Here is a 115070-nt window from a genome sequence, read left to right as displayed (position 1 = left end):
AACGCCCTTCGTCGGAAAACGTAACCAGCGCGGCGCCTTGTTCGAAGCTTTCGCCCACTTCAAAGTGAACGCGATCGACCACACCGTCCCGAGGGGCACGTACGACAAATTCCAATTTCATACTTTCGACCAACATCAGCGTTGCGCCTCGGCTGACCGCATCGCCCCGCGAAACTTTTATCGCAACCACGACACCGGGCATCGGTGCTCGGGCCGCATCATGACTTGCCAGCACCTCCGATAAGTCGAATTCACGTAATCTATCGCGGTATCGTAGGATGTGCGTCCTGCCGCGGATATGCAGGTGAAGCACGTCGCCGTCGATTGCAAATCTGACTGGCACGGTCTCGCTTGCGATTTTCAGTATGCCGCTGCCGCCGAGATGATGTGAGAGCGCCACTGGCGCAATGACCTCTCCGCCTAAGTGAAGGCGATAGTCGCGTTGGCCTGGTGAAAGCCATAATTCATAGCTCTCGGCCTTAAGCGCAAAAGAATGCCTCACGTCAGTTTCTCCACTTGCCTAGCTCTGCATGGAGCTTGGGCACGGCGTCTGCCCCATCGCGAACGGGCTTCGTCAGAAGTGCCGCGGCTGCCAAGATGGCGGGCAGATCGCTTCCGCATTGCTCGATGGCCAGGTGAGGGTTCTCGTCGAGATAACCGGTATGAATCTGTCCGCTCAAAAACGTGTCGTCCATGAGCAGACGAGCCAGAAAATCGGCGTTTGTCTCGCAGCCGAGGAGCACCAACTGGCGCATCACGTGTGCCGCCTTCAAAGCGGCTTCACGGCGCGTGGGCGAATGTACGACGATCTTTGCGAGCATCGGATCAAACGCTGTCGTAATTGTCTGACCCTGGACGATACCGCTGTCGATTCGTACGCCTTCGCACTCTGGGTACTCCAACATGAGGATCTTTCCGGTCGTAGGAGCGTATTCCCGTTCAGGAGCCTCGGCGTATAGCCTCGCTTCAATTGCGTGACCGTTGGAGACAATGTCGGATTGTGAGAGAGTAAGCTCGTGACCGGCGGCCACATGGAGTTGTTCGGCGACCAGATCGATGCCGGTGACCATCTCGGTTACTGGATGCTCAACCTGAAGCCGAGTGTTCATCTCAAGAAAATGGAACTCATGCCCATCGAAGATGAACTCGACGGTGCCAGCATTTCGATAATTGGCGCTACGGGCGATACCGACCGCCATTTCACAAACATGCTTCCGCAGATCGGCAGACAAGGCAGGCGAGGGCGTCTCCTCGATGATCTTCTGAAAGCGTCGCTGGACCGAGCACTCGCGCTCAAAGAGATGGACAACGTTTCCGAAGGAATCCCCGAGCACCTGCACTTCGATGTGGCGTGGTTTCTCGGCACATCGTTCGACGTAGAGCCGGCCGTCTCCAAAGTACCGCAATCCCTCACGACGAGCTTGAGCAATCGCGTCATCCAGGGCGGCGAGGTCGCGCACAATCTGAATCCCCTTGCCTCCACCACCTGCCGAAGGCTTCACCAGCAAAGGTAAACCAAGGTCCCGCGCTCGGGACGCAAAGGTCTCTGGATCGTCTTCTTCGACAGCTGAAGGTGCGACAAGAAATCCAGCCTGCTGAACAAATGTCCGGGCGCGGATTTTATCGCCCATCAATTCGATGCTTTCGGGAGTTGGCCCGACGAATGCGATGCAAGCGTTCGAAACAGCCCTCGCGAATTCGGGGCTCTCCGACAGAAACCCATAGCCAGGATGCAACGCGCCTACATTGGCCCTGCGGGCGGAAGCGATGATTTGTTCAGCATCAAGATAGGCCGCGATCGGGGAACTACCCTCGAGGGCGATCGCTGTGTCCGCCATAGAAACAGCTAATGTTGCCGCATCCACCTCGTGGTAGACGATTGCTGAGCGCAAACCCAACTTACGCAACGTCTTGATGATGCGTACGGCTATCTCGCCCCTATTGGCGATCAAAACCGTATCGAATGGTAGTTTCTGCATTCGCCTATTTGCTCAAGCACAGCTCGAGAGCGCGACGCTCGAAAGCTGCAGGGACTTAGGGGTTGTGAAAGGAGTTGCCCAGGCTTGTCATAACTACGACACGCCCGGCATAACCCTATGGATCTGGGAAGCTTGACGACCAGGACCGATCGAATGTGTGCCGCAATATCATTTCGAGCCTGCTTTTGGTTTCGCACTATTATGTGCTGACATCACGTGGCGACACTGGTCACTCAAGCTGTTGAACTTAGTTCGCAGACAAGCAGTGATAGCGTCGACGTTCGGTATCTCATTGCTACACAAGCGAATCACATCCGGGGTGCAAGCCCGTTGCTCTTCCTCCGTCGCTCGAAGCTCTCGGGCGACGGCGTCGAGAGAGCTCATTGTCGTAAAGGCAATGATAGCTGCTACATGCCAAGGTGCTCTATAGGTCTGACGAGAAAGGGGGCGCTGCCTTCGATTCACGATATCCTCTTTAGGGGTCGTCGTGCATCACGACGCTCAATGGTGCCTGTAGAGACAGTAGGCCAAAGGCTCAGATTAGCCGCGCTCCTGGGGAGGGAGCGGTTACTCGAAAGCGTCTAATGAGAGGGAATTGCTACGATTGTCGCAGGGGCGGGGAAGCTACACGTCGACTTCTAACATCACCCGTTCCGTGTTGGACAGCGTGGTCGCGCATTGGACTGCTGCTGGATTGGACGTAGGGTAATTTGTGAGGAAGAGTACGCGGCAGAATGCGGCCTGGAGGGCGCCCTTGCAGTTGGCCAACAGCGAAGCGCTCATCTTTACAGTCGTGTTCAGAGTACTTGCTGTCCAAAAATAATACCGAATTGCGTGCATCAAGGAGGTCTGGATCCTCACAGCGTGGTGCGGCGTAGACCTGAACAGGCTGAGACATTGGCGATCCCTGAACTCGTTAGTGGCGTCGGCCTGGCCGGAGACCACCACTACTTGTTCGAGATCCTACAATTTGACGCTGCGTACGGTTCAACCCCTCCGAGCAGCTGATCGGACGAAATATGTTAATTCCTATGCCGGCGGCTGACGCGTCATTCGCGAGACTAGCGGATGGGCCGCCAAGGTAGACGAAAAGCCGCCTCCACGAAGCACCGGGATTGGGCGGGCTGTTCCTCTGCCGCTCCTTGAAATTGCTCGAACTGTCGCTGTCGCCAGAGAAGCGGCGCTTCTGCGGCGTGACGAGCTGCTGTCAGTCGACCTCGCGAATTCCGCGACTGTCGCGGCTTCGGGAACGAGAGCAAGACCGCGGCCGGTACCTACTAGATCTGGTGGGGGATCAGAGGAATAGCTTGAATCTCACGCAGCGTCACATTGTAGGCGTGGATCGCGGAACACGAAAGATACGCACCATGCTTCTACTGCACATGCTACCCCTTTACGCGCTCGGCATAGATCATCATATCGAGACGCCGGAAGTCCACCGTGCCCTATCTCATGAATGCGGCCGGTCTAAGGACGACGAGGCGCAAAACATATGGGCCTACTGCTTCTCGCCTCGGGAGCGGATCAAGTACATCCGCAAAAATCGCTCGCAGTTTGAATTTCGCGACTATCGTCAGATGGTCAGAGTCGTTCGGGGTCACTGTTTTACCGGCTGCGCATCGGAGCTGGTAAACTGGCGACGTCGATTCAGGGTAAGAGCGTGGCGCCTCGCTTTATTGTTCTGCGTCGCTACTTGGTTAGTCTTTGTCCTCGCCGTGATTCGAGCAGTCCGCTAAGCGTTGGCAAGTTAGGCGGGTCTGCGAGCAAAGGGACCTTACTGAATAAGCTCGGACCGATTGAGCGCGAGAAAGCTCCGGAGCGTCTGCGAATCCCAACTACCATGCCGACAGCCCGCCAAGCGATGGTTCCGTCCATGGGTCATCGGGCGGAGACCCGGTCAGGTGATGCAGCGAACGTCTAGCGACGCCGCGAATCGAGCCCAGCCCGCCATAAGCTACTAGAAAACAGCGGCCTGCTCGAGAGCTCTCTCGCTACTATCGAGCCGACCCGACGGTGGCGAATGCAGCCCGACGCCACTCTTTGGTGGCGTCAGTCCTGTGTCTTTTCGCGTGATGTCGCGGCGGAGGAGGCGTATCAGCTATGTCAAGCGGCGGCGATAAGGGCACTGATCAACTTAATAAGAAGGCTAGGTTCGATAATAGATGCGCGTTCTAAAATAAGTTTGGCGATTTCGATCCGGTTAGAAGGAGTTCGCATACTTGGAGGTAATGCCAGGACGGCCTCGTCAAAAAGCAGCCCCAGCGTAGAAAGCTGTTCCGGCTCATACAGTTTGCCGTGGTCCTGTTCGAGACAGTTGGCGTCGCCCCCGATGACCGCATTCCCTTCTTTCTCGTCGAGTTTCGGACACATGCCGAGCTTCGCTGTTACCAGCTCGCTTGTAAGCGCATTGAGGAGTCGGGTTGCTTCGATTGCGCTCTTGTCCTCGCAGATCAGCCTCGCAACTTCTTCGATTTGCAACTCAATAGTTTGCTTAAGATCTTGAAGACGGTGACGAGTACATTCCCCGGAGGGTTGTGGTGTGCGGATATGTGGGTCAGCATCAGCCTTCAGTGGAACGGAAGATGAGTTGGCAAATGCGCGGAAGGGGAGAGCGAAATACCGAAAGAGTTGCGCACAGAAACTTGACGTCATCACCCGATGTGCTTGATTCAGGCCCTCCACCAACCTTGATTTGCTGGACCCATACACTGTCATAGTCATGGCTGCCTCATGTCTCCTTCTGGCACACGAATCTTCTGCTGCGCCGCGGTGGCATCCAGCGCGGCGTGGTTGTGGCCTTCAAAGACACTGCTGGCAACCGTTTAAGGACTTCTTCTGCCTTACTGTTGAGCACGGGGCAAACCAGGCCACCTTGAGCAACTGACCACAACAGTCGACAGTAAATCCTCACGCCCTGCACCATCCCCCAGCTCAACCTCCGCTTTGCCTAGCAGCCTTCATCGGGGTGGGTAAAATAGATTGTTGTGATGGAGGGCATTCACCTCGTGGATAGAACACAGGGACTGTGGCTCATCCCGAGTGACATGCGCGGCGGCCCAACGGGCTTGATTCGTTCGCGCCGCGCTCTGCGGCACGCAATTTGAAGCGCTTCGGTCGAGCTTAGCGAGAAAATTCTCAACGGCCAGCCCAGAAGGTTGCTCGAGCACGGCGCCAGCCCGGCGGCGCAGAAATAAACGATCGGCCCACCGCGTCTGCGGATTCACTGAAAGCTCGGAAGCCGAGCGACGATCTCACTACCCGAGTGCGACTTGCGCTTGGCAAAAGCGCGCAGGCATTTTAATCAGAATCTCGTTCGCCTAGCCGTCTTTGACTCCAGATAGCGCCATGCTGACGCCATGTATCGTTGCATTCGGATCGCAGATAAATCATGCAAGATCACTCATTTTAGCGCTGCCAGAGTGTTCCATCCTCATAAGCAGCTGCAGCCTCTGACCGATGCGGCCTTCCGCCCGAACAGCCCATTCAGTGCCGGGCCGACGGCGCTCCTCGCGTTCTCGCCGACCTGATGACAAATCCCGTGGGTATGGGACACCAATTATCCGGTGGACCCGCGCTGAGCGCTTGCCAGCCCCTACTCCGGTCGCGACGAGTATCCGGTTCATCAAGCTATTCTTTCGTCCCATCCGACATCGAGACGGCGCCGTGAGTGCCCTTTGTGTAACCCCTTGATTGCTACAAGCTGACGCAACGTGCGATTCAAGTCATTTCTGCTTGTCTCGCGGAATTCATTCTATTCAGACATGAGGGCAGCGCAGCTCCGGGCAAGGTCAGTCCGCGTATCGCGGCAGGAGATAAGACAAGCGCGAAATCACGATAGCAGTTGCCGCTGCGCAAACTGAAAGGATAACGCAAATCGCAACCGCGTCTTAGCGCGCAGGCCGGGTGCGACGTTAACGCAAATCTGTAGTACGCTTTACAACGATGCCGTCGGTGATCCTCATTCATTTCACGCATTTCTCGTGCTTCAAAGGAAACGCGAACCGCGGCAGCGCAACGTCTAGGAGCCGGAACGTTCGCTCGCGTGTTTACCGATCGGCACTTCAAGACCGAGCCCGTCATCAAAGCGCGATGCCGCCGCTGACGTAGTACTGGCCGGGGCAATAGGATGAAAGAATTGAGGCTGCCGAGTGAGTCGACCAGAACCATGAATTTGGCAGTCTGGCCACCACGCGACCACGCCGACAGAGCCGCGAGCTAGAGGAAGCGCTGACGTTCATATCCTGGCAGGACCGGTTGGGCGCAGCGCCATTGCATTTCAGCGCGATCGCTGGCCTGTCCAGTTTGTGCAGATGCCGTAGGCGAGCGAATTCAAGGCAGAATGAGGGTGACCATCCATAGTGTAGATGCGGCCCATCAACACAATCGATTTTACCAATCTCGTGGGATCTTGCATAACGACGGCGGTTTAGAGAAAGGCTTCGGTCTGGTCGGAATGGTCATCGATCTTTGCCTGCGCGCGAAAGAGCATTTTCGGCGTACGTCGGACATTCAGCCAAGCGCTAGTGTAGGCTGCTGCTCTTGGGTGCTGCCACCTGACGCTTCGAGCATTCGAAGCGACCGGTCACGGCTGAAGAACGGAGTTTTGCCGCAAAATCGTGGTACGACGCGAGCATGAGTTCTAGCTCATTGAACTCTGGTCTAATGACACAGAAGGCAACGCCAGATTACGTCCGAAACGGACGTCGCTCTTCTGTGGCTAAGGTTGGCGGCGAATGCCCTCGCCGCAAATGGACCGCCGGTAGTAGTCCTCCCTCTGCCGACGGAAGCTGGTGCGATGTGTAGCAGCCTCGCTCCTCCCAGACTGCTGCCCGGCCACAGAAAGTGGCCGGGCTTCTTTGTCGGCCGAGTACAAACGACAGCGTGGAGGCGGAAGCTTCAGTCAGCTATTCGCTTCATTCTGGCATCAGCGGTGTGCCTGAGAACTGGGCCGGTGCATCATGAATAATCTTCAGCGTAACCGACGAGTCATGAAGTTTATACTGGTAAATCACAGGACACCCAACGGCGCGTCGAGCTGTATCGACTGTCGTCGATCGCTAGAGACCGGTTACTTGCGAGATGTGTCTACGCGGCAGCACTATTGCGACTACGATTGTTATCGTCGTTACCAAGAGAAGAGACTGGGCGTGCATTGGCTCGCGATCAAGTGGAGCATCGATAGGCTAGCGCAAGAATATCTGACCAATCTTGGAACGGTCGTTTCCTTTGCTGCAGTGACGTTCTGGTGTTCGATCGTGCTCGCCAAGGCCGCCATGCGGCTCGGCGAACCGGAACTGCTAAAGCGACCTCATGCGTAAGTGCACATCAGAAAGCCGCCGAGCTAAACGTTACAGCGTTAGGGAAGGCGATCGAGCATTGCAGAACAGTGGAGCAGATTTGCGAATGATTGCTCCAAGAGTTGGGGGATATTGATCCGCATGTGCGGGATTGTCGGCATTCTCGGGCGCGAACCGGTTGCAGAGCAATTGGTGGATTCGCTCAAGCGGCTTGAATATCGCGGCTACGATTCCGCGGGCGTCGCCACGCTCGAAGGCGATCACCTGGAGCGCCGCCGCGCCGAAGGCAAGCTGAAGAACCTCGAGGCGCGGTTGCGTGACAAGCCGCTGAAGGGGACGACCGGCATCGGTCACACACGCTGGGCCACCCACGGCAAGCCGACCGAGCACAATGCCCATCCGCACGCCACCGAGCGCGTCGCGGTGGTCCATAACGGCATCATCGAGAATTTCCGCGAGCTACGCGAGGAGCTCGAAGCGAAGGGCACGGTGTTCCGCACCGAGACCGACACCGAGATCGTGCTGCATCTGGTCGACGATCTGCTCACGCGGGGCAACAAGCCGGTCGAGGCGGTGAAGCTCGCCTTGAGCCGGCTGCGCGGCGCGTTCGCGCTCGGCTTCATCTTCACGGGGGAAGGCGACCTGATGATCGGCGCCCGCAACGGTCCGCCGCTCGCGGTCGGCTACGGCGATGGCGAGATGTTCCTGGGCTCGGACGCGATCGCGCTCGGCCCGTTCACCGATACGATCAGCTATCTCGAGGACGGCGACTGGGTTGTGCTGACCCGCAACAGCGTTGCGATGTTCGACAAGGAAGGCCGCGCGATCCAGCGCGACAAGATCAAGCATGCTGCCTCGACCTCGCTAGTCGACAAGGCCAGCTACCGCCACTTCATGGCGAAGGAAATCCACGAGCAGCCCGAGGTCGTCGGCCACACCCTGGCCCGCTATGTCGACATGGCATCCGAGCGCGTGTCGCTGCCGGTGAAGCTGCCGTTTGAATTCCGCGACATCCAGCGCGTCACGATCACGGCCTGCGGCACTGCGAGCTACGCCGGCTATGTCGCAAAATACTGGTTCGAGCGCATGGCGCGCCTGCCGGTCGAGGTCGACGTCGCCTCCGAGTTCCGCTACCGCGAATCTCCCTTGCGCAAGGGCGATCTGGCGATCTTCATTTCGCAATCGGGCGAGACCGCCGATACGCTCGCCGCGCTCCGCTACGCCAAGGCTGAAGGTGTGCACACGCTCGCCGTCGTCAACGTGCCGACCTCGACGATCGCGCGCGAGAGCGAGACGGTGCTCCAGACGCTTGCCGGTCCCGAGATCGGCGTCGCGTCCACAAAAGCCTTCACCTGCCAGCTGATGGTGCTCGCCTCGCTCGCGATCGCGGCCGGCAAGGCGCGCGGCGAGTTGTCCGAGGAGGACGAGACCAAGCTCGTGCATGGCCTGGTCGAGATCCCGCGCCTGATGGCGGACGCGCTCAGCACCGAATTGCAGATCGAGAAGCTCGCGCACAGGATCGCCAAGTCGAGCGACGTGCTCTATCTCGGCCGTGGCACCAGCTTCCCGCTCGCGCTCGAAGGCGCGCTCAAGCTGAAGGAAATCTCCTACATCCACGCCGAGGGCTATGCCGCCGGCGAGCTCAAGCACGGGCCGATCGCGCTGATCGACGAGACCATGCCGGTTGTCGTCATTGCTCCGTACGATCGCGTGTTCGAGAAGACGGTCTCCAACATGCAGGAAGTCGCCGCCCGCGGCGGCAACATCATCCTGATGACGGACGCCAAGGGCGCGGCGGAGGCGACGGTGGATTCGCTCGTCACCATCGTCATGCCCGACATGGCGGCTGCCTTCACGCCGATGGTGTATGCCGTCCCGGTGCAACTTTTGGCCTACCACACAGCGGTGGTGATGGGCACCGATGTCGACCAGCCGCGTAACCTCGCGAAATCAGTGACCGTCGAGTAAGCACGAGAGAACGGGGGCCATCACTTCCGGATTTCAAGTTCGTGGACCATCATATGACTGCATTTCATCGTCGATGGGGAGCGGCAGAGGTTTAGGTCGGCTCGCGGGCGCCACCTGCTGGTGTTGGGGCGCGGGCGCGTGTCTTTTGTTTCTGCGCCGCGTGGACTTTCCAAACGTTCGTAGCTCGTTCCACCCATCTTGTCTTATGGTTGTCGGGCGGTCCATTCTGGCTCTTCGTAACGAAGCCTACGGTAACTTGGGTTCGGATTTCGAAGTAGGTTGGTAAACGTCGGTGAGCCCCCAGAACTGAGAGTTGTTCATGTTGGTCCGTTTGCATTTTTTGGCTTTGGTCTCGATGCTTGCCACAGTAAGCCTCGCACAAGCCAAGGATCGCCGCGCTGTCGCCGAGCCCGCTGCACCTCATCATGTCTGCGCTCGGCCCGCGCCGTCTAGTGAAGATGTCACTGATAGTCTGCAAGACGCCATTGCTCACTGTCCCCCTGGCTCGGCGGTCTACTTGGCAAACGGGATCTTCAAGTCGGGTCCCATCGAGATGAAATCTGGAGTAACGCTATGGATCGAGCGCGACGCCACGCTTGTCGCTCTTGCCCAGCCGAAAGCTTATGACAAAGGCTTGGGAAATTGTGGTCGCATCGGAGGCAAGGGCGATGGCTGCCGTCCATTCATTAGCTTCTCCCAGACACGGGGAGGCGGCATCTACGGCGATGGCATCATCGACGGCCAGGGCGGCGCGCTCATGGTCGGCACCAGCGAGAGTTGGTGGCAATTGGCGCGGCGCGCGCAAACTGAGGGTGGGAACCAGAACGTCCCTCGCCTCATCCAAATCGACCATGCCCAGGACATTGCCTTTCACGGCATTACACTGCGTAATGCGTCCAATTTCCACGTGGCGATGAACCGGGTCGAAGGTGCTACCTTTTGGGGGGTCACAATCGATACACCGGCCGACGCCCGCAATACAGACGGCATCGATCCTGGCGCCAGCCAAGATGTGACCATTGCTCACTGTCAGATCCGTACTGGAGACGACAATGTGGCGATCAAAGCCGGAAGCAATGGTCCCGCCCGCTATATTTCCATTATTGACAATTACTTCGGGTGGGGGCACGGCATGTCGATCGGGAGCGAGGTTAGCTCAGGTGTCAGCGACATACTGGTGTATGGCCTGACCCTGGACGGCACGACATCTGGCTTGCGCATTAAGAGTGACGTCAGCCGAGGTGGCCTGGTGGAGAGGGTCACCTATGAGAATGTGTGCCTACGCGGCAACCGATGGCCTATCTATTTCGATACACGCTATGATCCCCAGGCGCACGGCGACGAATTGCCGGTCTACCGACAGATCGTTCTGCGCCACGTGCGTGGCGGTGGTGGTGCGCTGGTGATGCACGGGCTTGATCTAGTTCATCCGCTTGAGATTGCGTTGGAGGATGTGCATTTCTCCGATAGCGCGACTTGGCAGGTGGAAAATGCAAATGTGGTGGTTTCAGCCGTGTCGCCGCCTCTGCGGGGCGGGCAAGGCCAAGTGCCGTCTGGTGCGTGGGAAGGTTGTGCAAAGGCGTTCTCAAAAGCACCCAGCAAGTCTGCGAACGGCATCGCGCCCCGATAGAATCTATCGCCTCTTGGAGCAAGCGTTCCGAGCGCGGCTGGCTTATACGGTGCCGTCCGGGCCCGCCCGCCTCGCGGGATATGTTTGGCTGAACTTTTCACCTTCGGCTCATTGTTAGATTTTGCGCCCGCAGGTGCCCCCTCGATATCCATTTCAGTCGAATGAAGAGGCTCTGGCCGCCAACGATAGGATTGTCGCCGACCTGCTGAATTTGGAAGCAGCCACCAAATTTGCAAACTCCGGCAAATGAAATGAGAGCACCACACTCATTGTTGGACGTTCGATGTTCAAACCAGGCTCTCGTTGCCTCTGTCTCAGCCAGGCTGCTGTCATGCGAGACGGCGAACCCGGCCCCGGGTTCACTCTTCTTTTCGATTTCGTCAGCTTCTCGAAAGCCAACCTTCCTAGCATTCGAACCTTGTCTCTAGACATCGATGCCGCCTAAGAAGGAACTGGCCACAAACCTAGGGTACCCGCTGGGTGGATCTGCAAGAGACTCTGTTCTCGGAACCGAAAGGAGAGCTTTATGGAGTCCAATCGGATAAACGGTGTTGGCTCGCCAGAACCCCTAACGGGGTACGTCCAAACACTGGAGAATCATGATCTATTTAGGCAGGCCGTGAATGATGCCAAGTCACCATCATCTGCCGCGGCTGTATCGGCAAAGGCTTCGGCTTGGCACTCGAGCGATCCATACGGGAGCTATTCACGCGACGGCTACTCTTGGAATAACGACGTATGGGGCGCAGGCGCCGGGCCACAGACGATTTCGGTGGGTGCAGTCAACGAGTGGGGCGTGTGGTCGAACCAGCCTAATACTGGTGGCATCAAGAGCTATCCACACCAGGCTCTTGATATCGGCAAACCGCTCAGTTCAATCAACACTTTGAGCTCGAGCTTCAATCAGACCGTTCCTGCTGGAGGCGCATGGGACGTCGCTTATGATGTCTGGGACAGCTCAAAGCAGTATGAGATAATGCTCTGGACAAACTACACCGGAAACCCGGACGGTAGCGGCAACGTTAAGCCCATTTCATATAATTACGCCGCTTCCGGAGCGGCGATCCCGGTCCGCAGCAATGTCAACATAGGTGGAGCGACTTGGAACGTGTTTGAAGGCTACAACGGTCACAAGGTCATCTCACTACTTCGCACTTCGAAAGCCAACAGTGGCACGGTGGACATCAAGAGTGCTCTGGAGTGGATCAAGTCGACGGGTTACTTTGGCGACATAAAGGTTGGTAGCGTCCAATACGGCGTCGAGATCACCTCGTCCCCTGGGGGAAAGAACTTCAATTTCAACAACTGGACCGTGACTTCGAAGTGAAGATCCGCGGGCGGTGAGCTGATCTGCGCTTATGCCCTTGAGGCACGCCGACCGACGGCCTCAGCTTGCCGCCTATGGCTGAACGAGAAGCTGACGAAGTTCGCGAGGCGGTTCGCGAACCCTAAAGAAAAGATCGTAAGGCGGTGCAGAGCTGGGCGTGACAGACCCAGAACGGCGCAGCGGTGGACATAATAGAAGTTTACGCCCCATAGTTTCCTACCTTGATGGTGAACTCAGCAGCCAGTCCGTATCATCAGCGAAGAACGCTTTGAGCGACCATTGCTTGGCTTCGCTGTCGGTTAGCTGATGGGCGTAAGGCTCCCGTCCTCTGGGATTGGCGCCGATGCCGGTGGATTGGTATTCGGCATAATAGGCGGTCTTCAATCTATTGGTCTTGCCGCGATCCCACTCGCTCCAGCCTTCTGGTATCACCGGCGCATTCATCCGGGTGAATAAGAAGATCACGGTAGCATAAGAGCGCCAAGGACGGCCAAGGGCGATGCCATGTGCGCTCGGATCGGCGGTCAGGGTGCAATGGTCGAAAACATAGGCGCTGTCTTCGTCCGGCGAGTCTTTGCTTTGTGCGGTATACACAACAGCCTGGTTGGCGATGCCGTGCAACTCGCAATGTTGGAAATAGGCCTTGGCATTGCCAAATATATAATCGACATGGCCCTCGATGTAGCAGTCCGAAAAGTAGTGGCGTGCTGTTCGGCCGTTCGGCCCTTTGTTGGCGAATAGTGTGTCCTGTGCGCCGAGAAGGCGGACGCGGGTAATAATGTCCTTGTCTCCGGTAATAGACAGCGCCACCGCTTGCGACGGCGGATTGTCTGGATCCAAGGAATAGTCGTTTTGTATCGTCAGATTATCGAGCCGGAAGTCATCGCCAGATGCGTCCATCGTGGCGGAACGAACGGTTCCACCCACTTTGATCGCGCCGTCGCCGTAGACGACCACTGTGTCCTCCGGTCTCTCGCCGGTGCCTTTGATGTGAACGCCAGGTTTGCCGACCTTGATCTTTTCGCGATAGATGCCCGGTGCGATCAGAATGTCGCCGCCTCGAGCCGGCAGTGCATCTACCGCCTCCTGGACGGAGCGATAGGCCATGTGCCCGGATTGCGAGACCAAGAGCCGCTCAGCTTGTGCCTCCGATGGCTGCAAGGATCTGGCCAGAACGGCGGCGGAAATCAGGAGAGTTCGCATAATGGTCCCCCACTCGTTGTCGAGCGAATTGCAAACTTGATAAAACGCTTTGTGTAGTTGCGTCCTACATGAAGGCAGTTCTTCCTCATTCCACATCTTGCTAGCACAGTTGGTAAATTTAGGCGTGAACGCGGCATCGCTCGGCCCTAAGGGCGGGCGACATGCAAAATCGTCTAACTTCGACGCTTGCATTGTGATGTTTGGACGTGTCTTGTTTGAAGATGTTTATGTCGGAAACACGACATCAGGGTGAGGCTGGTTCGTTGGTCGGCGCCAAAATCGCTGCTTTTCGTCCTCTTTCAATCGGGCTCGTAGCATGTGGCACACCCATTGCTCGTAAGGTAGCGAAGAGCCGTCACGACTAGCCATGTTGCAGTCGTGCGGCAGTTCAGATGAAACCTCGGTTGGTCCGGACCCTTGGTCCACTTGGCCTCCCGCCAGCTTGAATAGCGGTAGTGCAGACCGGCCTCTGAAGATGAGAGCTGTGCCAGCCAGTGTGACGCGACCAGAATCCGGGCTGCATGGTACGACCAGTGTCGGCGACCTACCGCGACCATGAATGTCGCGTCCGGGGAATATGAATCGATTACGCTTTCCGCCATAGAGTAAAACAGATGAAGGTTGAAGTGCTCTATGAGCACCAACTGCCGCAGCCATGGGAAAATGGCGACGAAAAGAAATTGGGAACAGATCGAGCTCGCCGATCGTTCAGATTGAAGTTCACAGCAGAACGTGCCTGAGTTCATGGCGGTGTTCGCATTCGCAACGGCTGAGACATACTGCACGCATCTGAGGACCGATGAGGATATCACAAGCGTTCAGGTTCTAGGCAGCCCACTGCCTCCCCAACGTGCCGGTCACACACAGGTGCGGCCGCATACATGGGCGCTCCTATCGAATCGAGGTGCAGCTTGATGGGCCCGTGGACCCGATCACCGGATACGTCATCGATTTTTTTGACCTAGAGGAGTCTTTGTCCGAAATAGTGAATGCACTTGATCATCGATATCTGAATGAAGTCGAAGGATTATATAATCCTACCGCCGAAAATATCGCGGTTTGGATCTGGGAAAGATTGCATCGCAAAGTTCCGCAAATCTCGTGCGTTCGGGTCTATGAAACGTCTGATGCCTGGGCTGAATATGACGGACGATGAGAAAAATCAGTCTTCTCTGAGCTTTTCTCCTGGATTTGTCCAACAACGGCGATAGGCGAGCGGTCGTACTGCGCTGGCGGTGATCAAAATCGACCGCGGACCAAGCGCCTGGGAACTGCCAGCTTCTACGCCCGGGCGATATCATCCAGTGGTTGGTGAGCGCAGTTCAGAATCCAGCGGCATCATCTCAGTACATTCGGGAGAGATCGCCGGAATCCACGCTTCAGACAGCCTCCTCAATATTATGCCAATCATCAAGCTATGCCGTCTTGGATCACCGACTAACGCTCGCACCGCACGGCGCTGGGCTGACCGAGCAGCAAATAAACGTTCCTATTCGGTACTTGGCACGACAGATAAAATGTCGCGAAACACGGTCGGTGGATCGCACTAACGACTCGCCAACGGCAAACATGTGGAATCGGAGAGGAGCGCGCGGGCGCGCGCTCCTATTTCTGGCTATACCCTTTCACCGGTGGGGGCAACGACGATAAACCAGATCGCTCTCGAATCCGGTCTCGTCATTGCAACTGTTACCCCATGGCCAATTGTCTCATGGCGCGCTCGAGGTGCCATGAAGGGTCGTCGTCAGAAGAATCTGCTTCACTCGAGTATGCTTCGCTACTTGCTTCGCTACCGGCTTCGGTATCGGTGTCGTTGCCCTCGGTTTTCGAAAGATACAGTGGAGGTTTATCGGCTCGCTGCCATTCACCGTCGTCGTTCTTCGTCCATTTCTCGGGATGTTGGTTGGGATCGAGCCCCCAACAATTATTACCCCAATCGCCCATATCACCCATGTGAACAAAGCCCATCTCCGCTAGACGGGGTTCAATCCCCTCTAAGGCAGGGCGCGACATGACCAATGGCCGCTCGCCGTCGAGCCGAAGCTGATGCTCCAGCAGAATATCGCCTGCGTTCTCGACCAGCGGATGAGTAACCCTGAGGTCCAGAACGGATGTGACGTCGCTATGCTCAGGAAATTTCCGCTGGGCCTCTTCCGTTTCGAGGGGGAATCCTGCTCCCGACCTTAGAAGACCGACAGTTTTGTCGCCCAATTGATAGCGGAAGAAACGCGCCCTCTTGTTCGGATTATCGTAGGTGCTGGCATAACCCCCAGCAACCCATGCTGCACGCTCAGCTTTGTTGGATACGAAATGCGAGTACTCTTGTGGATTGCCGGCGATGTGTCTGATGTCACCGCCCATAAATCCTCTCACTTCTCTCATGAAGGAAGACCTGTCGATCTCATCGATTGGGGGCTCGGTAACGAGGGAGTACGGCCTCGCCGCCGACGTGCCTGCAACTGTTTCCGCAAAGCGGTAGCTGTCTTCTGACCGTCTCGATTCATCAGCCTGGCTGGCGCTTGTGGACTGGCTGGATGAGCCAGTGATTCGGCTATACATTTGATTCGCCCTCCTATCGGCAAAGTTGCTTGCTGCGCGCTTGTGCCGTTCAAGCGTTGGGTACAATGATACGCAGCCTAACTGACCATAAGCTGACACGCCGGCGCAGAGCGTCTGCTGCCAACCGCGACTAGCCTAGGTTCTATTGGGATTCTTGGGAGTTTAACACGGTCGCGGCTCATGGATCATAGCAGCGAAGCCTAGTCAGCTTGTCTGCGCGCGGCGGGATGCGTTTGAATTCTTGAGCCTGCAGAAGAGGTTTCCGATCAGGTGATCTTTACTTTGTCGACGGCGCGCGGCTGTGCGCGGCAGGGGGGCTGGGAGCTGACTACCTTGGCGCCGCCGCTCGCCGAGATCGGCGATGATGGCATTGCTGCGGGACGCCTTGTCGGCGATCAGTGCGTCGAAGGCGACCTTTTCAACGAGTGGCGGAACGCCGACGATTGCGAAGCTCTATTCGGGCAGCAGCACGAAACACACGAGAGCGCCGACCGCATCGGTGAGGCCAGGATTTTGGTGCTGATGCCACCCTTAACGGCGATAGCCTGACCTTGAGTCCTCCTTTTGCGCCTTGTCCGTGGCGGTGCACCTTGACGCCCGTGGCGTTGACGATGGCGTATTCCATATCCGGCTCGTCGGGCGCCGAACAGGCTCTTCCGCACATCTGCCTTCTCCTAATGTGCGAGGACACGGCGGTTCGATATGGGCGACGCATTGCTAACTCATGAAGAATTTGGGAATGCCTATGAGATCGTCGGCAAACTGGTCGATGAGAATTCGAACCTCAGGGGCATCTTCGTTAATCATGGCGGCACTTTTGGCGACTTGCGTGCAAGGCGGGAGCTGTCTAGCCGTTGGATTCGAAAGCAGAGTCAGAGATCGTACAAATTGACGCTACGTACGATTCAAGCTCTTTCGAACATTTGCGCAAATGATGTCTCCGTTGATGCGGAGCCGGTCTAGCGGCCTAAGTTTCGCCACGCTGCTCGCGTCAGTCAGAGCAGCATCATCACGGATGTACTGATGGTGCAGAGGCGGGACCCGGCGCATTTTACGACTGGCAAAAGTGCGCCGGGCGCCTCGGTTTGCTTCGCGAGCCGCAATGCGTAAAAGACCTATCGAGTGCATTGCGCGGTTGGTGGGCTTTGACGTGCGGCCTATAGCAGCACGCTATAAATCTGGGCAGCTCCGGTGCAAACACGGCCTTTGTTAGCCGCTTCGCCAAACGATGCCGAGCTCAACGCCGAATTTGGTTCGACAGCGACGGGCACCTGATTCAAACCGGACAAGATGTCGCGGGGCGACATCCGAACGAGAGAATCGCTTCGTGCGTTGACCTGCCGTGGCCCAATTATTGCAAACTTTCCCGCCAAAGATGCCGACTTATCTGATCACTCTTAAGGAGCTCACTTGTCCCTTCATAGATTAGATGAAGACAGTGTTGCTGGTCAGACCTCTGAACCAGATCTGGCGCACTGTCCGTTTCACGACGATAAGTCCCACGCGCGACTTGGAGAAAGAAAGACGCTTGTACTAACAGGCGCCTCGCGCGGCATCGGTCACGCTACGGGTAAATTGTTCTCGGAAGCTGGTTGGCGAATCATCTCCTGCTCTCGACAGCCCTTCGATGACCGTCGATGTCCATGGGATTCGGGAATCAACAACCATGTGCAGGTGGAGCTAAGCGATCATAGCGCGTTGCCGCGCGCGATTGCCGAAATCAAGGCGCGGCTCAACGGAGAGCCGCTTCACGCCCTGGTCAACAATGCCGGTATTTCTCCGAAGGCACCAGATGGCGCTCGGCTGAATTCGTTGACAACATCCATCGGAACCTGGATGAGCGTGTTTCACGTCAATTTGGTCGCGCCGATTCTACTTGCGCAAGGTCTATTCGAAGAATTGAAAGTGGCATCCGGCTCGATCGTCAATGTCACCTCAATCGTTGGCACTCGTGTGCATCCTTTCGCAGGGACTGCCTATGCGACCTCTAAGGCGGCGCTCGCTTGCCTCACGCGCGAGATGGCGCATGACTACGCGCCGTTCGGCATTCGGGTCAACGCGATCGCGCCGGGCGAGATCAAGACCGACATTCTGTCACCGGAAACTGAAGCGAGGTTGGCGCCGATTATACCGCTACACCGTGTCGGCACGCCGGACGAGGTCGCGAAGGTTATTTTCTTCCTTTGCTCAAGCGCCGCGAGCTACGTCACAGGTGCGGAAGTGCCAATCAATGGCGGACAACACGTGTGATACTGCCGGTGTGGTTCATCGCGGTTTTCAATGTCAAATTCTAATGTCGCATGGCCAAGTCGTCGAAGACGACAACAGGGTGCCGATAAGCCGACAATGTAAAGGTGAGTTCCCGCCCGACCCGGCACGAAGCGGAAAAGTCTAAGCTTCCTCGGATTTTCCCGGCCTAAGGCGGCAGCTGTCGCTGCGGGCAGATCCGCCGAGCCAACGTCGGCGCGCGAATGCCCGCTCGCAGATCGACGACACGCTCAAGATAGACCCCCCAATTCACACGATTCTGATGAGACGATTGTCAATTTCAAGGTGGTATTGCCGGCGACGACAGACTTGCCAAAGTCGGTGCCGGGAGTTCCAGTCTCTCACGTGTGGCACGAGGCTTGAAAGGCAGGTGTCGAGCGCACCGCTTAATCCTAGGAGTCGCAATCCATGGCCTACAAGATCGTCGCTTCGCAATGCTCGGTATGCGGTGCATGTGAGTTCGAGTGTCCGAACGGCGCGATCAGCCTCAAGCGCGACATCTATGTAATCGATCCGGCAAAGTGCACAGAGTGCGAGGGGCATTCCGATACACCTAAATGCGCGATGGTCTGTCCAGTCGAGGACACATGCGTTCCCGCCTGACAATGTTGATCGAGATATCGCCACCGATAAGAGCAAATCGAAAAAGTGTCGGCGCATCCCCGCCGCGTCGTCGAGCGGCGTGGCCAGCTTGCCGCAACCTTGAAAGAGCGTGCGTCAGCGGCGTCATGGCAAGCGGCCAATAGGGCGCGCACAGTCTAGAAGGCAGAGCGAGGCGATACATCGGTTCGCATGCGGAGTAGTGGATAATAGCGGCTCACAAACAGTCGAGCGGGTCTGCGGCATTGACGTGGACCAGTCGCAACCCTGATAGGTCCCAATAAGACCTTGAAGGACAAAGAGGTGCCAGAGAAAGAGTGAGCTCGCTTGGATGCTTTTTATGGTACCTGGCGGGCTGTTTACCGCTCGCTGATCAAGACCGAGTTGGTCCGGCGCGCGCTATCCGACAATCGAGTTTCCGGCATCCATTGCAAGGGGGCCGAGGTCGAAGAATACGCTCGTCTCGCTAGGCAAGGCCGATTCGGATCAGGAAAGACCCACGAGCTTGCTGTTCCCCCCGCCAGATCGCGATGCTGGAGATCTGCCCGTACGAATTGCGCGCGAAGCGGTCTTCAAACCGGTATCAATAGTCCGGACCCTCAGGGCGGAGCCAATGAAGAGGGCGTCATTTTCATGTCGATTGCGAAGCCGTCCGCGAGCATCGGGAGTTGGTGCAGATCGACTGCAACCAGGCCATCCAAAGTCGGCGTAAGAAGTTTCTAGTCGAACCTGACGGGAATGAGACCGGATGGTCCGTCGTGAGAGATCGGTGCACCCAACGCTATCCTGACGGCCTCGCAGACAGAACTGAAGGAGATCGGATTGCTGATGACGCCATGTGCACCCTGTTCAAGTCCTATCTGCACGAAGGGATCGGAGTTCCGCTCCGCTATGAGCAGGATCTTGGGACTCGCGAACACCTTGATGAGTTCTTCCAGGACTGCCTCTCCTCGCTCCCGCAGGATGGCGATGCCAACCAGAACCACGTCGGGAGTCTCCCTTGACGACGTCATGGCGTCATCCACAGAGGCAAAAGCATGTGTCTGGTAGCGCTCACGTAGGATGTAGTCGAGCGCGGAACGTACGACCTGCTCAGGTTCGATCAGGAGAATGCTCGGACCGTCACTCCTCGTGCAAGCCTCGGTGTCGAACTGCATGATACCCTCTGTGCATTAATTAATACGCATCAAAGCAAGCTCCGTACCGTAGCTGTCCAGCCGTGCGAATGAAACTGTCGATTTCGTTCGTCGGGTAAAGCAAAGCGTTTGCTTTGTTTCGGACAAGCGAGCGCGACCGCTCACGTCGAAAATTGCCGATGTCGGACTTGCGACAATGCCGCCCCTCCACCGGTATCTATCTCCACTTGCACTGTTATTTGTTTCGAGCGAGCGCTGGCACGCTCGTTGCAAAAGTCGTTATGCAAGGGCGCGGCTGTCGGTCCCTGTATCTCACCGAGCTGCGAATGCGGCGAGCCGAGTGATGGGATTATGAGAGTACGCAGATCATCAATTGATCGATGGAGAGCAACATGTCACTGAGACAAATCGCATTTTACGGCAAGGGCGGTATCGGAAAATCGACCACATCACAGAACACGCTCGCAGCGCTTGCCGAGATGGGTCATAAGATCTTGATCGTCGGCTGCGATCCGAAAGCCGACTCGACCCGCCTGATCCTGCATGCCAAGGCACAGGACACGATCTTGAGTCTCGCGGCGAGCGCCGGCAGCGTCGAGGATCTCGAGATCGAGGACGTTTTGAAGGTCGGTTATAAGGATATCCGCTGCGTGGAATCCGGGGGTCCGGAGCCCGGCGTCGGGTGCGCTGGCCGGGGCGTCATTACGTCGATTAACTTCCTGGAAGAAAACGGCGCCTACGAGGACATCGATTACGTGTCCTACGACGTGCTCGGCGACGTCGTCTGCGGCGGCTTTGCGATGCCGATACGCGAGAACAAGGCGCAGGAGATCTACATCGTCATGTCCGGTGAGATGATGGCGATGTACGCCGCCAACAACATCTCCAAGGGCATTCTGAAGTATGCCAATTCCGGGGGCGTGCGGCTCGGCGGCTTGATCTGCAATGAGCGGCAGACCGACAAGGAGCTGGAACTGGCGGAAGCGCTCGCCAAGAAGCTCGGCACTCAGCTGATCTACTTTGTTCCCCGTGACAACATCGTCCAGCATGCCGAGCTACGCCGCATGACGGTGCTGGAATATGCGCCGGACTCCAAGCAGGCGGAGCACTATCGCAATCTCGCGTCCAAAGTCCACAACAATGGCGGCAAGGGCATCATCCCGACGCCGATCAGCATGGACGAACTTGAGGATATGCTGATGGAGCACGGCATCATGAAGGCAATCGACGAAAGCCAGGTCGGAAAGACCGCTTCCGAACTCGCCGCCCTTTCGGCGTGAACTCAGACCTCACATTCGGTGTGTTTCGACCAAGCGTCGGTCCGAAGCCACAGAGAGCAATCAGAAGGATATTCGCATGAGCCTGGCGTCCACCCAGAGCGTCGCAGAGATCAAGGCCCGCAATAAGCAATTGATTGACGAAGTCTTGAAGGTCTATCCGGAGAAGACCGCCAAACGGCGTGCCAAGCACCTTAATGTGCACGAAGTTGGTAAGTCCGACTGCGGTGTTAAGTCCAATCTCAAATCGATCCCCGGCGTAATGACCATTCGAGGCTGCGCCTATGCCGGCTCGAAGGGCGTGGTGTGGGGTCCGATCAAGGACATGATCCACATTAGCCATGGCCCCGTCGGTTGCGGCCAGTATTCCTGGGGATCGCGACGCAACTATTATGTTGGGACCACCGGTATCGATACCTTTGGAACGATGCAGTTCACTTCCGACTTCCAGGAAAAGGACATTGTCTTCGGCGGCGACAAGAAGCTCGTTAAGGTGATCGACGAGATCCAGGACCTGTTCCCGCTCAGCCGCGGAATCACCATCCAGTCGGAATGTCCGATCGGCCTGATAGGGGATGACATAGAGGCAGTTTCGAGGGCAAAGTCGAAGGAATACGGCGGCAAGACTATCGTGCCCGTGCGCTGCGAAGGTTTCCGCGGCGTATCGCAGTCGCTGGGTCACCACATCGCTAACGATGCCGTACGCGACTGGGTGTTCGACAAGATCACCCCGGAGGCAGAGCGGCGATTCGAATCCACGCCCTATGACGTTGCCATCATCGGGGACTACAACATCGGCGGCGACGCCTGGTCGTCTCGCATCCTCCTTGAGGAAATGGGCCTGCGCGTGATTGCGCAGTGGTCGGGCGACGGTAGCCTTGCCGAACTTGAAGCGACGCCAAAGGCCAAGCTGAACATCCTGCACTGCTATCGCTCGATGAATTACATCTCTCGCCACATGGAGGAGAAGTTCGGCATTCCCTGGTGCGAATACAACTTCTTTGGTCCATCAAAAATCGTCGAATCGCTGCGTAAGATAGCGGCCTTTTTCGACGACAAGATTAAGGAGGGAGCCGAACGCGTCATCTCCAAATACCAGCCACTCATGGATGCTGTCATCGCCAAGTACCGGCCGCGGCTAGAAGGCAAGTCCGTGATGCTCTTCGTTGGCGGCTTGCGGCCTCGACACGTGATTGGCGCCTATGAAGACCTTGGTATGGTGGTTGTCGGGACCGGCTACGAGTTTGGTCACAACGACGATTATCAGCGTACCGCCCAGCATTACGTCAAGGACGGAACATTGATTTACGACGACGTCACTGGTTACGAATTCGAGCGCTTCGTCGAGAAGATCCAACCCGATCTCGTTGGTTCGGGCATCAAGGAGAAATACGTCTTCCAGAAGATGGGCGTGCCGTTCCGACAGATGCACTCCTGGGACTATTCGGGCCCTTATCATGGCTACGATGGGTTCGCGATCTTCGCCCGCGATATGGATATGGCAATCAATTCCCCGATCTGGAAGAAGACCAGAGCACCTTGGAAGGATGCCCCGCGTCCGACCCTGATGGCGGCGGAATAAGCACGCCAGTTCAGGACGATCGAACACGAATCCAACAAGGACGCCACGATGACACAGAATGCCGAAAACGTGCTCGATCATTTCGAGCTGTTCCGAGGGCCCGAATACCAGCAAATGCTGGCGAACAAAAGAGCGCTCTTCGAGAATGCGCATGATCCGGCGGAGGTCGAACGTATCCGCGAATGGGCCAAAACTCCCGAATATCGCGAAAAGAACTTCGCACGCGAGGAACTGACCATTAATCCGGCCAAGGCTTGCCAGCCGTTGGGTGCCGTGTTTGCCTCGGTCGGATTCGAGAGCACGTTACCTTTCGTGCATGGCTCTCAGGGCTGCGTCGCCTACTATCGAAGCCACTTGTCGCGGCACTTCAAGGAACCAACGTCCTGTGTTTCCTCGTCGATGACCGAAGATGCAGCTGTATTCGGCGGTCTCAATAACATGATCGACGGGCTGGCCAACAGCTACAACATGTACAAGCCGAAGATGATCGCTGTCTCGACCACCTGCATGGCGGAAGTGATCGGCGACGATCTCAACGCCTTCATCAAGACGTCGAAAGAAAAGGGCTCAGTTCCGTCCGAGTTCGACGTCCCCTTTGCTCATACGCCCGCTTTTGTCGGTAGTCATGTCACCGGTTATGACAACGCCCTGAAAGGTATCATCGAGCATTTCTGGGACGGCAAGGCTGGTTCTGAGCCAAAGCTCGAGCGCCAGCCGAACGAGAAGATCAACTTCATCGGCGGCTTCGACGGCTACACTGTGGGCAATATCCGCGAGATAAAGCGCATTTTTGAGTTGATGGGCATCGAGTACACAATCCTCGCCGATAACAGCGACGTGTTCGACACGCCGACTGACGGTGAGTTTCGCATGTATGACGGCGGGACTACGCTGAAGGACGCCGCAAATGCCATCCATGCCAAGGCAACCGTCTCCATGCAGCAATATTGTACGGAGAAAACGCTGCCCTTCATCGAGAGCCATGGTCAGCAAGTCGTTGCGTTCAACCATCCGGTCGGCGTCAGCGCGACCGACGACTTCCTGATGACATTGTCGCGCATTACCGGAAAAGCAATTCCGAAGGGCCTGGAACAGGAGCGCGGTCGTCTGGTCGATGCCATGGCGGATTCCAGCGCACATATTCACGGTAAGAAGTTCGCAATTTATGGCGATCCCGACCTTTGCTATGGTTTAGCAGGCTTCCTGCTCGAGCTCGGTGCCGAACCCACTCACGTCCTATCGACCAACGGGACTAAGGCCTGGGAAGAGAAGATGCAGGCGCTATTTGCCAGTTCGCAGTTCGGCAAGGACTGTCATGCCTATCCAGGCAGGGACCTTTGGCACATGCGTTCGCTGCTGTTCACCGAGCCGGTCGATTTTCTGATCGGCAACACCTACGGCAAGTATCTGGAGCGCGACACCGGTACGCCCCTAATCCGCATCGGCTTTCCCGTGTTCGATCGTCACCATCATCACCGTTATCCGGTGTGGGGCTACCAGGGCGGCATGAATGTGCTGGTGAAGATACTCGACAGGATATTTGAAGAGATGGACAAGAACACCAACGTAGTCGGTAAAACAGACTACAGCTTCGACATCATCCGCTGATGTGAGCGTGTCTCCGCCTCATCGCCGCGTGTCGCGGCCGTGAGGTGGGGATCTACACCTCGACCGTTGCCAGGATCACAAACCATCCGCGGAAGGAGATAGCCGTGACTTCGCTCTCGGCCACGATCCAGAATGTCTTCAATGAGCCGAACTGCGCCAAGAACGCGAACAAGTCGGAGGCTGCGCGCAAGAAAGGCTGCACCAAGCAGCTGCAGCCCGGCGGGGCCGCCGGAGGTTGTGCCTTTGATGGCGCCAAGATTGCGCTACAGCCTTTTACCGACGTCGCTCATCTCGTTCACGGCCCCATCGCGTGCGAAGGCAATTCCTGGGACAATCGCGGCTCCGCTTCCTCAGGGTCCGATCTCTGGCGCAGGAGCTTTACGACCGACATGCATGAGATCGATGTCGTGTTCGGTGGCGAGAAGCGGCTGTACAAAGCCATAAAGGAAATTATCGCAAAGTATGATCCCCCTGCGATCTTCGTCTACCAGACCTGCGTGCCGGCCATGATCGGCGACGATATCAATGCTGTCTGCAAGATCGCATCGGCCAAGTTCGGGAAACCCGTCATTCCCGTCAATTCGCCGGGATTTGTCGGTTCGAAGAACCTGGGCAGCAAGCTTGCGGGTGAAGCGCTGCTTGAATACGTGATTGGCACGCAGGAGCCAGATTGCACAACGCCCTACGATATCAATCTCATCGGCGAATTCAATTTGTCCGGCGAGCTCTGGCAGATCAAGCCACTGCTCGACGAAATCGGCATTCGTATCCTGTCCTGCATCTCCGGCGATGGCAAATATCGCGAGGTTGCCTGCTCACATCGGGCACGCGCCGCCATGATGGTGTGCTCCAAAGCCATGATCAATGTCGCGAGCAAGATGAGGGAGCGTTACGGCATTCCATTCTTCGAGGGATCATTCTACGGCATCCAGGACGCCAGCGACGCCTTGCGAAAGATCGCGCGCATGCTGATCGAGCGCGGCGCTTCGCCCCAGTTGATGGAGCGCACCGAGGCTGCAGTCGCACGCGAGGAAGCAAAGGCCTGGGCTGCGATCGCGCGCTTCAAGCCGCGCTTTGCGGGCAAGAAGGTTCTGCTCATCACTGGCGGCGTGAAGTCATGGTCGGTGGTCGCGGCCCTGCAGGAAGCGGGGCTCGAGATCGTTGGTACATCGGTCAAGAAGTCGACCAGCGAAGACAAGGAGCGCATTCAAAAATTGATGGGCCATGATGCCCACATGATCGAGGATCTTACGCCGCGCGAAATGTACAAGATGCTCAAGGAGGCGAAAGCAGATATCATGCTCTCGGGCGGAAAGTCGCAGTTCGTCGCCCTGAAGGCGGCGACGCCATGGCTCGACATCAATCAGGAGCGCTGCCACGCTTATATGGGCTATGTCGGCATCGTGAACCTGATGGAAGAGATCGATAAGGCGCTCTACAATCCGATATGGGATCAGCTCCGTAGGCCCGCGCCGTGGGATGACGCGGAGATCAACTGGCAAGCAAAGGCGCTTGCGCAAGTGGATGTGTCGGCCGCCGGGGGCGAGCCGACCTTGCTCGGTGCGGAGAGGGCCCCGCCCGCCAAGAGAACCCGCTCGTCCAAGACCGTCGAGCTCAGCCTCATCGAGGATCGCATTCCCGCGCACGGCTCGAGCGTTTTCGGTGCCATGGCTCTGGATACCCACACTTCCGCCGCCGGCAAGCAAGCGAGCGAAAACAACCTGCCGGCCCAGCCGATGTCCGCGCTGCAGGCGGCGGAGTAGGGTGCAAGCTATGGCGATCGTTACCTGTTCCGACAAGGCCTGCACGATCAACCCGCTGAAGATGAGCCAACCGATCGGCGGCGCCTTCGCCTTCTTGGGACTTCGCGGTGCGATGCCACTCTTACACGGTTCGCAAGGTTGCACGTCTTTCGGCTTGACCCTCTTTGTCCGCCATTTCAAGGAGGCGGTGCCAATGCAGACCACTGCAATGAGCGAGGTTTCGACCGTGCTCGGTGGCTATGAGAATGTCGAGCAGGCTGTCCTCAATATCTACAAACGCGTCAAGCCTGAAATTATCGGCATCAATTCGACCGGCGTCACCGAGACCAAGGGGGACGACGTCGAGGCGTTCATCCGCCTTATTCGGCAAAATCATCCGCACCTCGAAAAGTTTCCGCTCGTCTACGTTTCGACGCCGGATTTCAAGGAGGCGTTTCAGGATGGCTGGGAAAAGACCGTTGCGCGACTGGTTGAGGTGCTTGTCGACCCGGTCGATCCGGCTGCGCCGCGCGATTGCTCGCGCGTGAACGTCCTGCCTGGTTGCCACCTCACCCCTGGCGATCTTGGCGAGCTTCGGACGATCCTTGAGGACTTTGGGCTGAGGCCCTCGATCCTGCCGGATATCTCGGGGTCGCTCGACGGTCACATCCCCGACGAATTCACGCCGACTACGATCGGTGGGATTGGGGTCGACGAGATCGCGACCATGGGGCAGGCGGTCTGGACGATCGCCATCGGAGCGCAGATGAGGCGCGCGGCCGAGGCGATGCAGGCGAAGACTGGCACGCCGTTCCGGCTATTCGAGCGGCTCTGTGGCCTCGTCCCCAGCGATGAATTCATGACGTTTCTGAGCGAGATTAGCGGCAAGCCGGTGCCGGCAAAATATCGCCGGCAGCGTGGCCAACTCGCGGACGCCATGCTGGATGCGCATTTCCATATCGGAGGTCGAAAGCTCGCGATCGGTGCCGAGCCGGACCTCTTGTTCGACATCTCCAGCATGCTGCACGAGATGGGCGCTGAGGTGACCGCTGCAGTGACGACAACGGCATCTCCGGTGCTCGAACGCGTCAAGGCCCAAGAGGTTGTTATTGGTGACCTCGAAGATCTGGAGGAGCTTGCCAAGGCGCGGGACTGCAATCTCCTTATCTGCCACTCGCACGGCCGCCAAGCGGCAGCACGGTTAGATATTCCGTTCTACCGGGCCGGCTTTCCGATGTTCGACCGACTCGGTGCAGCTCACCAGATCAGCGTCAGCTATCGCGGCACGCGCGAGCTGATCTTTGACCTCGCCAACCTCATCATTGCTGACCGCGAGGACAACCACCAGCCGATACCGGCAACTTGCAGATCACCGGCGCCGGTCTGCGTGTCGTTCCGCCGCAGCTGAACTGATGCGAGAATAGGAATCAGAGCCGATGAAAGTCGCATTCGCCACCCAGGATTTGAAGCGCGTCGATGCACATTTTGGTTGGGCCAAAAACATCGCCATCTATGAGGTTAGGCCCGAGGGGCACCACTTGATCGAGGCCATCCAGTTCGACGGCGATCTTAAAGAGGACGGCAATGAGGACAAGCTGGCACCGAAGATCGATGCCATCAAAGACTGCGCGATCCTGTACGTTGCTGCGATCGGCGGCTCCGGTGCAGCGCGTGTCGTGGCAAATAACATCCATCCGATGAAAGTGAGCCAGCCCGAAACAATCGACGATCTCTGCATCAAGCTCGAAGGTGTGTTAAAGGGCTCGCCGCCACCCTGGTTGCGCAAGGTTCTTGCCAAAGGCCACAAACGCTCGTTCGATTTCGAGGACTGAGGGACAGGACTATGAACGAGACGCTTGAATTGATTCAAGCCAGCCCCGCGGGGGAGGCGCCCTTCGTGAAGGAGCTTGTCAAGATCTGGCGCGCCGAGGACGGCCACGGCGCGTGGGATGGAAAAAGCGATCTCGAACTGCTGGAGCCCTATATTCTCGACAGGGAGAAGCGCCGCGCGTTGCCGATCGTCGGCGATCCCGATCCGGACACGATCTGGCGATTGGAATTGTTCTTCAACGCCGTTGCGGTGTCCATCGAGAGGGCCACCGGGGTGATGATCTCGCCGATGCTGAAAATGCATCATGAAGGCTTTGGCCGCATCGTGCTCATTGGCGGTCGGCTCATTGTTGTAAACAAGCAACTGCGCGACGTGCATCGTTTCGGTTTTGACAATCTCGCAAAGCTGGTTACGGAAGGTGACAAATATGTCAGCAAGGGAATCGAAATGATCCGCAGGTTCCCGGACGTTGCGAACTACTGAGGTGATAAATGAGCAATCTTGAAGCACTGAAAGCCGACATCAAGAAGCTCTCGGTCAAGGCTACTCAAGCAAAGATGGATCTCCACGATCTAGCCGAGGGACTGCCGGCCAACTGGACCTCGATCCTTAGCGTTGCCCAACAGGTCCACGACGCCTTCGACGAGCTAGAGCGCAAGCGCGAGGATCTCAAGGCGCAAGAAAAAGTATACGGGACTTGACATGTCATTTGCAACCCGCGACGGCCGTAGTTGGAAGCCCGAGTATCTGACTTCTATCGATCCCAAGAAATGCATCGGCTGCGGCCGCTGCTACAAGGTGTGTGGGCGCCAGGTCATGATGCTGAAGGGCATTAACGAGGCCGGCGAAATGGTCGATCTCGAAGACGATGATGACGAGGTCGAGAAGAAGGTCATGGTGCTCAATGATGACGGAGCGTGCATCGGCTGCGGTGCCTGCGCACGGGTGTGCCCGGCCAACTGCCAGACCCACGCTCCAGCCAGTTGAATCCAATCATCGCTTGAGGCGTTCTTAGGGGTCTTCTGGGGTGGCCCAAGCCTGTGAACGCCTGGAAGCTTCTTTGAGAGTACGAGCGACATTGCTCCACCTTTGCCGGCGGCTCGGCTTGCACCAAATTCAAGGAGGAGGCGGACGATTCTGCGCCATCGCGGGGCTGGTCCGCTGCGATTCAGTACTCGACGCTTGGCGTAATTGATGTCAGATTCCAAAAGGCAGATCAACTCTTGCTACTCGATCCCTTGTTCATGTGCCTTCCTCATCGCAGCAATGCGAAACCGCTCGTGGATAGCGGCAGGACTGCCGAGCATATCGGCCTCGGCCTTATGTAAAGCCGCGACAACGAGCTTCGCTTCCTCGCGCGTCAGCGGGACGCGGCCAGCCATGTGGGTGGCCTCGGGCACTGCGGCCAGAATCGCTCGGCGATATGGATGATTCTTGACTTCAATGAGCTCGTCAGTCTCGAGTCTGCCCCCAAGCATGATTGCGAGCCCGACGACCTCAAGCTTGCGGCCATCCTGAGTGGTCTTGATCAGAGTTGCCATTTCATTCAGTTTCCCACGCAGAAGATCAGTTATAGCGACCATGATCCCGATAGTCGCGTCACGGTCGAAGTCTTGGGTGGGTAGTCGTCCCGTCTGACCGCGCGATAATCCGCGCCAAGGCGTGAGGTGCCTGCGGTGAAGATCCGTTTTTGAAATCTGCCTGGGACCACAGGACAAAGTCGGACGGCTTGCTTAAGGCCAGCAACTTGAATCTAGTCGCGGCCAGCAGAACGTGTACCGGCGCTTCACCCATCTTCGCACTCCCTTCCTTGACGCGACAAAAATATCGACATCGCGGAGTCTGGACGCGGACGGGCATTGTCGTGATCGGGCCGCTCCAGCCAGCCGTCTTGAGTGACGAATTGAAAAACGGCAATTTGCACCAGGGCACCTTGCGTGCAAGGAGGTTTCACAATGTCGATGTGCTGTTCTAGCCCAGCGGAAAACTCCACTGTCACCCCCGCTCGATTGGCACCACGAGAGCAGTGGAGAAATCTGACACGATACGTTAGACAGGACGGTTCTCGTTGCGGTTCTTCACAGGCTTCATCTTGGCGAGACCTTCGTCGTAGGAGAGTTCATCGTAAAGTGCGTCGACGTTCTTGGCAGCATCGAGCAGATAGTCAAGCTTGCCGGCAGTATTTAGCTTCTTGATGTCGTTCTTGTCGACTCCAGCGAGATCCATCATCTCCTTCCATACTGTTGATTCGTCACAAGGCAGTACGCGGAATGTGATGTCACCGATCTTCGTACGGTATTTCGCCGATAGATCGATGTTGTTGCAGAACATGAAGTAGCTACCGTTCTGGCTCAATGCGCCGTCCAGCACTTTTGCGACATCGGCAAGATAGGCAAAAGAATGCAGGTAGCCGGCCAGGACCGGGATCGCTGTTTCTCCCTCGTTTGCGACAGTCAATACCTGCTCGACCGAATAGTCGGGCGGACGCTTCTCGTCGGCAACCTGAGCCTGGAATTTTAGTGCGATATCGCCGCGGAAGCCGAAACGGCCAGGCCTCGTGGTCTCACCCTTAAGCACCGCATTTAGCAAGCGGCCCTCCTTGTCCAGCCGGCCAAGCACGGTGTTTTCGATGGACGTCATGAAATTCTCCTCATTCGATGCGGCCAGTGCAGATGTTGCTCCCTATGCAAATTGTTTGCCGGCTTCAAACGCCTGCAGCAAAGTCAACGGCAATCGTTCGTCTGTGCTTAAGTAGACAAGCGTATCCGGCAGCGCAGAGATCGCGACAATCTCTTCCCAAGCAGCAAACCCTTGTGTCGCAAGCCCGACACGCCTCGCAACGCGAACAGGCCAGATCGGCAAAAGCCAAGCGCTGTCAGGAGTGCGATTGTTGGCATGGGACTTGCCAACATTATCGCCAAGTTGGCGCAGAGGGAAAGCGATGATTAATCTGACAGAGAGCGCGGAAAATGCGGTGAAGAACGCGATCTCTACGGCCGCGCCGCCTGCGAGCGGCTTGCGGATAATGGTCGAAGGTGGCGGCTGCGCCGGGTTCAAGTACACCATGGGACTTGCCCAGGCGCCGAAACCCGACGATACCGTGATCGAGAAAGGGGGCATCAAACTGTTTATCGACTACAACAGTCACGAGCATCTCGCCGGAACCACGATCGATTTCGTGGTGGCGCTGGAGGGCTCCGGCTTCACCTTTGACAATCCCAACGCAAAATCGAGCTGCTCATGTGGCAAGTCATTTAGCTAAGGTCGACTTGCGAAGAAGATGACAGAGAACGGACAATGCTCGTCGAGACTCAACAATCAAGACAATCGGCCGCCAAAGAGTCTTCCGGACGGGAGCAGATCGTCCGCGCCGTGCTCGACGAAATCCGGCCCAATCTGAAGCGTGACGGCGGAGATTGCGAGCTTATCGGCATCGATGGCAACAAGATCATGGTTAAGCTCACAGGCGCCTGCCTCTTCTGCAAGCTCGCAAGTGTGACCCTGGAAGGTATCCAGGAGCGGTTGATCGAGCGGCTAGGCGAATTTGTCCGCCTGATCCCGGTCACGAAATCTCCCAGAACCGGACACGGGATACTAAGGAAGACCCACCGTGCGGCCGATCTATCTGGACAATAACGCGACCACACGCACGGATCCGTCCGTCGTCGCGGCGATGCTGCCATTTTTCTCCGAGCAGTTCGGCAATGCCTCCTCCGCACATGCGGTGGGCAGGCAGGTCGCAGAAAGCATAAGAGAGGCCCGCAGGAGTGTGCAGGCGCTGATCGGTTCCGCCTTTGATCACGAGGTCGTTTTTACCTCAGGCGGTACCGAATCTGACAATACCGCGATCCTCTCGGCGCTCGCCGTGCAGGAGCAACGGGACGAGATTGTCACCACAGCTGTGGAACATCCAGCCGTGCTGTCGCTTACAGACGAGCTCGGCCGTCGTGGCAACAAGTGTCATCTGATTCCTGTCGATTGTGCCGGCCGACTCGACATTGACGCCTATCGCCGCGCGTTGTCCCCGCGTACCGCGGTTGCCTCCGTCATGTGGGCCAACAATGAGACCGGCACAATCTTTCCGGTCGAGGTCCTCGCCAAGATGGCGCGCTCCGTCGGCGCACTTTTCCACACTGATGCGGTGCAGGCCGTGGGGCGAATCCCCATCGACGTGAAGACGACAGAGATCGACATGCTGTCACTTTCCGGCCACAAGCTGCATGGTCCAAAAGGCATTGGCGCCCTCTATGTGCGCAAAGACACCAAGTTTAGGCGGCTGATCTTCGGCGGCCCCCAGGAGCGCCGCCGGCGCTCCGGCACCGAGAATGTGCCCGGCATCATCGGGCTCGGTAAGGCTTCCGAGCTCGTTGCTGTGGAGCTCGGACGTGAGCGGATGAAAATAGCCGCGCTGCGCAATCGGTTGGAGCAGGGCGTCCTGGAACTCGGCAATTGCGTGGTGCTCGGCGACCAAGAGAACCGCCTTCCGAACACATCAAATATCGCCTTTGAACATCTGGAAGGTGAAGCAATCACTCATCATTTGAATCGCGCCGGCGTTGCAGTGTCCTTAGGATCAGCCTGTGGGTCCGGCTCTATGGAGCCGTCGCATGTGCTGCGCGCAATGAACGTACCGTCGATCCTGTTGCGCGGCGCGATCCGCTTCTCATTGTCTCGTGAGACCACGAGCGAAGAGATCGATCGTGTCCTTGTTATGCTCCGGAAGATCATTGCGAAGCTGAGAGGGGCATCACCTGAGGTGCCGGAGCGTGCAAGGTCTATCTCTCGATTCAATGAGTCTATCCAATGAAGGTCATTATTCGTCGTTCACCTGAAGCCGGTCTTTCGATTTACGTGCCCAAGAAGGATCTTGAAGAGCCGATTGTTGAATCTGAGCACGAGACGCTGTGGGGCGGCTGGATCAGAATCGCCAATGGCTGGGTGCTCGATCTCCCGCCGATGACGAGCGACACAACCTTGCCCATTACAGTCAACGCAAGGAAGCGTGGCGGCGACCGCGAAGAGGCATGAACGCGCTCAATCCACCAATCGAGTTCGTTAATCGGCCGGCGGCCGAAGCCATGCTCCGCAAGGTTGCCGAGGAGCTTCGTCACGGCAAAGTTGTTCCCTATCTTGGACCCGGCCTAGCGGAGTTGTCGAACGCGAGTGTACCGATAAGTTTCGAGGATCTAGCGGCATTCTTCGGCAGCAGGCTGGCGTTGCCAAGACGCACGAGAGGGAACGCCTGGGCCTGTGCACAGCACATTGAGACCACGAGGCACCGCACCACCCTGACAGCGATGATGGCGGACGCCTTTAGCGCGCAGGTCGAACCGGCGCAGCTACAGCGGCATCTCGCAAGGCTGCCGCTGCCGCTGATCGTCGATAGCTGGTACGATGGCGCGATGAGAAACGCCCTGACTGGACGCAGCAATTGGGGCGAGGTCCAGGGCATCACTCGCGCCGGTCTTGGTGAGCAGCGTTGGTACCGCTACTATGATGCAGCAGGCACTGAAGTCGACTGCTCTTCGGCAAGAGGGTGGAAAACGATCCTTTACAAGCCACACGGCGGCGTCGCCCCGGCCAAGAATTTCCTTGTCTCCGATGCCGACTATGTTGAGGTGCTAACCGAAATCGACATACAGACGCCGATTCCGGACGAGGTCAGGGATCGCCGCACCGGCCGCAGCTTCCTATTTCTTGGTTGCCGCTTTAACGATCAGCTTCTGCGTACCTATGCGCGACAGGTGTTAAAGCGCTCTTGCGATGTACACTACGCGGTGATCGAGCCCGACACGCTCTCCAAGAACGAGCGCCGCTTTCTGCTCGAGCAGGGCGTGAGGCCGCTCGCAATTCCGCTCGCCCATACCGTCGAGATCCTCCAGACCAGTTAGCGGACGCAGTCGATTTTGCGGCAGTCGGAAAGGGAACTTTCCTCCCCGCATCGCCGCCACCTAATGAGCGATCCTTCCAGCAAATCAGAGGGACGAGGGTGACAGATCAACATCTCTGCTCACGCGCCGCTGCGTGCAGTCTTAGCAACAAGGCATGTCGTCTTTCCAACATACCTCGGCAACACAACATCCGTGCGTTTTGTAACTCATTGAACGCGACCAATAAAACTCGCGTGCCGCGGCCATGGCACGCCGGTTGCTTAGACCCGGAGACACGAAGCTTGTCAGGTCTGAAGGGAGAACTGGGCCGATGGATGCTCCAACGCAACAGGAAGCATCGAGCAGCGCTATTGAGATCGGCGAAATCACGAAGATGATTGCCGAGAAAAAGGGCTGCGGCAGCGGCAGGGCTGGCTGCGGCTCGCAGGCGAGCCGCAACGATCTGCCAGCCGAGACATGGGAGAAGGTGAAAAACCACCCCTGTTACAGTGAGGAGGCGCATCATCACTATGCGCGCATGCATGTCGCGGTCGCTCCGGCCTGCAATATCAAGTGCAACTACTGCAACCGAAAATATGACTGTGCTAATGAATCGCGTCCCGGCGTGGTCAGCGAGAGGCTGACGCCAGAACAGGCCGCTAAGAAGGTCGTGGCGGTCGCTTCCACGATTCCGCAAATGACCGTGCTCGGCATCGCCGGTCCTGGCGATCCCCTCGCCAACCCCGAAAAGACCTTCAAGACGTTCGAGCTCGTCCGAGGGGCCGCGCCCGATCTCAAGCTGTGCCTGTCAACGAACGGTCTGGCATTACCCGATCATATCGACACCATCACAAAATTCAATGTCGACCACGTCACGATCACGATCAATATGATCGACCCCGTGATCGGCGCAAAGATCTATCCCTGGATCTTCTACAAGCACAAACGCTATACCGGCATCCAAGCTGCAAAGATCCTCACCGATCGCCAGCTCCAGGGGTTGGAAATGCTCGCTGCGCGCGGGGTCCTCTGCAAGGTCAACTCCGTCATGATCCCCGGGATAAACGATCGGCACCTCCTTGAGGTCAACAAAGCTGTGAAATCGCGCGGTGCTTTCCTGCACAATATCATGCCTTTGATTTCCTCACCCGAACACGGCACCGTGTTCGGTTTGAATGGCCAGCGCGGCCCGACCGCGCGGGAATTGAAGGCATTGCAGGATGGCTGCGAGGGTGAGATGCGCATGATGCGCCACTGCCGTCAGTGCCGGGCCGATGCGGTCGGCCTCCTCGGCGAAGACCGTCGCGCGGAGTTCACCACCGAAGAAATCATGGAGATGAATGTCAAATACGATGTTGAGAGCCGCAAGGGCTACCAGGCCAAAATCGAGGAAGAGCGCGCCGCCAAGACCGCTGCGGAGCGCGCCGACCTTACGAAACGCGCAGATAACGGTAGCGACCTTAAGCTGCTGGTGGCGGTCGCGACCAAGGGAGCCGGCCTGATCAACGAACACTTTGGGCATGCCAAGGAGTTCCAGGTCTATGAGCTCTCCAGCGGCGGTGCCAAATTCGTTGGCCATCGACGCATCGATCTGTACTGCCAGGGAGGCTATGCGGAGGAAGGATGCCTTGCGACCATCATCGGGGCTATTAGCGATTGCCATGCGGTGTTCATCGCCAAGATTGGCGGCCGCCCCAGGGCCGAGTTGATCAAAGCCGGCGTCGAGCCGGTCGATCAGTACGCTCATGAGCCAATCGATAAGGCAACGATCGCCTGGTTCGAGGCCTATCTCGACAGGGTCAACAGCGGCACGATCCAACATGAAGAACGTGGTGATGCTGCGATCCGCCCGCGGGCCCTGACTTCCGCGGCGTGAGATGAGAAAAACCAATGCCGTTCAAGATCATCGCCTCTCAGTGCACAGGCTGTTCGGCCTGCGAGCCAGAATGCCCCAACGTCGCGATCGCGGAGAAGGGCGGAACGTTTGTGATTGATCCCAAGAAATGTACCGAATGCATCGGCCATTTTGACGAGCCGCAATGCGTGGCGGTCTGCCCAGTCGACAACACCTGTGTCATCGACACCTCGCTTGCGCGCTACCAGGAGCCCGCTTGAGCGGAGGACAGGACATGAACGTTAGGAATATAGGAGCGGTGCGACGAATTGCCCGCTTGATGCTCCGGTCTGACAGACGCTCCGGCTGCGACCTTTGCCTGGCGATTAGCCCGGGCGGATGTTCAGGACTTGCCTGTGGAGTGAGCCTGATAGAAGAGCCGTGGGGCCTTGATGCCAAGGTCGAGAACGATCGCGTCGAGCCGCTCCGGGAGAGCTCGCAGCTGTGCGACAGTGCGACGATTGACTTGCCAGATGGGCCGAAGCGAACCGGGTTCGTATTGCAGGATCACAAGCAAGTCTCCAACCGCCACTATTGATTGTAAGGGGCTGCCAACGATGCCAGAAGCTCTGTTCAGCCCGCAATCGGAGATCAACGAGGCGCTCCTCAGCAGCACTTTGCTCGGACACGGACTGCCGAGCGAGGCCGAGCATCACCTATGGGAGGCGAGCCTCTTCTATCATCTCGATGAGGTCGCCGAAGGCCACTTGCGCCAGGCGGAGGCACTCGCACCAGAGCACGCCGCAGTGCTGATCGGCCTCTTTCGCTTCTATTTCTACAAGGCGCGTCTCGCCGAGGCGCTGGAGGTCGCTCAGCGATGCATAATCAAGGCGGCCGAGGTGAACAATCTTTCGTCGGACTGGCGCCTTGTCCGTGCCGGTGACGCGGCATTCGGCTGTTATGAAAACACTCTGCCGCGCTTCTTTCTATTCTCGCTGAAGGGATATGCCTATTTGCAAATGCGGCTCGGTCGAACCGAGGAAGGGCGGATAGCCATCCAAAAGCTACTGGAGCTCGATCCCACTGATAAGATCGGTGCCAAGGTTCTCCTACGTGTGCTTGAACACATGGGTCAAGACGATGACTGACAACATCGGCGCGGCGCAAAACGGACTGGACCTTATGAACCTTGTCGACGACCCATACAGGCTAGCGCGCGAGGTCGCGCGTTCGCGACTTGCCTTCGAACCAGAACGAGGACCCCGGCATGCGCACCAGTGTTCCTGATGATGACGTCGTCGAGCTGATGGCAGGACCCGTCTTCGACTTTGGCGAGAAGGTGCGGGCCAATCGCACCATTCGCAATGACGGCACCTATGCCGGCAAAGAGATCGGCGACATCCTGGCCAAGAAGGGCGAGGTCGGCTACGTCGTGTCGATCGGAACTTTCCTGCAGCGGTTCTACATCTACGGCGTCCAATTCATCGAAAGCGGCAACAGGGTCGGCATGAAGCGCAAGGAACTCGATCCGATCGTGCCTCGCGACACGGTCGAAGACCTGCTCTTGCCGGGAGCTAAATCACGATGATCAAAGCCAAGCCGCCAAAATTTCAGCCGGGCCAGCGCGTGAAGGCGATGTTCGACCTGGTCAATGACGGATCCTTCCCCGATGCTCCAGCGGAACGACGCCTGGTCAGGCTCGGTGACATCGGCAAGATTGTCCAGGTTGGCAGACACACAGACGCGAACCTGCCGATCTATCTGGTCGAGTTTGGTGAAAAATTGGTCGTCGGCTGCCTCGAAAGAGAAATTGGCTTAATTTCGGGAGTGGACAAATGATCGCGGGCTTAGCCAGAAATCCGGGACGACCCGCGCACCCTAACGACGTCGACCGTATGCGAATCGAGCGCGCGCTAAAATCGAGAGAACGCTACCGTTATGTCAAAGCGAGCATCACCGCAGTTGCCGGCGGCTACCTGATCGAAAGTCCATGCTGCTCGCGCAACATCGACATCGAAGGCGGGATCATTGACGTGGCCCTGCTGCACCACAACAGCGCAAGCGCCTGCTGGCAGGTGTTCCGAAAGGATCATAAGAAGTGCGTCTGGAAGCTGCACTCGACCCACCGGCGCTTGGCCGCGGTGACCGATCTCTTGAACGCCGATCCGGAACGCGTGTTCTGGCAATAAGGAGCCAAGGGATGGCTTTGGGAGCAGACGAAATCGCGGACATCGAGCAGGAGCTCGGGTCATTCGATGATGTATCTCAAGCTCATGCGGCGTTGCGAAAGAGATACCCGCATCTGGCCTGGATCCGATGCGACCCCTCCGATCTCACCGAAATACCATTTCGCAGCATCGGGCCGTTCGACCTGCATTTGCTCGACGGCGCCGATCATTGTGCGCGGATCACGGACGATCCGGCCCGGGCGACCGGCATTGTGTTGGTCAAGCGGGCCGCCGAGCTGTGACCGGTCCACACCTTCCCTACGGCTGTGTTGCTGAGACCGGCGAAGAGCCGGGTGCAGCGGGACATAGCTCATTGATTTCGTTGTCGGATCCCGACATTACCCGGGCCGAAATCGCAGCAGTCGATCGCGTGTTGTGCTCGCAGCGACTCTCTAACGGCGAGGTCACCGAACAATTCGAGGCGGCATTTGCCGCCTATCTCGGGCGGAACTACGCCGTCGCGGTATCGAGCGGCACCATTGGCCTTCTGCTTTGCCTGAAGGCTTGTGGCATTGCCGCGGGCGACGAAGTGGTTGCCTCCTCCCATTCATATCGCGAAACTGCGCATGCAATCAGCCTCGCGGGTGCACGGCCGGTGTTTGCGGACATTGACTATTGGTCCGGGACGCTCGCGCCGCAGAAAGTCGAGGAACGCATCACGTCAAAGACCCGCGCCATCCTCGCCGCCAACATCAATGGCCATCCTGCAGCCTGGTCGGAGCTGCAGGATATCGGCAGTAGGCACAATCTGCTGCTGCTGGAAGATTCCACTGAGGCTATCGGCTCGCGCTACAAGGGCCAACTGGTCGGCACCTTCGGCGATGTCGCCGTGTTTGATCTGTCCCAGCCCTCGCTTCTGACCTGCGGCGAAGGCGCCATAGTGGTTACCGATGATATCGAGCGAGCGGTGGCGCTACGTCGCCACCGCTCGCATCGGCTGGGCGATCGTTCTTCCGTTTCCGTCAGTGCGGTTGCACCATATCAGGCCGGGATGAGCGATCTTTCCGCTGCGCTGGGACTTGCGCAGCTAAGGCGTATCGACGAGATCTTGGAGCGGCGCCGGCTGATCGAGCAGCTTTATGCGACGCATATGCAGTCGTTCGAGGGCATCAAACCTCCCTATGTCGAGTCCGACGCGACTGAAGTCTACTGGTTCCTCTACGTTGTCCATCTCGGGACGCGTTTCACGCGCTCCAGCCGCGATGCGGTCGTCGAGGATCTCCGCGTCCGGCAAGTCGAGGCTGCCGCCTACAGCCGTCCCCTGCACCTGCAGCGGCACTATTTCGATCTCGGCTACCGCCGCGGCGATCTGCCGGTGATCGAAAAGATCTCCGATCGCGCCGTCGCACTACCGTTTCATACGCATCTCACCGACAGCCAGATCGAGTTCATCGTTGAGACCATGAAAGACGCCTCGATCAATGTGGGCGCTGGAGCGGCGATCTACTGAGCAGCCGATAAATGCATCAAGTCCGGCAATTGTCTCGCCAATCGATACGAATTCTTGTTGTCTCTGCGACAGTCCGTCGGCTCGATCGTCAGGGGCGAATGTCGGAGTAGCATCCCGTCGCGGACTCTTTCGGCAGATGGCCGTCGCTACAGTTGGTTTGGAGCTTGCATGAAGCCGTGCCAGAGCAGGAGTGAGCGACCATGGGGATGGCTGGATCGGAGATTGAGGCCTTGATCCGCGAGGCGTTTCCCGACGCCGATGTAATCGTGACCGAGCTCGGAGGCACCGGGTGTTACTGTGGCGCACGAATCGTGTCACAGATCTTTGCCGGAAAGAGTCGTATCCAGCAGCACCAGATGATTTATGAGGCGCTAAAGGGCAAGAAAGCCAACACGTTCCAGGCGCTTGTGCTTAAAACCACCGTCCCAAAATGAGCCGCCTGCAAGGAAAGACTCAATGGGTGACCTAACCGGACAATGCATTCAGCGCCTCAGTGCTGGAGGTGACATCCAACGTTTCGAACCGGCCGATCGTCGTACGGCTCTAGTTAGAACAGGAGCTCTCGGCGACTGCGAGATTGCTCCCGATATGTCCAAAGAGGGTGAGCTCACCACTGCGACGATAGTGCATTTGAGGTAATAGAAGCATGGACAACAACATGAACGAGTTTGAACTTCCGCAGCTCTACCGGCATCACGTTTTTTCCTGCCACACTCAGCGCCCACCGGACCATCCGCACGGCAGCTGTGGGACGGCAGGCGGTGGACCTCTGTGGGAACGGCTCGGCAAAGCGATCGAGGCGAGAGGCCTCACCGATGTCGGCCTCACAGCAGCCGGCTGTCTCGGGTTCTGCGCCTCCGGTCCCCTGATGGTCGTCTATCCTGACGGTGTCTGGTATCGTCCGCGTAGCCCGGAAGACATTGACGAGATTGTTGACTCCCATTTGAAAAATGGCCGCCGTGTCGACCGCCTCGTCATCGTGCTGACGCGGAGTTAGCGCCGCGTGTATGAAGTCAGACGTCGCTGCGTTGCATCGGTGTTGGCGCAGAAAGGGACCCTCTCATCGCACTTCAGCGGGAACTGGGTGCCTCATCTGTCCGCGTCGTAGAAATGCCGGGCGCTGGTACAAGGCAATAGTGCCTCCGTGCGCGTGCAGTTCAAAAGCTCGCGCCTCGGGCATCCGCCCAGCAGTGACAGTACGGGTTCCCGGTCAAATCCGGCACATTTCATATTACTGGCTTCGATCAGTGGACGCCGGATCAGCAGAGGATTTTCGAGCAACAAGGCGATCGCGTCGATTGCATTGATCGACACCGGCTTAACTGCGCCCGATTTCACCTGGGGCGCGGCGGGGTTGAACCAGGATCGAACCGGCGTGTCACCAAAGAAAGTGAGCAGATTTGGCGCTGTCCAGAGCTCGGTCAGCAAGTTCTTTGCAACGACGCGATGTCCCGCCGCCTCAAGGGCGCGAATCTGGCGCGCGTTCGTGGCGCAGCCGGGCTTCTGCCAAAACAGAACAGTAGCCATGTCCAATATCCTCTCTCTTTACAGTGGGCTGGATTAACTGACGTCGTTGTTATTCCTCTTTACGAGCGCGATCGAGGGGTGGCGGGATCATCGCTCTCTGCATGTCGCGTTCTCGTCAAATCGCCACTGGTGAGGTGGTAGCAATTTCTGTTCCGCATTGTGCAGCTGCTTCGCAGCAGAATCTTACTTTCGGAGCCGGCTCTGTCCGACTTCTGACAGGACCGTTATCGGTCGGCAGCGCCTGTTGGTCGTTAACTTCAGGGTTCCTCGAGCGCGATCAAACCCGTGGCGCAAGCGCCGCGAATGGCACGCCAGTTGCTACTTGGATGCTGCAGGAGTGAGGCTGGAGCGCGCCTGACGCTACTGGCGAGCAATTTCTCCTCCCCAAAGCTCGTGTGTCCCTCCTTTCTGAGAGAGAAACCACCTTGCACAAACCCAGCGCCAAATCGTTGAAAAGCGATCGATGGAGAGCAACATGTCACTGAGACAAATCGCGTTTTACGGCAAGGGCGGTATCGGAAAATCGACCACATCACAGAACACGCTCGCAGCGCTTGCCGAGATGGGTCATAAGATCTTGATCGTCGGCTGCGATCCGAAAGCCGACTCGACCCGCCTGATCCTGCATGCCAAGGCACAGGACACGATCTTGAGTCTCGCGGCGAGCGCCGGCAGCGTCGAGGATCTCGAGATCGAGGACGTCTTGAAGGTCGGTTATAAGGATATCCGCTGCGTGGAATCCGGTGGTCCGGAGCCCGGCGTCGGGTGCGCTGGGCCGGGCGTCATTACGTCGATTAACTTCCTGGAAGAGAACGGCGCCTACGAGGACATCGATTACGTGTCCTACGACGTGCTCGGCGACGTCGTCTGCGGCGGCTTTGCGATGCCGATACGCGAGAACAAGGCGCAAGAGATCTACATCGTCATGTCCGGCGAGATGATGGCGATGTACGCCGCCAATAACATCTCCAAGGGCATTCTGAAGTATGCCAATTCCGGCGGCGTGCGGCTCGGCGGCTTGATCTGCAATGAGCGGCAGACCGACAAGGAGCTGGAACTGGCGGAAGCGCTCGCCAAGAAGCTCGGCATCCAGCTGATCTACTTTGTTCCCCGTGACAACATCGTCCAGCATGCCGAGCTACGTCGCATGACGGTGCTGGAATATGCGCCGGACTCCAAACAGGCGGAGCACTATCGCAATCGCGCGTCCAAAGTCCACAACAATGGCGGCAAGGGCATCATTCCGACGCCGATCAGCATGGACGAACTTGAGGATATGCTGATGGAGCACGGCATCATGAAGCCAATCGACGAAAGCCGGGTCGGAAGGACCGCTTCCGAGCTCGCCGCCATTTCGGCGTGACATAGTGTACCGGTCTCGCAAAAAGGCCGGCATCATAAATGAGGGACTAACGATGGAGTTGTCGGCAATTGTAGCGGAGGAGCGGCGATTCGATGCGATCTCAATTCCGTCGGGCGGCCTCCCCGCTGATAGACGGCAGGCCGGAATCGAACTCTACCGTCTTCTAATTGGCTGCGATCCGGCAGACGCCGACGTCAGTGATAATGGAGATTTTGATCGGCATGTGCTCGCCTCAGTTCTTTGCGCCGCTGTGATGGATGGCGGACCGCTTCCTGACCGGGCGGGCCTGACCACGGAGGACCTCAACAAACTGCTGGCGCAGTGTTTCTCATCAGCGCCCATACGCAACCTCGTCTCGATGGAAAACGTCGTTCCGACCAGCGACGAGGAGATCATGCTGCGCGACCTTCTGCTTGCACAGCGATCGACGGAGGGTGAGACCAGCCGCTGGTTGGCAGCCATGATCGCGCGGCGAGCGATGGAGCCGAACCATTTGTGGGAAGATCTCGGGTTGCGGGAGCGGCTTGAGTTATCGCGCCTCTTGGCGCGTCATTTCGCACCCCTGGCAGCGCAAAATATCAAAAATATGCGCTGGAAGCGCTTCTTCTATCGCAGATTGTGCGAGGAGGAAGGTTTGGTCATGTGCACGACGCCTGTGTGCACACAATGCAACGATTTCAATCACTGTTTCGGCGAGGAGACCGGCGAGAGCAGGATGGCGGAGCGCCGCCGCGACTATCTGCGGGGAGTGGAGGTCATGTCGGAGCCACCAGCAATCCGCAGGCGCGAGTGAAAAGATTATGGACGGGCTTTCCGCCAACAGCCTCGCAGGACCGCCGGAGGCTGCGCAGGCTGAACTCGCGCGACGGCTTTGGATCGGACGTTCCGCGAAAGCGTACACGCGGCGACTACGTGAGGTGGGCGTGCGGCCGACGCGCCAACGTGCACTGCTGGCTCAGTTACTCTTCGCAAGGGGCGATCGCCATGTCACCGCCGAAATGCTCTTCAACGAGGCGATCGAAGCCAACATCGAGCTATCGATTGCGACCGTATACAACACGCTAAACCAGTTCGCGAAAGCTGGCTTGCTGCGCCGAGTCATGCCCAACCGCTCAAGACTGTTCTTTGATACCGATACCAGCATACATCCGCATTTCTATATCGTCGGCGAAGGCATTTTGATCAATATTCCCGAAAAGCTCCTGTTTGCGCAGATGCCGAAGGCCCTACCGGGCCACGAGATTTCTCGGCTCGACGTCATCATTTACATCCGTAGGACAGTCGACATCTGATGCGTCGCAAGTCCTACATTGTTGTGTTTATGACCAACCCAGTTACTGCCTTGAAGCACTTTCATTTCATAAGGCTGCCTCACCGGTACGCGTGGCACAGCCGTTGCTCACGATTCAGCGGGGAAGGCGGAAACCGCCATGGCCTTTGGAGTAACCGTGTCTGGAAAGTTGACAAGACAGATAGTCCTGAATGACACCACGTTACGCGACGGCGAGCAGGCTCCCGGCGTGGCCTTCACAACAGCGGAAAAGCTATCGATTGCACGTGTGCTAGCAAGCGCCGGGATCACCGAGATCGAGGCCGGCACGCCGGCGATGGGCTATGAAGAAGTCAGCGCGATCCGCGCAATTGTCGAAGCTAGCTTAGAAGCGACAATCATAGCCTGGTGCCGGATGAAACGTTCTGATGTCGACGCAGCAATCGAATCTGGCGTCACGATGGTTAATATTTCGGTCCCATCCTCCGACCTGCAAATAGCCGCCAAGCTCGGCATCGGTCGGGTCGCCGCGCTCGAGCAGCTGAAGCGGATCGTGGGCTACGCTCGCGACAGGGGGCTCGATGTCGCGGTCGGAGGCGAAGACTCCTCGCGCGCCGACGTCAACTTCCTAATCGAGCTCATCACCGCGGCAAAAAACGCCGGCGCCCGTCGCTTCCGTGTCGCTGACACGCTCAGCGTGCTCGATCCCGATTCGGCCTTTGCGCTGGTGGCGGCGCTGCGTGCCACCACAGACCTCGAGATTGAATTCCACGGCCACGACGACCTGGGCCTTGCAACCGCCAACACGCTCGCCGCAATCAAGGCCGGTGCAACGCATGCCTCAGTCACTGTGATCGGCCTCGGCGAGCGGGCTGGCAACGCGCCGCTGGAAGAGGTCGCAGTTGCGCTCAAACAACTGTATGGATGCGATACCGGCGTCGTGCTGCCGGAACTCGAGAATGTCGCTGCCCTCGTCGCGGCCGCCGCCGTCCGTACCATCCCGCTCAACAAAGCGATTGTCGGCGAGCACGTCTTTACGCACGAATCCGGTATCCATGTCGATGGTCTCCTGAAGGATCAGCGCAGCTATCAGGCGCTCGATCCACAACTGCTCGGTCGCTCCAATCGATTTGTAATCGGCAAACATTCGGGGATCGCGGCGATCACAGCGCTGCTGTCTGAATTGCGGCTTTCCGTCAGCGCCGAGGAAAGCAGGGCGATTCTTGCGCGCGTCCGCAAGCATGCTGTTGAGCACAAGGGTGGGGTGGGGCGCGAGACCGTGATGACGATCTGGCGCGAGGTCTGCGAGCGCTCCCTGCCCAAGGGGGCGTAAGGCCGCCATGTCCAAAATAGTCGTCGTCTCTGTTCTCGAACGCGTAGCCAGGACCGCACGTCAGCGCCTTGGGCCCCGATGACGAACATGTGGTAGAAATACGGATGGAAATGATGTCAAACGGTATCCTTTTTCAATTAGGCAAGGCCGCAGCGGCCGAGGAGTTTTTTGAGCTGCTCGGTGTCAAGTACGATCCAAAAATCGTCAATGTGGCGCGGCTCCACATCCTGCGACGCATGGGGCAGTATCTCGCGGCTGAAGACTTGAATGCTGCAACCGATGCGGAGGTCGCTGAACGGTGTAAAGCCGTACTGGAGCGGGCATACGCCGACTTCGTAGCCTCCTCTCCAATCGATCAACGCGTTTTCAAGGTTCTGAAGGAGGCCGTCGCACCACGGCCGAAGAAAGCGCTACCCCTCGTGAAACTCGACAGGTTGAAGTGATGACGCTTCACTTCACCTCGCTTTCGTTCGCTGCCTCTTCGGTCTTCCCGTAGCGGCGCGGCTGCTGCGGGAAGGTGCGAGTCCGGCTTTGCTCGAAGGGCTGTCGCGATTGCGACCTTCCGAATTGCGACGTCATGCTAACCCTCCTTGTCGTGGCTAAGTTCGCCTGTGGACGATCATATGCAATGGACTTAATGCCGCTGTTCGGTTTCCGACGTGTGGTCGCCGCATCTTTTGTCGCGTCGGGCCTCGGTCGGCCGAGGGGCATGCCGCTGATTTTGTAAGCATCTGTATTAACACCGAAATTCGAGTGCCCGCCCAGTTGGTACGACACTTGCTGACTGCATTGGCAGCAAAGCCTTGGAGAAGCGCATGCACATCGTCGTCTGCATTAAGAAAGTCCTCGTTTCCGCGCAGATGAGCGTGCACGCTGTGAGCAAGACCATCATGCCTCAAACGGGAAAGTCCGACCTCCAAGATCTGTTTGCATTCGTGCCGTGCGACCTCCGTGGTTCGCCGGCTGTGCCGAACGTTAATTTGGGCCGGAGTCACACGGCAAGACTGTTCTAATCGAAGTTCGGCGAGCAACTCGGCCACCCCCTTAAGGGGAGTCCCCCTCGAGCGCCAAACGTACTCCGAAAAGCCGATCTCGCGAGGTTGGCGCACGGCTAGTATAGCAAGGAAGACTAATACCATGAGCAGTACCCCCAAAAGCCGCGCTCCGGCCGCCGCCTCTGGCCGTGCCGCGACCAAGAAGGAGTTGCCCGAGCGCTTTAAGGCCTACAAGCACGTTTGGGTTTTCGTCGAGCAGGAACGCGGGGTTGTGCACCCCGTGTCCTGGGAACTCATGGGTGCCGGCCGTAAGCTCGCCGACAAGCTCAAGGTTGATCTTGCTGCGGTCGTCATCGGCCCGCAAGGTGAGGCGACACAGCAAGCGGCCGCGCAGTCTTTCTGCTACGGTGCTGACCTCGTATACATGGTTGCCGACAATCTCTTGGCCGACTATCGCAACGAGTCCTACACGAAGGCTCTGACCGACCTTGTCAACGGCCACAAGCCGGAAATCTTACTCTTGGGGGCGACTACGCTCGGCCGCGATCTCGCGGGCTCGGTCGCAACTACGTTGCTTACGGGACTGACTGCCGATTGCACAGAGCTCGATGTCGATGCCGACGGTTCCCTCGCCGCGACGCGCCCGACCTTCGGAGGCTCGCTACTCTGCACGATCTATACGCTGAACTTTCGTCCGCAGATGGCAACCGTCCGCCCACGTGTGATGCCGATGCCAAAGCGCGTCGCGCGGCCTGTCGGCCGAATTATCACCCAGTTACTCGGACTCGTCGAAGACGACATCGTCACAAAAGTTCTCTCTTTCCTGCCTGACCGCAACTCAGCAAAATCTAACCTTGCTTATGCCGATGCCGTTGTCGCGGGCGGCCTTGGGCTCGGATCACCGGAGAATTTTCAGCTGGTGCACCAGCTGGCGACCGCGCTTGGGGCCGAATACGGCAGTTCGCGGCCGTTGGTACAGAAGGGCTGGGTCACTTCCGATCGTCAGATCGGCCAGACCGGCAAGACAATCCGACCAAAGCTTTATATCGCCGCCGGCATTTCGGGGGCGATCCAGCACCGAGTTGGCGTTGAGGGCGCCGACCTCATCGTTGCTATCAACACCGATAAGAACGCGCCGATTTTCGATTTCGCTCATATAGGCATCGTCACCGATGCCATCCATTTCTTGCCGCCGCTCACCGCCGCGTTCCGCGAGCGGCTGTCGCCACATTCCAGCGATCGGATAGCAGGTTAAAGGAGTACGATCATGATCGAGGAAAAATTCGATGCCATCGTCGTTGGCGCGGGCATGGCCGGCAATGCGGCCGCGCTCACTTTGGCCGAGGGTGGCATGAAGGTGTTGCAGCTCGAACGTGGTGAGTATTCGGGCTCAAAGAACGTGCAGGGCGCGATCCTCTATGCCGACATGCTCGAGAAGCTGGTTCCCAATTTCCGTGAGGACGCCCCGCTTGAGCGGCATTTGGTCGAGCAGCGCTTCTGGATGATGGACGATCGCTCGCACACCGGGCTGCATTATCGCTCCGAAGATTTCAACGAGGACAGGCCGAACCGCTACACCATCATCCGCGCTCAATTCGACAAATGGTTTTCGCAAAAGGTTCGCGAAGCGGGCGCCACAGTGTTATGCGAAACGACTGTCACCGACCTGGCACAAGACTCCCATGGCAAGGTTATCGGTGTAAGGACCGATCGCCGCGATGGGGAGATCCATGCCGACATCGTCGTGTTGGCGGAGGGCGTCAACGGCATGCTCGGCACGCGGGCCGGCCTACGCGAGCGGCCGAAGGCCGAGAAGGTTGCGCTCGCAGTCAAGGAAATGCACTTCCTGCCGCGCGAGATCATTGAGGCGCGTTTCAACCTGAAGAGTGACGAAGGCGTAGTGATCGAGGCCGTAGGCACGATTTCTCGCGGCATGACCGGCATGGGCTTTATCTACGCCAACAAGGAATGCATCTCGCTGGGTATCGGCTGTTTGGTCGCCGACTTCCAGCGCACGGGCGAGACGCCTTACGGCCTGCTCGATCGTTTCAAACGGCATCCTTCGGTCGCCCCGCTTATAGAAGGCTCCGAGGTGAAGGAGTATTCTGCTCATCTGATCCCAGAAGGGGGATTCAAAGCGATACCGCAACTCTACGGCGATGGCTGGGTCGTGATCGGCGACGCCGCGCAGCTCAACAACACAATTCATCGCGAAGGCTCAAATCTCGCGATGACCTCGGGCCGGATTGCGGCCGAAGCGATCCTTCAGATCAAGTCGCGAAATCAACCGATGATCCCGCAGTATCTCGCGCTCTACAAGAAGATGCTCGACGATTCCTTCGTGATAAAGGATCTAAGGAAGTACAAAGACATGCCGGCGCTGATGCACACTCGCTCGCAAAACTTCTTCCTGACCTATCCGCAGCTCGTCTCCAAGGCCATGCAGAACTTTCTGCGCGTCGACGGCACGCCAAAAATTGAAAAGGAAAAGCTCACACTTAGATCGTTCACCAGCGCGCGCTCGCGGAGAGGTCTATTTGGCGATGCCTTTCGCCTCGTGCGCGCGTGGCGGTGAACGGAGGAGCAGGAAGTGCCAACGACGGAGACCGAATTATGTCGATCGAACTAGCCATGCGTGTCGAAGATAAGCTATTCAATAACCGCTATCTCGTCGATACCGGCCGCCCCCACATCAAGGTGCGGCCGCATGCCAAACCATCGCCGCAGCTTTTGTCGATGTTGAAGGCTTGCCCAGCGCGCTGCTATGAGCTCAACGAACAGGGCCAGGTCGAAGCCACTGTCGACGGCTGCATCGAATGCGGCACTTGCCGAGTCGTTTGCGAGGAGAGCGGTGATATCGAATGGAGCTATCCGCGAGGCGGCTACGGCGTGCTATTTAAATTCGGATAAAGCAAGATGGGAAGTTTCCCGAAGAGGCGCGATTCGCGAGCTTCGAGGCGTCTTCCATGATCTGCTTGAGGGCTATGAGAGTATGATCTGGCTTTCGGGTGAACAGCAGACCCTCTGCACACGATCAGAGCAGATCTAACTAACTTCGCAGAGAATTGTGATGAGGACAGAACATCTCCCCTCCTGCGTTCTAAAGGGCGGGGAGGAGGGGCGGGCACGTCTGGCAGTGGTCGCCCGGGTGCTGGCGGAGCCGACACGCTTGCTGCTCGATCGATCCGAACCGCTCGACGGGTGCACCGCCATCGATGCAGGCTGCGGCGGTGGCGATATCACGTTCGAATTGGCAAAGCGGGTTGGCAGAGCTGGCCAAGTTTTCGGTCTGGATCTCGATGAAGACAAAATCGTTCTGGCACGAGCCGAGGCTAAGCGGCGTGGCATCCCAAATGTGGAATTCTGCCGTGCAGATGTTACACATCATTGGCCGGTGCGGGGGGTATCAGTGGTGAGTGTTCGGTTCGTCCTTACCCATCTCGTCGATCCTGGTAAGGCGCTCAAACAAGCCTACGAGGCGCTCCGACCTGGGGGTATGATCGTTGTCCAGGATATCGATTGTGACGGCGAGTTCTGCGATCCGCCGTCGGCTGCATTTCTTCGCAAAGGCGAACTCTTCATTGAAGCCGTGCGCAAGCGCGGCGGAGATCCCTTGATTGGCCGTAGGCTCGTCGCTCTCCTCGAAGCCGCAGGCTTCTCTGACGTTCACTCCTCAATGGTCCAGCCTTACGGGCGCGAGGGTGACGTCAAGCGGATTCCATTGCTGACTTTCGCCGCAATTCGCGACGCGCTGATTCAGCTAGGGCTCACCAGCATCCAGGAGATCGGCGGCATTACCGCCGAGCTCGAAGCGTTCCTTGATCGGCCTAATACGACTGTCGGCCTACCGCGCATCTTCCACGCCTGGGGACGAAAGCAGTGAAGCTTGTGGCTGCCGTTCGCGATAACCTCGGGAGCTTCACGATGGTTTGAGAGCGCGTGACGCTGGTTCGACAGTGCGTGACGTCAGGTCCGCTGCCGGGCCATTTTTCGCCGCACGCACGGTAGTCATCAGCGGCGAAAGCAGGCAAGACGAGCTTCGGCTGGGTTTTCTCATTAGCGTATTTGCACACAATCAAGCACGCGAGGATACGGGCGTGAAGTCGGTGATCGACGAGCAGTTTGCTGCCTTGCGCAGTCATCGGGACCTCATTCATCGTTATCGCCGTTTGCTTACGACGCAGCCAACAGGACTCATGCGCCAGGATATCGAGCGACGTCTGTACGAAGAGCGTTGTGCTTTCGATGCCTTAATAGCCAAAAGGTTTCCGCTCGTTTTCAAAAGTCCCCTTGTGGCTGATCGGGAGAAGTCCGTTTCAGTCACGACGGAGGACCGTGACTAAAGCCGCCCGGCCCCTCTGCGCCGTTGTCTTCGCTGCCCCGATGATGCATATATCGCAAGCCAAGCGTTGTGGTGTTCGCAGGATTGTTCGCCTTGCCGAGCCGACGCCGCCAGTTATCCTTCGACCTGATAGAATGCTGAGGCGTACCATCGTGCGTCTCGTGGCCCGCGTCCGCGTTTGACATCAGGTCAAACGCTGTAAGCAAAGTACGAGTCTTCGTTGTCAAACATCTGGGCTTCACGACGTTCGACTTTCACTGAGAAGTAGGAAGACGTGTCGTGATCAAAACCGTTGTACGCCGTTCGGCACGAGGGTGAAATGCGAATCCTCTCCGTGGTGGTAGACGTTCGCTAACTCGCCATCAACGTAGCAATGGCTGATGTAGTCATATCCACTAACTCTGCCGTTCCGAACGCAGACGCTGATCCTATTGTATGCGCTGGTCTCGTCTTCGTACACCCTGGTGACAAGACGCCCGCGATGTGAGCCAAAGCGACCGCAGCTGCGGCCGCCAGAATACAGGGTTTCACGTTGCCTCCTTACTGATTGACCGGAGAAATTTGAGGCGAGGAGTGGCTTGATGCTCGCCCGAAGACGCCCGATGCTCACCTCTACGTGGCGCTGTGATCTTATGCCATGAGAAGCAAGCAGTATGCCGAACCGCAGCTGAAGCGGCTGCAAGCATTCCGAAGGAGCGCTCTCGAAGATTCTGGCGTCCGAGCCATTGTGCGCCGAATTGTCGACGTGGCAGTGATAAGCGCCTGACGTGGCCGGCGGTCGTCACCCGGGAATGTGAGGAGGACAATCCCTTCCGAAGAGGGCTTGAATCGGACGTTGCGTCAGGTTGTACCTGGGCGCGAAAGCCCTTTCCAGAAGACCGAAACTAAGATGACGCAATTCTTCCTTGCTACGATACTATGTTCCGTATTCGGTTTGATTGGGATGGCCGGAGTTTCGCTCGCTGGTCCAATCGGAGGCTACGACTGCGCCATAGTCGCCACAGCTCGATACGCCGTGGGTGATCGCAATGAACATGACGTCGTTAGCTTCCAATATACGTGCAACGGCGTCGATGGGTTATTCAAAAACGCCGTGGTTACAGCAATATCTGTCGTGGAGCTCGATAACGAGGAGGGAACCTTTCTGGCTTCCTTTAGTCTTCACCGCTCGCCTGATGGTTTTGCAGCCGAGCAGCTTCTGGAAGGCATCGGCGACATCGTCGTAGAGGGCGACAACGCCGTTGGAATTGAAGCGTACGGTAAGACGTCGTTTAAATTCGCATCCGGTACCTTGGAGTGTCTCACGGACAAGACCGTCAAGTTCACGGCCAAGCCCACCGGTTTTGGGAAATTCAAGCTGGAGTTTACGGACTGATGGTTCATCAACGAAAGCTGGCGGCGTTTTTGTACAAACGGCGCGTTATGTAGCAAAACCTCCCTGACCGTGTCCTTCTTGATTAGCTTGATCTGTCGGCCGCACGACTCGAGCGGTCCACAGCCCGCGGGACGCTGGACCGCCGTACGACAGATGCGCCTACACATAGAGCGTGAGCCTTAGAGGTTCAGCGGTGTGTGCGACATCCACTGCTTCTCGCATTGAGCTGCTGGCACGCCACAGGAGTTTTCTATATCCGCACGTGAGCTGCGCTTGTCCACGCCGTTCCGTGGAGTCGCAAATTTGCCGCGGTTCAGAGCAAGCTTTCGAGGACAGGTCATGTTAAGGCCGGCTCAGGTGCAAGGCGCTCATATTGCCTGCCTTGGCCATCAAAGTGGCCAGAGCCGCGTTAAGATCTTTGGTCGATCGCTTCGATACGACAACTCCAAAGCCTTCCAGCACGTCGATTGCAGGTAGAAACGCCCGCGCCTTACCCTGGAACGGGACGCCTTTGCGACCAAGTCTAATTCGCTCAAAGGGAACGAATGTCGCGGCCCGAGGCGCCTATTAGATGCCGTGAAGCGTTACGCGCTCCTGCGCATCCAACAAGCGGAGATCCAAGCAGAAGAATGCAGGTCTGAACCTCGGACAATTCGCTGCCCTACCCCGCTGAATCGCATTAAAAGTCAGCAATGCGCTATTACTTATCCGGCGAGACATAGCCACTACCGCCGCCTGAACCAATGATCCGGTGCGAGCGCACCTGGCTTGCGAGAACCGCGCGGATCCTTTTGTTCGATGTTGTACATCTGGCTGCCCGACCGCGAACGTGCCGATGTCAACAAGTCACCAATCCGTCGGAAGACGCGACATTGTGCCGGAAAGGCAACACGCGTGTTCGTGTATCGCATTGGCCCAAATCCTGCACCGCACAAAAAGCGGGACGCCGAGGCTTACGAAGCGGAGGCCTATTTGAAACTCTATGTATCAAAGCGACGATACCGACGCGGCTCCACTGCTGGTGAACAATGGCGGCAGTTCGCCGAAGAGGCTGGACGGCGCAAAGCTGATGGCCCCCATGACTTCAGCAGAAGCCTCGATGACCTCGTTCTAGATCAATTGGCTGGCGCCGAACTGGGGCGCGCAAGTACTCCTTCGCGAGCTGAGGAGCGTCAATCTCCCCTTGATCGTTTGCTAGCGGGTCTACCGATTTGGCGTCGCCGACGATGCGGCTCGCGGTGATACTGGACGGTGCGCGCTCGGGAGATATCGATGGTCGACCAATTGGATTTGGCATCATTCAAGCTGCATCCCGAGCGGGAGGCCGTACTCGGCGAAGTGCATGCACGCCCATTTACCGGTCTAGTTTCTTCGCTTGGGATGGTGCGTTTCGTGTTTCTCGCGAAGGGCGATGATGCCGCAAGCGATCGCCGCCGATTTATCGATTTCTGTCGGGAGCACAATGTAACCCCGCCAGAGCCGTCGGCAAAACATCATCAGATCGGGTTCGGGCCGGTGGTGCTACGTTGGGAGCAACATTCGGAATTTGCAACGTTCACTTGGATCTGGAGTACCGCGAACGGTCCAGCCGCCCGTCAATTCGGCGACGTTTGTGACACCGCTCAATCATTAATCCGTGCACTATCGCAAGCTGGAGAACTACTCGCCGCGATCAAGTTAGAGGCAGAGCGCGGCGATTGTCCGATTCTGCGCGCCGAACAGATTTTTGACAAAAATAGCCTCGCGATGGTCAACGTCAAGGACGGGGCAGGCTTTGTAGCCTCCGACTTTCGCGCTGACGACAAAGGTTTCACGAGAATTCTGGTCTGCGATCGCGGACTGACGCCGCCCGATCTCGGCGCGCTGGTGCAACGCCTGTTGGAAATCGAAACCTACCGCTCCCTAGCGCTGCTGGGTCTATCGACTGCGCTCGAGCTTGCGCCATCCGTCGATCGAATCGATCGCCGCCTCGTCGAGGTCCTCGAAAAGATGCAGGGCGCGGAAGGGCTAAAAGTCAACAACCATCTCCTTGAGGAACTAACAGCACTGGCAGTCTCGTTCGAAAGAGACGTGGCCGGCAGTTTGTTCCGTTTTGGTGCAAGCCGAGCATACAACGAGCTCGTGCAATCGCGATTGTCGATCGTTGAAGGCGAGGGCGTCGCGGATTATCCGACTTGGTCGTCCTTCCTGGCGCGCCGTATGGCGCCTGCGATACGAACCTGTGCGACGATGGAGGAGCGTCAGGCAAACTTATCGGATAAGCTGGCACGCGCCGCGGATCTGCTACGAACACGCGTGGATGTCGAAATCGAGCAACAGAATCGCGACCTTCTGAGATCGATCAACGAACGGTCGAGGCAGCAGCTTCGCCTGCAGTCCACGGTCGAGGGATTGTCAGTCGGGGCCATTGGATACTATGTGGTCAGCCTGTTCGCCTATCTCGCCAAAGGCGCCCACGATGTTGGAATGCACGTAGAGCCCGCATCCGTAACCGCGGCTTTCGTGCCGATCGCCGTCGGCGTGATCTGGCTGGTTAGTTACAATATTCGGAAACGACACCTTAAGCCAGAGGACGCATCCAGGGCTCCCGAGTAGAGTTTCCTGAGACAATATCGATCGCGCGGTCCTGCAGCTTGGGCGAGGTCGGCGAGAGGATATTGGACACTGGGGCCAAGCCTATGCAGGCTGTAGCGATGTGCAATGTGGACTTTTTCGAGCGTGATCCCGATAAGCGTTGCTTGCCTAAATGCGGCTTCCGTCTGGCACGCTGCTTGCTCTGCCAAACTCAACATCACCAGGCCCCCCATGGTGGTGTTGGGGCGGACTCGGCGCATCCCAGGTCCAGGCGTCGGGGCCGCCCCGCTGCGCATGTTCGGGTACAGGCGGAGACACACCTCTGTACAGCGCTAATGTCGATTACGCTACATCTCAGACAACATTGATAGAGATTCGACCCACACAAAGCCGATACCGTTCACATCGGCAAGCCAGAGTGTCGTTTAAAACGTCACTGCCTTCTGTAAAAGGCGCCTGAAGTCCCGTTCCATGGCGCATGCCAAGCCGCCGATTTGGAGCAGACCAAGCAAGGGACGTGAAGTAAAGTCGCCATTCATATGGCTGATCGCGTAGTTTCCCCGCGAGCCAAGTCATCCTTGCATCGTTTGAATGACCAATGCTGGGATCGGCCGATTGCCATTCGCTATGCTCGTTTGTCGCGCTTCCGACGTCGTCGTGCGCCTGTGTGGTCGACCAAATTCCTAACGAACGGGAACGTCTTCAGTTCGCGCACAGACCGAGCCATTGGCCTGCTTCTTGCTGTTCGCGTGATCGATAACTCATCGATCGGCACAATCGTTGGGGAGGCTCATGGGAGCAGCGACGGAAACGTTCTATGGCGTGATCAGACGGCAGGGTATCACCCGTCGAAACTTTCTTAAATTCTGTAGCCTGACCGCGGCAAGCCTCGGGCTTGGGCCGCTGGCCGCCAGTCGCATCGCGAATGCGCTTGAAACAAAGCCACGCATACCTGTGATCTGGATGCATGGGCTCGAATGCACCTGCTGCTCCGAGAGCTTTATCCGCTCCGCCCATCCCTTAATGAAGGATACAATGCTGTCGATGATCTCGCTTGACTATGACGACACCATCATGGCCGCTGCTGGCCATCAAGCGGAAGCGATCCTCGAAGAGACCCGTGCCAAACATAAGGGGCAGTATGTGCTCGCGGTCGAGGGCAATCCACCGCTGAACGAGGGCGGCATGTTTTGCATTCACGCCGGCAAGCCATTCGTCGAGAAGTTGAAGACGATGGCCGAGGACGCGATGGCCGTCATCGCCTGGGGCTCATGCGCTGCATGGGGCTGCGTTCAGGCGGCAAGGCCCAATCCGACGCAGGCAACGCCCATCGACAAGGTCATCACCAATAAACCTATCATTAAGGTGCCGGGTTGCCCGCCGATCGCGGAAGTGATGACAGGCGTAGTGACCTTCATGATCACCTTTGGCAAGCCCCCCGAACTCGACCGGCAGGGCCGGCCGAAGATGTTCTACTCGCAGCGCATCCACGACAAATGCTACCGACGCGCGCATTTCGACGCAGGCCAATTCGTCGAGGAATGGGACGATGAGGCGGCGCGCAAAGGATATTGCCTCTACAAGATGGGCTGTAAGGGGCCGACCACGTACAACGCCTGTTCGTCGGTGCGCTGGAACGGCGGCGTCTCCTTTCCGATCCAGTCGGGCCACGGCTGCATCGGCTGCTCAGAAGATGACTTCTGGGACAAGGGCTCGTTCTACGACCGGCTGACCAAGATCAAGCAATTCGGCATCGAGAAAAATGCCGACCAAATCGGTATGGCGGCGGCCGGCGCCGTCGGCGCAGGGGTCGCCGCACATGCGGCGGTGACGGCCTTGAAGCGCTATGCCGGCAGACGCGAAGATACCAACCGGCGTCACTGAGTGTTTTGAGGTAAGGCAAGAGTGGACCTCCACACCCCAGACGGGTTCAAGCCCGGCAAGCGCATCGTGGTCGACCCCGTGACCCGGATCGAAGGTCACATGCGGATCGAGGCCAATGTCGACTCCGACAACGTGATCCGCAACGCGGTCTCCTCGGGCACAATGTGGCGGGGCATCGAAATCATCCTGAACGGCCGCGATCCGCGCGACGCCTGGGCCTTCACCGAGCGGATCTGCGGCGTCTGCACCGGAACGCATGCGCTCACCTCTGTCCGTGCGGTTGAGAACGCGCTGGGCATCACCATTCCGGAGAATGCCAACTCGATCCGAAACATCATGCAGCTCTGCCTCCAGGTGCATGATCATCTCGTCCATTTCTATCACCTGCACGCGCTCGACTGGGTCGATGTGATGTCGGCATTGCAGGCCGATCCAAAGGCGACCTCGGCGCTGGCGCAATCGATCTCGTCCTGGCCCTTGTCCTCTCCCGGCTATTTCAAAGACCTCCAGATCCGGCTGACAAGGTTCGTCGAGTCCGGTCAGCTCGGTCCGTTCAAGTACGGCTATTGGGGGCATGCCGCCTACAAGCTGCCGCCGGAAGCGAACCTGATAGCGGTCGCGCATTATCTGGAAGCGCTCGATTTCCAAAAGGACGTCGTCAAGATCCACGCCATATATGGCGGCAAGAATCCGCATCCCAACTGGCTGGTCGGCGGGGTGGCCTGCGCGATCAATGTTGATGGCACCGGCGCGGTCGGCGCCATCAACATGGAGCGATTGAACCTCGTCTCGTCCGTTATCGATCGCTGCATCGAGTTCACCGAAAAGGTCTACCTGCCCGACATCGTCACGATTGGCTCCTTCTACAAGGACTGGCTCTATGGCGGCGGGCTCTCTGGCAAAAGCGTGATGGCTTATGGCGACATTCCGGAGAACGCCAACGACTATTCTGCGAACAACCTGAAACTGCCGCGCGGTGTGATCATCAACGGCAATCTCAACGAGGTGCTGCCGCTCGACCATGCCGATCGCGAGCAGATACAGGAGTTTGTCAGTCACTCCTGGTACAAATATGACGATGACTCCAAGGGCCGGCATCCCTGGGACGGCATCACCGAACCGAACTACGTGCTCGGTCCCAATGCGAAGGGCACCAAGACCGACATCAAGGAACTCGATGAAGGCGGCAAGTATTCCTGGATCAAGGCTCCGCGGTGGCGCGGAAATGCCGTCGAGGTCGGGCCGCTCGCCCGCTTCATCGTGGGCTGCGCGCAGAACAAGCCGGAATTTAGGGAGCCGACCGAAAAGCTGCTTAAGACGCTCGACTTGCCGGCCAAAGCCTTATTTTCTACTCTCGGCCGCACCGCAGCACGCGCACTGGAATGCCAATGGGCGGCCAACCAAATGCGGTATTTCCAGGACAAGCTGGTGGGACGCATCAAGGCGGGCGACTCTTCAACCGCCAATATCGACAAATGGGAGCCGGAGAGCTGGCCGAAGGAAGCAAGGGGTTATGGCTTCACCGAGGCGCCGCGTGGCGCGCTCGCGCACTGGATCAAGATCAAGGAGACTAAGATCGACAACTACCAGTGCGTGGTTCCAACCACCTGGAACGGATCGCCACGGGATCCCAAGGGCAACATCGGCGCCTTTGAAGCCGCGCTGATGGAGACGCCGATGGCGGCTCCGGAACAGCCCCTGGAGATCCTACGCACGATCCACTCCTTCGATCCCTGCCTTGCGTGCTCGACCCACGTGATGAGCCCGGACGGTCAGGAAATGGCAGCCGTCAAGGTCAGGTAAAGAGGCGGGAACGTCATGATGGATGCAGCTACACGTCCGGAAGAGACAGAGCTGGCCTCTGCGGTCGATGCCGCTGGCGAACAAGCCGCCGCTCGGTCCCCCATCTGTGTCTACGAAGTGCCAGTGCGGATCTGCCACTGGGTGAATGCGCTGTCGATCGTGTTTCTTATGGTGAGCGGCTATCTGATCGGCACGCCGCCGTCGATGGTCGCTCCGTCCGGCAAATTTGTGATGGGCTACATTCGGCTTGCTCATTTCGCGGCGGCGCAGGTGCTCGCGATATTCTTTCTCGCCCGTATCCTATGGGCCACCTTCGGGAACCATCACTCACGGCAGATTTTCTACATTCCGGTGCATCGCAAGCAGTTCTGGAAGGACATATTGCACGAGATTCGTTGGTACGCCTTCCTGGAACGCAAACCGAAGGTGTATGTCGGCCACAATCCCCTGGCGCAGACCGCGATGTTCACGGGCTTCACTCTGTTGGTCCCCTTCATGATCGTCACAGGTTTTGCGCTCTTTTCAGAAGGCGCGGGGATCGACAGCTGGCAGCACGCGATGTTTGGCTGGGTGTTCGCCCTTTGGCCGAACAGCCAGGACGTTCACACTTGGCATCGTCTCGGCATGTGGGCAATCACCATATTCGTGATGGTCCATATCTATGCCGCCGTCCGCGAAGACATCATGTCGCACCGGAGTATCATCTTCTCGATGATCTCGGGTGTACGTCAGCGCCGTTCCAACTCGGGAAGCGGAGTGGTGCCGACATGTTCAAAGCCAAGGCGCGTCCTCTTGCTCGGAATCGGCAACATTCTTTGGGCAGATGAAGGGTTTGGGGTGCGTGCCGTGGAAGAATTTCATCACCGCTACGTCGTACCCGATGAGGTCACAATCCTGGACGGTGGTACGCAGGGGCTCCACCTCGTGAACTATCTTCAGGAATCCGACCGCCTGATCGTATTCGACGCGATCGATTATGGCCTGGAGCCTGGACAGTTGAAGCTTGTGCGCGACGAGGAGGTGCCGCGTTTCACCGGCGTTAGGAAGATGAGCCTGCATCATACCGGATTTCAGGAAGTTATCAGTGCATGTGACCTGCTCGGGCATTGCCCGAAAGATCTCGTGTTGATCGGCTGCCAGCCGCTTGATCTCGATGACTGGGGTGGACCCCTGACGCCGGCAGTGCGTAATCAGATCGGCCCTGCGGTCGAGCTTGCCAGACTTATTCTCGTGGAGTGGGGCGTGCAGGTGACGCCGCGCATCACACCGTTACGGGAATCTGAATGGTTGCTCGCCAATGGTATCGATCACCAGCGTTACGAAATGAGAGCGCGGACATGAACGGATCGCGAGTTGTCGGAGACATCGCAGATGTGTCTTGGCTTACCAATGACGATTATCGAAACCGACGGTATCTCTGCGCTTTGCGAGTTTCGCGGAAAGCGGCGTCGTGTCTGGGTATTCTTGCTCTCCGGTCCGATTGCCTGCGCGAAGGTGCTTGTTCATGTCGACACTGCGATCCGGCTCTTGGATGATGAAGAGGCGCAGCTAATTGGCGATGCTATTGATGGCGTCGGCGCAGCGCTCAACGGCGAGGATTGCGACCGCTTCTTCGCCGACCTGATTGACCGCGATCCGACATTGCCCGTGCATCTACAGCGCGATCAGGCCTCTGGCCACCTTCGACATCCTAACACGAGCCACGAAGCAAGCACCGACCGTAAGACAACGACTGCGAGGTTGGAAGACAAGCTTGTGATCTAAAAAGATGACTGTCAGTCGTTCATGACAGCGATCGTTTCCAACTAAAACTCGGCTTTGTCGGACAATTGATCTGGCTCAGATCTGGAGGATTGATGGATTTCCGCCTCGCGCGGCGCGGCCGACCTGCGCTCGATATCATTGCTCTTGATCGTTCTCCACTCTTGTCCGGTGAGGCAGATGCTGGTTTCTGCACAGCGGCTGACGACAAGGAGCAGGCGATGTGCGCCGGGAAGAGTCCGAACGCGGCGGGGCGCAGCCAGAGCGCCGCGGGCGCATTGCTAGAGCTTGCCAAGCTCGATGTTGCCGAGCTAGCGAAGAGCTGCCCGAATGCTATTGAGCTCCTGTCGAATATAGCTGAAGCTATCGCGAGCCAGAAGGCAGATGCGCATACGCGGCTGTTCCGGCTTGGCGATCTCAATCATCTCGAACGCGAGCTCATTGCTGGCGTCATCGGTGAAGGCGAGGTGGCCGGCGTCGTCGCGCTACCTAGCGGATCGCTGGTGCAGATCCGGGAGGCGGTGCTTGCAGGCCTATGGCACGTGCGGATCCAGGCCGATTCTCTCCATGAGTATCTTGAGATCGGAGCGATCCCAGAGATCGTGAAACGGGCGGCCGCGGATCTGACAGCCGCGGACTTCAAGATCGGCCAGCCGCCGGAAGGCGCCATGAACGTGCTGCCAGTGCTCGCCGAAATCCGCGAGCGGGCGCTTGCCTGGCGGCCTGGTATGCGCTCGGTGATCATCAACCTCACGCTGCTGCCGATGAGCCCGATCGACATGAGCTTCCTGCAGGAGACGATCAGGAACGGACCAATCCAGCTCATCTCGCGCGGTTACGGCACCTGCCGCGTGCTCGCGAGCGGAATCCGCAATGTCTGGTCGGTGCAGTTCTTCAACGCCATGGACGCCATCATCCTCGATACGCTCGAGGTCGGCGGCGTGCCGACGGTCGCGATCGCGGCTGACGAGGATTTCGAGGATTCGGCCGAGCGACTCAGGGAAACTATCGAGGCCTATTTCAAATGAGGGAGGTTGATAATTTCGGCGTGCGGCAGGATGTCACTGAGCTTACGCGGCTCGAATGCAGCATCCGCTGGACCGGCTATGACCCCGTCGGAGCGTTCGCGACAAGCGCGTTCGACGGCCGTAACGTCGTGTGCGGTGTCCTGACGGAGCAGCGCGCATGAGCCTCGCCTTCCGGAGCAAGATCGAGATCACGGTGTGGCTCGCCGGGCGCTCGATTGTCGACGTTGCGATCCTACCGCGCAGCCGGCCGCCCGTCATGCGCCTGTTTGCGCGCAAGCCGGCATTTTCAGTGCTCTCAGTGCTACCTCGGCTGTTCTCGCTTTGCGCGGTCGCGCAGCAGGTGGCGTATCTGTCGGCGGTCGAAGCTGCGCGGGGTGAAGACGCCGCCGCGGAGACGGTGCAGCGCCGCCTCACCGGCGTCGTTGCAGAACGATTGACGGAATTGGTGCGGGGCCTGTTCGTCGGGCAGCTCGCATTTGACGGCTCCGGCGCTGCGGCCGTGCGCGCGCTGATGCATGCGGCCGCGGTTCTTGGCGGCGGCGCCAGCGAAGGTGCAAGAGAGGGAGCGATGCGCGAGGCGGTGTCGCAGATCAAGCCCGCGCTGATCGCCCTCGGGACCACACGCGAAAGTCAATGTCCGGAACCAGGCCGTGCACCGGCGGCGATGCACCTTGCAAGCCTCAATGCTGAGGCGCTGTCGCTTCCGGCCGTCGAGCAGTCATTCCTGTCGGTTGATGATGATCGCGACGTCATTGTGCGGTTGCTCACCGAGGGAGCGAGCTTTTCCGGCGCGCCCGAACTTTACGGTCGGATTCCGGAGACCGGCGTCTGGGCCCGCAGGGCCGGGCGCGAGCAGATCTTGGCGCTGGATGCTGGTCCAGCCGAGCGCCTCAAGGCGCGCCTCGCCGAAGTGGCTCGTCTCATCGCCTGGCTTGACGACGCCGAGCGGGATCTCGAAGACGGCGTTATCGCCAGCTATTCTCTCGGTAACCGCAGGGGAGCGGCCGCGGTCGAATGTGCACGTGGCCGACTCTACCATGCGATCGAGCTCGACGACGAGGACCGCATCGTGCGCTTCGAATTGGTGGCGCCGACCGAGTGGAATTTCCACGCGCGTGGGCCGCTGGTCCAGAGCCTCAAGGGCTCGCTGCTCGCCGCCGGCCCGCGTGGACAGGACGCGGTTCGTACCCTCGTCAGGTCGTTTGACCCTTGCGTTAGCTTCAGCCTCAATTTCCACGAGGCCGGCCGTGCATGAGATGGCGTTGTGCCAGGGCATCATTGGGATCGTCGAGGAAGAGGCACGAAATCGCTCGTTCTCGAAGGTGAAGGCCGTGTGCCTCGAGATCGGTGCGCTCAGCCACGTCACACCGGAGGCGATCAAATTCTGCTTCGAGGCGGTCGCTGCGCGGACCATGGCGCAGGGCGCAAGGCTCGAGATCATTGCGACGCCGGGGATCGCATGGTGCATGGCTTGCTCGACGAACGTCGAGATCAAGCAACGTTACGAGCCGTGTCCATCCTGCGGCAGCTATCAATTGCAGGTGACCGGCGGTGAGGAAATGCGCGTGAATAAATTGGAGGTCGCCTGATGTGTACGGTCTGCGGTTGCAACGACGCCAAGACGTCCATCGAGTACGTTCGTGATGCGCATCATGAGCATGACAACGATGGTCGTCATCACCATCATGCCCGGCATGATCATCCTCACGGGGGCGGATACCACGATCATGAGCACGACGACGCCGGGCTTCTCGATTGCAGCGCCAAGCCCGCGGGCCAACGGATCGCGGGCATGAGCAGCGACCGTATCATCCAAGTTGAGCGCGACATTCTTGGCAAGAACGACCGCCTCGCCGCCGAAAACCGCACTCGCTTCCGCGCCGACGACGTACTTGCTTTCAACCTTGTCTCGAGCCCCGGCGCCGGCAAGACTTCGCTGCTGGTCCGCGCCGTGTCCGACTTGAAGGACAGCTTTCTGATCGGCGTGATCGAAGGTGATCAGCAGACCTCCCACGATGCAGAGCGCATTTGCGCTACTGGCGTGCCGGCCATCCAGATCAACACCGGAAAGGGCTGTCACCTCGATGCCGCCATGGTCGGTGAGGCCTATGAGCGGCTGCGCCGGCTTAACGGCGGCATTCTCTTCATCGAGAACGTCGGCAACCTTGTTTGTCCCGCGGCGTTCGATCTCGGTGAAGCCTGCAAGATCGTGGTGCTCTCGACCACGGAGGGCGAGGACAAACCGCTGAAATACCCGGATATGTTCGCCTCCTCTTCGTTGATGCTGATCAACAAAATCGATCTCGCGCCGGTGCTTGATTTCGATCTCTCCAGGACCATCGAATATGCGCGGCGGGTCAACACGAAAATTGAGGTGCTGACCGTGTCGGCGCGCACGGGTGAAGGGCTTCCGGCGTTTTATGCCTGGATCCGCAGGCAGGCGGACACGATAGGACCGGCCGCGGCGGCAGCGGCCGAATGACGATGGTGGACGAAGCCACGGCGCGCGACGGACAACGGCTGCGTCTGCATGTGCGCGGCGCCGTGCAGGGCGTCGGCTTTCGTCCTTATGTCTATGGTCTGGCCAGGCGCTATCGCCTCACCGGCTTCGTCGCCAATGATCCGCATGGCGTCGTCATCGAGGTCGAGGGCGCGCGCACATCAGATTTCGTCACCGCGCTACCGCTCGAAAAGCCGCCGCTGGCACGGATCGACGAGATTTCGGTGCAGCCGGTCAGCGCGGCGGCGAGCGAGGAGTTCTGCATTCGCGCCAGCGAGCAGGGCAGGGTGTCGACGCGGATCGTCGCCGACGCCGCAACCTGCCCGGAGTGCCTGGGCGAGCTGTTCGATCCGGCCAGCCGGCTCCATTTCTATCCCTTCATCAGCTGCACCCATTGCGGTCCGCGCTACACCATCACCGAGCAGCTGCCATATGACCGTGCAGCGACCGCAATGAAGCGCTTTACCATGTGTGAAGCCTGTGCCGCGGATTATGCCGATCCCAACAGCCGCCGCTTCCACGCCGAGGCGATTGCCTGCCCGCAATGCGGCCCGAGGCTTAGCCACCCCGTCGCGGAGATCGCGGCCGCGATTGCAGTGGGGAAGATCGTCGCGATCAAGGGGCTCGGCGGCTATCAGCTCATCTGTGATGCGCGCGACAACGAGGCCGTAAAACGCCTTCGGAAGCGCAAGCAGCGCGATCAAAAGCCCTTCGCCATCATGGTCGGCTCAATAGACTTGGTTGCCGAGATCGCCACTGCCGATGCTGCCGAGCTGGCGTTGCTCCAGACGCTAGCGCGGCCGATCGTGCTGATGACGTCGCGTCATCGTCTCGCGCCTGCGATCGCGCCGGGGCTGTCGCAGGTCGGGGTTATGCTGCCGGTTATGCCATTGCACTATTTGATTTTTGATGCGCTGAACTCGGGCCATCCGCAGGACGGCAAAAGCTGGGCGATCGTCACAACCAGCGCCAATCTCAGCGGCGAACCGCTGCTGACCGACAACGACCAGGCGACGCGGCGCCTCGCCGGCATCGCCGATCTCATCGTCACCCATGACCGCGACATTGTCATTCGTGCGGACGATTCCGTCGTATCTGTCGTGGCGGGGCGCACCCAGTTTATCCGCCGCGCCCGCGGTTACGTTCCAGAGCCCGTGCGCCTCGTACGATCCGTTCCGTCGATCCTTGCCGTTGGCGGTAGCCTGAAATCGACCGTAACGGCTACGCGCGGCGACGAGGCCTTCGTCTCCCAACATATCGGCGATCTCGACACTGCGGAAGGGGTGCGCATCTTAGAAGAAACAGTGCATCAACTGCTTTCAACGCTCGATGTTGAGCCGATCGTCGTCGCGCATGACCTGCATCCGAATATCGCGTCGACCCGTTTTGCCGAAGCGAGCGGGAGGAGGCTGGTTGCGATTCAGCATCATCATGCCCATGCGGCGTCCGTAATGGCCGAACATCGCGTCGAACGTCCTGTATTGGCGCTGGTGCTCGACGGGTTCGGCTATGGCGGCGACGCTGGCAACTGGGGTGGTGAGCTTCTGCTGTGCGAGGGGGCTCGCTTCCGCCGGCTCGGACATCTCGCACCACTCAAGATGCCCGGCGGCGACCGCGCCGCGTGGGAGCCGTGGCGGATGGCAGCGAGCGTGCTACACGGATTGCAGCGCGGCGACGAGATTCCGGGCCGCTTTGCCGCGCAGCCGCAAGCGGCGCGCCTGTCCACCTTGCTGGATCAGCGCGACGTGCCGATGACGACGAGCGCCGGCCGGCTGTTCGACGCGGCGGCAGGACTGCTTCGGCTTTCCCTGGTGCAAAGCTACGAGGGCGAGGCCGCGATGAAGCTGGAAGCGCGTGTTCGCCAGCCCCGCGTTGCTCGGGACGGCTGGGTGATCGAGAACGGCGTGCTCTCACTGTCTCCGTTGCTCGAACGGCTCGCGAACGATGTGCTCGATCCGACCGACGGCGCCGAACTGTTCCACGGCACGTTCGCCGCCGCCTGTGTCGACTGGATCGTTCGTATCGCGCGGGAGACCGGCATCATGACCGTCGCCTTGAGCGGTGGCTGCTTTCTCAATGCGATCCTGAGCGCCGAGATCGAGCGGGGCTGCCTCGCAGCCGGTCTCACGCCGCTGCTGCCCCGCCAGGTGCCGCCCAATGATGGCGGCCTGAGCCTGGGGCAGGCCTGGATCGCCGCGCTCCAACTCATCGAACACCAAGGCCTGGAAGGAACCGCCTGATGTGTCTTGCCATACCTGCAGCAGTAACAAAAATCTTGCCTGACGAGATGGCCGTCGTCTCCATCGATGGCGTCAGCAAGGAGATTTCCGTTGCCCTGATCGAGGATCTCGCCGTCGGCGACTACGTGATCATTCACGTCGGTTATGCGCTCACCAAGATCGACGCCGAGGAAGCCAGACGCACATTGGATTTGTTGCGCGAGCTCAGCGCCGAGCGACAGGGAGCCGTGCAATGAAATATGTCGACGAGTTCCGCGACAAGGAGATCGCGCTGGGGCTAGCGAAAGCGATCGGCACCGAGGTCGATCTGGCAAGACCCTATCGCTTCATGGAATTTTGTGGCGGCCATACGCACACGATCTCGCGCTATGGCCTCGAGAACATGCTGTCGAACAACGTGCGGATGATCCACGGCCCGGGCTGCCCGGTCTGCGTGCTGCCGGCAGGGCGTATTGACATGGCGATCCATCTCGCGATGCGGCCCGAAGTCATCCTCTGCGGTTACGGCGACCTCATGCGCGTGCCGGGTTCGGAAGGCGTCTCGCTGCTCAAGGCAAAGGCCCGCGGCGCGGATGTCCGCATGGTGTATTCCACCATCGATGCGATCCGGATCGCAGAGGAGAACCCCGCGCGCCAGGTCGTGTTCTTCGCCATTGGCTTTGAGACCACCACGCCGCCGACGGCTATCATGATACGTCTGGCCGAAAAGAAGAAGCTCCCGAACTTTAGCGTGTTCTGCAACCACGTGCTGACGCCCCCAGCGATGCATAATATTCTAAAGAGCTGCGATATACGCAATATCGGCCACGTCGAGATTGACGGGTTCATCGGGCCAGCCCATGTCTCGGTCATCATTGGCACGACGCCTTACGAGTTTGTTGCGGAGGAGTTTGGCAAGCCGATCGTGATCACCGGTTTCGAGCCACTCGACATGATGCAGGCGATCCTAATGCTTGTCCGGCAAGTCAACGAGCATCGCCACGAAGTAGAGAATCAGTATCGCCGCGCGGTGATCCGCGACGGCAATCTGCGCGCTAAGGAGGAGGTCTCCAACGTTTTCGAGCTGCGAGACCGGTTCGAATGGCGCGGACTCGGCCCAGTGCCCTACAGCGGGCTGAGGCTGAAGCCCGCTTACACCAAATACGACGCGGAGCTGCGCTTCGACATGCGCGAGCTGTGCGTTGCCGACAATCCGGCCTGTAAATGCGCTGCCATCCTGCGCGGGATAAGGAAGCCTGTGGATTGCGAGCTGTTCGGGAAGATCTGCACGCCCGTAACGCCCATGGGATCCTGCATGGTCTCCTCGGAAGGCGCCTGCGCCGCGCATTGGATATATGGCGGTTTCCGCGATCATCAGCAGAGGCCGCCGTCATGAAAGGTCATCAGGGCAAGCTCGACATCAGCAATGGCTGCATCGACCTGTCTCACGGCTCCGGCGGCCGCGCGATGGCGCAGCTCATTTCGGGACTGTTCCACGAGGCGTTCGGCAATGAATGGCTGGCGCGTGGCAATGACCAGTCGGCCTTCGACGTCGGCGGCGGACGCATGGTGATGACGACCGATGGCTACGTCGTCTCGCCGCTGTTTTTTCCGGGCGGAAATATCGGTTCGCTGGCCGTTCACGGCACGGTCAACGACATCGCAATGGCAGGCGCACGGCCACTTTACCTGTCCGCGAGCTTCATTATCGAGGAGGGGTTTCATTTGTCTCACCTCAAAATGATCGCGGAGTCCATGGGGGCCGCGGCGCGATCGGCCGGCGTCCACATCATCACTGGCGACACCAAGGTGGTCGAGCGCGGCAAGGCCGACGGCCTGTTCATCTCGACAGCTGGCGTCGGGGTGGTGCCTGACGGGCTCGATCTTTCCGCGGAAAACGCGCGCGTCGGAGACCGTGTGCTGATCTCAGGCACGCTCGGCGATCATGGCATCGCCATCATGTCCAAGCGGCAGAACCTCGCCTTTGAAACCGACGTCATGTCGGATTCGGCGTCGCTGCACGACCTCGTCGTGAAGATGGTTGAGGCCGGAGGCCACGGCATCCGCCTAATGCGCGACCCCACGCGCGGCGGGCTTGCCGCGACCCTGAACGAGATCGCCCTGCAATCCAACCTCGGCTTTCGCTTGCAGGAAGAGGCAATTCCGGTGAAGCCGGACGTGGCGGCGGCCTGCGAGCTGTTGGGGATCGATCCGCTCCATGTCGCCAATGAGGGTAAGCTGGTTGCCATCGTGTCGCCCGAGGTCGCCAACACCGTGCTCGCCGCCATGCGGGCTCATCCGCTCGGCTGCGATGCCGCCGACATCGGCGAGGCAATCGCCGATGACCATCATTTCGTGCAAATGGCGACCAGCTTTGGCGGCGGCTACATCATCGACTGGCTGTCGGGCGAGCAACTGCCACGCATCTGCTGAGGCTATCGGAACGTCGCTGTCACACACACGATCGACTAGGGAACGTCAAATGTATTGGCACGTAAAGAACCGGTGTCTGACCAGACAGCCCCGCAAAGCTCTCTCAAACTTGATTTTTCGATATCGACGCCGCCAGACGGCAGACCGTCGGCAAATCGCGCCGGAAAACTGCGCCTCTTTCTGGGAATAGCAGGATTATTGCGACAAATTCGAATAATCATTGATGTATCAGGCGGTCGATCGGGCCAGCCAGGATAGTCGCTTTCCCTCTTGCTGTGCAATCGAGGGCTATATGATGAATAATCATGACCTTGTTTCCAGCAGCCTGCTGGCGCTAACAGCGACAGGCCTTGTGCTGCTCTGCTCGAGCTTGCTAGCCTTTGCCTTCATTTGAAATCAACGTGGCGTTCGCGCCTTGCGGCTTCACGTTTGGGCTCTCGCAAACGGTAGTAACGCGCGATTGACTAGGATCAACAGAACGCAGAATCGGATCCATTAGCTTGTAGGAAATCAAGTCAGACGAGGGTCCCATGCGCTATCCTCTCCTGTTTGCCGTTGTGCTCGCAGTCCCCACCTTGGTTTTCGCTCAGACAGGTCCGCGGGATCGTTCGGGATACATGCCCCCGGCCCAACAAGACGTTTACTGCCTGCAAGGGCGTATCTGGGGATACCCAGGTAATTGCCAGTTCTCGAGCTATAGCCAGTGCATGGCCACCGCGTCCGGCACAGACGCCTATTGCGGTATTAATCCGGTCTACGCTTTCGAGCGCCGCAGATCGCACTCACCTGATGGCTTCGCGAGGCTAAGATATTAAGGCCAATCTACGGTGAGCGTTGAATCCTTGAGATGCTGATCCAAGAGAGAGAAGAATCGACAAGTGGTCGCAGCGCTCCTCGTCGGCCTCGACGCGGCGTGCGCGAGCGGCAGCGGTTGGGACGCTGAGGTCCACCGGCACAGGTGAGCGCCTTCATGCTCAGGCACGGTCGCACCTGTTCCCGCAAGACTCCCTTGATAAGGCGGTGGTAGCCCTTTCGTGCAGTTCGACGTGAGCGAACTTGGAGGTTCGGTCGATCGCCACAAACATGTGGAGTTTACCCTGTTCTGTCCGCACCTCGGCGATACCGATGTGGAAGGAGCCGATCGGGTGGCTCTTGAACTTCTTCTTTTCCGGTCTGTCGCCTTTGACATCCGGCAGAGGCCTATACCGTGGCGCTCCAGACAGCGGTGCAGTGATGAGCGCGTCAGATCTGGGGTGGTCGGCTGCAGCGCATAGAGGCAGTCATCAAGCGGCAATAGCGTGTAGCGCCGGAAGGCAACGATGACTGCCTCCTCTTCGACTGACAGTACCATTGATCTGGCGTGCTTGGGGCCGGTCGGGAGGTCAGCGACCAGGTCCGCTTCTTTCATTTGGCGACCGTCTGATGCCGCAGCGCTTTGCCAGCGTCCTGAGGTTCGCTTGACTATGCTGTATCGCTCGACGGATCGCCTCTGTCGTCGCGGCGCTCCCTGCTTGGCCCAGCCGATGCCAGGCGGTCAAAGTCTCGGCGGCGGATGTTGCTGATCTTAAGAGTTCCGCAAGGTCGATTTATTGGGCCTGGCGCGGAATTTGTTCGCATCTCATGCTGAACCCGCAGAACGGCGGCGCCGCTCGGCCGGTCAGCGCCGGCTATCGTTATGGTTGCAGTGCTATCGTTCCGCTCTTTGTGATTGGCGGGGGACGTGATGACGTCGGCGCTGCAGGGCTTGCACGTCGTGTTGATGCTGGCGGCCGGCCTCGGCGGTCTGCTCGCGCTGGTAGTGATCATTTCCGGCGCTGTCCTGGTGATGCGGCATATTGTCAGGTGGCGCAGGCGAGGCGCTCCATGAAAGGGGCAGAACAGTGGGGAACGGTTGGCCTAGCCGCGTGTGTAACAGCGTGTGTAGCAACGAGTTTTTACCGCAGATAACACATTGAAATTACGTGATCATTTTTCGACGGTTTGCCCGGTGGGGGCTCCCTCGAGGATGCCCCATCAAAATCTGGGATCAAACATCTAGACGGGCCCAAGTAGTTGGATTATCTGCCAAATCTAGATTGGCGCCTTTAGGCGCCAACGATGGCGTTTGAGGCGGCTTAAGGCGCCAAGACTTGACCTGGCAAAGAGCCAGCTATAGGACTGGTGCCATAAGACGCCAAAAGATCATCTAAGGGAGCCTTAAGACGCCATGCCTCCTCGTAGCCAACTGATCAGTGCGCCACCCACAGCCGTCCAGGAGGCGGTCAAGCGACTGGGGAACAATCTTCGTACCGCGCGCCTGCGCCGCAACCTGAGCCATGCGGTGCTGGCAGCTAAACTGGGCGTAGATCGTCACGTCATCGCTGATGCTGAGAACGGGAAATTGAGCACCAGTGCCGGCGTGTATGTCGGCATGCTGTGGGCAATGAACCTGCTCGCATCGCTTGCCGACGTTGCCAACCCGAAGAACGATGAGGAGGGGCTCGCTCTAAGCGGCCTCGATGAGCGCCAGCGTGCTCGACAGGGAGGCGGACCAAGCAATGCCTTCTGAGGAGTGTTTCGTCTACATTACGCTGCCAGGCCAGACAGAACCGGTTACGGCGGGGCGCTATCAGCTCGACACGACCCGCCAAGGCGCCGCCGTTGGACAATTCGTCTATGGCCGCAGCTACCTCGAGCGTAAGGATCGCGTCGAGTTCGATCCGGTCGAGCTCAAGATTCAAGTCCCTCCGTTCCGGACAACGAAGCTGCGGGGCAATTTTGGTGCGTTGCGGGACAGCTCTCCGGACGCCTGGGGCCGCAAGTTGATCGAAACTCGTCTAGGCAACCCGTCGCCGAGCGAGATTCAATACCTGCTCAATTCACCCGACGATCGCGCCGGCGCTTTAGGTTTTGGTCTTAACGTGCAACCGCCGGCACCTGTTCGTACGTTCAACAAAACGCTGGATTTGGCGCGTTTGATCGAAGTGGCCGACCAGATCGTCGCCGCTGAAAAGGATCCGTCAGCACCAGCACCAGCACGTGCTGACGCTGAACAGGCCGAGGCGTTGATGCGAGCGGGCACCTCGATGGGCGGCGCGCGGCCTAAGGCTACTGTCGAGGACGAGGATGCCCTTTGGCTCGCGAAATTCCCGCATCGCGATGATCGCTGGAATAATCCGCGGGTCGAACACGCTATGCTGACCCTTGCTCGCGAGTGCGGGATCTCGTGTGCGGAGAGCCAGATGACCACAATCGGCGACAAGGACGTTGTCCTGGTCAAACGGTTCGATCGGAATAAGACCGAAAAAGGCTACCTCCGCAGCAGGATGGTGAGCGCCTTGACGCTGCTCGATGCGGATGACACACCCGACACAGTCGATAAGCGTCAGAAATGGTCATATCTTCTGCTGGCGGACGAAATACGACGAGCCGCATCCGGAAGTCAGTCGAAGGATCTGCCAGAGTTGTTTCGGCGGGTGTGCTTTAACGCCCTCATCTCCAACACCGACGATCATCCACGTAACCATGCCATCTTGGCAAAGGACCAGGCATGGTCGCTATCACCAGCATACGACCTCACTCCGAACCCGATGATTGCATTAGAGCGCCGGGACCTGGCGATGGCGTTCGGCAACTGGGGACGATACGCCAACCGGGTCAACTTGCTGTCGCAGTGCGAGCGTTTTCTCTTATCAAGAGAAGACGCTACGGCAATCGTTGATGGGATGAAAGCGACTATCGGGGAGGCCTGGTATCGAGTCTGCAGGCAAGTTGGCGTCAGCGAGCGGGATTGCGAACTGATCCGCAGCGCGTTCGCTTACGAAGGGTTCGGTTACAATTTGGAGGATCCGACGATCGCAACCGATGACGCCGAAGAGCTGCCGACCACCCGTCCTCACTAAGCAATCGGAAACGCTGGAAGCGCGAATATCGCAGGTCAATGGGGGCCACGAAGCTCCGCCCGATAAGCTCCTCTTGTCTTGAGACAAAGGCCTCAAATATTGGCAGGGCCAGAGGTATTTGAAGGCCAAGTTGCCCGATGATATCTGAGTAACGGCCGGCTTTTTCGACGCGTCGGACGAACTGCGCCAGGATTGGTAGCTTGCTTCTAGCGGTTCGAAACGCTTTATAGGTTCGCTTATCGACGTAGGTGACGTCGGCATAGGCGGCCAAGCTGCCGAGGTGCGTATCGTTCAGGTCGCTTTCCTTCCTTCGGCCGGATCTGCTCGATTCCGGCTTGAACCACTTGCGACGGCAGTCGACGTTTGGAAATTGCTGCCTTGAGCTCGGGCCAAGGCTGTTGAGCAATTCGGACTATGACGCGCAGCTTGCTGTGAAAACTCGCGAGCGCGCCAGCGAATGCCTGTTGTCAATTCATCGACTGCGGTGCTCGCTACGTACTCAGGTGAGCGCCAATTCTCCTGCCATAAATCCTTGTTCGCGAAAAATCCCGACCTATTTCGGCCGCGCTGCCAATCGCAACAAAGGAGGTCCTTTGCGTTTCCCAGACGGGGGCTCGTCAGCTTCTCGACAGCTGGCCCGAGTAGCATGAGAGAACCGCCTTATTACTCCTGACGGGGCGGTGGCTCGGGATGATTTTCAGGCCCGTTCCTCCCAGAGACTGGCCCGGCTGCCGAAAGGTGGCCGGGGCTTTTCGGAGGGGGCCTCATGCCAAGAAATTCGGAGCCGCCGAACGGATTGCGGCCGCGGCGCTGGGTGTGGCGCCTCCGCAGGCCTATCCACGAAGTTGTCGTTAACGTGAGGCCGTCCAACCGAACGGGACGAGTAGCGCTGCAGGGCTTGGTGCGGGGGCAGTCGTATTTTCTTTGTGTGCTGCTGGGGACCACTAGCGATCGCGGATGCTTGAAGAGTCCAATGATTCGAAGAAAGTTGACTGAGTTTGAGAAGGCTCAAATTGTTGCACAGCACAGAGCAGAACATCTGCGCCAGTTTTGGTTTTGGTACAACGAAATCGAAGTTATTGTGGAGGACTACACGGATGACGGAGGCAATCCTCGTGTGACCGTCCGCGTCAAGAGTTGAGAGAGCAACATATGAACCCTCTCGGATCATCCGGCAGGATCCTGCTTCAGACCACGAGCAGTGATTGTTGGGCAGACGCTGAGGGCTAAGGGCCGGCACAGTCGCCTCCCGAATCGCCGGTCACGTCTACAATGGTCGCTGGTGACCGATGCAACCCATAGAGACGCAAAGCCGGTGCGGCAGCGCCTGAAATCCGCGCCCCGCTGATATGCTGAGACAGAAAAACATGTAGCCTTGAACGCTGGAATCGAAGCCGCGTAGATTGGTGCCGAACATCCTCGTAACCGCCGAAGATGTGTTCTGTCGCTTTGTCACAGGATGCAATGAGCCGGCCGGGTAGAGACAAACCACATAAACACCGCACCAAGTGGCAGATCTTGTGACGGTTATCTGGCTTCCCGGAAACATACCTGTGCCGTATTAGAATTATGAGGACGTTGCGGCGCATCTAGGGCGTCGCCTCTTTACGTTATATTGTCGGATCCACGTAGCTGTTTGCTGAAGTCCGCCGAACCCGAAGAAGTGCGCTCGTAACGATCGCAATTCAAGTGTGCTTTCCATTTTGTGCAAGAGTCGATCGATTAGCTCGCGCGGCTCATAACCGACGGCAAGACGGCTTAATCTATGACCTTGAGCGCGCAATGCTTGAGCAGAGTGTGATACGCCACAGATGAGCGCCAAACGCATGACGCTCTTTAGCGTGGTAGGCCCCGCCAAACCGACGCGAACGTCGTCTATTATCCCTCGCATCTGCAAACGACTGATATGGGCCGTTATGTCGTCTGGCTCGAAACAAAACTGGCTCACGACCCACGGCGTCATCCCTTGCCGAACGGTCAATGAAACCTTTCGATCGAGTTCGCCATCTAGCACATCGGTTGGGATGTGCGGATGGGGCTGCGGATAGGTGGCGAAGCCAAGACGTTCAAAGCCATAGCGAGCGAACAGGCCCGTCTCAAGCATCGCTCGACTGGAAGGAAACGGTCCGACGACGCGCGCAACGTCGCCCGCCAGCAACAATGCTCGATCGACGCCGGCCTCCTGCAGTCGGGCCAGTGTCGTCTCGAGCTGATGATGGCTTTCGTATCGACGTGCAACCAAGTGAGGCACCGGAACGAAGCCCGATGTCTTGAGCTCTAGCGCTCTTGCAACCAACGTCTCAAGCGGCTCTCCCGATATGCTCGCAAGATATATCTCGGTCCCGGGCGAAAGGACTCGCCTCGCCATCTCAACCGCTCGAGTATCGCTTGGTGTGATTTCGATGGAGTACTGACCTAGAAATTGCTGGCAAGCGTCCCCCTCGTTGCAAGCTTGGGCCCTTGACACGGTCATGAACTGGTCCTTCTTCGGTCCGCAACGCGAGCGCACGGCAATCTTCAGCCAGAGGCTCGACGTGACCAGCCGGATCTTTTGAGGTTGGAAGCGAGCGGTAAAAGTCCCGCGCCTCAGCAGAGGCTGAACTATTTCACGGCTTGTGGTTCCGGGAGATGACGTAAGTTTCGTCCCAAAACCAGAGTCCATTATGCTTGCGCAAGATCTCCCTGGTGCATGCCAGGTACCGATCGTCCGTCATTGCCTGGGCCAGTCGCTCGTCCTCAATCTGTGCCACGTAGCTGGCGTTATTCCAAGCCGCGAACATTGTTGACGTCCCGATGGAGGTGGCGTCGGCGTCGATTTCGTTGGGCAACGTATACATCACGTACTTAAATCTAGACTGCTTATCGCTCAGTGCATTGAAGTTGTACTGGCGTGCCTCATGCCCCATCGCGACTTTCGTTTCGCGCAAGATGTCTCGTCGATCGTTAGCGAACGGCTGTTCCCCCGGCCACACGCTCTGAATGATTTCAAGGCCTGGATCATTGCCGCACGAATGAATGCCGACCAATCGACCTCCCGGAGCAAGTGCGAGCGCTAATGGCGCAACGACCTTCCTTGCCTTGAACTCCGCCGACGCCCGTGCCCGATAGGGCTGCGAGGCGATGACAAGATCGTAGTCCGCCGTGATCGCGCCTTGCCTGGGGATGACCTGGTTCAACAGGAACTGGCAGCTCTGCAGATAAAGCACCAGAACGACCGGGCGCTCGTAGACCGGGTTGCCGGATTTCTTGCTTACGCTCGCCTTCCAATGTTGAGCTAGAAACGGCTCCAGATCATTGATCTGGCGCTCGTAATCGGCCGCAGTTCGTCCGCTCAGGGCGACTTCATGCCAGACGAGCCTGGATGTCGCTAAAGCCGAGCTTGGCGAAAGATATGGGGCTTCGTGATAGTAAAGGTTGGTCAGGACAATGACCATAGAAGGGTGTTCGTGAAACCGATCAGGTAGTTTTTCGAGCGTCAAGCGAATGTCTTCGAGGCTGATCTCTTTCCCGACGACATAGTATGGCAAATGCTCGTAGCGTTGATGCATCGAACGCAGCACGCGCGCCAGCACCGTCCCGTCACCGACGCCCGCATCAAAGACCCGCACAGCAGGCGGACGTGGATGGATCTGATCGAGTTCGAGCGCTATTCGTTCTGATACGACACGCTTCTCGCTGCAGGTATTGACGAACATCAGGTACTTTTGTCGATTGTCGTAAAATCGAAAGCTTTTCTCTGGTGCAGCTTCTTTGATCGCTTCGTGCGCAAACTCATTTCGTGCGACGGATGACACGTTAACCCCTTCCTTCATAAGCTGGCATTTTACGTGGCTGAACTCTCGACAGCGCTGACGCAACCGGGGCTAAGCGGGTAAGCAATTGCGCACCGGCCAACGGAGACGACGGCGAACCGCCACACAAGACAAGTGAGCGCAATCGACGATTTTTAAACGAGCTCGATGTCCGCTTCGTGCGTTGCTGAGCCTCTGACAATCAGAAACCAGTCCCCTCGAAGCGATCAACACGAAGATTTCAACCTGGCAAGGTCGCCCCCTTCGTATTTGCTTAGAAACTCGTCAACCGTCAGCTTGCGGAAATCTGTCAGCGCCACCCGCAGGCTTTCATGATCCCAATCCCACCACGCAAGCCTGGCGAGCCGCCCGGCGATATCGTCCGAGAACCGCCGCCTGACGGGGCGTGCCGGATTGCCAGCGACGATCGTGTAGGCCGGCACGTCCTTGGTAACGATTGCACCGCCCGCAACCACAGCACCCGTGCCGACGTTGCGGCCGGGAAGTACGATTGCGCCGTGACCTATCCAGACATCGTGGCCGATGTGGACCTGATGTTGCCTTCGCCAATCGAAGAATTCTGCCTCGTCACTTTCGCCGGGAAAATAGGCACTCGCTCGATAGGTGAAATGTGACTGACTCGCGCGGTGCATCGGATGGTTGCCAGGGTTAATGCGTGTCATTGCCGCAATCGAGCAGAACTTTCCGATCGTGGTGTAGGTAATCTGGGAATCGTTCTCGACGTAGGAGTAATCGCCCATCGTCACTTCTCGCAAGATCGTGCGCGCCCCGACCTCGCAGTAGGCGCCGAGTGTGGTATCGTGCATCAGAGCGCCGAGGTGGACGGTCGGTTGGACTGAGAGAGTTCTGGTGGCCATAATGGCTCCGCAAGTTGAACGGTGGGCACTTGTCTAAACGGGATGATCACGGTTTCGGACGGATCGAGACTTCGGTGCTGATATCCAGGGCAACGGCGCAGCATCGCTGGATGCGGCCCGGAGCCGGCACGACCTCAGTCCGTCTCGAAAACATTATCGGCAAGGAGTTCAGTTGGATTCCGCTCCGCCACGATCTGTCCCTTCTGGACGACCAGCGCTCGGCCGACCAGCGAGGCCAAGAAGCTGAGATCCTGATCGGCAATGATCATGGCTGTCTTTTCCGACCGGTGAATCGACAACAGGCATTCGGCGATTTCGTCGGTCACCGAAGGCTGAATGCCCTCTGTCAATTCATCAAGCAGAAGAAGCCGCGGCGAGCGAACCATGGCGCGCGCCAGGGCCAGCAACTGCCGCTCGCCTCCACTCAAGGCACCGCTAGGGCGCGCAAGAAGCTTTTCGAGTCTCGGAAAGAGGCACAATATCTCGGCAATCGGCTTTGCTCTGCCGGACCCGGGCATCATGCCCGCAAGCAACAAGTTCTCCTTTACAGTGAGGCCAGGAAAACCCGCTCCGCCTTGCGGCGTGTAGCTGAAGCCGAGACGACTGCGTCGATAGGCAGGCAGAGCTTCGATGGCATCACCGTCCAGCACGATCCGGCCAACTTCCACCGGCAACAGTCCCATGACAGTCTTGAGCAGGGTGGTCTTGCCCATACCGTTGATGCCGATGATCCCCAGGATCTCATGAGCGCCGAGATCGAAGCTTAGGCTGCGCAGTACCTGCGTCTTGCCGTAGCCCGAGATCAACCGTTCACCCTTCAGCATGAGCGGCCTCCTTCTTGCGGCCGAGATAAATGTCGCGAACAATCTCGTTTGCCTCGATCTTGTCCATGGTGTCCTCAACCAGCACCTTTCCCCTGTGTAGGACAGTAACTCTCTGCGCAAGTCGGGCGATGAACTCCAAATCGTGCTCGACGACGATTACCGTGGCGCTGGCGTTGAGACGTTTGATGATGTCGACGGTCTTCAACATCTCCTCACGCGTCATGCCGGCGGTGGGCTCGTCAAGGAGGGCGATGCGCGGGCTGCTCGCGAGCAGCATGCCGAGCTCGCACCATTGCCGATGCGCGTGCGAGAGGGTCGCCGCCGGCTGACTGGCGAGACGTTCGTCGAAGCCGATTTCGTCCAGCGTCAGCTCGACGACCCTGTCCAGCTGGCGCTTTCCCAGTCGCCTCCGCAGGGCCGCTAGGCGGATATTCTCACGGACGTCAAGATTGGCGTAGATGCTGGGAATCTGGTTCTTAATGGCGATCCCAAGCCGGGCAATGCGATGGGTGGCCAGCCCCTGCAGATCCCGGCCCTCGAACAGAACATGGCCGCTCGTCGGCTGGTGCTGATGTGTAAGGCATTTGAAGAGCGTGCTTTTGCCGGCGCCGTTCGGGCCTATGAGGCAGCGGATTTCGCCGGCGTTAACGACAAGGTCGACGCTATCAACCGCAACAACACCCCCGAACCGCTTAACGAGACCGCGCGTCGCGAGAATGGGGGCCCCGCTCATGCCGGTTTCTCCTTCCGTCGCAAAATGCCGAATCGGTTCGGGAACTTCAGGCTCGATAGGCCAAGAAGCATCGGCTGCAGGCCTTGCGGCACGAGCATGACGAACAGGATGATCGTCGCGCCGAAAATGAGCTCCGTGTTGAAAACTTGGTTTGCGCCGAGCTGGCTGCTCAGGAGCTGGAAGCCGAAGCTTGCCACTACGGGTCCGACAAAGGCCCCGAGTCCGCCGGCGATCACCCACAGAACGAATTGCGAGGCTTGCGGAAGGTCAAAGACGTTCGGGCTGACGTAGCCCATCACCGCCGTGTAAAGTGCCCCGCCAAGCCCGGCAATGGCAGCACTTACGGCAAAGCCGACGAGCTTGTAGAAGCGGATGTCGTAACCAAGAAGCTCGCTCCGCAACTCGCTCTCGCGGATCGCCGTCATGATCCGACCTGCATCGCTCGAGCGCAAGAGCGAGAGCAGAACGTAAGCTCCCGCCAGTGAAAGCAGGCAGATCGAGAAAGTCGCTTCCGTGGATAGAAATACCTGCGGATCGCCTGGCATGTTAAGCGACGGGACTGCCGTGATCCCGTTGAAGCCGCCGAGCGGCACCGGGCCGATGTGAAACGAGGGATCGGCGGTTGACATCATGAAGGAATAGAAGATCAGCGTCACGCACAGAGTGATAACGCCGAGATAGACGTCGCCCAAGCGGCTGAAGAACAGGAAATAGCCGAGGACAAGCGAAAATGCGACCGCCAGCGCGATGCCAATCAATACGGCAAGCGTGCTGTCGCCGAGATTGGAGACCGCGATGGCATAGGCATAGGCACCCAGACCAAAAAACACGGAATGTCCGAGGTTCAGGATCCCGAGTGTTCCCCAGACGAAGGCAAGACCGAGTGCTGCGATCGCCATGGCCGAAAAGGCAGATAGATTGACGAGATCGAAAGGCTCCAGAACGAATGGCCCGAGAGCCGCGAAGAGCACAAGGGCGACTGGGAAAAGGGCATGTTCGACTTGACGTACCATGGCGTTATCGACCTCCGGTCCACAAGCTTGAGACGCCCGTTGGAAACAGGCGCAGGATGATCACGGCCAAAAGCAGCAGCGAGGCCTGACCGATGACCGGTGTTGCAAAATAGGAAAGCAACGCCTCAACCGGCCCGAGTATTGTTGCGGCCGACAGAAAGCCCGTAATCAGGGCTCCGCCCCCGCTGATCACCGTGACGAAGGCGCGGGCAACATAGGCCGCGCCCATATGAGGAAGGACACCCGATATCGGCGCAAGCAGCGCTCCGGCCAAGCCACTGATTGCTGCGCCGACGATGAAAGTGGCCGCATATACGCGATCACAGTTGATCCCGAGGGTCGCTGCCATCTCCGAATTTTGCATCGCCGCCCGCGCGATCAGTCCGTACTTCGTCCAGTGCAAAGCAAGGAGAGAACTCACGACCAAAAGAGCTGTGATCCCAATCAAGAACAGTTGGTAAGCACCGATAGAGTAGGCACCAATCGGAATATTGCCCAGCGGTGCGCTCACGCCCATCGTCGTGTTGCCGAAGATGGCGGTCACCGCACCGATTAAAAACAGGCTAAGACCCCAGGTTGCCAGCATCGTCGTGATTAGGTGACCGTACAGCCGGCGAACGATCAGTCGCTCCGTCACGGCACCGATCAGAGCGACGAAGATTGGGGCGACAACCAGCATGGAGAGCCAAAGATTGACGCCGGCATGATTGGCGATCACGGTGGCGTATCCACCGAGCATGATGAACTCGCCATGAGCAAAGTTGATGACGCGCATCATGCCGAAAATGACGGCGAGCCCCAAGCTGATCAGGGCAAGAAGCGCAATGGAATTGACCACCGCGAAACACAATATGACGAAACTGTCCATGAACTGTCTCGGCTTGCGAAGATGGAGATAGGCGGATTGGGCCGGCGGCGCCGCGAAAGGTGCGGCGCTGCGAGCGCCGCCCCGCCTAGCCACCTAGATCTGCGGCATCAGAAAATCCGTCTGGTTGGGATTGGTGAAGACGTTGCATTTGCCACCATACGTATCCGGCGGAATCTGCTCCTTCTTCTCGATCAGGCTCCAGACGCGGTTCTCGACCTTGATGATGTGAACGTCTTGGGTCGTGTTGTGGGTGGGGCCATCCGTGGTCATGACCCCGGCCGGACCTTCCCAGCGGATGCCGCTTTCGAGGGCAGCCAGAACCGCCTCCCGCTCGAAGCTGCCGGCAAGCTTGACCGCTTCGGCCCAGAGCATGACACCGCTATAGCCGCCGAACACCTCGCCATTGATATAGGGGTGGTTCTTGCCGGCAACGGCTTCCACCTTGGCCAGAAATTCCTTGTTCTTCGGCGTGTCCAGTTCTTGGAAGTAGTTGTACGCGACGATCACGCCGTCCGTTTCCTCCGGAGCAAGAACCTCGTGCTCATTGCCAGCGGCAAACACGATCGAGATGATCGGAATCTTTTTTAGCATTCCGGCCGCTGCCCATTGGCGATAGAACGACATGGCCGGACCGCCAACGAGGCAGGAATGCACGACATCCGGTTTGGCGGTCTGTATCTTTGCAATAGCCGCGGTGAAATCCGTGACATCGAGGGGATAGTAATCATCGGCTAACACCTGGCCACCTTCGCGCTTGGCCATCACGTGATTCCAGATCCCGAAATTGCGGGGGGCGTTATAGTCCGACGCAATATAATAGAGCTTCTTTCCGAGATTCCTGAATGACCATTCGAGCAAAGGAACAACCTGCTGATTACCGCCCGTGTTGACGCAGAATGTATTCTTCTCGCAAAGTCCGCCTTCGTAGAAGGAGCCGTAGATGAAAGGTATCTTGTACTTGCGCAGAACGGGGCGCGTGGCCTCGCGCGCGGCGCCGCTGAGCGCACCTTGTACCATGACGACCCGATCGTTCAGCGCCGCCTTCTGCGCGTATTGCGGGTATTTGTTGATGTCGGACTGGCCATCATAAACCTTTAGCTCGACCTTTTTGCCGAGCAGGCCGCCAGCGGCATTGATCTCCTCGACGGCGACTTTCATGCACAAATTCGAGGGTACGCCATAAATATCTAGCGGCCCCGACAAATCATGGAGCGAAGCAATAGCGACGGTGTCGGATGCGGCCCACGCGCCTCCGGCAAGAGAGCCGGCGATGGATGCAGCAGAAAGCGCTGCCGAAGTGCCGAGAAACGAGCGACGGGATAGTTTCACGAGAATTCTCCTTTGGCTGCTCGACAGAAGAGGCGTGCTCTCCTGCCGAGTGACGACAACCAACAGCAAGCAAATGAGGCTGCGGCGCCGCTTGAAAGACGCAGCGCTGGGAGCGCAGCCGCCTACATCTGTGGCATCAAGAATTCGGTCTGGTTGGGGTGGGCAAAGACGTCGCACCTGCCGCCATAACTGTCCGGCTGGATCTGTTCCTTGGTTGCAACCAGGCTCCAGACCCGGTTTTCGACCCTGATAATGCGCACGTCCTGGGTCGTGTGGTGCGTAGGCCCGTCGGTAACCATTTTCCCGCCGGGCCCTTCCCAAGTGATGCCGGTTTCCCAAGCCTTCATGACTGCGTCGCGATCAAAGCTGTTCGCGCGCTTGACGGCCTCTGCCCACAACATGACTGTATTGTATCCACCGATCGCCTCGCCATTGATGTAGGTATGGCTTTGACCCATCGCTTGAGCAAAGCGCGCCAGAAAGGCCTTGTTTCGCGGCGTATCGAGCTCCTGGAAATAGTTGTAGGCTGCGTAGATGCCGTTCGTCTCTTCAGGTGCCAAAATCTCGTGTTCTTGCCCGCCACCGAAAATGATCGAGACGATGGGAATCTTCTTCAACATCCCCGCTGCGGCCCATTGGCGGTAGAAGGACATTGACGGACCACCAACCAGACAGGAATGGATGAAATCCGGCTTTGCCGCCTGGATCTTGGCGATTGCCGCAGTGAAATCCGTAACATCGAGGGGATAATAGTCGTCTGCAAGCACCTCGCCGCCTTCGCGCTTTGCCATCACGTGATTCCAGGCTCCGAATGTGCGCGGCGCGTTGTAATCGGAAGCGATGTAATAGAGCTTCTTACCGAGGGTTTTGAATGACCACTCGAGCAGTGGAACGACCTGCTGGTTTCCTTCGGTGTTACAGCAGAAGATGTTCTGTTCACAGGCGCCACCTTCATAGATCGAACCATAGAAGTACGGCACCTTGTATTTGCGCAGAACCGGTCGTGTCGCCTCTCGGGCAGCTCCGGTCAAGGCGCCCACCGCCATCACGGCTCGGTCGCGCAGCGCCGCCTGCTGCGCGTATTGCGGACCTTTGTTGATGTCCGACTGGCAGTCGTAGGCCTTCAGGACGACTTGCTTGCCGAGTAATCCTCCTGCCGCGTTTAATTCCTTGACTGCGAATTCCGTGCACATGTTCGACGGTGCACCATAGACATCGAACGGTCCGGAGAGATCGTAGAGCGAAGCGATGGTTACGGTGTCCGAGGCCGCGGAGGCGGAGCCGGCCAGTGAACCAAAAACGGACGCGGCTGATAGTGCGGCGGAAGAACGGAGCAGCGTGCGACGTGACAAATTCATGAGGATCCTCCTTTAAGGCTCGCAAATAAAAATCCAATGCGGCGAGCAACTGCAGCGCCGGGGCTAGACGAGGAAGGGCAGGCGTGATGGTCGTCGGCGGGAAGCGGATCCCCGCCGCGTGCAGGTTCTGGACTATCTTCGCCGCGCCATTGAAACGACTTGACGTTCGACGGGCAGGTCGGGCTCGTACAGGTACTTTGCGCTTGTATCGAGAAAGTCGTGCGTGTGGATCACCACCGCGTCCGAGTTCAGGAACGCGATCGCATAGGCTGGCGGCTCCATGCTGCAAGGAATCCCTCGCTCGTGACCGAAATCGAGCCACAATTGATGATTGAGCCCCCGCAAGGTTGAAAAGGGAATGTTCTGCCAGCTTCCGGCGATTGGGCGATGCACATGCCCGAAGAACAAATGGCGGATGGAGTACCCATCGAGGAGACGTCCAAATCTTGCAGCATCGTCCAGCATGATCTCGTCAGCGGGCCGGAAGTGAACCGGAAGCGGCGGGTGGTGCATGAAGAGATAGACAGGGCTGCCTTGCGACTCTCCCAGACGCGATCGCAACCATGCCTGGCGCTGCTCACAGTAAAGGCCGGCGTGGCTGTCGGTTTGCGTTGTATCGAGGAAGAGAAAGCGTCCCGCCGCCGTGTCGAGCGCGGATTGAATGAAGCCGAAATCATCGGCAGGAACCTCGGGAAATACGCTCCGGAAATTGGCGCGATTATCATGATTGCCCATTAAGAGCCGCACCGGCATAGGCAGGACCTTTAGTGCCTCGCGCAGGCGAACGTAAGCGCTTTTTTCGCCATGATGAGCAAGATCACCGGTGATGACGCAGAGCTCCGCATCTGCATGCTGCCTGGCGATATCTGCTAGACAAGCGGTCAGGCGCTCGCCAGGATCGTTGTCGAACAGGCGATCGCCAGCTGGGACCAGGTGAAGGTCGGTGATTTGAATGATTTTCATTATTGGGGGCTACTTGAGCTGTCAGGAAGCAACGGCTTGAACGGAAGGCCTGGCGTTCCAGAGCCGGCGAGATGCAATCTCGGCGCCCTGCACGAGCGACTCGAGCTTGCGCCAGGCGATGTCCGGATCAACAGTGTGGAACGTTGCAAAGCTGGCAAAGCCGCAGTCGGTGCCGGCGATCACTCGCTCCCGTCCGACCAAATTGGCGTATTGTTCGATGCGCTGGGCGACGACCTCAGGATGTTCAATGTAATTCGTGCAGGTATCGATGACACCCGGAACGAGAATCTTGTCGTCGGGGAGCCGTGTCTGTTTGAACAGACTCCATTCGTGCGAGTGACGTGGATTTGCCGCCTCCAGCAGAAGTGCCATCGGCCGCGCCTTGATGATGATATCGAAGATCTCATGGAGATCGATATCGTGATGATGGGGCGATTCGTAATTGCCCCAACATAGATGCAGTCGCATCCGATCGGCGGGAATGTCGCGCAGGGCATGATTAAGGACCTCGACGTGAAGCGCAATTTCCTTGCGAAACTCCGCGACATCCATCGGCTTCGCCCGGAAATGGCGTCCAAGCGCCAGATCAGGGCAGTCGATCTGCAAGAGAATGCCCGATGCAGCGATGACGTCATATTCCGTCTTCATCGCGTCGGCCAAAGCATAGAGATAGGCCTCCTGCGAGGGATAATATTTATTCGGCATGTAGTGAGCCATAATTCCCGGAGACGAGGCGTTCATGAACGCTTCCTCAACAGGAACCATATCCAGTGCCGCTTTGAGGTTGGCGATATCCGTTGCCACCGCCGCCTCGCCCTGGTACGCGATAGGTCCCACGCACGCAGGCGTCTTGATATCTAGATTGACCCGCTTTGCGAAATTCGAAAAATCCGCCAGCTCGGACAAGGCAAGCGGCTGGTCAACGCCCGTCAGACCTGTCATGCGCTCGCGCGCATAGGTCGAATAGGCGTATTTGCTCATCTCGCCATCATCGATAACCGAAAGCCCAATGAGCGATTGCTTTTTTACGATGTCGAGGACCGCCAAACTGACGGAAGCGGCCAGCAACGGATTGCGGTCAGCGTCCAGTTCGCTTTTCTCTTTCGCCAGGAGCATCTCCTCCAATCCAGAGGGCCTCGGCAGACTGCCGACGTGGGTCGTGAGGATACGGTCGGTGCTTATTTTCATTCGCCTCTCCTATTAATTCGTACGAGGTCGGCCCCCTCTCTTTCGATGGGGAGAGGATCACCTCCTCGAAAGCCCGATTTCGTTGTGCGTGAGCGCTGCGCCTCGATGGGCCCGATTGATAGTGGTTTGCGGCCTGCTTCCGGAGACGTGCGTAGCAAGCGCAGTTGACGTAGAAATGTCTTATTATTAGCCCTGCTAATAGTTGAAGTATTGCTGCAATTAAATAAGCTGGCATCCAATCGGCGGCGCATCTGTCGCCGGTGCCAATTTTATTCTGCGCGACAGCCTTAATTCGCGCAGTAAATTATGCCACATCTTCCTGGTCTTGCTGAGAAGCGCATCCAGCAAACAAGTTAAATGGTCGAGATGAACTGTGAAAAAAACAGCGCGCAACTGGCGCAGTCAAAAATCAAGGTTGTGTTGTCAGTCGCGCAGAGAAAACGCTCTCCAAGCGCAGGAGCTCTTGTTTGCCTATGCTAGCGAGCACGCGCCATGCTCGGCTTGGAGACGCAGCAAAAGTTTGACATTTCGGATACCGTGTGATGTTCATTTTCGACTAACACAGCAGGAGCCTCTACCGCCAGTTGAGGCAGCATCTTGGGTCTTTCGTAGATTTGCGATCTTGAAGCAAACCATGCTTGGGGAAGGGCGATATGGGGTAGGGCGTCGCGACGTTGAGTTGTTTCGATCGTCGGTCGAGACAATGCGGTGATCAGCAAATATATCGAGAAGAACGCCAAAGCCGCGTGCCTCATTCTCTGAGCTCGCGGTGTTTTGGTCGCCTTTAAGCCGCTCAGTACCAACAACCTTGCCAGTAGGCAGGGGCGCGAAAAGCCTTGAACCCGCGTCGGAATGCGAATCTACGGCAATAGGAGGAGCAGACGTCGAAGGCATGAAAATCAGTTCTCACCAGATTGCGGCCTTTACAGAGGTCTTCCGGCAGAGAAGCGTTTCAGAAGCTGCAGCCGTCCTCGGTGTCACCCAATCGGCCGTCACCCAGCACCTTGCCAAGCTTGAGCAACATATGGGGACGACACTCTTTATCCGTCATCGCAGCGGGCTCGAGCCGACAAAACCGGCCCAGGAACTGTTTGCGCTAACTGATCGCGTTCGAGTCCTCGAGCAGCTCGTCGCGGAGAAGATCAATGCCTACAGTGACCTATCGGCCGGACATCTAACGGTGATCGCGAACGCGCCGCGCCCGGCAATGCCGCTTATTTCCGAGTTCAACCGGCATTTTCCCGCAGTCAGAATCACGTTCTCCCTGGTGCCCTGGGAGCTTGCTAAGCAACGGCTTGAAGCGCGTGATGTCGATATTGCTATCATCACTGAGCCTGATGACATTGCCAACCTATTCCACGTGCAGCTAAGCAAGAATCGGCTTATGGCCCTCATGCGGCGCGAGCATCGACTCGCCTGCAGACCGACACTCGCTCTTGCCGAACTCGCCGAAGAGAGAATCATTCTAACCGAGGATGGTTCGCTGACGCTCCGCGAAGTGGAAAAAGCTTGTCTTGAGAACAGTACAAGTATGCCCAATATTATCAAAATGGCGACTTATCCTGTTCTGAAGGAGGCCGTTCTGCACGGAGTAGGAATCGGCGTCCTGCTTGAGGACAGCGTGTTTCCAGCAGAGGAGCTCGTCTATAAAACAGTCGACGAACTCTGCACTGATTTCAAAACATATATTGTCACGACATCGGATAAAAGACGCCTACGCTGCGTAAAATCGTTCTTCGAAACCGTTGAAATGTCTTTAGAAAATCAAGGCAATATATCTCCCCGCTAGACATGGAAATCGCAACCGCGAAAGCAATTCGTGAGGGGCTCGATCGAGGTGGGTGCCGAGCTCCACGATACCGCGACGTCTGGCTCGGGGGGCCGACTTCGCGGAATACAAATGCTCGAGCGCGGCAGCTAAAACTTTCGAGCCGGTCCACCGTGGGAGAGCTCAGAAGATCGCAATCATTTGCAAGGGCTACTGCCGCCGCCTCTGCCAGATCGTCATGATACTCAAACGGAAGAGAACTGCCGGCCTAGACTGACCATGGAAGCGAGTAGGTCTTCAACTGCGTGAAGCTCCGCATCGCCTCCAGCACGCCCTCTTTGTGCCCGAGTCCGGACTGCTTGATTCCTCCGAATGGGGTCAATTCGGTGCGATACCCAGGAACCTCCCACACGTTGACGGTACCAACGGCGAGACCGTCGATGAGCTTGGTGACATGATCAAGCCGGTTGGAGCACACACCAGCAGAAAGTCCAAACTGGGTCGCGTTCGCAATCGATATGATCTGATCAACATCATTAGGGCAACGGATGATTGGCAGCACCGGCCCGAATGTTTCTTCCATAACAAGTTCAGACGTCGGTGAGACGTGGTCCAATAGGGTGGGCGGATAGGACGCGCCGTTAGGCTGGTTACCGAGCAACAGGGTAGCACCAGCATCGACGGCATCGGCAACCCGTCGAGCAATCAGCTGGGCAGCCTCTCGACTGATGACAGTGCCGATGTCAACTGATGGGTCGCTGGGATCGCCGATCGAAAGCTTCAGCATGTGATGCAGCGCCCGCTCGGCAAATTCGTCGGCAACGGACTCAACCACCAACGCCCGCTTGACGGCTGTACATCGTTGACCCGAGCTCTTGGTCGCTCCTTGAACCGCCAAATAAGCTGCCCGATCGACGTCGGCATCCTCAAGCACGATGATGGGGTCGTTCCCACCGAGCTCCAAGATGAGCTTCCGGTAACCGGCTCGTTCCGCAATATGGTGCCCGACCTGAACGGAGCCAGTAAATGTGACGAGCTCGGCACTTGGATTGGTAAACATGGCGTCTCCCAAGGGGGCGGGAGCCCCTGTCAGGATCGAAAGCATTCCCTCGGGCAGACCTTGCTCATGCAGAATCCTGCCAAGCGCGAGCGCAGTCAACGGCGCTCGCTCAGACGGCTTCAGGACGACGCGGTTGTTTGTTGCAATCGCGGGCGCAAGCTTATGGCTAACGAGATTAAGAGGATGATTAAACGGGGTGATAGCTGAGATCGCACCGGCGAGCGGCGTTCGCATGGAAAAGATACGCCGATTGTGCGGGGTTGCGCCAATGTCAGATGGATAGACCTCGCCGTCACTCTGGATTAGCGTATGGGCAGCAAATGACCAGACGTCGCATGCACGCCCGGTTTCATGCAAAGAGTCCTTCAGGCAGAGCCCTGTTTCTGATGTGATAAGCCGAGCAAACCGGTCTTGATCTCTCTTAATGGCGCTTGCCGTCCCGAGGAGGATATCCGTTCGTTCGCGACGCGTGAGCCGGGGGCGAATCCGCGCGGCTGCTTCAAATGCCTGTCGAGCATGCTCCGGTCTGCTTTGCGGGACTCTGCCAAGAAGCATTCCCGTGAATGGATTGTTCACGTCGATCGTTGCGTCCGAGTGAGCGGGCACACCTGCGATGAGCATTGGATGATAGTCTTCATCGTTATCGTACATGCTGTAATTCTCGTTGGGTGTGAGATCCACGACCGCGGTCGCGTTTCTTCGAAGCGGATGCGGTAGGCGGTCGGAGCACGTCTTTGACGACCTCGTTTACATTCTAAACCAGAGCGATGAAGATCAGCCCACAGTCGGTCATCGAACTAAGATACAAGCCCCATTTTGTCGGCTGTCGCTATCTCATTGCCGCGGATGCCGATGACGCGCTGAAACATGGTCTTATTCTGAAGCGGAGAATATCGACTTGTGACGCGGGCAAGCTGAGAGGAATGAAGGCGGTTGACCTTGCAGACCACGAAATGAGGGCCGCTGCGCCAGGCGCACTGTCGCAAGGCTGTCGTGATATGCTCGGACAGCTCGCAGCGGGTAGCCGTTCGATAACCGCAGGCGGACGCAACGGCCTCGAGAGATGTCGTTCGTGACGTCGAGAACTGACCGCCCGTCGAAACGTATCCTTCGTTGTCCAGCACCACATGAATGAGATTCTGGGGGGCGGCATAGCCGATAGTCGATAGGATACCCATGTGCATCAGCGCGCTGCCGTCTCCATCCAGTGCCAGGACGGTACGGGTGGGCGAAGTCAGCGCAACCCCTGCCGCAACCGCGCTGCAATGTCCAAGGGAGCCCTGCATGTAGAAGTTAGTGGGACGATCCTGGACACGGAACAGCTCACGAGAAATGTATCCGGTCGTAGAGACAATAAGTGTATCGGGCTCGAGCTGCTGGTAGATCAACTCAATGGCTTGTCCGACACTGACCCCATAATCAGCGGCATCAGCCTGTCTTTCGTCGGGGCAGCACACGGATAGTTGACCCCTGCGAAAGAGCAATGCAAACGGCGCTGAGCGATGAAATGCATCGTCGCCTTGTGCGAGCGCGTGATCCAAGCCGGACAGGGTCCCATCAAAGTCACAGCATTCAATCGAGAGCTGATTCAGGAGGGCCTTTGTGTTGGCGCCCATAATCGCGTGTTGCGGCTCGTCGGCAGGTTCATCGGGGTGGCCACGAACGGATAACAGGAGCAGGATGGGAATTTTGTTGACCATCAACAGAGATGTCAGCGGGTTGATGATATTTCCGAGCCCAGAATTTTGAAGCGCAACGACCCCTCGTCGACCTGAGAGCGCCGCGCCGGCAACTAGCGCAACTGCGCTACCCTCGTTGGCCGCCGGCACAGTCAGGAATCCCGAAGCTTCGGCGACGAGGCCGAATAGATCACCAAAGATGGAACACGGAACTCCTGAGAAAAAAGTATACCCGGCCGCCCGAAGCTTAGACAAGAGAACATAGGTTGGAATAGACATGCCGTGCTCACGAGATTCATTGAGAGCAGCGGCCGTGGAATGAGCCGTTCCTGAAAAGCGGAAAGGTCATTGGCGTTAGGCGATCTTTCTCGCAACGATGAGGCTGCGATTGCAGATTGATTTGTGGAATTCGATCTCCTGGAAGCCGGTCCTCTCGAGCATGGCCCGCATGTCCTCAAAGCTGTAACAGCAGCCTTCGTATCCGGTGGTCAGGAGCACGGAGTATTCTGCTTCGGCTGCCGGGGATGGTTGTTCTCCGCGATCATCAGGGTGGCAGCCGTAAATTGCTATCCGACCATCGCAGTCAATGCTGTCAAAAGACTTGCTCAGGAGTAGATGAACCTTGTCTGGTCCCCAATTGTGAAGCACGTGCGAATAGAGGTGGAGGCTAGCATTCCGAGGCAGAGGATCAACGAACATATCGCCAGCTATGACATTGGCGCGACTCGGGTATAGATTCCGGTCTGTCAGGCACGTCCTTGCAAGCTGGTCAACGGGGGGACGCTCAAGGATCGTTGCCGAAAGTGAGGAATAGCGCATCAACAGATGCGCGGAATAGACCCCCGATCCACCGCCTACGTCGAGTACGCAAGTATCATTCGTACAATCAAGCAGCTTCGCAAGGTGCGGCGCAAAGATCCGTCCGCGTTCCTCCATCCCGCGTGTGTTCAGATCGGCGAACTCGTCCGTTTGCATCAAGGCGTCCCAGGTCTTGGTTACGCCGCGCTCAACGTGCCAGGTATCCGAGCCATCCTGTCGCAGGATCTCATAAAGTTCTCGGACAGATGACTTATATTTCATCGTTGCAATATACGACGCGACGTTGTCCGGGGAATTGCCGCTCAGATACCGAACGGCTGTCGGCGTTGCCTGCAGTCGGCCGGATTGTCTGGAGATGAGGCCCCACGATTCAAAGAGTCGAAGCATGGTCCGCGTTGGCCGCTCGCGAAGAACGAAATGAACTCGCAGCTCCTCTTCCGTTACCGGCTGGCCATCCAGGTAGGTAAAAAGATCAAGCCATGAGACTGCGGCGATATAGAGATCGGCCGCATAGGAGCTGTCGCGCCACTTGATGATCTGAGCAATATCGGGAAAGCAGACAGGCTCGGCTTCAGAGATCTTGGCGCGTGACGTCAGTGCAGACGAATGCATTGCTGCAAGTCCTTGTCTCAAAGCGAATTTGTATCTCTAAATGAGCTATTGCTGGACGTCGGCAAGCTCCAGCCAGACGCTTAGCAAGCTATCAGTGACACGCGCCTGTTATGTGGATCAATCGCCATTGTTGGTAGTTGACTGCTCGCAAAGTGGCTCGGTCACGGCTCGGAGGAATGACCGCCAATCGGATGATTACAAGCTGTCCGACTGTTGGTGCATGCGTGCATAATACGACCATTCCTATGCACATCACGCCTCCAAATGCTTAGCGTCGAGTGCGACCGCTACGATAGACGATTGTATGTCTCTTGCCGGCCATTGTTTGCGCGCGTGCGGTCGCTCAGATTGCGGTCCGTGACATATCGAACGCAGCTCGAAGCTGTCGTACTGCAGACGTATGTCGCAATTGCTTCAAAAGCATAAGGCGCCGCAGTCGTTGCTACGTTCTAGGCGTTGTGTTCGCTTGACTGTCGCAGCCTCCCAACTGGTACGATACTTGCTGCTGCTCTCCGTCGCCAGGCGTCAGGAACAGACGGGAGGAGAAGATGACCCCAACCACGAGCTGGGCCAATGGTGGTAATGGCGCGAATGCGACTGCGAAATTCGATGTCCTGATCATCGGAGCCGGCATCGCTGGCCTTTATCAACTGTACCGGCTACGGGAGCTCGGGCTGAACGTCAGGGCGATCGACGCGGCCTCGGGGGTCGGCGGCACCTGGTATTGGAACCGTTATCCTGGTGCGCGCGTCGATTCAGAGGGCCACGTCTATCAGTACCTTTTCTCCGAAGACCTCTACAAAGGATGGAGCTGGAGTGAAAGATTTCCGAGCCAACCCGAAATCGAATGCTGGCTCAATTACGTGGCGGACCAGCTTGATCTGCGCAAGAATATTCAGTTCGGCACGACGGTTCAGAGCGCTCATTTCAACGAAACGACGGAGCGATGGGTGGTCGCGACCGACAAGGGTGACGTGATCGATACTCAGTTTCTCGTCACCTGTTGCGGCATGCTTTCGGCGCCCCATGTGTCGTTCCCGGGGCAAGAGACGTTCAAGGGGCAGGCTTTTCATACGGCGCGATGGCCGCAGCAAACGGTCGACCTTAATGGGAAGCGTGTCGGGGTGGTCGGTATCGGAGCAACGGGGATCCAGGTGATCCAGACGATCGCGGAAAAGGTCGGCTATCTCAAGGTGTTCGTCCGTACGCCGCAATACATCCTCCCTATGAAGAATCTCAAGTACACCGCGGCGGACGTCGAGGCCTACAAGTCGAAATTCAAAGCCCTTACCAAGCTGCTGCCACACACATTCACAGGCTTCGAATTTGACGTTGAGCACGCCTGGGCTGGTCTGCCACCGCAACAGCGCCGAAAGGTGATCGAAGACTGCTGGAACGACGGTTCTGTGAAGTTGTGGATAGCGTCCTTCGCTGAATTGTTCTTCGATGAGGGGGTGAACGCGGAGATCTCCGAATTCGTGCGCGCGAAAATGCGCGAGCGGCTTGGGGATCCAGAGCTTTGCGACCTTCTGATCCCGAGCGATTACGGATTTGGCACCCATCGGGTACCGTTGGAGCAGAATTTCCTCGAGGCCTTCCAGCGAGCCAATGTGGAAGTTATCAACGTCAAGACCAGCCCAATCGAGCGTATCACGACCGAAGGCATCCAGACGGCCGATGGCACGGTTCACCCGCTCGACGTCATCATCCTAGCAACGGGGTTCGACGCAGGAACGGGCGCTTTGACCCGCATCGATATCCGCGGTCGCGATGGACGATCTCTGAAGGAGGAGTGGGGCAGAGACATCCGGACCACCATGGGGTTGCAGGTGCACGGCTATCCCAATCTCTTCACGACCGCTGTGCCGCTTGCCCCCGCGGCCGCGCTTTGCAACATGACGACCTGCTTACAGCAGCAGGTCGAGTGGATTACCGGATGTATTAGCTATCTCCGCGGCAAAAACTTGAAGTTCATCGAACCCTCTAAGGCGTTGGAAGATCAATGGGTGGCGCATCACGATGAGTTGGCCAGCACAATGCTGATCGCCAAGACTGATTCCTGGTACTTGGGATCGAACGTCGAAGGGAAACCGCGCCGAGTACTCTCTTATACCGGGGGTGTGGGCCGCTATCGGCAAAAATGCGACGAAGTCGTCGCAAGCGGCTATGAGGGCTTTGCCACGCACTAGGGACCGATCCGGCGCGAGCAATTGTGAGGGTCAAAAAGTCCCGATTGGAGGCCTTTGATTGGGAAAATGGAGCTACGATGGGAGTACTGTCGCATTTGCGGGTCGTCGAAATTGGTAGCTCGGCGGCAACCAGCTATTGCGCGCGATTGTTTGCTGATTTCGGCGCGGATGTTCAGAAGGTCGAACCGCCGGCAGGTGATCCAATTCGCCACTTCGCGCCGCTCACGCCGATGGGCCAGAGCGCTTGGTTCGCTTTCCTGAACTTCAACAAGTCAAGCACGATCATCGACCCCGCTGCGTCGGACGCGATAACGCGGCTGGAAACGATGATCGAGAACTGCGATATTCTGGTTGACGGCAGGGACATTGATCCGGCCAATTGCCCCGCCATTGACATCGCCGCGATCCGCCAACGGCGATCCAGTTTGATCCACCTCGAAGCGAGCTGGTTCGGCCGCGAGGGCCCTTATGCGGGATTCGCCGCAACCGATGCGACCATTCGCGCGCTCGCCGGCCTTATCAAGCTCGTTGGACCGGCCGAGGGCCCGCCGTTGCACGCACCGGATTTCCAGACGGGCATCCTCGGCGGTCTGTGGGGTTTCATCGCGGCGGCTTCTTCGGCGGTTGCACGAATGGAGGGTGAGGCAGGACGGTTGTGGTCGGTCAGTGTCTTCGAATCGAGCCTCACTATCAGCGAATATCTCATGTTCGAGGCTTCGGCGCGCGGCGAAGTCATGCGGCGGATTGGCATTAATCGCTTCTGGCCGGTTTTCCGGGCGGCATTTACGAAGCCAAAAACGGCTGGCTCGGTGTTACGACATTCACGCCGGCACAATGGCACGCATTCTGCGATATGCTCGGGCTGTCGGAACTGCGCGATAGTCCGGCTCTGGTCCTCAGCGAAGAGCGTCTGCAACACTTCGAGATGATCGAACGACACTTCGTGCCAAGGCTGAAGGCTCGGACAGCGCAGGAGTGGTTCGCCGAGGGACTGAAACGGAAGATCCCGATCGTATCGGTACCCAGCCTATCCGATCTGCTCCTCGACACAGAAAAAAGGCAGCGCGGCGCAATCGTACCTATCGCCCTAAGCCAAGAAGAGGGCATGACAGTCGGGTCGATGCAGCGGCTGACATCGACGCCTCCACGCCGAGGGGGCAAGGTTCCAGCTCTTGGTGAGCAGCAATCTGTCGCGGACATCCGAAAGCATCCATCTTTGGCTGCGGTGCGGCCGTCTACGTGCATCGATGCCGGACGGCCGCCCTTGCGCGGAATTCGCATTATTGACTTCACGATGGGCTGGGCAGGCCCGTTGTGCACGCGCACCCTGGCTGATCTTGGCGCGGAAGTCATCAAGATCGAATCCACCAAGTATCCGGATTGGTGGCGCGGTGTTGACCGACGGTCCGCTTACGTCGACGCTCAGATGTACGAAAAGAGCCAAGCCTTTTGCGTCATGAACCGCAACAAGCGCGGCATCACGCTCGACCTCACGCAGCCCCAAGGCCTCGTTCTTGCGAAGCGGCTTGTGGCGGAAGCCGACGTTGTCGTCGATAATTATTCGGTTGATGTGCTGCCGAAGCTCGGACTTGGCTACGATGTGCTCCGAACGCTTAATCCTCGGCTTGTCATGCTGTCAATGTCAGCTTTTGGCGCGAATAGCCTTTATCGCGATTGTCGAGCTTACGGTTCGACCCTCGAACAGGGGGCAGGGTTGCCAATCGTGGTTGGAAATCCAGACGGGCCACCCGTGATGAGCCACGTCGCCTTTGGGGATGCCGTCGGTGGGCTGAACGGCTGCGCAGCCGTTCTGGTCGCGCTGATAAACGCCCGCAATACCGGGCTCGGACAGTTCATCGACCTTGCGCAAATCGAATGCATGATGCCGTTTGCGGCGCCGTGGATCACCGTTCAGTCGATCGGCGGTATGCCGCCCCCGAAGTATGGTAATCGACATCCGCAGTTCGTTCCGCATGGCTGCTTCCGGTGCTCGGGGGAGGACAGCTGGGTCATGCTAGCGGCGACCGACGAGAAAATGTGGCAGAGACTTGCCATCCTCATCGGACGGCCAGACTGGGCGATAGACGCGTCGCTGCAATGTGCAGAAGGTCGCCGCTGCATCGAGGACGAGATAGAGAGGGCCATTGAAGCCTGGACTCTCACCCGCGATGCCGACCAGGCGATGTCGAAGTTGCAGGCGGGAAGAGTTGCGGCCGGCGTGGCTCGGCAGCCAACTGATCTGCTCAGGGACCCACATCTCGGGTCGCGTGGATTTTTACACGAGGTGGAACGCGCGTTCGTTGGCTTGCATCCACAGCCGTCGATGCCGATCCGCGACGGGTCGGGGCCGTTTGCGGTCCGCACAGCGGCACCAACGCTCGGAGAGCATAACAGCGAGATACTATCGGGACTTCTCGGGCTCTCCGAGACCGAGATCGCCCAATTGGCGTCGGCGGGCATCATCGGCTCGTCGATGGCCTCCGAGAGGGCTGGCAAAAGCAACGTGTCGCGAGCATGAATAATCGACCCGACGACGCTCATGTGCAACGGCGGCATGGCTTACTTAAGCCTTAGTGAACCAGGGGAAAAACGGTGATGGTCAACGACAGGAAGAAAGCGGCGTATCGCAGGCAGATGGCTGATGGGGCAGCGCCGGGAAAGCTGGCTCTTCCGTTGGCGCGAACGCGTGAGACGGCATTGTCACCTCGACCATCGCAGAGCAAGTCGGTGTAGCACTTGCTGGAAATGATCTGGCGATCCTGAAATATGGACCACATCCTCCGTTGCGAGCAAACGAGGCTGTAGGGAAACGACCAGCTACTCACGCAACCAACGCGTGTCCTGAGCGAGAAATTGATGATCAAGTATGCAGTTGTCGGTGCGGGCCGGATTTCACAGCAAGCTTTCCTGCCAGGAATAGGACAGTCCATGAACTCGAAGGTTACCGCGATCGTGACCGGTGATCGAGACAAGGCCGCGCGGCTGGCGAAGTTCCATGGTGTTGGTCGGATTGTCGGCTACGACGGTTACGATGCCCTCTTGAGAGGCTCTGAGGCCGACGCCGTGTACATTGCTCTTCCCAACCACTTGCATGCGGACTTCGCGGTTCGGGCGGCTCGCGCCGGCAAACACGTCCTGGTCGAGAAGCCGCTAGCTACCAACGAACGAGATGCGCTCGCCATGATCGCCGCTGCGCGCGAAGCAGGCGTGTTTCTTATGACCGCCTACCGGCTTCACAACGAGCCCGGAACTGTCGCGGTCCTTGAACACATCCGCAACGACGCGATCGGCCGGCCGCTCTCCTTTCAATCGGTGTTCAGTTTCCAGGCGGCGGCAGGGAACCACAGACTGAAAGCCGCGAGTTGGGGCGGACCGCTCCAGGACGTCGGTGTTTATTGCGTCAATGCGGCGCGTCACGTCTTTGCTGAAGAGCCGATCGAAGCCATGGCGATGGCGCACCGACCGAACGATGACCCACGTTTTGGCGAGGTGGAAGCGTCCGTCGCAGCTTTGCTGCGTTTCCCTTCGGGCGGTTTGGCGCAATTCGTCGCCAGCTTCGGGGCGGCCGCCGTTGACAATTATCGGGTCGTCGGGACCGCGGGCGACCTCGAACTCGATCCCGGCTTCAGGTTCGAGACTGCAACAAAACTGCGTCTGCGCCGCGATGGTGAGGTCCGCGAAACGCAGTTTCCGCAAATCGACCATTTTGGCGCGCAGGTGGAATATTTCTCAGATTGCATCAAGGCTGGAACGCCGCCCGAGGCTAATGGCGAGGAGGGGTTGGCCGACTTGCGCGCACTGATCGCAATTGAAACGGCCGCCCTGACAGGACAACCGCAAGCCATTACATCGCACGCCCGTGCCCGCCATCCGACCTCCGACATGGTGCGAGTTACTCCCGTAACCGATCGGCGACTGGTTTTTTGAGGCGCTGCTCGCCTGCGCACATCACTGGGCGATGAACATAGAAAAGGCGTGGACGACCGCGCCATAATCTGGGCTGGAGTTACCGTTCGACAGCCGTTGTGCGTCCCTTCGTGAAATTGGCCAGAGGAATTGGAATCTTAATGGGGATCCAAGCGTAAGCCTGCTCCAGTTTGCCCTACTGACCGGTAACCGTTGGAATCCGCGGATCGACGTTATTTTTCTGCAGTCTCGCTGCCAGCGCTACCATCAAAGCATGGACAAGGCACATAGGAGCGGCGAGTGAGCGCGAAAACGTGTATTCATGCTCTGGAACAGCGAATAGAACGCGGGCGCTCTTGGCCAGCGGAGAGAGTGTGCTATCCGATAGCGCAATGATAGGAACATCATTGCGCGCGGCGTCTTCCACAACGTTGACGACTTCGTTTGCGTAGAAGCGGAACGATACCGCCAAGAGCACGTCCTTCTTGCGGATCGTACGCGCAATGTGTGTCGCAAGTCCGCCGCCTGCGTCGAGCAACACGCAACGTTTGCCCAGCATGGTCAATACATAGCGGAGGAATTCAACGAGGGGCGCTGAACGCAGTTGCCCGATCAGAAATACCGAGTCGGCTCTCTCAAGGAGGCTCACCGCGTTCGAGAGAGATTTTGGGGAGATGTCCCTGAGAATGTCTTGAAGGGAGGCAATGTCACGGACGACCACGTCGCGCAGGAAACCAACTTCACTGCGATCCACACGGGCACCAAGTTCAACCTCCACGGCTTTAATGTGCGCTTCGAACCCCGGGGCGGCAGTTGACAGGCGCCTCTGAAATAACGCTTGAAGCTCCTTGAAACCTTCATAGCCCAGTGACTGGGCGAAACGCACTGAGCTCGAGGCATGGATGCCGCAGCGATCGGCGATGGCGCTTACCGAAAGGACCGCGACATCATTCGGGTTCTGGGTTAGATAAACAGCTATCTTTCGATAGGACTTGCTCATGTCGTCGTAGCGGTTGTGGATGACATGGATCAATTCCTCATAATCTCCCGGCGCCTTCACGTTCTGCATTTAAGGTACTCTCATCATCGGCTTCATAGTGTTTGTATGTTGACCATTTAACTGTCGTTAAGAAGCCTGTCCACGCTAAGGTCCGTAGTGCCTTGGATCCCGAAATCAGGCGGTTTCTAGCATCTAGCCTTGAACAAGGAGCGTCCCGTCAGGATGGCTTTGGCCAGCAGTTCGTCATTCTAGTGCGCTATCGAGATCAGAACTTCCGTGTTGTGGGGCACGACGGCTAACCTCCCGTCTGCTTATGAGCAGCATCGAATAGTCAAAGCTCACGACGTCGGAACGCGTCTCGAACGCCATTGCACGCCTGCTCGACATTGGTCGCCGCTCCGCTGACGATCAGTTGACGCGGTTCGACATAACGGCTTGTGCGCTAGAAGCGCCGCGACCGCCGCGAGCAGCAGCTTGTTGGCGTCAGACTTCAGCAGGAAGGCGCGCGCGCCTGCCTGGAACGCCTCCTGCGCGAGCAAGCTGGAATTGTGCACCGTGAAGATCAACACCTCGGTCTGCAGCGGGTGCCTGCGTGGGCCCTCACGACTGTTGTGGCGTTCCTGTTACGCCTGCTCTCGACGAAATCGCGCGGGAACACCGCCAGCAATGTGGTGCCGGAATGTCGCGCCGCCGCGTTGGATTGGACATGAAGCGGGCCTCCGATCTGCTGCAATCTGGCCCGCATGGCCGGAATCCCAACGCCCATCGCAGACTTCGTACCGGATCTCGCACGGTCAGCCGGAAAGCCCCGCCCATTGTCGCTGACGGTCAGTTGAAAATGGCCACCGGTCGGGGCGACGACGATTCTCACCTCCGTCGCCTTCGCGTGACGAAAGACGTTCGTGAGGGCCTCCTGGATGACCCGAAGCACCGAGTGCTGCTTTTCACGCGACAAGCGATCGATATCCGACGAAATCCTGGTTGTGACGTGCAGCGATGTCCGCGCAGCAAATCCCCGCGAATAACGTTCGATTGTCGCCTTCAGCCCGTCGACGGTCAGATTCTGGGGGTGCAACAGATACGCAAACGCTCGGATCTCCCGCAGCGCCTCGTCGATCGAGGCATCGATCTCGTCGTCACACAGCCGCGCAGCACTGGCCTGACCGTTCAGGCAACTGCGCAGGCGCATCAGGCCAAGGCTCGCGGCGATCAAATGCTGGCAGGTCGAATCGTGAAGATCGGACGCGATCCGCTGCTGGATGCACTCCTGGAGGGACACCAGGTTGGCGTTCGGATGGACGTCGGCCAGCCCTTCTTCCGGACCAACCGGCAGCCATTCCCTGACGCTGGTCCGATTCGCTTCGCAGGCGCGGGAGCCATGTAGCTTCACGGTACGCACTCGCACTTATCCAATGTTGGATTCAACGTTGCCCGGTAGGGGGCGGGCCTAGCTGCCCAACCGACGCCGGCCACTCATACGCGCGGCGTACGCTGGCGAGGTCTACAAATCTAAACCGCATCTTCGGGTCACGCGTACCTATCAAGCAAAACTACAATAATGACCTTACCTCAGCTTCAAACCAGAATCGCCTACCAACCTTGAGAGTCCCGGCGGCGGCGACTTATGTGGTCCAGCAATAACCCGCGTTATCCATAGATAGCCTCGTTGTTCTATTCGTTCGTGTACGGTTTAGGACGCAATATCCGAAAACTGACGAGAGGTTGAGGGCTCCTGCAATCGCCAACTCGATGACGCAGGGCTTTTGTTCTGGCACGGAGCCAACATCAACGCTCTTGTCGACCTCCTTCGATCCGGAGAGTCGGCAGTTGCCAAGAGCCGTAATGAAAGTTGATGCCAGCCCCGGCTGGAAAGTTGAGTGATGCTAAAGGAGGAAAGAGGACCGCACTGTTGAAGAGCTCCGGGCTGGCGAACAGTGGAAAGTCGACAATCGTGAGGGCTTTTGCGGTTTCGATCGAGTAGATCACATCCTGCGTGACCCGCTCCTTAGCGCCTTTCATCCAGACCTGAAGAAAGCCAATCTGATCGTTTGCGGAGGCCGTGGAGGTGACTTTCCCGAAGAATTCGACCGCCTGCGCGCATTCCGTCTGAAGTCGCTCCTGCCAATGCCAGTAGATGTCGAAAAGCTTTTTCGAGAGCTCTGTCTGCGTTCCGATGGTTTGCTTGGTAAAGTCCTGAAATGAGCGCCTTGCATCGGCGACGTCATCGTTTATTCCAGCTTCTTTCATCGTAATCTCCTTGTCATGTTGTGAGTGCTCGCGACGGCGCTGGTGCGCCGAATTCGTCCGGTGTGGGAAAGGCAAGATGAAAATGCAGCTCGTCGAGACGCACCAAAAATTCGTCGCGCCGCGCGCTTTCATGATCCCTATGCAGCAATATGGCGGGAGGAGTGTCCCCGCTTTGCTCAGATCGGTGCCGCGGCGCCAAGCGCCCGCTCCGGAATTGACAGAGGGCAGCATCAGCATGGCCTTGATTGATCGATCGAGTTGACCTCATCTGAACTCCTGGGGGAGATTGCAAGAGCGCGTCGTCGCCCCATCTCCGCGGCTCTAAATGCGTCCCAGCAATCGCCGTGCCACTAACCGGGTGTTCATCCCCTGAACAAGAACGATGTGCTTTGCGCTACGCCGCTGGAATGCGTCGTCCTTCGAGTCGACGTTCGGCCATCCTCAGGGCTGATCGTCTGATCATCATCACGAGGGCGGCAATGATCCGCTACGGCAGAACGACACGGTCATCCAGCGGTCAGATGTCTGTCTCTGAAACCGCCAACCTCCGATATCGAATCCGCCGGCACGAATGAGCTTTCGACAGGGCGTACGCGGACCAGAGCAGGGGGCACGGTTCGCCCGGCCGGCTGATCAGCCGCTCGCCCGGCCGGCCTCTCTCCTAGGGCCGCCGCCCCCCTCGAACTCACGAACGAATTCGCTATAGCGCGCAGGGTCAACTGTCTTCAGGAGGTTGAGCGCGCGTTTAGCTTCTTGATCGGCGTCTTGGCGATGACGGTCTTTGATCTTGTTCACAGCATCGATCATGTTTCTTAGCCGCTGCATTGGTGTTGGCTGATCGGAATTATCCCCGAAGCTCTCGAGTGAAAGTGTCTGCCCGAGCGACTTCGCGAGCGTCCTGAGCTTTTCGTCGAGTTCTTCAACGGCGTCGGATAAGGTGTCGAACCGTTCGGTTACACTCATCCTTTTGGCCACATCCTCATCGAGTCGCGCGCCAACATTCGTTTCAATGTCCTGGATCACTGGCCCGCTAAGTGGGGCAAAGAATGGAAAAGAGTACCATGAGAACCAATTCGGGTTTGACATTGATATCCCCTCGACCATCGAGATGGTGGCCTTCTTCCTCATGTTCCAGCAATTGGCGTGCCACTGGATCAGGTTATCGAGGTCGAATGATCGAGCCAGCTCTGGCGAGTGCCGCGGAAGCATGCTCATCGGCGGAACAGCGCGTTTCTTGGTGCTGTCGGCGGGCGAGGCGGACAAGGCGCCCCCCACTTCCATTCAGTATCGCTTCTGCCCGCAGCGACATTTGGTGAAGGCGGAATGAGGCTGAGACGGAGGTTCATCGATCCGCCTGGCTCGGACGACTAAATCGTTAGCCGGCCCGACATTAATTCTGTCTATCCATCGAATGCTCATGGACCGCCCTGCGATACAGTCACCTACCAATTTTGGCAATTGATAGAGAAGACGGACACATGGCTATCGTGGCCGATCAACCGTCAAGGAAACCGACACGGAGCGGAGCCAAAAAGACTGTCCGCAGCAAGTCAGATCTAAGTCCCAGCTAAGTTCGGTCGACAATTTATAGGCTGAACGTTTGGCAATTGGCCCGGCTCTTGCTCCACTGCTTAACCGATACCATGCAGCTCTTCCCGCGGGGTTGAACGATGCAGAGTGTGTCAAACACATGATGATCGAAAGCGCATCCTGCCCGTCGCGCCACAAACGAGATTCGAATCCGCTGCAGCTTGAAACGCAATTTTCAGCTTAACACTTGCGGCACATCATCCTGAGGGAGAACATGACGGGCGCCAGTGAGATCAAATCGAAACGTTCGTCCAGCCGAAAGTTCGCAGGTCGTCAGCTGTTCTTTCTTGAGGTGAGTACCAACCGCATACAAGCCATGAAGCCAGATGGCTCCGATCGAAAAGTTGTCGTCACCAATTGTCAACTTCCTGACGGAATCGCCATCGATGTCCGCGCCGGCCACATCTATTGGACCAACATGGGTTCCGGTGTCGCCGTTAACGATGGCTCGATTGAGCGCGTCGATATCGATGGAACGGCTCGCAGAGTCATCGTCCCGTGCGGTGTCACTTTCACACCGAAGCAGATTCAGCTCGATCAAAAAGGCGGCAAGCTCTACTGGTCTGACCGCGAGGGAATGCGGGTCATGCGGTGCAATCTCGACGGCTCCGAGATCGAGACGCTCATCGAGGCAGGCCGCGGTGAGTTGGACCGACGCGACCCGACCAAATGGTGCATCGGCATCACCATGGACACCGATCGCCGCCAAATCTACTGGACGCAAAAAGGTCCGGACAATGCCGGCAAGGGCCGGATCTTCCGAGCGGACATGGACATCCCGAACGGCGAGAGTCCGGCAAACCGCTCCGACATAGAAGTGCTGTTCGACGACTTGCCGGAGCCGATTCACCTTGAGTTCGATTTGGCGAACCGCGTCCTCTATTGGACAGACCGCGGTGATCCGCCGCGTGGCAACACAGTCAATCGCGCGTGCGTCGATCTAAAGACGGAGCCGGAAATTCTGATCACGCATCTCATGGAGGGAATCGGCATCGCACTCGACGTTCCCGGCAACCAGATGTTCATTACCGACCTCGCCGGTTCGATCTATTCCGCAAATCTTGATGGAAAGAACAAACACAATCTCCTCTGGTCCCAGGGCAACTTCACCGGCATTGCGTATGTCGAAATCTAACCCGTCGAAGGACATGACTGGAGTCACGCAACGCCGTCGTCGGCGCCCACCTGTCGGAGCGAGTTGGACAGCTGTTTGCGGCCACGAGAGCACGGATCGTCGCGAACGACCTAGCAACGTACACAAAAGGTGCGCTGAAGCGCACATTTCCGCTCGAAAGGTTCGCGAACTCATTCGCATGAGCGAGCTGCTGTTCCCCAACGCGAGCACTCGGCGTCGTGACGATTCTCAATAAGCAGATCTGTTCCGAATGCCAGGTGTTGGAGGCTGGAGCCTGTCGAAGACGTCACTTCCGGCCCTTGCGACTTGTGTCAAGTCGTTCCTCAGCGCGTACGTAAGAACCCGTTATGAATACCTAAGCCGGCGATGACAGGAGACGCAGTATGAGTTTTAACAGAAAAGTCATTGTCACGATTGCTCCGACGGGAGGCGTGGTGAAAAAATCGCAGAACCCGCACCTGCCGACCCAGCCAAACGAGATCGCCGAGGATGTGTACCGATGCTACGATGCGGGGGCGTCTATCGTGGCGCTGCATGCGCGCAGGCCGGACGACGGCGCAACCTGTAATCCGGAAATTTACCAGGACATCAATTCCCGGATTCTGGCAAAATGCGGCATCATCATCAACAACAGCACGGGCGGGGGCATTGATGGAGACATGGTCCGATCCCTAGAGCCCGGTTTCGATGAGGTTATATTTGAAGAGCGACTAAAAGGTCTTGAGGCGGGCGCTGACATGGCGACATTTGACGCTCACAGCGTTCTGGCCAGCTTTGGCGGTCGCGATGTTGTCGTTAACACGTCGCCGAGCCGCTGCGACATCATGGCAAAGCGATTCCAAAAAACGGGCATCAAACCCGAATGGGAATGCTTTTCACTTTCCCACCTTCTCCAAGATCCGATACGTCTCATCAATAAGGGGTTCGATAAGCCTCCCTATTGGATCAATTTCGTTCTTGGTGCCGATCGCGCAATTCAGGGCGCATTGCCGTACAGTCCGCAGATCCTCGATTTGCTGATCGGCAATCTTCCCAAAGGAGCCATGTTTTGCGTTAGCGGGGTCGGTCGAGCGCAGCTGCCCGCAACAACTCACGCGGTGCTCGCGGGCGGCCACGTGCGTGTAGGTCTGGAGGACAATCTCTACCTCGAACCGGGCATGCTTGCCACCAACGTGCGCCTGGTAGACAAGACCGTAAAGATTATCCGAGAACTTGGGTACGAGCCCGCCACCACAGTGGAAGCGCGAGCGATGCTCGGGCTTGCGCCACACAAACAGCCCGGATAGCCCATTTGCCGCTCTCAATCGGAAGCGACGTACGATGGCTCGCTAGTTCGATGACGGGCTCTAGAGAAGTCCTGAGCGTGGGACCAATAGTAGAAAGTGTTATCGATGGTTGAAAATGAGCGATCGGGCACTTGGGGCCGTGATTCCCATGTTTCAGCCTAACATCCCGGCATAGCGTCAGAAAAAAGTGGACGTGTGGTCAGCGATTAGTTGTAGGAGCAGAACGAATTGGTTGACGCCGTTGCTGCCCAGCGTCATACGGACGAAAAGGTAAGGTGTGGCTTGGTCGCGAGCGCTGTCGTCAAGAACACGCGGCGGCTCGTGCCGCTGTTGGGCGTCGCCTATCTTTTCAACAACCTCGATCGGACTAGTGTCGGCATCGCTGCGCTGCAGATGAACGAAGCCATCGGCTTAAGTGCCACGCAATTCGGATGGGGCGCTGGGATCCTCTTCTTTAGCTACTGCCTCCTCGAAGTACCTAGCAACATGATGATGTATCGCGTGGGAGCGCGACGCTGGCTCGCCCGCATCATGATAACCTGGGGCCTTGCAGCCGCGGCGACAGCGTTCGCCGTTGGACCATACAGCTTCTACGCAATCCGTCTTCTTCTGGGAGTTTTCGAATCGGGCTTTTTTCCTGGCGTCATCTGGTACATCTCCATTTGGTTTCCGGCGCAATCGCGGACCGGCGTCCTCGCCTGGTTCATGACGGCAACGCCGCTGTCCTCGTTGATCGGAAATCCGCTTTCGGCTTCGCTATTAAGAATGGATGGAGTGTGGGGACTAGCCGGCTGGCAATGGATGTTCCTGATCGAAGGCCTTCCGGCCTGCTTGCTCGGAGGCTTATGCCTCGTTCTGATAGCCGACACGCCGGGCAAGGCCTCGTGGTTGACGCCCGCGGAACGGGACGCGCTACTGGACGAGCTCGCTAAGGAAAAGCACGACAAGGTCAAAAAGGATCTCTGGGCCGCGATCAGGGATGTCCGCGTGCTGATGCTGACAAGCATCAGCTTCGCTTTCACGATCGCCTCCTACGGGATAGGCATCTGGCTCCCTCTGATCCTAAAGAGCCACAACTTGAACAACATGCAGATTGGTTGGCTCTCGGCCGCGCCTTATTTCTTTGTGACAATAGGCTCGTTGTTCTGGGCGCGCCTTGTCGATTGCAAGGGGCAAAAGATCTACAATCTGGTCGCCGCACTGATGCTTGGCGCCACCGGACTTGCGTTTTCGGTAGTGTTCACCTCGCTCATACCGGCGCTCATATGCATGACGCTTGCGCTGATTGGCACAATTTCGGCGCGGACCGTCCTTTACACGATCCCACAGAGGTTCCTCACTGGGCCCGCTGCCGCTGGAGGCATCGCGTTCATCAATTCGATTGGTGCCTTTGGGGCCTTCATCGGCCCGTACATGGTCGGCTTCCTCAAGGACTGGACGGGATCTTTTGACATTGGCATGATCGGAATGGCAATCATCCTAGTTATTGCAACGGGCGTCGCCTGCAGCCTTAGACTCGTCGTGACATATAACGATGACGCTCCTGTTTAAGCGGAACGCCTAAGTAGATCTCGGGGTAAGGTGATTCGCAACGCGGTGCCGCCGGTAAAGGATCTGCTGAATGGGACCGCACGGGAAACCTAACCTTCTACATCAGTAGGTCATAGCAAGAGGTGGCGTGCCGGCCACGAGCCGAGATCGAGACGTGAGGGCACAAGTTCAGTCTATTTGGTCGCCCCTTTTTTGCCATGGCCGTCAAGGCGCAACTCGATCCTGGCGATTTGCGCAAAACAGACTGATTTTGAAGCTGGGGCCAACGATATGGTCAGCTGGACCCACCTGCAACGAGTAATACCGAGCCTGAACAGCTCAGGGCGTTCGGGCTCGGCAAGACTCGATCTTCGATACCAAATCCGCTTTTGGACTAAAGTGAGCGTCTGGGTAGATTAAGGCGGGGACGAAAGCGCAGCGCGATAACGTTCCTTCCTTTGCGATGTGGCTATTCATGTCACTTGCGAGACTTGGTATTCGAGAGCTTCTCGCCTGCACCGCTCTTGGCCGCCTCGCCGCTAGCGGACGGTAGTTTCGATTTGTCGCCGCTTGCGAAGGTGAAAGTGTCCGCGCCGGCGCTAATGCCGTTCCACGCCACCGGTTCCGCCAGTGAAAGGAGCCAAAGTCCCTGAAATCCAGATGCAGCGTTCAGCTGTCCGGTCCACACGGTTGTCGATCCGCAGCCCACAAAATTCACCGAAAAGCTGATCGCCGCGCCACTATTGGTCTGCGCGAGCCAGCCCGTCATTGTCTGAGGGGCACCTGCATCGCAGCTATTGCTCGCATTGTTCGTGTAGGTGCCGGAAATAGCGCCCGTGTTCGGATTATAATTGTCGACCACCAGCGTTGAGCCGTATTGGTTGGTCCAGGTCCAGATCGGTTGCGCCGCTGCAGGCGCCGCCAGGATGAGTAGGCCGAGGCAGGCTGCGGCGATCCGGTTCGTCAATTTCCATTTCGCTTGAGACATTTCCGACTCCATATCGCTCCATTAGCGGAGCGACCTACTTATAAAACCCGGCATTGACAATTTAAACGAGTATGATGGCGTGATAGCGCTAGCACGTTGAAATGTGATCGACATCCAAATTTCAGCTCTTTTGCCACCGTGGTCCCGTCATATGGACACGAGCAGCCGACTCGTGACCGGGCCGGACATGCTTGAGCGATCGACAGCTCTGCGCCATCATGCGGCGGCGTTGCGCCCCTCATCAGTCTTCATCTCGACCATTTCAGTAACAATTCCCGGCAGCGCATGGTTTTGGCGTTGCACCTCCTCGAACGATCCTCCAGCGATCCCAATCCAGCTCCTCAAGTGCTCAGACCTGAACGGGCAGGTTGTGGTGTGAGAGGAGAGATAGAGAATTTTCGAGTCCATGTTATCCGCGTGCTGCTGCCCCAATGAGCCATTGGGCCGCAATCGCGGGCCCCGTGTACAAAGCCAGCCTCTCCGACGAACACGGCTTTGACCGCCAGATCACCCTGGCATCAGGAAGACTTGCGCAGTTCGCGGGCTGCCGCGACCATGTTGACGAGCGCCGGACGAACTTCGGTCCATTTGCGAGTCTTTAGGCCGCAATCCGGATTGATCCAGAGCTGTGAGTCCGACAGTCGTTGGCGAGCCAGCGCGATGAGAGCCGCTATCTCAGAGGCTTCGGGAACGCGCGGAGAGTGGATGTCATAGACGCCAGGGCCGATGTCGTTCGGGTATTTGAAGGCAGTGAACGCATCGAGCAGCTCCATCCTAGAGCGGGACGTTTCGATCGAGATGACATCTGCGTCCATCGTGGCAATTGCATCGATGATGGCATTGAACTCCGAATAGCACATGTGGGTATGGATCTGCGTTGCATCGGCAACACCGGAGGAGCAGAGGCGGAAGCTTTCAACTGCCCAGTCGAGATAAGATCTCCAATCGGATCGGCGGAGCGGCAAACCTTCGCGTAGCGCGGCCTCATCGATTTGGATCATGGTTGCCCCGGCCTTTTCCAGATCGGCGACCTCGTCACGGATCGCGAGCGCGATCTGACGGCAGGTCTCGCTACGCGGAATATCGTCACGGACAAACGACCAGGTGAGAATTGTCACCGGGCCCGTAAGCATTGCCTTCATCGGCTTTCTGGTCAGCGACTGCGCGTAGCGCCACCACTCGATGGTCATCGGCTTCGGGCGGGAGACATCGCCGAATAGTATCGGCGGACGAACGTAACGGGAGCCGTAGGATTGCACCCAGCCATGCTTAGTGAACGCGAATCCGGAGAGCTGCTCGGCGAAATACTGGACCATATCATTGCGCTCGAACTCGCCGTGGACAAGCACGTCGAGCCCGATGTCTTCCTGCCAAAGGACCGCGCTGGCCGTTTCCTTCTTCAGGAATTGTTCATATTTCGCCTTTGTCAACGTTCCCTTGGCATGCTCGGCGCGGGCGTTGCGTATCTCGCTCGTCTGCGGGAACGACCCGATCGTGGTTGTGGGGAATAACGGCAGGCCGAAACGCTTGCGCTGAACCTCGGCACGTGTCGCAAAAGCACTGTTTCGGCGGCGCATAGCCTCGTCAATCGCCGCCGTTCGCCGGGCGACGGCCGTGTCATGGATTTTCGGCGATGCCTGGCGTGCCCTCGCTGCAAGGTCTGATTCGGAAAGCGCGTCAATGACATTTCCGTCGCCCGCAAGTGCCTTCGCCAAGGTCGTGAGCTCCTCGATCTTCTGGACCGAGAAGGCAAGCCATCTCTTCACGTCCCGATCGAGATCGGTTTCGAGCTTGAGGTCGATTGGGACATGCAAAAGCGAGCAGGAAGGCGCGAGCTGCACGCGCTCCTTGCCGAACTTTGCAATGACGGGCTTGTACCGCTCAACCAGTGCCGACAGGTTGGAACGCCATACGTTGCGGCCGTCGATGACGCCGAGCGAAATCACAAGGTCCGCGCGCGCGCCGTATTCAATCTGGCTCAATTGCTCGGGAGCGCGAACAAGATCGACGTGCAGTCCGGCAACAGGCAGCTTCAGAGCGGTCGCCAAATTGTCGCCGATTGCTCCGAAATAGGTTGCAAGCATGACCTTGATGCCGGGCACCTCCTCGGCGAGACGCCCATAGGCGCGCTGGAGCGCATCCCGCGTGGTTTCGTCGAGATCAAGCACCAGATAGGGCTCATCAAGCTGGACCCACTCGGCTCCACGTTTCGTCAGTTCCTTAAGAACCTCGACATAGACGGGCATGAGGCTATCGAGCAGCGAAATCGGATCAAACGCCGGATCGGCGCTCTTGCCGAGTTTCAAGAAGGTGACTGGCCCCACCAAGACAGGACGCGTCTGATAGCCGAGGGCTTTCGCCTCCTCATATTCCTCGATCGGCTTGCGGGAAGAGAGCTTGAAGGTCTGTCCTTTATGGAATTCTGGCACCATGTAGTGGTAATTGGTATCGAACCACTTAGTCATCTCCTGCGCAGAGGCGCCAAGGCCTTGACGGGCGTGAGCCCAGCTCGCGTCTTCCTTGTCTTGCGAGCCCCGCGCCATGGTGAAATAGGTCTTCAGCGAGACGGGACCGCTCTCCCAGCCATACGCCTCAGGTATGGCGCCGACCGTGACGCTCGTGTCGAGAATCTGGTCATAGAGTGAAAAGTCATTAGACGGGATGATAGTGACGCCCAGCGAATTCTGACGTGCCCAATTGGCGACACGAAGACCGGCCGCAGCTTTCAGGAGCTGCTGGTCGCTGATTTTGCCAGCCCAGTAGCCTTCGAGCGCCAGCTTGAGCTCACGGCGTGGCCCGATACGCGGCATGCCGAGGGTCGCGACAGGAAGTGAGAGAAGAGACATAGCTTTATCCCCATTGTGTGGGGGCAAAGGCCATGGCGGAAACGCAGGCAGGAAGGCCGCCAAAGCGAGGCCTCCTGCTAGGCGTACCACCGGACACCCCGCCCGTGGACGATTATGTTGTCGGGGCAGGTCTCCTGGCTCGCGGGTCATCGCCTGCATCCGGCCTTCCCGAAGCGTTTGCTTCAGTGACGCGTGTGGATACGGGCTCGCCGCTTACAGTTGCGGGGGCAGCGCCGGTATTACTTTAATCCTGAACGGATCGAAAGCGCACCGTCTTCCCTCTTAGCTCCAGATCAAACGAGATCTGGAGAACCTCGACGCCTCCGATTATCTGCAACGGAAGCGGTACGTCAACCCTGAGATGCCAATGGACGCATCGAGCGCCCCGGAGCAATCGTAGTGTCAGGCTCGGGGCGCTTGCATCTGATCGACGAGTTTGGCCGTAATACCGTCGCTTGCGATCGCGCTGTTGTTGGTCACGCGACGCTCGGCTAATGATCATCGAGTAGCCCAGGCCTGGGAAACGCCGCCGCTGTGAAGCCACGCCACACAAAACGCACAGCTCGACAAAGGGTTAAAAACCTCGACAAGCGTTTCCTTATCCCCGATCTTTTCTAGGCGTTGCGCATGGAGAGGAATGGAGTGCTCTTGGGTACTTCCGCTTCGGTGTCACCGCCGCGACTCTTTAGCGCGGCAATTTGGATTGCTTAGACCGCCCCTCTAAGTCGATCACAGAGGCCGCTCTCATTGCCTTATCCAATAAGCACAGATTTCATATTCATTCGGTAGTGGACGAGACATCGATCCCTCAGCGAACTGCGAAGCTCTCGCCCCGGTCAACTACCAATACTGGCAATTGATCGAACTGACGTACTGGTCAATCTTAAATCAAGACCTTCGCGAACGCCGAACTAACCTCCGAGGTCGCGTGAAGAGCTCAAGCAAGGACTCGTCGCTGCACCACGGACTACGTCGGATCCCGCCATGCAGCCCTATTTGGCGTTCGTCAGCTCTGTCGAGTTGAATAATGTGGTCCCGCGGCGCAAAATTGGAGACGCTGGAGTAATGACTGCAACGGTCTTGTCGAACAATGTCCGTCCTCGCGCGGATATCATCAAACGCGCAGCGCGCATCGGCGCAGAAATCCGAAACATTAAGCTGTCGGGCGATTTGCCGGAGCAGACGATCGCCTCGATCAATGAGCTGCTGTTGGAGCACAAGGTTATCTTCTTTCGCGAACAGGGGCACCTTGATGATACGGAGCAGGAGCGCTTTGCCGTTCGTTTCGGAAAACTGGCACGTCATCCGACGCTCGGTGCGATTAACGGAACAGCGTCGATCATCGAGCTTGATTCAGCCCGCGCCGGTAGCCGGGCCGACCTCTGGCACACTGATGGTACCTTCATCGATGCCTACCCCAAGATTGCGGTGCTGCGAGGCATTGTGATGCCACCATTCGGTGGCGATACGGTTTGGTCAAATACCGTCACGGCCTACCTCGACCTGGCTCCGCCGCTCCAACGGCTTGCAGACAAGCTGTGGGCCCTTCACAGTAACGCCTTCGACTACGCAATACTGGCCCGCGCCAGCGAGCTCGACAAAAGGCACTTGGACGAAGTCTTCACTAAAACAATCTATCAGACTGAGCATCCCGTTGTGCGCGTACACCCGGAGACCGGCGAACGCACGCTCGTGCTCGGCGCGCTGGTGCAGAACTTCGTTGGTGTCCCGAAATACGACGGCCAGAAGCTGTTTGATTTGTTTCAGTCTCATATCACTGCGCCCGAAAACACCGTACGTTGGAACTGGAAGGAAGGCGACGTAGCGATCTGGGACAATCGCGCCACACAACATTACGCGGTGAACGACTACGGCGACCGACACCGCCTTGTTCATCGCGCAACCATCGCCGGCGAAATACCGGTCAGCATCGATGGTCGGAGCAGCGTAACACGCGTGACGGCCCCTAAGCAGCCGGCCGCTGAGGTCGCCTAGACGGTCACAAGATTGGCCGCGATCCGGCCGATGGAAACTCTGCCGTTATGCGCTCGATCGCTCCGTGCAGTATTCGGAAGCTTGGTTCGCCATCGCACCTACCATGAACCTGATGCTGCGAGCGCGCAAATCGAAAAGCAGCAACTATTCTTTAGAGGGCATATCGGGTTCAGCAGCTACGCGGTAGCGGTACTAGTAGTCGACCAGCCGCCCGTTTCGCCGATGGATGTCGGTCTTGAACCGCGCCAGAAGGGGCGCACGCTTTTCGAAAAATGCTCTCTCCATGGGGGCAACCATTGCCGTGGTCTCACGATCCGCCTACTCATCCGCAGTGGCCTCGGCAGATGCCGAGCAGTCGCCAGTTCTTCTGAGCCACCATCAGCACATCTTCTTGTCCATCCTACGTGAGCTGCCGTAGTCGTGTCCTCGCCTAGGAGAGGCTTGAGACGGGCGCTAACCTCCTCGGGCACACAATCTCCATTTTCTGGCGAGGATGGCAGAACGCTTGGCCCGTCGCTCTACTTGTAGACGAGCCCCGTGAGGAAAGAGCACAGATTGGTCGCGCGCCCCATCTGACATTAAGTTCGCGAATCGAGAAGCAGCACCCTGCGGCTGATGTCGCCTACCAACCTTAGCAATTGATGCAGTGGCGACCACGTGGCAATCGAGCGGCAGCGAAAAGTCACGCCTCACACGCTAAGGAAGTCGGGATGCAATATAGATCTGCCTACGCCAGCAGGCGTGATGGATCTGCTGTCTCGTCATCTACTGCTGTGAGGCCCACTCCTACAGCGGTCGTTCCCGTCTCATGGAAGCCGCTAGCTAGCTTTCTCGCGCTATCATCGAGGACCAAGCCCTCAAAGGTCTCAGCGCTTCGTGGCCGTCCATCGCTTTCTATCACGGCTAGGGCGCTGCGGACGAAATTTCATGGAGCAAACGCGCGGAGATGGATTACTATCGCACTGTCCATCACTGCGAGTCCCGTCGGGGATACGGCGCTGGCACAAGCTGCCACTGTGCTTAGCCCACAAAGCGGTACTCCTAACGAGGTCACCCAAGGAGAAGTTCAAAAGAAGAACCGTTCGGCTAAGCCCTACCGAAGGTACGGGTGCCAACAAGCAGCGCGTCTCGTCGATAGGGCAGCGCTTGCACAAACGGTCAATGCGTTTGCAGCAAAGCGCGACGGTGCGCCTGTAGTTGCAAAGAATAAAACTCCACAGAAAGCCGGTCCTTTCGCAAAGTTCGAGGACCTACGCGAAAAAGGTATGTGGCTCAATATTCCTGGTCCGGCCGATACAATAGATCAGGATTACGGCGGCGTTAGATCTGCGCTGGGGGAAGTCGGAATCGGCTATGTTGGCGGGACTGTAAACACCTTCGTGGACAATCAGCTACCGAATGCAGCGAAGAGCACCATTCGTGATCAGCTATATGCTGGTCAGAACCCGACATTCAATACCCTGAATTTCATGATCGTGACCTATGATCTCAGCCGATTTGGGATTCCCGATGGTCAGATCATCGTAGGAGCCCAGCAGCAGTACTGGACATGGAAGCCCGGGGGGCCAGATAGAGTTGGGATCAATACGATTGCCTACTATCAAACGTTTTTTGACGGGAAACTCGAGCTCAAAATGGGCTATCTCAGGAACATAAATGAGTTCGTAGGCACGGTGGTCGGAGGAAACGCAGCAGTAAACGTTTTTGGAGCGTCATCCCACATTTTGTACCAAGCAGGCATGAGCAACAATGCCGCGCCGACGCCAGCCTTCAATCTAAAGTACAATTTTGATGACCGGTTCTACAACCGGATTTCAGTACAGCGTTCACTCAGTCCAGACGGTCAATTTGCGCACATTCGCGAAAATCCGACCGGGTTAAACTGGAGCACGACGAACGCGGGCGTTCTCTTGCTCGACGAAGCCGGCTACAAGAACAAAGCTGCTCCAGGTTTACCTGAGACTTGGTTGCGGGTAGGTGCCGGTTTCACCAATAGCAGCTTCACTGACCTGCAGTATCCGAACCAACCGAGATCCGACGGGAATAGCATCTATTACGTGGCAGCGGACAGGCAACTCTGGCAGTCGGATGTCCAAGGCTCACCAGCTCGTGGCATCTATGCAGGATTTTCTGTGATGTACGCGCCGCCCGACTTAAACAGGGTGAGTGAGTATTACGAGCTCCGTCTCTACGCGAAGGGGTTGTTTGACAGCCGTCCAAGTGATCAGATTGCGATTGTTGCCACCAACACTGCGTGGAGCAACGTTGCAGTAGAAGCTGCCGTGGCCAAGGGCCATCTTGTGCATCGCGACAGTACGGCGCTTTCCGCAACCTACACGGCACATCTGTCACCCGGGGTATATTCAAGCTTAGGACTGACATACGTCAATAACCCGACAAGCATCACTTACACACCGCGAACGGGACATGCGTTGAACGTGTTAGTGTCTACGTCGATATTCTTCTAAGCCTTCAAAGATAGGGGGAAATTCACAAGCACGCCAATGCGGATCTTGCAATACTGTCGGGGATGTCCCGATCGGTGTTGAACTACGCCGGGCCTACGTTGCCGGAATGAATGTTACGCGGCCCTCGTGACGTGGGCAACGGGCTTGATCGTCATGCGATCGTGGTGAGCTTGAAGGGCCGCACGCAGAACCGACAATTGCTTATACGCCTTCAATCGTCGGAAGCCCTTGTTGGCCTCGATCATGCCGGCCGCGACCCAGCGCAGGGCCATACCAGCATCCCGCCAGCGTTTGACGTTGCGCGTGACGCGGCGAATGGTGCCCATCATGTTCTCGGCGATGTTGGTACAGGCGAGCGATCGACGAAGCTCCTTCGGCAGCTTCAGCCGGACGACAATCAGGATTTCATCGAGGCCTTCAAGGATGCTGGCCGCTACGCCGGGCCATTGCTGGTCGAGTCGGCGCGCGAGATTGCGGATCAATTTTTCAGCCTTGTCGGCGTCATCGAGCTCCCAGGCCTGGCGCAGCACCCGACGGGTGGCCGCATGATGCTCTTTCGGCAGGCGTTCCATGATGTTGCGCGCCTTGTGGATCTGGCAGCGCTGGATCGCAGCGGCCGAACCGAAGGTGCGGCGGATCGCCTTCGACAACGCCTTCGCGCCGTCGACGATGAACAGTCTTGGCATCGTCGGGTCGAGCCCGCGCGAGACCAGGTTGTCCAGCAGGGCCTGAACCGTTGCGGCGTTCTCGGTCGCCCCTTCCACCAGAGCCAGCGGATGCTTGTTGCCTTCGCCGTCAACCCCGATCGCGGCGACCAGCACGAGATCGTCGCCGAGATGCAGCCCATCGATTTGGACCACCAGAAGGTCGAGCGCGGACAGATCGGCAGCCATGAAGTCGGCCAGCCGCGCCGCCGACAGCGCTACGAACCTCCGCGAGGCCGCCGACTTCGAAACCCCTGATCCGGGCGGTGCCGGCACGTCACCCTCGGGCAGCCGGACAGCGCGGCCGAACCGGCGCGTCGACACATTGATCAGCATCAGGTTCATCGCCCAGCGACCGAGCCAGTCCTCCTGCGCTGCCGTTTCCCAGCTCGGGATCGTGACCTCGCGGCCGTCCACGCCCCGGACCCGCGGGCGCTCGACCTCGATCTTGCCGCCGTGGAAGCCGATCCGGCCCCGCGTTCGGCCCCAACGGTGCGCCTGCCGCCCCGCATCGCGACCGTGGCGCGGCCCGCAGGCCGCCGTGACATCCGCCTCCATCATCGTGCCGAGCGCCTCGATCCCTGCCGCAAGGCAGAACCGATCGAAGCTCGCCCGCACTTCTGCAA

General features: G+C 58.0%; 106 protein-coding genes, 7 pseudogenes and 1 riboswitch (2 of these 114 cut by a window edge). Of the genes and pseudogenes, 78 read left to right on the top strand and 35 right to left on the bottom strand.

Annotated elements, in window-relative coordinates:
• The 4 genes and pseudogenes from QA640_RS36590 to QA640_RS36575 form a co-directional block, all read right to left on the bottom strand.
• Window positions 1-502 carry the 5' portion of a biotin/lipoyl-containing protein gene (locus tag QA640_RS36590; RefSeq protein WP_283037622.1) on the bottom strand. It extends 2 nt beyond the left edge of the window, so 502 of the gene's 504 nt are visible here — the first part of the coding sequence; the start codon lies at window positions 500-502; its stop codon straddles the left edge of the window (only 1 of its three bases is visible, at window position 1).
• Window position 503: 1 nt separating this feature from the next.
• Window positions 504-1979 (bottom strand): biotin carboxylase N-terminal domain-containing protein, encoded by a 1476-nt coding sequence (locus QA640_RS36585; RefSeq protein WP_283037621.1) that lies wholly within the window; start codon window positions 1977-1979, stop codon window positions 504-506.
• Between the two features lie 2103 nt (window positions 1980-4082).
• Window positions 4083-4700, bottom strand: coding sequence for a hypothetical protein (locus QA640_RS36580; protein ID WP_283037620.1), 618 nt, complete (start codon window positions 4698-4700; stop codon window positions 4083-4085).
• A 724-nt stretch (window positions 4701-5424) separates the two neighbouring features.
• Window positions 5425-5511: pseudogene (locus QA640_RS36575) on the bottom strand (cytochrome c family protein); the annotation flags it as partial.
• A 1615-nt stretch (window positions 5512-7126) separates the two neighbouring features.
• Between QA640_RS36575 and QA640_RS36570 the strand changes: the two are divergent.
• The 4 genes from QA640_RS36570 (at window position 7127) to QA640_RS36555 (ending at window position 12201) form a co-directional block, all read left to right on the top strand.
• Window positions 7127-7297 (top strand): hypothetical protein, encoded by a 171-nt coding sequence (locus QA640_RS36570; RefSeq protein WP_283037619.1) that lies wholly within the window; start codon window positions 7127-7129, stop codon window positions 7295-7297.
• Between the two features lie 120 nt (window positions 7298-7417).
• Complete coding sequence (gene glmS, locus QA640_RS36565; RefSeq protein WP_283037618.1) at window positions 7418-9244, top strand: glutamine--fructose-6-phosphate transaminase (isomerizing); 1827 nt, start codon at window positions 7418-7420, stop codon at window positions 9242-9244.
• A gap of 319 nt (window positions 9245-9563) precedes the next feature.
• A complete protein-coding gene (locus tag QA640_RS36560; protein ID WP_283042997.1) occupies window positions 9564-10874 on the top strand; it encodes a glycosyl hydrolase family 28 protein in 1311 nt (436 codons plus the stop codon).
• Between the two features lie 526 nt (window positions 10875-11400).
• Window positions 11401-12201, top strand: coding sequence for a glycosyl hydrolase (locus tag QA640_RS36555; protein ID WP_283037617.1), 801 nt, complete (start codon window positions 11401-11403; stop codon window positions 12199-12201).
• A gap of 216 nt (window positions 12202-12417) precedes the next feature.
• On the opposite strand, the gene QA640_RS36550 is transcribed toward QA640_RS36555, so the two are convergent.
• Window positions 12418-13404 (bottom strand): pectinesterase family protein, encoded by a 987-nt coding sequence (locus QA640_RS36550; protein ID WP_283037616.1) that lies wholly within the window; start codon window positions 13402-13404, stop codon window positions 12418-12420.
• Window positions 13405-14254: 850 nt separating this feature from the next.
• Here QA640_RS36550 and QA640_RS36545 point away from each other — a divergent pair.
• Window positions 14255-14560 (top strand): 6-carboxytetrahydropterin synthase, encoded by a 306-nt coding sequence (locus tag QA640_RS36545; RefSeq protein ID WP_283037615.1) that lies wholly within the window; start codon window positions 14255-14257, stop codon window positions 14558-14560.
• A gap of 533 nt (window positions 14561-15093) precedes the next feature.
• On the opposite strand, the gene QA640_RS36540 is transcribed toward QA640_RS36545, so the two are convergent.
• Window positions 15094-15963: a host specificity protein gene (locus QA640_RS36540; RefSeq protein WP_283037614.1), complete on the bottom strand. Its 870-nt coding sequence runs from the start codon at window positions 15961-15963 to the stop codon at window positions 15094-15096.
• Window positions 15964-16296: 333 nt separating this feature from the next.
• On the opposite strand from QA640_RS36540, the gene QA640_RS36535 reads away from it, so the two are divergent.
• The 4 genes from QA640_RS36535 (at window position 16297) to QA640_RS36520 (ending at window position 18834) form a co-directional block, all read left to right on the top strand.
• Window positions 16297-16512, top strand: a complete 216-nt coding sequence (locus QA640_RS36535; RefSeq protein ID WP_283037613.1) for a hypothetical protein — start codon at window positions 16297-16299, stop codon at window positions 16510-16512.
• 153 nt (window positions 16513-16665) lie between these two features.
• A complete protein-coding gene (locus QA640_RS36530) occupies window positions 16666-16926 on the top strand; it encodes a hypothetical protein (RefSeq protein ID WP_283037612.1) in 261 nt (86 codons plus the stop codon).
• Between the two features lie 504 nt (window positions 16927-17430).
• Window positions 17431-18213: an SDR family oxidoreductase gene (locus QA640_RS36525; protein ID WP_283042996.1), complete on the top strand. Its 783-nt coding sequence runs from the start codon at window positions 17431-17433 to the stop codon at window positions 18211-18213.
• A gap of 426 nt (window positions 18214-18639) precedes the next feature.
• Entirely contained in the window at window positions 18640-18834 is a 195-nt protein-coding gene (locus QA640_RS36520; protein WP_283037611.1) for a 4Fe-4S binding protein, read from the top strand.
• A 716-nt stretch (window positions 18835-19550) separates the two neighbouring features.
• Here the strand turns inward: QA640_RS36520 and QA640_RS36515 are convergent.
• On the bottom strand, window positions 19551-19988 hold the full coding sequence (locus QA640_RS36515) for a response regulator (protein WP_283037610.1): 438 nt from the start codon (window positions 19986-19988) through the stop codon (window positions 19551-19553).
• A 359-nt stretch (window positions 19989-20347) separates the two neighbouring features.
• On the opposite strand from QA640_RS36515, the gene nifH (QA640_RS36510) reads away from it, so the two are divergent.
• The 9 genes from nifH (QA640_RS36510) (at window position 20348) to fdxB (ending at window position 28994) form a co-directional block, all read left to right on the top strand.
• Complete coding sequence (nifH, locus tag QA640_RS36510; protein ID WP_283037609.1) at window positions 20348-21247, top strand: nitrogenase iron protein; 900 nt, start codon at window positions 20348-20350, stop codon at window positions 21245-21247.
• A 76-nt stretch (window positions 21248-21323) separates the two neighbouring features.
• Window positions 21324-22826, top strand: a complete 1503-nt coding sequence (gene nifD, locus QA640_RS36505) for a nitrogenase molybdenum-iron protein alpha chain (protein ID WP_283037608.1) — start codon at window positions 21324-21326, stop codon at window positions 22824-22826.
• Between the two features lie 48 nt (window positions 22827-22874).
• Window positions 22875-24434 (top strand): nitrogenase molybdenum-iron protein subunit beta, encoded by a 1560-nt coding sequence (gene nifK, locus QA640_RS36500; RefSeq protein ID WP_283037607.1) that lies wholly within the window; start codon window positions 22875-22877, stop codon window positions 24432-24434.
• Between the two features lie 104 nt (window positions 24435-24538).
• On the top strand, window positions 24539-26197 hold the full coding sequence (gene nifE / locus QA640_RS36495; RefSeq protein WP_283037606.1) for a nitrogenase iron-molybdenum cofactor biosynthesis protein NifE: 1659 nt from the start codon (window positions 24539-24541) through the stop codon (window positions 26195-26197).
• A gap of 10 nt (window positions 26198-26207) precedes the next feature.
• On the top strand, window positions 26208-27584 hold the full coding sequence (nifN, locus tag QA640_RS36490) for a nitrogenase iron-molybdenum cofactor biosynthesis protein NifN (RefSeq protein ID WP_283037605.1): 1377 nt from the start codon (window positions 26208-26210) through the stop codon (window positions 27582-27584).
• A 28-nt stretch (window positions 27585-27612) separates the two neighbouring features.
• Window positions 27613-28008: a nitrogen fixation protein NifX gene (nifX, locus tag QA640_RS36485; protein WP_283037604.1), complete on the top strand. Its 396-nt coding sequence runs from the start codon at window positions 27613-27615 to the stop codon at window positions 28006-28008.
• Between the two features lie 11 nt (window positions 28009-28019).
• The gene (locus QA640_RS36480; RefSeq protein ID WP_283037603.1) at window positions 28020-28490 is read left to right on the top strand and encodes a NifX-associated nitrogen fixation protein; all 471 of its coding nucleotides are present in this window, start codon (window positions 28020-28022) and stop codon (window positions 28488-28490) included.
• 8 nt (window positions 28491-28498) lie between these two features.
• On the top strand, window positions 28499-28708 hold the full coding sequence (locus QA640_RS36475; protein ID WP_283037602.1) for a CCE_0567 family metalloprotein: 210 nt from the start codon (window positions 28499-28501) through the stop codon (window positions 28706-28708).
• 1 nt (window position 28709) lies between these two features.
• Entirely contained in the window at window positions 28710-28994 is a 285-nt protein-coding gene (fdxB, locus tag QA640_RS36470; protein ID WP_057741134.1) for a ferredoxin III, nif-specific, read from the top strand.
• A 239-nt stretch (window positions 28995-29233) separates the two neighbouring features.
• On the opposite strand, the gene QA640_RS36465 is transcribed toward fdxB, so the two are convergent.
• Together QA640_RS36465 and QA640_RS36460 are read right to left on the bottom strand one after the other, a co-directional pair.
• On the bottom strand, window positions 29234-29548 hold the full coding sequence (locus tag QA640_RS36465; protein ID WP_283037601.1) for a hypothetical protein: 315 nt from the start codon (window positions 29546-29548) through the stop codon (window positions 29234-29236).
• A 508-nt stretch (window positions 29549-30056) separates the two neighbouring features.
• A complete protein-coding gene (locus tag QA640_RS36460; RefSeq protein WP_283037600.1) occupies window positions 30057-30647 on the bottom strand; it encodes a hypothetical protein in 591 nt (196 codons plus the stop codon).
• 301 nt (window positions 30648-30948) lie between these two features.
• Here QA640_RS36460 and QA640_RS36455 point away from each other — a divergent pair, with 301 nt between their 5' ends.
• The 15 genes from QA640_RS36455 to QA640_RS36385 all read left to right on the top strand — a co-directional run bounded on the left by QA640_RS36455 (window position 30949) and on the right by QA640_RS36385 (window position 40386).
• Window positions 30949-31269 (top strand): iron-sulfur cluster assembly accessory protein, encoded by a 321-nt coding sequence (locus QA640_RS36455; RefSeq protein ID WP_283042995.1) that lies wholly within the window; start codon window positions 30949-30951, stop codon window positions 31267-31269.
• Between the two features lie 35 nt (window positions 31270-31304).
• Entirely contained in the window at window positions 31305-31643 is a 339-nt protein-coding gene (locus QA640_RS36450; protein ID WP_283037599.1) for a NifU family protein, read from the top strand.
• The gene (nifS, locus tag QA640_RS36445; RefSeq protein ID WP_283037598.1) at window positions 31618-32814 is read left to right on the top strand and encodes a cysteine desulfurase NifS; all 1197 of its coding nucleotides are present in this window, start codon (window positions 31618-31620) and stop codon (window positions 32812-32814) included. Before QA640_RS36450 ends, nifS begins: the two co-directional genes overlap by 26 nt.
• Window positions 32811-33035, top strand: a complete 225-nt coding sequence (nifT, locus tag QA640_RS36440) for a putative nitrogen fixation protein NifT (RefSeq protein WP_057741121.1) — start codon at window positions 32811-32813, stop codon at window positions 33033-33035. Before nifS ends, nifT begins: the two co-directional genes overlap by 4 nt.
• Window positions 33032-33898 (top strand): SIR2 family protein, encoded by an 867-nt coding sequence (locus tag QA640_RS36435; RefSeq protein ID WP_283037597.1) that lies wholly within the window; start codon window positions 33032-33034, stop codon window positions 33896-33898. The genes nifT and QA640_RS36435 overlap by 4 nt, the downstream gene beginning before the upstream one ends.
• 310 nt (window positions 33899-34208) lie before the next feature.
• Window positions 34209-35753: a nitrogenase cofactor biosynthesis protein NifB gene (nifB, locus tag QA640_RS36430; protein WP_283042994.1), complete on the top strand. Its 1545-nt coding sequence runs from the start codon at window positions 34209-34211 to the stop codon at window positions 35751-35753.
• A gap of 14 nt (window positions 35754-35767) precedes the next feature.
• A complete protein-coding gene (locus tag QA640_RS36425) occupies window positions 35768-35992 on the top strand; it encodes a 4Fe-4S binding protein (protein WP_283037596.1) in 225 nt (74 codons plus the stop codon).
• Window positions 35993-36328: 336 nt separating this feature from the next.
• Window positions 36329-36859 carry a hypothetical protein gene (locus tag QA640_RS36420; RefSeq protein WP_283042993.1) on the top strand — a complete coding sequence of 177 codons (531 nt, stop codon included), beginning with the start codon at window positions 36329-36331 and terminating at the stop codon, window positions 36857-36859.
• A gap of 119 nt (window positions 36860-36978) precedes the next feature.
• Window positions 36979-37299: a nitrogen fixation protein NifZ gene (locus QA640_RS36415; RefSeq protein ID WP_283037595.1), complete on the top strand. Its 321-nt coding sequence runs from the start codon at window positions 36979-36981 to the stop codon at window positions 37297-37299.
• Window positions 37296-37550, top strand: coding sequence for a nitrogen fixation protein NifZ (locus tag QA640_RS36410; RefSeq protein ID WP_283037594.1), 255 nt, complete (start codon window positions 37296-37298; stop codon window positions 37548-37550). Before QA640_RS36415 ends, QA640_RS36410 begins: the two co-directional genes overlap by 4 nt.
• The gene (locus tag QA640_RS36405) at window positions 37547-37900 is read left to right on the top strand and encodes a hypothetical protein (protein ID WP_283037593.1); all 354 of its coding nucleotides are present in this window, start codon (window positions 37547-37549) and stop codon (window positions 37898-37900) included. The genes QA640_RS36410 and QA640_RS36405 overlap by 4 nt, the downstream gene beginning before the upstream one ends.
• A gap of 11 nt (window positions 37901-37911) precedes the next feature.
• Window positions 37912-38181: a hypothetical protein gene (locus QA640_RS36400; protein ID WP_283037592.1), complete on the top strand. Its 270-nt coding sequence runs from the start codon at window positions 37912-37914 to the stop codon at window positions 38179-38181.
• Between the two features lie 71 nt (window positions 38182-38252).
• Window positions 38253-39389 (top strand): DegT/DnrJ/EryC1/StrS family aminotransferase, encoded by a 1137-nt coding sequence (locus tag QA640_RS36395; RefSeq protein ID WP_283037591.1) that lies wholly within the window; start codon window positions 38253-38255, stop codon window positions 39387-39389.
• 200 nt (window positions 39390-39589) lie between these two features.
• Complete coding sequence (locus tag QA640_RS36390) at window positions 39590-39823, top strand: BolA/IbaG family iron-sulfur metabolism protein (protein ID WP_283037590.1); 234 nt, start codon at window positions 39590-39592, stop codon at window positions 39821-39823.
• Between the two features lie 224 nt (window positions 39824-40047).
• Window positions 40048-40386 (top strand): (2Fe-2S) ferredoxin domain-containing protein, encoded by a 339-nt coding sequence (locus tag QA640_RS36385; RefSeq protein ID WP_283037589.1) that lies wholly within the window; start codon window positions 40048-40050, stop codon window positions 40384-40386.
• A 92-nt stretch (window positions 40387-40478) separates the two neighbouring features.
• Here QA640_RS36385 and QA640_RS36380 read toward each other — a convergent pair whose 3' ends face one another.
• Complete coding sequence (locus QA640_RS36380; protein WP_283037588.1) at window positions 40479-40916, bottom strand: ArsC/Spx/MgsR family protein; 438 nt, start codon at window positions 40914-40916, stop codon at window positions 40479-40481.
• 463 nt (window positions 40917-41379) lie between these two features.
• Here QA640_RS36380 and nifH (QA640_RS36375) point away from each other — a divergent pair, with 463 nt between their 5' ends.
• From nifH (QA640_RS36375) to nifW, 5 genes are all read left to right on the top strand, one after another.
• The gene (nifH, locus tag QA640_RS36375; protein ID WP_283037587.1) at window positions 41380-42279 is read left to right on the top strand and encodes a nitrogenase iron protein; all 900 of its coding nucleotides are present in this window, start codon (window positions 41380-41382) and stop codon (window positions 42277-42279) included.
• A 52-nt stretch (window positions 42280-42331) separates the two neighbouring features.
• A complete protein-coding gene (locus tag QA640_RS36370; RefSeq protein WP_283037586.1) occupies window positions 42332-43072 on the top strand; it encodes a nitrogen fixation protein NifQ in 741 nt (246 codons plus the stop codon).
• A 130-nt stretch (window positions 43073-43202) separates the two neighbouring features.
• The gene (locus tag QA640_RS36365) at window positions 43203-43571 is read left to right on the top strand and encodes a transcriptional repressor (protein ID WP_283037585.1); all 369 of its coding nucleotides are present in this window, start codon (window positions 43203-43205) and stop codon (window positions 43569-43571) included.
• A 138-nt stretch (window positions 43572-43709) separates the two neighbouring features.
• Complete coding sequence (gene nifV / locus QA640_RS36360) at window positions 43710-44882, top strand: homocitrate synthase (RefSeq protein ID WP_283037584.1); 1173 nt, start codon at window positions 43710-43712, stop codon at window positions 44880-44882.
• A gap of 110 nt (window positions 44883-44992) precedes the next feature.
• On the top strand, window positions 44993-45325 hold the full coding sequence (gene nifW / locus QA640_RS36355; protein WP_283042992.1) for a nitrogenase stabilizing/protective protein NifW: 333 nt from the start codon (window positions 44993-44995) through the stop codon (window positions 45323-45325).
• A gap of 7 nt (window positions 45326-45332) precedes the next feature.
• On the opposite strand, the gene QA640_RS36350 is transcribed toward nifW, so the two are convergent.
• Window positions 45333-45461, bottom strand: coding sequence for a hypothetical protein (locus QA640_RS36350; RefSeq protein WP_283037583.1), 129 nt, complete (start codon window positions 45459-45461; stop codon window positions 45333-45335).
• Between the two features lie 558 nt (window positions 45462-46019).
• Here QA640_RS36350 and QA640_RS36345 point away from each other — a divergent pair.
• The 23 genes and pseudogenes from QA640_RS36345 (at window position 46020) to QA640_RS36235 (ending at window position 68611) form a co-directional block, all read left to right on the top strand.
• Window positions 46020-47132, top strand: coding sequence for an electron transfer flavoprotein subunit alpha/FixB family protein (locus QA640_RS36345; RefSeq protein WP_283037582.1), 1113 nt, complete (start codon window positions 46020-46022; stop codon window positions 47130-47132).
• Window positions 47133-47144: 12 nt separating this feature from the next.
• A complete protein-coding gene (locus QA640_RS36340; protein WP_283037581.1) occupies window positions 47145-48452 on the top strand; it encodes an FAD-dependent monooxygenase in 1308 nt (435 codons plus the stop codon).
• 38 nt (window positions 48453-48490) lie between these two features.
• On the top strand, window positions 48491-48787 hold the full coding sequence (locus QA640_RS36335) for a ferredoxin family protein (RefSeq protein ID WP_283037580.1): 297 nt from the start codon (window positions 48491-48493) through the stop codon (window positions 48785-48787).
• Window positions 48788-48947: 160 nt separating this feature from the next.
• The gene (locus tag QA640_RS36330) at window positions 48948-49760 is read left to right on the top strand and encodes a class I SAM-dependent methyltransferase (RefSeq protein WP_283037579.1); all 813 of its coding nucleotides are present in this window, start codon (window positions 48948-48950) and stop codon (window positions 49758-49760) included.
• 214 nt (window positions 49761-49974) lie between these two features.
• Window positions 49975-50220, top strand: coding sequence for a hypothetical protein (locus QA640_RS36325; RefSeq protein WP_283037578.1), 246 nt, complete (start codon window positions 49975-49977; stop codon window positions 50218-50220).
• Between the two features lie 888 nt (window positions 50221-51108).
• Window positions 51109-51594, top strand: a complete 486-nt coding sequence (locus QA640_RS36320) for a hypothetical protein (protein WP_283037577.1) — start codon at window positions 51109-51111, stop codon at window positions 51592-51594.
• 982 nt (window positions 51595-52576) lie between these two features.
• Window positions 52577-52708 (top strand): hypothetical protein, encoded by a 132-nt coding sequence (locus tag QA640_RS36315; protein WP_283037576.1) that lies wholly within the window; start codon window positions 52577-52579, stop codon window positions 52706-52708.
• A gap of 158 nt (window positions 52709-52866) precedes the next feature.
• The gene (locus tag QA640_RS36310) at window positions 52867-54189 is read left to right on the top strand and encodes a DUF3422 domain-containing protein (protein WP_283037575.1); all 1323 of its coding nucleotides are present in this window, start codon (window positions 52867-52869) and stop codon (window positions 54187-54189) included.
• Between the two features lie 771 nt (window positions 54190-54960).
• Window positions 54961-56052, top strand: coding sequence for a hydrogenase small subunit (locus QA640_RS36305; RefSeq protein WP_283037574.1), 1092 nt, complete (start codon window positions 54961-54963; stop codon window positions 56050-56052).
• 21 nt (window positions 56053-56073) lie between these two features.
• On the top strand, window positions 56074-57855 hold the full coding sequence (locus QA640_RS36300) for a nickel-dependent hydrogenase large subunit (RefSeq protein WP_283037573.1): 1782 nt from the start codon (window positions 56074-56076) through the stop codon (window positions 57853-57855).
• Window positions 57856-57870: 15 nt separating this feature from the next.
• Window positions 57871-58587, top strand: a pseudogene (gene cybH / locus QA640_RS36295) (Ni/Fe-hydrogenase, b-type cytochrome subunit); the annotation flags it as partial.
• Between the two features lie 27 nt (window positions 58588-58614).
• The gene (locus tag QA640_RS36290) at window positions 58615-59196 is read left to right on the top strand and encodes a HyaD/HybD family hydrogenase maturation endopeptidase (RefSeq protein WP_283042991.1); all 582 of its coding nucleotides are present in this window, start codon (window positions 58615-58617) and stop codon (window positions 59194-59196) included.
• A 30-nt stretch (window positions 59197-59226) separates the two neighbouring features.
• Window positions 59227-59514 (top strand): annotated as a pseudogene (gene hypC, locus QA640_RS36285) (HypC/HybG/HupF family hydrogenase formation chaperone); the annotation flags it as partial.
• A gap of 323 nt (window positions 59515-59837) precedes the next feature.
• Complete coding sequence (locus QA640_RS36280; RefSeq protein ID WP_283042990.1) at window positions 59838-60644, top strand: hydrogenase expression/formation protein; 807 nt, start codon at window positions 59838-59840, stop codon at window positions 60642-60644.
• The gene (locus QA640_RS36275; RefSeq protein WP_283037572.1) at window positions 60641-60805 is read left to right on the top strand and encodes a hypothetical protein; all 165 of its coding nucleotides are present in this window, start codon (window positions 60641-60643) and stop codon (window positions 60803-60805) included. Before QA640_RS36280 ends, QA640_RS36275 begins: the two co-directional genes overlap by 4 nt.
• Complete coding sequence (locus QA640_RS36270) at window positions 60802-61899, top strand: nickel-dependent hydrogenase large subunit (RefSeq protein WP_283037571.1); 1098 nt, start codon at window positions 60802-60804, stop codon at window positions 61897-61899. Before QA640_RS36275 ends, QA640_RS36270 begins: the two co-directional genes overlap by 4 nt.
• Window positions 61892-62233: a hydrogenase maturation nickel metallochaperone HypA gene (hypA, locus tag QA640_RS36265; protein WP_283037570.1), complete on the top strand. Its 342-nt coding sequence runs from the start codon at window positions 61892-61894 to the stop codon at window positions 62231-62233. Before QA640_RS36270 ends, hypA begins: the two co-directional genes overlap by 8 nt.
• Window positions 62233-63126: a hydrogenase nickel incorporation protein HypB gene (gene hypB / locus QA640_RS36260; RefSeq protein WP_283037569.1), complete on the top strand. Its 894-nt coding sequence runs from the start codon at window positions 62233-62235 to the stop codon at window positions 63124-63126. The genes hypA and hypB overlap by 1 nt, the downstream gene beginning before the upstream one ends.
• Entirely contained in the window at window positions 63123-65384 is a 2262-nt protein-coding gene (hypF, locus tag QA640_RS36255; RefSeq protein ID WP_283037568.1) for a carbamoyltransferase HypF, read from the top strand. Before hypB ends, hypF begins: the two co-directional genes overlap by 4 nt.
• The gene (locus QA640_RS36250) at window positions 65384-65620 is read left to right on the top strand and encodes a HypC/HybG/HupF family hydrogenase formation chaperone (RefSeq protein ID WP_283037567.1); all 237 of its coding nucleotides are present in this window, start codon (window positions 65384-65386) and stop codon (window positions 65618-65620) included. The genes hypF and QA640_RS36250 overlap by 1 nt, the downstream gene beginning before the upstream one ends.
• Window positions 65617-66759 carry a hydrogenase formation protein HypD gene (gene hypD / locus QA640_RS36245; RefSeq protein WP_283037566.1) on the top strand — a complete coding sequence of 381 codons (1143 nt, stop codon included), beginning with the start codon at window positions 65617-65619 and terminating at the stop codon, window positions 66757-66759. The genes QA640_RS36250 and hypD overlap by 4 nt, the downstream gene beginning before the upstream one ends.
• Window positions 66756-67796 (top strand): hydrogenase expression/formation protein HypE, encoded by a 1041-nt coding sequence (gene hypE, locus QA640_RS36240; RefSeq protein ID WP_283037565.1) that lies wholly within the window; start codon window positions 66756-66758, stop codon window positions 67794-67796. Before hypD ends, hypE begins: the two co-directional genes overlap by 4 nt.
• Window positions 67797-68326: 530 nt before the next feature.
• Window positions 68327-68611 (top strand): DUF3551 domain-containing protein, encoded by a 285-nt coding sequence (locus QA640_RS36235; RefSeq protein ID WP_283037564.1) that lies wholly within the window; start codon window positions 68327-68329, stop codon window positions 68609-68611.
• A 210-nt stretch (window positions 68612-68821) separates the two neighbouring features.
• Here QA640_RS36235 and QA640_RS36230 read toward each other — a convergent pair.
• A pseudogene (locus tag QA640_RS36230) lies at window positions 68822-69316 on the bottom strand (IS481 family transposase); the annotation flags it as partial.
• 203 nt (window positions 69317-69519) lie between these two features.
• Between QA640_RS36230 and QA640_RS36225 the strand changes: the two are divergent.
• From QA640_RS36225 to QA640_RS36210, 4 genes are all read left to right on the top strand, one after another.
• The gene (locus QA640_RS36225) at window positions 69520-69663 is read left to right on the top strand and encodes a hypothetical protein (RefSeq protein ID WP_283037563.1); all 144 of its coding nucleotides are present in this window, start codon (window positions 69520-69522) and stop codon (window positions 69661-69663) included.
• A 339-nt stretch (window positions 69664-70002) separates the two neighbouring features.
• On the top strand, window positions 70003-70344 hold the full coding sequence (locus QA640_RS36220) for a helix-turn-helix transcriptional regulator (RefSeq protein ID WP_283037562.1): 342 nt from the start codon (window positions 70003-70005) through the stop codon (window positions 70342-70344).
• Window positions 70334-71677, top strand: coding sequence for a HipA domain-containing protein (locus tag QA640_RS36215; protein WP_349253759.1), 1344 nt, complete (start codon window positions 70334-70336; stop codon window positions 71675-71677). Before QA640_RS36220 ends, QA640_RS36215 begins: the two co-directional genes overlap by 11 nt.
• A 973-nt stretch (window positions 71678-72650) precedes the next feature.
• A complete protein-coding gene (locus QA640_RS36210; protein WP_283037560.1) occupies window positions 72651-72818 on the top strand; it encodes a hypothetical protein in 168 nt (55 codons plus the stop codon).
• Between the two features lie 426 nt (window positions 72819-73244).
• On the opposite strand, the gene QA640_RS36205 is transcribed toward QA640_RS36210, so the two are convergent.
• From QA640_RS36205 to QA640_RS36155, 11 genes are all read right to left on the bottom strand, one after another.
• Window positions 73245-73919, bottom strand: coding sequence for a hypothetical protein (locus QA640_RS36205; protein WP_283037559.1), 675 nt, complete (start codon window positions 73917-73919; stop codon window positions 73245-73247).
• Window positions 73920-74283: 364 nt separating this feature from the next.
• Entirely contained in the window at window positions 74284-75432 is a 1149-nt protein-coding gene (locus tag QA640_RS36200; protein WP_283042989.1) for a hypothetical protein, read from the bottom strand.
• 263 nt (window positions 75433-75695) lie between these two features.
• The gene (locus QA640_RS36195) at window positions 75696-76346 is read right to left on the bottom strand and encodes a chloramphenicol acetyltransferase (protein ID WP_283037558.1); all 651 of its coding nucleotides are present in this window, start codon (window positions 76344-76346) and stop codon (window positions 75696-75698) included.
• Between the two features lie 134 nt (window positions 76347-76480).
• Window positions 76481-77170 (bottom strand): ATP-binding cassette domain-containing protein, encoded by a 690-nt coding sequence (locus QA640_RS36190; protein ID WP_283037557.1) that lies wholly within the window; start codon window positions 77168-77170, stop codon window positions 76481-76483.
• Window positions 77157-77903 (bottom strand): ATP-binding cassette domain-containing protein, encoded by a 747-nt coding sequence (locus QA640_RS36185; protein ID WP_283037556.1) that lies wholly within the window; start codon window positions 77901-77903, stop codon window positions 77157-77159. Before QA640_RS36185 ends, QA640_RS36190 begins: the two co-directional genes overlap by 14 nt.
• Entirely contained in the window at window positions 77900-78916 is a 1017-nt protein-coding gene (locus QA640_RS36180; protein ID WP_283037555.1) for a branched-chain amino acid ABC transporter permease, read from the bottom strand. Before QA640_RS36180 ends, QA640_RS36185 begins: the two co-directional genes overlap by 4 nt.
• 4 nt (window positions 78917-78920) lie before the next feature.
• Window positions 78921-79784: a branched-chain amino acid ABC transporter permease gene (locus tag QA640_RS36175; RefSeq protein WP_283037554.1), complete on the bottom strand. Its 864-nt coding sequence runs from the start codon at window positions 79782-79784 to the stop codon at window positions 78921-78923.
• A 93-nt stretch (window positions 79785-79877) separates the two neighbouring features.
• Window positions 79878-81182, bottom strand: coding sequence for an ABC transporter substrate-binding protein (locus tag QA640_RS36170; protein ID WP_283037553.1), 1305 nt, complete (start codon window positions 81180-81182; stop codon window positions 79878-79880).
• A gap of 53 nt (window positions 81183-81235) precedes the next feature.
• Window positions 81236-82471 (bottom strand): ABC transporter substrate-binding protein, encoded by a 1236-nt coding sequence (locus QA640_RS36165; protein ID WP_283037552.1) that lies wholly within the window; start codon window positions 82469-82471, stop codon window positions 81236-81238.
• 132 nt (window positions 82472-82603) lie between these two features.
• On the bottom strand, window positions 82604-83434 hold the full coding sequence (locus QA640_RS36160) for a phosphodiesterase (protein ID WP_283037551.1): 831 nt from the start codon (window positions 83432-83434) through the stop codon (window positions 82604-82606).
• A 21-nt stretch (window positions 83435-83455) separates the two neighbouring features.
• Complete coding sequence (locus QA640_RS36155; protein ID WP_283037550.1) at window positions 83456-84622, bottom strand: cobalamin-independent methionine synthase II family protein; 1167 nt, start codon at window positions 84620-84622, stop codon at window positions 83456-83458.
• Window positions 84623-85514: 892 nt separating this feature from the next.
• On the opposite strand from QA640_RS36155, the gene QA640_RS36150 reads away from it, so the two are divergent.
• Window positions 85515-86411: a LysR family transcriptional regulator gene (locus tag QA640_RS36150; RefSeq protein WP_283037549.1), complete on the top strand. Its 897-nt coding sequence runs from the start codon at window positions 85515-85517 to the stop codon at window positions 86409-86411.
• A gap of 247 nt (window positions 86412-86658) precedes the next feature.
• Here QA640_RS36150 and phnY read toward each other — a convergent pair whose 3' ends face one another.
• The 3 genes from phnY to QA640_RS36135 form a co-directional block, all read right to left on the bottom strand.
• Window positions 86659-88101, bottom strand: a complete 1443-nt coding sequence (phnY, locus tag QA640_RS36145) for a phosphonoacetaldehyde dehydrogenase (RefSeq protein ID WP_283037548.1) — start codon at window positions 88099-88101, stop codon at window positions 86659-86661.
• A 146-nt stretch (window positions 88102-88247) separates the two neighbouring features.
• A complete protein-coding gene (gene aepY / locus QA640_RS36140; RefSeq protein ID WP_283037547.1) occupies window positions 88248-89408 on the bottom strand; it encodes a phosphonopyruvate decarboxylase in 1161 nt (386 codons plus the stop codon).
• Between the two features lie 75 nt (window positions 89409-89483).
• A complete protein-coding gene (locus tag QA640_RS36135) occupies window positions 89484-90560 on the bottom strand; it encodes a methyltransferase (RefSeq protein WP_283037546.1) in 1077 nt (358 codons plus the stop codon).
• A gap of 548 nt (window positions 90561-91108) precedes the next feature.
• Between QA640_RS36135 and QA640_RS36130 the strand changes: the two genes are divergently transcribed.
• The 6 genes and pseudogenes from QA640_RS36130 (at window position 91109) to QA640_RS36105 (ending at window position 96676) form a co-directional block, all read left to right on the top strand.
• Window positions 91109-92749, top strand: a complete 1641-nt coding sequence (locus tag QA640_RS36130) for an NAD(P)/FAD-dependent oxidoreductase (RefSeq protein WP_283037545.1) — start codon at window positions 91109-91111, stop codon at window positions 92747-92749.
• Between the two features lie 77 nt (window positions 92750-92826).
• On the top strand, window positions 92827-93678 hold the full coding sequence (locus tag QA640_RS36125) for a CoA transferase (protein ID WP_283037544.1): 852 nt from the start codon (window positions 92827-92829) through the stop codon (window positions 93676-93678).
• A pseudogene (locus QA640_RS36120) lies at window positions 93579-93872 on the top strand (CoA transferase); the annotation flags it as partial. The gene QA640_RS36125 and the pseudogene QA640_RS36120, both read left to right, overlap by 100 nt.
• On the top strand, window positions 93855-95267 hold the full coding sequence (locus QA640_RS48405) for a CoA transferase (protein ID WP_349253758.1): 1413 nt from the start codon (window positions 93855-93857) through the stop codon (window positions 95265-95267). The pseudogene QA640_RS36120 and the gene QA640_RS48405, both read left to right, overlap by 18 nt.
• 338 nt (window positions 95268-95605) lie before the next feature.
• Window positions 95606-95914 (top strand): annotated as a pseudogene (locus QA640_RS36110) (Gfo/Idh/MocA family oxidoreductase); the annotation flags it as partial.
• A gap of 15 nt (window positions 95915-95929) precedes the next feature.
• Window positions 95930-96676: a Gfo/Idh/MocA family oxidoreductase gene (locus tag QA640_RS36105; RefSeq protein WP_283042987.1), complete on the top strand. Its 747-nt coding sequence runs from the start codon at window positions 95930-95932 to the stop codon at window positions 96674-96676.
• A 175-nt stretch (window positions 96677-96851) separates the two neighbouring features.
• Here QA640_RS36105 and QA640_RS36100 read toward each other — a convergent pair whose 3' ends face one another.
• The 4 genes and pseudogenes from QA640_RS36100 to QA640_RS36085 form a co-directional block, all read right to left on the bottom strand.
• Window positions 96852-97724: a MurR/RpiR family transcriptional regulator gene (locus tag QA640_RS36100; RefSeq protein ID WP_283037543.1), complete on the bottom strand. Its 873-nt coding sequence runs from the start codon at window positions 97722-97724 to the stop codon at window positions 96852-96854.
• A 362-nt stretch (window positions 97725-98086) separates the two neighbouring features.
• A pseudogene (locus tag QA640_RS36095) lies at window positions 98087-98242 on the bottom strand (DNA-binding response regulator); the annotation flags it as partial.
• A complete protein-coding gene (locus QA640_RS36090; RefSeq protein ID WP_283042986.1) occupies window positions 98218-98934 on the bottom strand; it encodes a sensor histidine kinase in 717 nt (238 codons plus the stop codon). The gene QA640_RS36090 and the pseudogene QA640_RS36095, both read right to left, overlap by 25 nt.
• 506 nt (window positions 98935-99440) lie before the next feature.
• Window positions 99441-99902 carry a hypothetical protein gene (locus QA640_RS36085; protein ID WP_283037542.1) on the bottom strand — a complete coding sequence of 154 codons (462 nt, stop codon included), beginning with the start codon at window positions 99900-99902 and terminating at the stop codon, window positions 99441-99443.
• A gap of 76 nt (window positions 99903-99978) precedes the next feature.
• Here QA640_RS36085 and QA640_RS36080 point away from each other — a divergent pair, with 76 nt between their 5' ends.
• Entirely contained in the window at window positions 99979-100164 is a 186-nt protein-coding gene (locus tag QA640_RS36080) for a hypothetical protein (RefSeq protein WP_283037541.1), read from the top strand.
• 371 nt (window positions 100165-100535) lie between these two features.
• Here the strand turns inward: QA640_RS36080 and QA640_RS36075 are convergent, their stop codons facing one another.
• Window positions 100536-101183 carry a hypothetical protein gene (locus QA640_RS36075; protein WP_283037540.1) on the bottom strand — a complete coding sequence of 216 codons (648 nt, stop codon included), beginning with the start codon at window positions 101181-101183 and terminating at the stop codon, window positions 100536-100538.
• Between the two features lie 523 nt (window positions 101184-101706).
• Here QA640_RS36075 and QA640_RS36070 point away from each other — a divergent pair.
• The 3 genes from QA640_RS36070 (at window position 101707) to QA640_RS36060 (ending at window position 105464) form a co-directional block, all read left to right on the top strand.
• Entirely contained in the window at window positions 101707-102627 is a 921-nt protein-coding gene (locus QA640_RS36070) for a 3-hydroxyacyl-CoA dehydrogenase (protein WP_283037539.1), read from the top strand.
• Window positions 102628-103010: 383 nt separating this feature from the next.
• Window positions 103011-103913: a 3-keto-5-aminohexanoate cleavage protein gene (locus QA640_RS36065; RefSeq protein WP_283037538.1), complete on the top strand. Its 903-nt coding sequence runs from the start codon at window positions 103011-103013 to the stop codon at window positions 103911-103913.
• 321 nt (window positions 103914-104234) lie between these two features.
• Window positions 104235-105464 carry an MFS transporter gene (locus QA640_RS36060; RefSeq protein ID WP_283037537.1) on the top strand — a complete coding sequence of 410 codons (1230 nt, stop codon included), beginning with the start codon at window positions 104235-104237 and terminating at the stop codon, window positions 105462-105464.
• Window positions 105465-105921: 457 nt separating this feature from the next.
• Here the strand turns inward: QA640_RS36060 and QA640_RS36055 are convergent, their stop codons facing one another.
• The 3 genes from QA640_RS36055 to metE form a co-directional block, all read right to left on the bottom strand.
• Window positions 105922-106431 carry an avidin/streptavidin family protein gene (locus QA640_RS36055; RefSeq protein ID WP_283037536.1) on the bottom strand — a complete coding sequence of 170 codons (510 nt, stop codon included), beginning with the start codon at window positions 106429-106431 and terminating at the stop codon, window positions 105922-105924.
• Window positions 106432-106647: 216 nt separating this feature from the next.
• Complete coding sequence (locus tag QA640_RS36050) at window positions 106648-106839, bottom strand: hypothetical protein (RefSeq protein WP_283037535.1); 192 nt, start codon at window positions 106837-106839, stop codon at window positions 106648-106650.
• 110 nt (window positions 106840-106949) lie between these two features.
• Window positions 106950-109277, bottom strand: coding sequence for a 5-methyltetrahydropteroyltriglutamate--homocysteine S-methyltransferase (metE, locus tag QA640_RS36045; protein WP_283037534.1), 2328 nt, complete (start codon window positions 109275-109277; stop codon window positions 106950-106952).
• 106 nt (window positions 109278-109383) lie between these two features.
• Window positions 109384-109609: riboswitch (cobalamin riboswitch) on the bottom strand.
• A 733-nt stretch (window positions 109610-110342) separates the two neighbouring features.
• Between metE and QA640_RS36040 the strand changes: the two genes are divergently transcribed.
• Both QA640_RS36040 and QA640_RS36035 read left to right on the top strand, forming a co-directional pair.
• Window positions 110343-111272 carry a TauD/TfdA family dioxygenase gene (locus tag QA640_RS36040; RefSeq protein ID WP_283042985.1) on the top strand — a complete coding sequence of 310 codons (930 nt, stop codon included), beginning with the start codon at window positions 110343-110345 and terminating at the stop codon, window positions 111270-111272.
• A 1016-nt stretch (window positions 111273-112288) separates the two neighbouring features.
• Window positions 112289-113740, top strand: a complete 1452-nt coding sequence (locus QA640_RS36035; protein WP_283037533.1) for a carbohydrate porin — start codon at window positions 112289-112291, stop codon at window positions 113738-113740.
• A 113-nt stretch (window positions 113741-113853) separates the two neighbouring features.
• On the opposite strand, the gene QA640_RS36030 is transcribed toward QA640_RS36035, so the two are convergent.
• Window positions 113854-115070: the 3' portion of an IS256 family transposase gene (locus QA640_RS36030; protein ID WP_283037532.1), read on the bottom strand. The gene runs 58 nt beyond the window's last position; the window shows 1217 of its 1275 coding nt (coding positions 59-1275); its start codon lies beyond the right edge, outside the window; its stop codon occupies window positions 113854-113856.

The sequence above is a fragment of the Bradyrhizobium sp. CB82 genome, from assembly GCF_029714405.1.
Lineage (GTDB): Bacteria > Pseudomonadota > Alphaproteobacteria > Rhizobiales > Xanthobacteraceae > Bradyrhizobium.
Note: the sequence above shows the minus strand (reverse complement) of the source record. Positions and strands in the feature narration are given on the sequence as shown.

Coding starts and splice junctions, on each gene's coding strand:
- QA640_RS36585 (WP_283037621.1), bottom strand. CDS start 1,979: ATGCAGAAACTACCATTCGATACGGTTTTGATCGCCAATAGGGGCGAG.
- QA640_RS36580 (WP_283037620.1), bottom strand. CDS start 4,700: ATGACTATGACAGTGTATGGGTCCAGCAAATCAAGGTTGGTGGAGGGC.
- glmS (WP_283037618.1), top strand. CDS start 7,418: ATGTGCGGGATTGTCGGCATTCTCGGGCGCGAACCGGTTGCAGAGCAA.
- QA640_RS36560 (WP_283042997.1), top strand. CDS start 9,564: ATGTTGGTCCGTTTGCATTTTTTGGCTTTGGTCTCGATGCTTGCCACA.
- QA640_RS36555 (WP_283037617.1), top strand. CDS start 11,401: ATGGAGTCCAATCGGATAAACGGTGTTGGCTCGCCAGAACCCCTAACG.
- QA640_RS36550 (WP_283037616.1), bottom strand. CDS start 13,404: ATGCGAACTCTCCTGATTTCCGCCGCCGTTCTGGCCAGATCCTTGCAG.
- QA640_RS36540 (WP_283037614.1), bottom strand. CDS start 15,963: ATGTATAGCCGAATCACTGGCTCATCCAGCCAGTCCACAAGCGCCAGC.
- QA640_RS36530 (WP_283037612.1), top strand. CDS start 16,666: ATGGGCGACGCATTGCTAACTCATGAAGAATTTGGGAATGCCTATGAG.
- QA640_RS36520 (WP_283037611.1), top strand. CDS start 18,640: ATGGCCTACAAGATCGTCGCTTCGCAATGCTCGGTATGCGGTGCATGT.
- QA640_RS36515 (WP_283037610.1), bottom strand. CDS start 19,988: ATGCAGTTCGACACCGAGGCTTGCACGAGGAGTGACGGTCCGAGCATT.
- nifH (WP_283037609.1), top strand. CDS start 20,348: ATGGAGAGCAACATGTCACTGAGACAAATCGCATTTTACGGCAAGGGC.
- nifD (WP_283037608.1), top strand. CDS start 21,324: ATGAGCCTGGCGTCCACCCAGAGCGTCGCAGAGATCAAGGCCCGCAAT.
- nifK (WP_283037607.1), top strand. CDS start 22,875: ATGACACAGAATGCCGAAAACGTGCTCGATCATTTCGAGCTGTTCCGA.
- nifN (WP_283037605.1), top strand. CDS start 26,208: ATGGCGATCGTTACCTGTTCCGACAAGGCCTGCACGATCAACCCGCTG.
- nifX (WP_283037604.1), top strand. CDS start 27,613: ATGAAAGTCGCATTCGCCACCCAGGATTTGAAGCGCGTCGATGCACAT.
- QA640_RS36480 (WP_283037603.1), top strand. CDS start 28,020: ATGAACGAGACGCTTGAATTGATTCAAGCCAGCCCCGCGGGGGAGGCG.
- QA640_RS36475 (WP_283037602.1), top strand. CDS start 28,499: ATGAGCAATCTTGAAGCACTGAAAGCCGACATCAAGAAGCTCTCGGTC.
- fdxB (WP_057741134.1), top strand. CDS start 28,710: ATGTCATTTGCAACCCGCGACGGCCGTAGTTGGAAGCCCGAGTATCTG.
- QA640_RS36465 (WP_283037601.1), bottom strand. CDS start 29,548: ATGGCAACTCTGATCAAGACCACTCAGGATGGCCGCAAGCTTGAGGTC.
- QA640_RS36460 (WP_283037600.1), bottom strand. CDS start 30,647: ATGACGTCCATCGAAAACACCGTGCTTGGCCGGCTGGACAAGGAGGGC.
- QA640_RS36455 (WP_283042995.1), top strand. CDS start 30,949: ATGATTAATCTGACAGAGAGCGCGGAAAATGCGGTGAAGAACGCGATC.
- QA640_RS36450 (WP_283037599.1), top strand. CDS start 31,305: ATGCTCGTCGAGACTCAACAATCAAGACAATCGGCCGCCAAAGAGTCT.
- nifT (WP_057741121.1), top strand. CDS start 32,811: ATGAAGGTCATTATTCGTCGTTCACCTGAAGCCGGTCTTTCGATTTAC.
- QA640_RS36435 (WP_283037597.1), top strand. CDS start 33,032: ATGAACGCGCTCAATCCACCAATCGAGTTCGTTAATCGGCCGGCGGCC.
- nifB (WP_283042994.1), top strand. CDS start 34,209: ATGGATGCTCCAACGCAACAGGAAGCATCGAGCAGCGCTATTGAGATC.
- QA640_RS36425 (WP_283037596.1), top strand. CDS start 35,768: ATGCCGTTCAAGATCATCGCCTCTCAGTGCACAGGCTGTTCGGCCTGC.
- QA640_RS36420 (WP_283042993.1), top strand. CDS start 36,329: ATGCCAGAAGCTCTGTTCAGCCCGCAATCGGAGATCAACGAGGCGCTC.
- QA640_RS36415 (WP_283037595.1), top strand. CDS start 36,979: ATGCGCACCAGTGTTCCTGATGATGACGTCGTCGAGCTGATGGCAGGA.
- QA640_RS36410 (WP_283037594.1), top strand. CDS start 37,296: ATGATCAAAGCCAAGCCGCCAAAATTTCAGCCGGGCCAGCGCGTGAAG.
- QA640_RS36405 (WP_283037593.1), top strand. CDS start 37,547: ATGATCGCGGGCTTAGCCAGAAATCCGGGACGACCCGCGCACCCTAAC.
- QA640_RS36400 (WP_283037592.1), top strand. CDS start 37,912: ATGGCTTTGGGAGCAGACGAAATCGCGGACATCGAGCAGGAGCTCGGG.
- QA640_RS36390 (WP_283037590.1), top strand. CDS start 39,590: ATGGGGATGGCTGGATCGGAGATTGAGGCCTTGATCCGCGAGGCGTTT.
- QA640_RS36385 (WP_283037589.1), top strand. CDS start 40,048: ATGAACGAGTTTGAACTTCCGCAGCTCTACCGGCATCACGTTTTTTCC.
- QA640_RS36380 (WP_283037588.1), bottom strand. CDS start 40,916: ATGGCTACTGTTCTGTTTTGGCAGAAGCCCGGCTGCGCCACGAACGCG.
- nifH (WP_283037587.1), top strand. CDS start 41,380: ATGGAGAGCAACATGTCACTGAGACAAATCGCGTTTTACGGCAAGGGC.
- QA640_RS36370 (WP_283037586.1), top strand. CDS start 42,332: ATGGAGTTGTCGGCAATTGTAGCGGAGGAGCGGCGATTCGATGCGATC.
- nifV (WP_283037584.1), top strand. CDS start 43,710: ATGGCCTTTGGAGTAACCGTGTCTGGAAAGTTGACAAGACAGATAGTC.
- nifW (WP_283042992.1), top strand. CDS start 44,993: ATGATGTCAAACGGTATCCTTTTTCAATTAGGCAAGGCCGCAGCGGCC.
- QA640_RS36350 (WP_283037583.1), bottom strand. CDS start 45,461: ATGACGTCGCAATTCGGAAGGTCGCAATCGCGACAGCCCTTCGAGCAA.
- QA640_RS36345 (WP_283037582.1), top strand. CDS start 46,020: ATGAGCAGTACCCCCAAAAGCCGCGCTCCGGCCGCCGCCTCTGGCCGT.
- QA640_RS36340 (WP_283037581.1), top strand. CDS start 47,145: ATGATCGAGGAAAAATTCGATGCCATCGTCGTTGGCGCGGGCATGGCC.
- QA640_RS36335 (WP_283037580.1), top strand. CDS start 48,491: ATGTCGATCGAACTAGCCATGCGTGTCGAAGATAAGCTATTCAATAAC.
- QA640_RS36330 (WP_283037579.1), top strand. CDS start 48,948: ATGAGGACAGAACATCTCCCCTCCTGCGTTCTAAAGGGCGGGGAGGAG.
- QA640_RS36320 (WP_283037577.1), top strand. CDS start 51,109: ATGACGCAATTCTTCCTTGCTACGATACTATGTTCCGTATTCGGTTTG.
- QA640_RS36315 (WP_283037576.1), top strand. CDS start 52,577: ATGTATCAAAGCGACGATACCGACGCGGCTCCACTGCTGGTGAACAAT.
- QA640_RS36310 (WP_283037575.1), top strand. CDS start 52,867: ATGGTCGACCAATTGGATTTGGCATCATTCAAGCTGCATCCCGAGCGG.
- QA640_RS36305 (WP_283037574.1), top strand. CDS start 54,961: ATGGGAGCAGCGACGGAAACGTTCTATGGCGTGATCAGACGGCAGGGT.
- QA640_RS36280 (WP_283042990.1), top strand. CDS start 59,838: ATGTGCGCCGGGAAGAGTCCGAACGCGGCGGGGCGCAGCCAGAGCGCC.
- QA640_RS36275 (WP_283037572.1), top strand. CDS start 60,641: ATGAGGGAGGTTGATAATTTCGGCGTGCGGCAGGATGTCACTGAGCTT.
- QA640_RS36270 (WP_283037571.1), top strand. CDS start 60,802: ATGAGCCTCGCCTTCCGGAGCAAGATCGAGATCACGGTGTGGCTCGCC.
- hypB (WP_283037569.1), top strand. CDS start 62,233: ATGTGTACGGTCTGCGGTTGCAACGACGCCAAGACGTCCATCGAGTAC.
- hypF (WP_283037568.1), top strand. CDS start 63,123: ATGACGATGGTGGACGAAGCCACGGCGCGCGACGGACAACGGCTGCGT.
- QA640_RS36250 (WP_283037567.1), top strand. CDS start 65,384: ATGTGTCTTGCCATACCTGCAGCAGTAACAAAAATCTTGCCTGACGAG.
- hypD (WP_283037566.1), top strand. CDS start 65,617: ATGAAATATGTCGACGAGTTCCGCGACAAGGAGATCGCGCTGGGGCTA.
- hypE (WP_283037565.1), top strand. CDS start 66,756: ATGAAAGGTCATCAGGGCAAGCTCGACATCAGCAATGGCTGCATCGAC.
- QA640_RS36235 (WP_283037564.1), top strand. CDS start 68,327: ATGCGCTATCCTCTCCTGTTTGCCGTTGTGCTCGCAGTCCCCACCTTG.
- QA640_RS36225 (WP_283037563.1), top strand. CDS start 69,520: ATGACGTCGGCGCTGCAGGGCTTGCACGTCGTGTTGATGCTGGCGGCC.
- QA640_RS36220 (WP_283037562.1), top strand. CDS start 70,003: ATGCCTCCTCGTAGCCAACTGATCAGTGCGCCACCCACAGCCGTCCAG.
- QA640_RS36215 (WP_349253759.1), top strand. CDS start 70,334: ATGCCTTCTGAGGAGTGTTTCGTCTACATTACGCTGCCAGGCCAGACA.
- QA640_RS36210 (WP_283037560.1), top strand. CDS start 72,651: ATGATTCGAAGAAAGTTGACTGAGTTTGAGAAGGCTCAAATTGTTGCA.
- QA640_RS36195 (WP_283037558.1), bottom strand. CDS start 76,346: ATGGCCACCAGAACTCTCTCAGTCCAACCGACCGTCCACCTCGGCGCT.
- QA640_RS36190 (WP_283037557.1), bottom strand. CDS start 77,170: ATGCTGAAGGGTGAACGGTTGATCTCGGGCTACGGCAAGACGCAGGTA.
- QA640_RS36185 (WP_283037556.1), bottom strand. CDS start 77,903: ATGAGCGGGGCCCCCATTCTCGCGACGCGCGGTCTCGTTAAGCGGTTC.
- QA640_RS36180 (WP_283037555.1), bottom strand. CDS start 78,916: ATGGTACGTCAAGTCGAACATGCCCTTTTCCCAGTCGCCCTTGTGCTC.
- QA640_RS36175 (WP_283037554.1), bottom strand. CDS start 79,784: ATGGACAGTTTCGTCATATTGTGTTTCGCGGTGGTCAATTCCATTGCG.
- QA640_RS36165 (WP_283037552.1), bottom strand. CDS start 82,471: ATGAATTTGTCACGTCGCACGCTGCTCCGTTCTTCCGCCGCACTATCA.
- QA640_RS36160 (WP_283037551.1), bottom strand. CDS start 83,434: ATGAAAATCATTCAAATCACCGACCTTCACCTGGTCCCAGCTGGCGAT.
- QA640_RS36155 (WP_283037550.1), bottom strand. CDS start 84,622: ATGAAAATAAGCACCGACCGTATCCTCACGACCCACGTCGGCAGTCTG.
- QA640_RS36150 (WP_283037549.1), top strand. CDS start 85,515: ATGAAAATCAGTTCTCACCAGATTGCGGCCTTTACAGAGGTCTTCCGG.
- phnY (WP_283037548.1), bottom strand. CDS start 88,101: ATGTACGATAACGATGAAGACTATCATCCAATGCTCATCGCAGGTGTG.
- aepY (WP_283037547.1), bottom strand. CDS start 89,408: ATGTCTATTCCAACCTATGTTCTCTTGTCTAAGCTTCGGGCGGCCGGG.
- QA640_RS36135 (WP_283037546.1), bottom strand. CDS start 90,560: ATGCATTCGTCTGCACTGACGTCACGCGCCAAGATCTCTGAAGCCGAG.
- QA640_RS36130 (WP_283037545.1), top strand. CDS start 91,109: ATGACCCCAACCACGAGCTGGGCCAATGGTGGTAATGGCGCGAATGCG.
- QA640_RS36125 (WP_283037544.1), top strand. CDS start 92,827: ATGGGAGTACTGTCGCATTTGCGGGTCGTCGAAATTGGTAGCTCGGCG.
- QA640_RS48405 (WP_349253758.1), top strand. CDS start 93,855: ATGACAGTCGGGTCGATGCAGCGGCTGACATCGACGCCTCCACGCCGA.
- QA640_RS36105 (WP_283042987.1), top strand. CDS start 95,930: ATGATCGCCGCTGCGCGCGAAGCAGGCGTGTTTCTTATGACCGCCTAC.
- QA640_RS36100 (WP_283037543.1), bottom strand. CDS start 97,724: ATGCAGAACGTGAAGGCGCCGGGAGATTATGAGGAATTGATCCATGTC.
- QA640_RS36085 (WP_283037542.1), bottom strand. CDS start 99,902: ATGAAAGAAGCTGGAATAAACGATGACGTCGCCGATGCAAGGCGCTCA.
- QA640_RS36080 (WP_283037541.1), top strand. CDS start 99,979: ATGAAAATGCAGCTCGTCGAGACGCACCAAAAATTCGTCGCGCCGCGC.
- QA640_RS36075 (WP_283037540.1), bottom strand. CDS start 101,183: ATGGAAGTGGGGGGCGCCTTGTCCGCCTCGCCCGCCGACAGCACCAAG.
- QA640_RS36070 (WP_283037539.1), top strand. CDS start 101,707: ATGACGGGCGCCAGTGAGATCAAATCGAAACGTTCGTCCAGCCGAAAG.
- QA640_RS36065 (WP_283037538.1), top strand. CDS start 103,011: ATGAGTTTTAACAGAAAAGTCATTGTCACGATTGCTCCGACGGGAGGC.
- QA640_RS36055 (WP_283037536.1), bottom strand. CDS start 106,431: ATGTCTCAAGCGAAATGGAAATTGACGAACCGGATCGCCGCAGCCTGC.
- QA640_RS36050 (WP_283037535.1), bottom strand. CDS start 106,839: ATGGACTCGAAAATTCTCTATCTCTCCTCTCACACCACAACCTGCCCG.
- metE (WP_283037534.1), bottom strand. CDS start 109,277: ATGTCTCTTCTCTCACTTCCTGTCGCGACCCTCGGCATGCCGCGTATC.
- QA640_RS36040 (WP_283042985.1), top strand. CDS start 110,343: ATGACTGCAACGGTCTTGTCGAACAATGTCCGTCCTCGCGCGGATATC.